Here is a 111147-nt window from a genome sequence, read left to right as displayed (position 1 = left end):
TGGTGGAGATCGGCGGCCGGCCGCTGGACCCGGTGCGCGGCCCGCTGCCGCTGCTTGCCGGCACCGGCGGCTGCACCGTGGAGCTGGCGTTGCGGCGCGGCGCCGACGGCCCGGTGCGCCGGGTGGCGGTCGTTCCGCTGACCGACGAGCGGCCGCTGCGCTACCAGGACTGGGTGGCCCGACGGCGGGCCCTGGTGCGGGAGTTCAGTGACGGACTCTGCGGCTACCTGCACATCCCGGACCTCGGCGGCTCCGGTTGGGCGCAGTTCAACCGGGACCTGCGCCGGGAGCTGGACCGGCCGGCGCTGGTGCTGGACGTGCGCGGCAACGCCGGTGGCAACGTCTCCGAGCTGGTGCTGGAGAAGCTCAGCCGGCGGGTGCTCGGCTGGGACCTCACCCGGGACCGCCGCCCGTGGCGCTACCCCAGTCACGCGCCGCGCGGCCCGATCGTGGCCCTGGCCGACGAGGCGACCAGCTCGGACGGTGACGTGATCATCCTGGCGATGAAGCTGCTGGGTCTGGGACCGGTGGTCGGCCGCCGCACCTGGGGCGGGGTGGTGGGCACCATCGGCCGGCAGCTGCTGGGTGACGGCACCCAGATCCAGCTCCCGGCCACCGCCTCGTGGTTCATCGACGGCTACGGCTTCGGGGTGGAGAACCACGGGGTGGCACCGGACATCCCGGTGCTGCGCAGCCCCGCCGACTGGGCGGCGGGGCGGAACACCGAGCTGGCGGAGGCGGTGCGGGTGGCGCTGGAGCTGCTGCGCGAGCGACCGGCGGTCGCGCCGCCGTCCGACGCCCCGAGGCCCGACCTGCGCCGCCCGCCGCTGCCGCCGCGCAACTGACGAGGCGCGCCGTCCGCGGCGCGCCTCGTCAAGGTCGTCCGGTCACTTCTCCCACTCGTGGCCGCCCTCGCTCTCCATGTCCGACTCGGCCTGGTGCAGCTGTTGCTCGTCGGGCTGGCCGGCCTTGCCGCTGACACCGCCGAAGGCGTCGGACGAGTACGCGCCGGACTGGCCGGACTGGTACTGCTGGGAGTCCCGGCCGGGCACCTGCCGCTCGGCGGTGTCGGGCCGCTGGCCGGCCTTCTCGCCGTGCTCGCCCCCGAACATCTCCTTGATCCGGTCCATGAGGCCCATGTCTCCTCCTCGGGGTTCGTGCGACCTGGGCAGTCACCAACATGTCACCGGTCGCGCCGCCCCGCACGTCGGGCCGCTGGCCGGAGTCAGGCGATCCACTTGGCGGTCATGGCCTGCACGGCGGAGCCGTCGGTGTCGGCGAGCTTGAGGCCGACCACGGTGCGGGCCCGGTCCGAGGTCTGCACCCGGAAGGGCGGCTGCTTGGCGGTGAGCACGTCGATGATCGATCGGGCGGCGTCGCCCGAGCTCTGGGCGCCGGCGAAGGCGCCCCCGACGGTGGTGAGGTAGGCCTCCAGCGCGGGGCCGTACGGGCCGGCCTCGGCCACCGCGTCGCCGGCCATGCCGACGTTGGAGACGAACTCGCTGGCCACCGCGGCCGGCTCGACCACGCTGACCGCCACGCCCTGGGTCGCCGCCACCGGGGCCAGCGACTCCATGAAGCCCTCGACCGCGAACTTGGCCGCGCAGTAGGCCTCGTTGAACGGCTGACCGACCACTCCGCCGACGCTGGTGATGGTGATCAGCCGGCCGCCACTGGCCCGCAGCAGCGGCAGCGCCGCCTTGGAGACCTGCAGCACGCCGAAGAAGTTGACCTCCATCACGTCCCGGACGGCGTCGATGCTCTCCATCTCCAGGGTCCCGACGTGCCCGGCACCGGCGTTGTTGACCACGGCGTCCAGCCGGTCGATGTCGGCCAGGCAGGCCGCGACCGAGGCCGGGTCGGTGACGTCCAGCTGCCGGATCTCCAGGTTCGCGCGGTCTCCGGCGGCCGCCCGCAGCGCACCGGCCTTGCCCGTGTCCCGCATGGTGGCGATCACGTGCCAGCCGGCCTCGGCGGCGGCCACGGCGGCGGCCAGCCCGATGCCGGAGGAGGTGCCGGTCAGCAGCACGGTCTTGGCGGTCATCATCCACACCTGACTTTCGATGCTTTCGCAGTTACTTATTAGCGATAACTACTGTTCGCCATAACTATGATCCTGGATAGTTAAGCTGTCAAGCACCTAGACTGGAGCCATGCCTGCGACTCCCCCGGACGACCTCACCCAGCAGCTCGTCGGCCTGTTCGGCGCCGTCAACCGGCGCTACTCCCGGGAGTTGGAGACCGCCGCGGCCACCCACCAGCTCACCCTGCTGCAGGCCAAGGCGCTGCTGGCGGCCGCCCAACCGCTGCCGATGCGGGCGATCGCCGACCAGGTGCACGCCGAGCCGTCCAATGTGACCGCGGTCATCGACCGGCTGGAGCAGCGCGGGCTGGTGGAGCGCCGCCCCGACCCGGCCGACCGCCGGGTCAAGCTGGTCGCCGCCACCGAGACCGGGCGCGCGGTGGCCGCCGCGCTGAGGGCCGAGCGGCCGTGGGGCAACGACCCGTTCACCCGGCTCGACCCCGAGCAGCGGGAGCAGCTGCGCGGGATGCTGCAGCTGATACTGGACAGCTGACGAACGCGAGAGCGCTGCCGGGCCCGCCGGTGCGGCGGGCACGACAGCGCTCCTGAGCGGGAGGGGTCAGCCGGTCACGCTCGGTGCGCCGGACTCCAGGTGCCCGGTGAACCGCTGCGACCAGCTGCCGTCGCCACTCACCGTGACGGTGTAGTCGTACCAGCCGTTGGCGTCGGCGACCGCGTTGAAGCACTCGCTCGCCGAACTGCCGGGCTGCACGGTGTACGTCCAGGGGCCGGCGGTGCGGTAGGCGGTGGCGGTGATGGTGAAGGTCACCGCGGTGGAGCCGTTGTTGGCCAGCTTGAACCAGAGGGCGGTGCTGCCGGTGCCGGGGGCCGCGGCGTAGGAGGCGGTGACCGCGACGTTCTTGCCCGCTGCGGTGGCGTCGCCGGTGAACCGGCGCAGGAAGCGGTTCGGGCCGACCACGGTCAGGTCGTACTTGCCGTTGCCGTAGTTGCTGCCGCAGTTGAAGAAGTCGCTGGTGCTCGCGCCCGGGTCCACCGTGTACTGCCACGGGCCACCGCCGCGGTAGGCGTTGGCGTATGCCGCGAAGTGCGCCGAAGTGTCGCCGGTGCCTTGGCTGTTGTCCATCGCCAGCCAGACCTTGATGACGCCGCCGGAGCCGAACTCCAGGTGGTCGAGGTTGGCGTTGGGCTGGTAGGGCAGGGCGCGGGCCGGGCGGGTGCCGCTCTCCTGGGCGGGCAGCGCGTTGTTGACCGGTGACGGGTTGGGCAGCGGCCCGCAGGTGGACAGGCCGATGGTCTGCGAGGTGTCGGGCAGGCTGGGCATCCCGTACACCGGGTTGGCGAAGTCGAAGACGCTGGTCAGGTCGCCGCACACCTTGCGCCGCCAGTCGCTGATGTTGGGGCAGCCGGCCGGCTTGCCGATGGCGGCCGTCCAGACCTCCAGGAAGCGCAGCACCGAGGTGTGGTCGAAGACCTCGGAGTTGACCCAACCACCGCGGCTCCAGGGCGAGATGGCGATCAGCGGCACCCGGAAGCCGAGCCCGATGCTGGTGGAGTTGTAGAACTCCCCGGCGGTGCCGGCCGGCGCGACCGGCGGCGGCACGTGGTCGAAGAAGCCGTCGTTCTCGTCGTAGTTGAGCAGCAGTACGGTGGAATTGAAGACGTTCGGGTCGGCGTTGAGCGCGTCCATCACCATGTGCACGAAGTGCGCGCCGTCCTCCGGGGTGGCGTAGGGGTGCTCGGAGGACTGCTGGTCCGCGACGATCCAGGAGACCTGGGGCAGGGTGCCGGCCAGCACATCGGCCTTGATCGCGGCGGCGATGTCGTCGGGGGTGCGGCCGGTGACGCTGGGCACCGAGCCCATGCCCTGGACCGCCAGCGGGCTGCCCGCCGGGGCGTTGGCGAACTGGCTGAAGTACGCCAGGGCGTTGTCGCCGAAGTTGTCGGCGGCGTTCTGGTAGACCTTCCAGCTCACCCCGGCGTCCTGCAACGCCTCGGCGTAGGTCTGCCACTTCAGGCCGGACTCGTCGCCGCCGTCGTAGGCCGGGCCGCCCGCGGTGCCGGCCGGGTCGATCATGCCGGACCAGTGGTAGGTGCGGTTGGGGCCGGTGGCCGACAGCACCGAGCAGTGGTAGGCGTCGCAGATCGTCCAGTTGTCGGCCAGCGCGTAGTGGAACGGGATGTCGGAGCGCCGCAGGTAGCCCAGGGTGCGCACGGTGCGCTTCGCCGACACCCAGGAGTCCATCTTGCCGCCGTTCCAGGCGGCGTGCTGGTCGGACCAGGCATGCGAGAGGTCGCCGTTGCACTGCGAGATCTGCTCGGTGCTGCCCGCGCTGAACGCCCAGGGGTACTGCCGGGCGGTGCCGTTGGGCTGGTTGAAGACCGAGTAGCCGCCACTGAGTTGGATGGTGGCGCGGTCACCGAAGCCGCGCACGCCGCTGAGGGTGCCGAAGTAGTGGTCGAAGCTGCGGTTCTCCTGCATCAGGATGACGATGTGCTGGACGTCGGTGATGGTGCCGGTACTGGCGGTTGCGGCGGGAGTTGCAGCAAGTGGCGTGGCGGGCGCGGGAGTTGCGCCGGCGACCGCACCGGTCACGGCGGCCCCGGCTGCCGCGCCCGCCGACACGGCCATGAACGTCCTGCGGCTCAGCTCTGTCATCGTTGGCTTGCCGACCCTTCGGGTTGTTTGAACAACATGGGCGGTGGTCGGGGCACATCCTGTCCCTTCGGACGTGCACCCGCCAGGACCCGTCCTGAAGGGTTGTTGGACTGTTCTCGCGGACGTCAGCGAACGGCCATCCGGTGAACGTCAGCTGTCGCGCACCTCGACGCCGAAAGCCTGGGCGAACTGCGGGGCCAGTTCGATCAGTTGGGCCGAGGAGATGACCGCGCCGCGCAGGCCCCGATGGCCGTCGGTCAACTCCAGCCGGGTGGCACCGCGCAGGTCGGTCCGCACCAGCTCGGCCTGCCGGAACCGGATCCCCTCCAGCGCGCTGCCGGGGAACGTCACCCCGGTCAGCCGGGCCTCGGAGAAGTCCACGTCGCGCATCCGGCAGTCCTCGAAGACCACGTCCTGGAGCAGCGCACCGCGCAGGTTGACCGACTCCAACTTGCACTGGCGCACGGTCAGTCGACGCAGCTGGCCGCCGCCGATGGTGACTCCGGCCAGCACCGAGCCGGTGATGGTGACGTCCTGCCACTCGCTCTGCGCCAGGTCGGTGGAGAGCCAGCGGGTCTGCTCCAGCCAGCACTCGGTGAACCTGGCGCGGCGCAGCACGCCCTGGGTGACGGTCACCGAGCTGAAGGCGCACTCGAGGAAACCGGCGCCGCCCGCCCGGGCCCGGTCCAGCTCCAGGTCGGCGAAGTGCGCGGTGTCGTAGCGCTCGTCGGGGCCGAGCGGTCCGGGGTGCGGCTTCAGCAGGTGGGCGTACGGCTGGTCGGCGAGCAGCATGGGGTTCTCCGCGGGTCGGGGCCGGATGGTGCTGACCATCCTGCACCGACGAGCGGGTGTGCAAACAAACGCCGACCGCCGGCGGCCCGGCCCGCCACCGCGCCGACCGCCACCGGTCCGGTCGCCGGTGCTCCGCGGCAGCGCGCGGAGCACCCGTCCAGACGGTCAAAGCGAGTTGACGCGGCAGTGCGCGAACCGGGTGACAGTCGTCCCCGCCAGGGGCGAGCGCCCGGGTGTCGCGCACGGCAATCGGTCCGACGGCCCGGCTAGATTCCCGTCCAGTGGAACGGCGAGAAGGGAGTCCCTCGGGCAACGCGGAAGGTCAAGGCCGGCGCGGCACCACCAGGGCAGCCACACCCTGGGGCGGTGGACCGCACCGGCCCCGCGATCACCGCGCTGCCCGACAGCGCTTGCCGAGCGGCCCGCGCCCACCGCTGTCCAAGCGCTTGCTCACTTCTGCCACCCCACCTTGGTGTAGTCGAAGTCGGCCAACCCGGCGGATCCGAAATTGGCCAGCCCCTTGCGGTAGGCGCCCACGTACGGGCGCTGGTAGATCTCCACGGAGTGGCCCAGCTCCCAGATCTTGGCGTCCGCCTGGTTGTAGAGCTTGGCCGCCTGGGCCGGGTCCAGGGTGGACTCGGCCTGCTTCAGCAGACCGTCGATCTCCGGGGTGCTGAGCTTGGAGTAGTTCTGGAAGACGTTGTCACCGGCGGGCATCTGGTACGACGGGACGATCAGCGAGGGCGGGAAGGACCCGGTGTTGCGCCAGCTGGCCAGGTCGAACTTGCCCAGGTTGATGTACTTGTCGGTCAGGTCGTTGGCCGGCACCTTGTCGACGTCGACCTTCACCCCGGCCTGCAGCAGCATGTTCTGGGCGGCGGTGGCCAGGTCCACGGACTGCTGGGCGGCGCCGTCGGAGATGATGTAGTGCAGCTCCAGCGTCTGGCCGTCCTTGGTCCGCGGCTTGCCGGCCCCGGCGTCCTTCCAACCGGCTTCGTCGAGCAGCTTCTTGGCACCCGCCAGGTCGTACTTGCCCCACTCCCCGGAGTTGTCCTGGTAGCCGGCCTGGTTGGTCATCAGCAGGTGGTTGCCCAGCACCGGGAACGGCACCGGCACCCCCTGGCCGGCCACCTTGGTCAGGGCCTGCCGGTCGAGCGCCTTCTCCAGCGCCTGGCGCACCTTCTGGTCGGCCATCGGACCGTTGGACCCGAAGGCGATGTGCACCTCGTCCCACGGGTAGGAGGTGCGGATCACCGCATTGGGGTCGGCCTTCAACTGGCTGTAGGCGTCGGCCCGCCCGGCGCCGGTCCAGTCGATCTCGTTGTTGAGGAAGGCCTGGGTCATCGCCGGCTGGGAGAGCACCCGGTAGGTGAACTTGTCCAACTTCGGCTTGGTGCCCCACCAGTTGGGATCCGGCACCACGGTGATGGTCTGCGCCGACTTGTCGATCGAACCGATCTTGAAGGCCCCGCCGGTGATCGGCACCTTCTCGATCCAGGCCTTGTTGAAGTCGTCGGGGGTGGAGATGGCGGCCGCCGGGAGCAGCGGGTAGAAGAGGCTCTGCCAGTCGGCGAACGGCTGGCTGAAGGTGACCTTGACCTGGGTCGGGTCGTCGCCCTGGGAGACGTCGCTGATCTGGTTGTAGCCGTTGGTGAAGGCGGGGTTGTACGCGGTGTTCTTGCCGTTGGTCGCCTGCCAGACCGCCTTGAAGTCCAGGTAGCTGAGGGGCTTCCCGTCCGACCACTTGGCCTTCGGGTTGAGCGTGTACTGCACCACCTGCGGCGAGGTCGAGATCACCTTGGCGGACTGCAGGAACTCCGGCACCGGCTGGTAGGTGCCGGAGGCGTCGATCCGGAACAGCATCGGCTCGATCATCTTCATGATCTCCACCGAGTCACCGTAGGTGCCGTCGACCTGCAGCGGGTTCCACTGGGTGACCCACTGCTGCAGCGGCGAGCGCAGTTCACCGCCGTCCTTCACCTCGTCCAGCGGCTGCGGATTGATGTCCTCGGCGTCGGCTCTCGGCGCGGCGCTCTGCGAGGCGTCGGAGCTGTTGCCCGAGCCGGAGCTCGACGAACTGCAGCCGGTCACCACGAGGGCGAGGGCGGCTGCCGCGACCAGGGTGCGGGCGAGGGGGCGGCGGGGCCGGCTGGCGGCGTCCATGGCGGGTCCTCCCGGGGAGTTGGGGATCGTCGGTGGCGTGGGGCGGCCGCCAGGTGTGGCGAGCCTTGATCGTGGGCAGCCAAGAAGGTGAGACAGCGACCAGAACCTAACAGCGGATCAGTTCGTCGACCAGAGGAGCGTGTTCACTACTGATCGAATCGCAATCGGGCGCAACACCGCCGCAACACCCTTGACGCAACCGGATGTTTGACTCTGACCTGCGGATTTGCCGGACACGGCAAGCCCGTTCGACGCGCAGTCTTGACCGCCCCGGCGGAGGATCGCAGAATTCCGCTGCGCAGACCTGCGTGAAGTGCTGATGAAACGAAGGCAATTGGTCATGAGACTCCGGAGCGCCACCAGCACCGGCGGGAACCGCCGCTGATGCTGCGCTACTTGGCGAAGCGCCTCGCCTACTACGTGGTCCTGCTGGTCGTTTCGGTGTTCCTGGCCTACGCCCTGGCCAGCAGCGCACTGAACCCGCGTGCCTACTTCGAGGCCAAGCAGCCGCGCCCGGCCGCCGCCGCGGTGGACCGCCAGCTCACCGACCTGGGCATCAACTCGCACACCCCGATCACCGTGCGCTTCGGCCACTGGGCCGGGAACCTGGTGGTCCACGGCGACCTCGGCCGCAGCATCCACGACACGTCGGTGAACGCCGAGTTCGGCCGCCGGCTGGTGGTCTCACTGCGGCTGCTGGTGCTCGGCAGCCTGCTCGGCATGCTGCTCGGGGTGGCCGTCGGAGCCTGGGGAGCGGTGCGCCAGTACCGGATCTCCGACCGGGTGCTGACCGTGGTCTCGTTCGTGCTGCTGTCCACTCCGGTCTTCCTGCTGGCGCTCTTCCTGAAGAACGGCGCGATCGCCGTCAACCAGGCCTCGGGGCACCAGCTGATCAACTTCACCGGGTACGAAACCCCGGGCCTGAGCGGCGGGTTGGGCGCACACCTGGCCGACTGGGCGGTGCACCTGCTGCTGCCCACCCTCTCGCTCGCCCTGCTGGGCCTGGCCACCTACAGCCGCTACCAGCGCGGCACCATGCTGGACGTGCTGGGCTCGGACTACCTGCGCACCGCGGAGGCCAAGGGTCTGAGCCGGCGCCGCGCCCTGGTCAGACACGGTCTGCGCACCGCGGTGATCCCGATGTCGACCCTGTTCGCCTACAACTTCCTGGGCGTCTTCACCGGCGCCACCTTCACCGAGATCATCTTTGGCTGGCACGGCATGGGCGAGTGGTTCATCACATCGATCTACGAGAACGACACGAACTCGGTGGTGGCGGTGACCCTGTTCACGGCGGTGACGGTACTGCTCTCCGGCCTGCTGGCCGACACCCTGCACGCGGCCCTCGACCCGCGGGTGCGTGCCTGATGGCCGGCGACGCGCCGCGCAGCCGCGGCCGACTGGTGCTGGCCCGGCTGCTGGCCTCCCCCGGTGTGGTGATCGGCGGCGGCATCGTGGTGCTGCTCTTCCTGCTGGCCTTCGTCGGGCCGTACCTGACGCACTGGAAGTACACCGACATCGACTACACGGCGCTGCGCCAACCGCCGTCCGCGCAGCACTGGTTCGGCACCGCCGGGCTCGGCCAGGACGTCTACGCCCAGACCCTGCGCGGACTGCAGAAGTCGCTGATCATCGGCCTGCTGGTGGCGCTGCTCTCCACCTGCCTGGCCGGCCTGGTCGGCGCCTGCGCCGGCTACTTCGGCGGCTGGACCGACCGGCTGCTGATCTTCTTCGTCGACCTGATGCTGGTCTTCCCCAGCTTCCTGATCATCACCATCGTCTCGCCGCGGCTCAAGAACAGCGGCTGGCTGGCCTTCGTGGTGCTGCTCGCCGCGTTCAACTGGATGATCACCGCCCGGGTGGTGCGGTCCATGACGATCTCCTTGAAGGAACGGGAGTTCGTCCGCGCCGCCCGCTTCATGGGGGTTCGCCCGCTGCGCATCATCTGGCGGCACATCCTGCCCAACTGCGCGTCCTACCTGATCGTGGACGCCACCATCGCGGTCGGCGCGGCCGTGATGAACGAGACGATGCTCTCCTACTTCGGCTTCGGCGTGCAGCCACCCGACGTCTCGCTCGGCACCCTGATCGCCGACGGCACCGACTCGGCGCCCACCTACCCCTGGATGTTCTACTTCGCCGCCGGCCTGCTGGTGCTCTTCGTGCTCGCCGTCAACCTGGTCGGCGACGGCCTGCGGGACGCCCTCGACCCCACCGCGGCGGCCGGCCGCCGGCCCTCCCGCCGGACGCTGCGCGCACTGCGCCGCCGCGCCGCCGCCACCGCGGCGGTGGGCAGCCGCGGCACCCCACCCGCCCTCGACGCCGAAGGAACCGCGTGACCACCACCGCCACCGAGCTGCTCACCGTCCGCGACCTGCGGGTGGACTTCGCCGGCGCCCGGGGCCGCGGCACCGTCACCGCCGTGCGCGGTGTCGACCTGACGCTCCGGCGCGGCGAGACCCTGGGCATCGTCGGCGAGTCCGGCTCCGGCAAGTCGGTCACCGCGCTGTCGGTGCTCGGCCTGCTGCCCGGCACCGCCGCGGTGCACGGCTCGGTGACCCTCGACGGGCGGGAGCTGATCGGCCTGCCGCCCGGTGAGCTGACCCGGATCCGGGGCCGCCGGATCGCCATGGTCTTCCAGGACCCGCTCTCCGCCTTCACCCCGGTCTACCGGATCGGCGACCAGATCGCCGAGGCCGTCCGGGCCCACCAGAAGACCGACAAGACCGCGGCCCGCCGCCGCGCCGCCGAACTGCTCGACCTGGTCGGCATCCCGGACCCGCAACGGGCACTGGACAGCTTTCCGCACGAGTTCAGCGGCGGCATGCGGCAGCGCGCCATGATCGCCATGGCGGTGGCCAACGAGCCGGACATCCTGCTCGCCGACGAACCCACCACCGCCCTGGACGTCACCATCCAGGCGCAGGTGCTGGACGTGCTGCGGACCGCCCAGCGGGAGACCGGCGCCGCGCTGGTGCTGGTCAGCCACGATCTCGGGGTGATCGCCCAGATGGCCGACCGGGTCGCGGTGATGTACGCGGGCCGGGTGGTCGAAACCGCCCCGGTGGACGAGCTGTTCGGCGCCCCGCGCCACCCCTACACCCTCGGGCTGATCGGCGCCGTCCCCCGGCTGGACCGGGACGGCGGGCCGCTGGTGCCGATCCCCGGCAACCCGCCCGCGCTGGTCGACCTGCCGCCCGGCTGCCCGTTCGCCCCGCGCTGCCCGCTGGCCGGCGACGACTGCCGCACCGCCGAACCGCCGCTCACCGGCAGCGACGGCCACCAGGCCGCCTGCCTGCGCGCCGACCGGCTGGCCGCCGAGCGTCCGGCCCCCGCCGACGTCTACCCCGTGCCCCCGCTCCCGCCCGCCGCCCGCCCGGTGGACCGCTCCCGGCTCCCCCAGGTGCTCCGGGTGACCGGGCTGGCCAAGACCTTCCCGGTGCTCAAGGGCACGGTGGTCAAGCGCAAGGTGGGCGAGGTGTACGCCGTCGACGGGGTGCACCTGGACATCCGGCGCGGCGAAACCCTGGGCCTGGTCGGCGAGTCCGGCTCCGGCAAGTCCACCACGCTCTTCGAGATCCTCGGCCTGACCGCACCCGAGGCGGGGCGGATCGAACTGCTCGGCCAGGACACCGCCGCACTCTCCAGGGAGGCCGTCCACCGGCTCCGCGCCCAGCTGCAGATCGTCTTCCAGGACCCGATGGCCAGCCTGGACCCGCGGCTGCCGATCGGTGACATCATCGCCGAACCGCTGCAGGCCCAGCGGGCGCCCCGCGAGCGGATCGCGGCCCTGATACCGGAGTTGCTCACCAAGGTCGGCCTGGAGCCGGCCCACGCCGCCCGCTACCCGCACGAGTTCTCCGGCGGCCAGCGCCAACGCGTCTCGATCGCCCGGGCCCTGGCCGTCTCCCCGCAGCTGCTGGTGCTGGACGAACCGGTCTCCGCGCTGGACGTCTCCATCCAGGCCGGCGTGCTCAACCTGCTCCAGGAGCTCAAGGCCACCCTCGACCTCTCCTACCTGTTCGTCTCGCACGACCTCTCGGTGATCCGCCACCTCGCCGACCGGGTCAGCGTGATGTACCTGGGCCGCACCGTCGAACAGGGCCCGGTCGCGGAGGTGTTCACCACTGCGCGCCACCCGTACACCCGGGCGCTGCTCTCCGCCGTCCCGCTCCCCGACCCGGCCGCCGAGCGGGGCCGCACCCGGATCCTGCTCCCCGGCGACCCGCCCTCGCCCACCTCCCGACCGGTCGGCTGCGCCTTCCGCACCCGCTGCCCGCTCTACGCGACACTCGGCGGCGAGCAGCGCAGCCGCTGCGAGCAGCAGGCGCCGGCGCTGGACACCGCGGCGGAGCACGGGGCGGCCTGCCACTGGGGCGGCGAATGAGAGCCGCGCGGCCGGGCGCGGGACGGGCCGCGCCGCCGCGGTCGGCGGACACGGCACCCTGCCGACCGTGACGCCCCGTGTTCGAGTGCTGACGATTCGGTGTTTGCCCTTTGGTCGTGTAATGTTCCGGTCTGTCAGCAGGCGCCGCTAGCTCAGTTGGTTAGAGCAGCTGACTCTTAATCAGCGGGTCCGGGGTTCGAGTCCCTGGCGGCGCACCGACAGCCGAAGGGCCCCTCGCGGGAGCGAGGGGCCCTTCGGCGTTTCCGGCGGCGCGCTGTCCCGGCCCGGGCCGGCCGGACCACCCAGCCCGGCCGGGCGCCTTCGCCGGAGTCCTGTGCACCGCGGCCCCCGGCCGATGCCGGCCGGCCGGACCGGGGCGTCAGTAGGACTGCAGCTCGATCAGCGTGCCCTCCGGGTCGCGCAGGTGCGCGGCGCGCAAGCCGGGGCCCCACTCGGGGCGGTCGGTGGCTTCGAGCACCGGCGTGCCGCCGTGCGCCAGGCAGTGCGCCAGCGCCGCGTCCACGTCGACGACCCGGTGCACCAGCATCACCGCGTCCTGGGCCGGCGCGGCGGCGGTCGGCAGCGCCGCGGTGCCGACCACCTGGGCCATCGCGGCACGGTCGAAGAGCACCAGCACGGCCTGGTCGTCGACGTCCCAGTTGGCGTACGGGCCCGCGGCGTCGCCCTTCTGCCGCACCGCGCCGCACAGCACCGGCAGCACGGCGTCGTAGAACCGGAAGCATTCGGCGAACCGGGTGACCAGCAGTCGTGGGTACAGCGCGTCCATGGTGTCCCTCCCTGGAAAATCAGTGGGTCATCACCCACCATTGGTCCAACCCTACAATTTCCCCATGGACACCGTGCCGCCGAGCCTGCTCGACCTGACCAGCTTCCTGCTCGCCCGGACCGGCCGGACCGCCCGAGCCCGGCTCGCCGCCCGGCTCGCCGAGCGCGACCAGCGGCTCTGGCACCTGGCCGTGCTCGCCGCGCTCGCCGACTCCGGCCCCCAGGTCCAGCGCGAGCTGGCGACCCGGCTGGCCATCGACCCCAGTGACCTGGTCAAGGTGCTGGACGACCTGACCCGGGCCGGTCAGGTCGAGCGGACCCGCTCCACCACCGACCGCCGCCGGATCCGGGTGAGCCTCACCACGACCGGCCGCACCGCCCTGGCCGACCTGCTCCGGCAGGCCCGCGCCGTGCAGGACGAGGTGCTCGCACCCCTCGACGCCGAGGAGCGGGCCGCACTGCACCGGCTGCTGCTCCGGCTGCACCGGCACCCGCCGGCCTCGGGCACCCCGACGCCAGGCACCCCGACGCCGGACACCACGACCTCAGACGCCCCGACGCCGGGCCACCCGACGCCGGACACCCCGATTTCAGAACCCGGCCGCTGATCAGGTAATGTTCACTGCGTTGAACGGGCGCCGCTAGCTCAGTTGGTTAGAGCAGCTGACTCTTAATCAGCGGGTCCGGGGTTCGAGTCCCTGGCGGCGCACCCAGACAGCAGAGGCGCTCCTTCGCCTGAAGGAGCGCCTCTGCCGCATTTCCGCGCTGATCATTCCGCGCTGATCGGAGAACCTGTGAGCCTCGTGGACACTCTCCGGCGGTGGTCCGTCCCGGCCTGGGCAGTCGATCTCGCACTCGTCGTGCCGGCCCTGGCCGACGCCCTGCTGAACTACCCGCCACCCCGCGACTGGCACTTCTGGGTCTCGGCGGCCGCCGCCGTGGTGCTGGTGGCCCGCCGCCGGTGGCCGCGGACCGTGCTGCTGCTGACCCTGCCCGGCCTGTACGCGGGCAGCGCCCTGGTCGCCCCGATGATCGCCGTCTACACGGTGGCCCGCAGCGAGCGGCCTGCCTGGCAGAAGCACCTGGCGCTGGTGCTGGTGGCGGTCGGCAGCTTCCTGCCCTGGCCGATCACCTCGCTGCCCAAGGAGACCCTCAGCGACATCACCCAGCACGCGATCTACGCCGTGATGCTCGCCGGCGGCCCGGTGGTGCTGGGCCTGCTGGCCCGCACCCGCGAGGACCTCTCCGAGCGGGTCGCCGAGCTCGCCGAGCTGCGCGACGCCGAGCGGATGCTCTACGCCAAGACCGTGGTCGCCGAGGAACGGGCCCGGATCGCCCGCGAGATGCACGACGTGGTCTCCCACCAGGCGGGCCTGATCGCGGTCCAGGCCGGCGCCCTGCAGGTGACCACCAAGGACCCGCAGACCCGGGAGACCGCCGCCACCCTGCGCCAACTCGCGGTGGCCACCCTGGAGGAGCTGCGCTCGATGATCCTGGTGCTGCGCGCGGCCGGCGCCGGCCCGACCGAGCTGGTCCCGCAGCCCCGGCTGGCCGACCTGCCCCGGCTGGTCGCTGCCGCCGAGGTGGCCGCCACGCTGCGGATCGAGGGCCACGACCCGGACGCCCGCCCGCTGCCCGAGCCGTTGGAGCGGGCCGCGTACCGAACCGTCCAGGAGGCGCTGACCAACGTCCGCAAGCACGCGCCCGACGCGCCGACCGAGGTGCTGGTCCGGGTCGAGGCGGACTGCCTGCGGGTCACCGTGCGCAACGCCGCTCCACGGCGCGGCGCGGTCGCGGACGAGCTGCCGGGCGGACACCACGGCCTGATCGGACTGCGCGAGCGGGCCGGGCTGCTGGGCGGGCGGATCACGGCGGAGGCCACCACCACCGGCGGCTTCCAGGTGGCGCTCTGGCTGCCACTGCCCCGCCCGGCCGACCAGCAGGCGGCCTGACTCGCGCCCGACCGGTCCGCTCCCCCGCCACCCGGCCACCCGCCACCCGCCACCCGCCGGGCCTGCGACCCTGCCCTGCCCCCGGGCTGACCAGCGCTCGCGGCGAAGCCGTCCAGCTGTTGACCAGAACCTGTCCTGAACGCCCCTGACCTGGAAGAATGCCCGGATGCGCACCTCTCGGCGGGCCATCGGCCTCACCCTCGCCCTGATATCCGCGTTCTCCTTCGGCAGCTCCGGCGCGGCCGCCAAGCCGCTGATCGAGGCAGGCCTGTCGCCGCTGCACGTGGTCTGGCTGCGCTGCACCGGTGCCGCCGTGCTGCTGCTGCCGCTGGCCTGGCGGCACCGGGCGATCGTGCGGGAGCGGCCCGGGCTGCTGATCGGCTTCGGGCTGCTCGGCGTGGCCGGCGTGCAGGCCTGGTACTTCGCGGCGATCTCCCGGATCCCGGTCGGGGTGGCGCTGATGCTGGAGTACTTCGGGCCGCCGCTGCTGCTCTGCTACGTCCGGTTCGTGCAGCGCAAGCCGGTCACGCTGCGGGCGGCGATGGGCGCCGTGGTGGCGGTCGCCGGGCTGGTCTGCGTGGTCCAGGCCTGGCAGGGGCTGCGGTTCGACGCGCTCGGGGTGCTGTTCGGGCTGTGCGCGGCCTGCTGCCAGGTGGGCTACTTCGTGCTGGCCGACGCGAGCAGCCGCGGCGACAAGCCGGCCGACCCGCTGGGCGTGTCGGCCTACGGCCTGCTGATCGGCGCGCTGGCCCTCACCGTGGTCGCCCGCCCCTGGAACGCCGACTGGTCGAAGCTGGGCGGCCACGCCGTGCTGGCCGGGCAGCAGGTGCCGGCACTGCTGCCGGCGGCCTGGATGGTGCTGGTCGCCACCGTGCTCGCCTACCTGACCGGTGTGGTCTCGGTCGGCCACCTCTCCCCGCCGGTGGCCGGCGTGGTCGCCAACATCGAGGCGGTGGTGGCCACGGTGCTCGCCTGGTTCGTGCTCGGCGAGCACCTGGCGGCGCCCCAGCTCTTCGGGGGCGTGCTGGTGCTGCTGGGCGCCCTGGTCGCCCAGACCAGCCGCCCGGGCGAGCCCGCGGCCGCCGGGCCCGCCGCGGCCCCGGCCGAGCTACCGGCTCCCGAGCAGTGCCGCGCGCAGCCCTGACGCAGCGTCAGGTCGAGCTCCCGCGACCCGCGTGACCCGCGTCCACCGGGGTACCTCACCCGGTGGACGCGACGCACGGCACACATCGAACGGGGGCCGACCATGACCGCAGCGGCCTCGTCGCACCAGCCGGTGGCCTGCTACGCCTGCGGCGGCTCCGGCGTCACCGAGCAGACCAGGCACAGTGTGGTCACCAACTCCGACGGCACCCAGGAAGCCGTCACCGAGACCTACACTGGCCCGTGCAGCAGGTGCCACGGCTCGGGCCGGATCCAGTAGGAGGCCAGCATGCGTTCCGTCTTCCAGTGCGCTGAGTGCGGGGTGCACTACCTGCCGCCCGAGGGCGTGCGCTGGTCGGACGGGAGCGCGGCCAGCCCGCTCTGGTGCGATGTGCACCACGTGGCGGCCCGGCGCCACGGCATCACCGCCCCGGCGGCCGCGACGGCGGCCGCACTGCTGGCCGCCCGGCTGCGCGAGGCGGCGGCCGCGCGGGAGCTGCCTGCCCAGCGGGACGTGCGACCGTCCCGCCCGGCCCGCACCCGCCGTGCTCCGGCCCCTCGCGGTCGCCGCAGCAAGCTGGGCTGAGGGCCGAACCGGCCGACGGGCCGTCAGGCCGTGCCGTTCCCGGCGTCCCGGGCGATCGCCTCGTGGTGGCGGATCACTTCGGCGATGATGAAGTTCAGGAACTTCTCCGCGAAGACCGGGTCCAGGTGGGCCCCGGCCGCGAGTTCGCGCAGCCGCCTGATCTGGTCCCGCTCGCGGGCCGGGTCGGCGGGCGGGAGGCGGTGTTCGGCCTTGAGCCGGCCGACCCGCTGGGTGGCCTTGAACCGTTCGGCGAGCATGTGCACCACGGCGGCGTCGATGTTGTCGATGCTCTGCCGCAGTCCGGCCAGCTCGGCGCGGACAGCGGGGTCGACCTCGTCCAGGGAGGCGGTGGGCTGCTCGGTCATGGGTCTGCTCCGGGTGCCGGGGCCAGGGACTGCCCGGCCGATCCGCACGGGCCGGGCAAATCTAACAGCCCGCGGGATCCGCGCCGAGTCGTTTCGGGCGGATCGTCCGGCATGCGGACAGCTCACCGTCCGGGCGCGTCCGGTTGCCGAGCGTGACATGCGGCCGGATCATGACCGCACTGGCACCCCCGCTCCCGAAAGGCCCACCTCCTGATGCCCGTGCGCGACTCCTACCCCGACGGCGCCCCCTGCTGGGCCGACCTGACCTGTGCCGATCCGCTCGCCGCCCAGGACTTCTACGGTCCGATCCTGGGCTGGGACTTCGAGGAACTCGGCGCCGAGTACCACGGTTACACGATGTGCCTGAGCGGGGGCCGGCCCGCCGCCGCGCTGCTGCCCCCGCCGGCCGGAGCCGAGCGGCTGCCGTCGGCCTGGAACGTCTACCTGGCGGCGGCCGACCTGGACGCCGCCTACGGGCGGGTGGCGGCGGCGGGCGGCGAGGGCGTGCTCGGCCCGCGCCGGGTGCCGGGCGCGGGCCGGCTGGCCTACGCGTTCGACACGACCGGCGCCGCCTTCGGCCTCTGGCAGCCGGGCGGGCACGCCGGTGCGGCGGTCTACGGCGAGCCGGGCGCGATGTGCTGGCACGAGCTGACCTGCCCGCAGGCCGATTCGGCGGACGCCTTCTACGCGGCGCTCTTCCCCTACCAGCAGAAGCAGATCGGTGACGGGCGCGACTTCGACTACACGGCCTGGACCGTGCCGGGTTCCAACGGCCTGCCGGTCTGCGGCCGCTACCGGGCCCCCGTCCCGCACCCCTTCTGGGCCGTCCACTTCGCGGTGGTCGACGCCGACCACGCGGCCGAGCAGGTGGCGGGGCTGGGCGGCCGGGTGCTGCACGAGCCGTTCGACTCGCCGTACGGGCGGCTGGTGCCGTGCACCGATCCGAGCGGCGCCCGGCTGACTCTCTGCCAGCTTCCCTGAGTGGGGCGCGCGCCCGCCACCGCGGCGACGACCCGCCGCGCGCCCTGCTGGCGCCGCCCCCTGCGCTTAGGCTGAGGACGGCATGACCGGAACTGACGCAACGATCCGCAGGAGGCACCGACCGTGGCCACTGTCCGCACCGCGCACACCGTCTGGGAGGGCGAACTCGTCACCGGCTCCGGCACGGTGACCTTCGACTCCTCCGGCATCCCCGAGCAGCAGGTCTCCTGGCCGTCCCGGGCCGAACAGCCCAACGGCAGGACCAGCCCGGAGGAGCTGATCGCGGCCGCCCACTCGTCGTGCTTCTCGATGGCCCTCTCGCACGGCCTGACCGGTGCCGGCCACTCGCCGACCCGGCTGGAGACCAGGGCCGATGTGACCTTCCAGCCCGGCGAGGGCATCACCGGCATCCACCTGACCGTGCGCGGCCAGGTGACCGGCCTCGACGAGCAGGGCTTCCGGGCCGCCGCCGAGGAGGCCAAGAAGAACTGCCCGGTGAGCCAGGCGCTGACCGGCACCACCATCACGCTCACCGCCGAGCTGGCCTGACGCGCCGGCAGGTCGGCCACCGACCGGACGGCTGATCACAAGCGCACGCCCCCGGCGCACACCCGCGCCCGGCCGCCGGGGGTGCGCCGCCCGAGCCGGAACCACCCCCGAATTCCAACGATTCACCCTGACGGCAGTGGCCTCCGCTTCGCCAAGCAGCCTATGATCGGCCCAAGTAGAGCGAGCGTCAGCAGCGGACGGGAGCAGCCGTGCGAGGCCGGAACGAGGGGGCCGACGCACACCGCCAGAGCGTGCGGCACGACACGTTGTGCCAGCCCACCGAGGCAGGAGCAACCGGTACCGTCCCCATTCATCTGTCACCACCAACCGGGCACTGCCCCAACTGCGCTGCCGTGCTGCCTGGTTCGTTCACCCCCGAGTCCGAGCTGCTGGCCGCGCTGCGGGCCAGCGAGCTGCGGTTCCGCGCCGCCTTCGCGGACGCCGGCATCGGCATGCTGCTGATCGACACCGACGGCCTGGTGCTGGAGGCCAACCCGGCACTGGCCGAGATGCTCGGGCACGAGGTCGCCGCGCTGGTGCAGATGCACATCAACGACATCATCACCCCGGAGGAGGGCGCCCGTCGGCTCTACCGGGAGCTGGTGATGGGGGTGCGGGACCGGCTGCGCCTGGAGCGCCGACTCAACCACCGCGAGGGGCGCGAGGTGTGGAGCAGTGTCACCATCTCGTTGATCCGCGACTCGACCGGCACCCCGCTCTACACCCTGGCCATGTTCGAGGACGTCACCGAGCGCCGCCGGCTCGGTGACCGGCTCGCCTACCAGGCGCTGCACGATCCGCTCACCAGGCTCCCCAACCGGACGTTCTTCTTCGACCGGCTGAACGACGCCTGCGCCCCCCGCCCGAACGCCGAGGGCGCCACCAGTGGCCGCCGGGTCGGCATCTGCTACGTCGACCTGGACGGCTTCGCCGCCATCAACGACACCCTCGGCCACCACATCGGCGACCAGCTGCTGAGCGCGGTCGCGGCCCGGCTGGAGCGCGGGTTCGCCAGCGGCGACCGCCAGCTGGTGGCCCGGCTCGGCGGCGACGAGTTCGCCCTGCTGGTCATCGACAGCGAGGGCAGCGAGCAGCTGACCACGCTGGCCGGCCAGTTGCTCGCGGTGCTGGAGCGCCCGTTCGAGGTGTCCGGGCACCGGCTGTCGATCACCGCCAGCGTCGGCGTGGTGGAGCGGCCCATCGCCACCACCTCCCCGACCGAGCTGGTCAAGGACGCGGACGCCACGCTCTACTGGTCCAAGGCCGACGGCCGGGCCCGCTGGACGCTCTACGACCGGGACCGCGGCGCCCACCAGCTGACCCGCCGGCTGCTCACCACCGCGCTGCGCCCGGCGCTGGAGCGCGGCGAGTTCACCGTCGAGTACCAGCCGCTGGTGGGCCTGGCGGACGGCGCGGTGCACGGCGCCGAGGCGCTGGTGCGCTGGCGGCACCCGCGGTTCGGCACCCTCTCGCCCGACCGGTTCATCCCGCTGGCCGAGGAGTCCGGCGCGATCGTGCCGCTGGGCAGATGGGTGCTGGAGGAGTCCTGCCGGCAGGCCCGCGGCTGGCTGGCCGAGTTCCCGGACACCGAGGCCTTCGTCAGCGTCAACCTGGCGGCCCGCCAGGTCTGGGACTCCGACGTGGTGACCGATGTCGCCCGGGTGCTGGAGCAGACCGGCCTGCCGGCCCGGCTGCTCCAGCTGGAGCTCACCGAGAGCGCCGTGCTGGGGCCGAGCGGCCGGCCGCTGCAGGCGCTGCAGGCGCTGGCCGACATGGGCGTGCGGATCGCCATCGACGACTTCGGCACCGGCTACTCCAACCTGGCCTACCTCTCCCGGCTGCCGGTGCACGCACTGAAGCTGGACGGCAGCTTCATCGAGGGCTTCCGCGATCCCGCCCCGGTCGGCCGGCCCGAGCCGCGCTCGCGGCGCAGCGAGGCGGACGAGCAGATCGTGGGCGCCATGGTGCGGTTGGCCCACGACCTGGGGCTCACCGTGACCGCCGAGGGGATCGAGAGCGCGGCGCAGGCCGAGCGGCTGCGGTTGACCGGCTGCGACACCGCCCAGGGCTGGTTCTTCGCCCGCCCCGGCGACCCGGCCCTGGTCTCCGCGATACTGCGGGAGGGACGGGTGCGAAGCTCCGGGCCGGAGTGGTCGCCCGCGGTGCCCTGACGGTCAGCCCGACAAGCCGTAGGCTTCGGCGATGAGTTCGTAGGAGCGCAGCCGGGCCTCGTGGCCGTGGAAGTGCGAGGTGACCATCAGCTCGTCGGCGCCGGTGCGCTTGCGCAGCTCCTCCAGGCCGTCGGCGACCCGGCCGGGCTCGCCCATCACCACATTGGCCATCCAGGACTCCACGAAGTCCTCCTCGGCGGGGCTGTACGGGTGGTCGGCCGCCTCCTGCGGGGTGGGGATCGCGGTCGGCATGCCCCGGCGCAGCCGCAGCATGCCGAGCGCGGCGGACCGGGCGAGGTGGCGGGCCGCCTCCAGACCGCCGTCGGGCACCGCGACGGCGCTCACGCCGATCAGCGCGTAGGGCTCGTCCAGCACATCGGAGGGGCGGAAGCTGGACCGGTAGAGCTCCAGCGCGGGCACGGTGTTGGCCGCGCTGAAGTGGTGGGCGAAGGCGAACGGCAGGCCGAGTCGGCCGGCCAGCTGGGCGCTGAAGCCGGAGGAGCCGAGCAGCCAGATCGGCGGGCGCTGCGGGCCGTTCGGCACCGCGGAGAGCCGGGCGTAGGGATGGCCGGTGGGGAAGTCGCCGTCCAGGAAGTGCGTCAACTCGGAGAGCTGGCGCGGGAACTCCTCGCCGTCTTCGAGACTGCCGCGGCGCAGGGCGCGGGCCGTGGCCGGGTCGGTGCCGGGCGCCCGGCCCAGGCCCAGGTCGATCCGGCCCGGGTGCAGTGCCTCCAGCAGGCCGAACTGCTCGGCGACGGCCAGCGGCGCGTGGTTGGGCAGCATCACGCCGCCGGAGCCGAGCCGCAGGGTGCTGGTGTGCGCGCCGAGGTGGGCGAGCAGCACCGCGGGCGTGGAGCTGGCCACCCCGGGCATGCCGTGGTGCTCGGCCACCCAGAAGCGGTGGTAGCCCAGCCGCTCGGCGGTGCGGGCCAGGTCGGTGGTGGCTTCCAGGGCCTGACCTGCGGTGTAGCCGGCGCCGACGGTGGCGAGGTCGAGGATCGACAGCGGGGCCGGGGCGCTGCCGCGGACCACGCCGCGGATGTCGCTCCTCGGCTGCCTGTCCTCACCGGTCATCGGTCCACCTCTTCCTCGGCTGTGCTCGACTGGTCGTGGCAGCACAACAGCGCTGCGGCCGCGACTGTTCCCACTCGAACACCAGTACCGTGGTGCGATGCCCGACACGTCGCCGCCCGCGCCCCCCTCGTCTCCCGCCCTCGACGCCGCGCCCGCCGCGAGACCCGCCGCACCCGGGACCGGCCTGCTGCTCACCCTGGTGCTCGGCTCGCTGACCGCACTGGCACCGCTCTCGATGGACATGTACCTTCCGGCGCTGCCCCGGGTCACCACCGGTCTGCACACCCAGGACGCCCTGGTGCAGCTGACCCTGACCTCCTGCCTGGTCGGCCTGGCGCTGGGCCAGTTGGTGGCCGGGCCGCTGAGCGACGCGCTGGGGCGGCGCCGGCCGCTGCTGCTGGGGATGGCGCTCTACACGCTCGCCACCGCGTGCTGCGCGCTGGCGCCGGACGTGCGGGTGCTGATCGCCTGCCGGCTGCTGCAGGGCCTCTGCGGTGCCGCCGGCATCGTGATCTCACGGGCCGTGGTGCGGGACCTGTTCGACGGGCTGGCGGCGGCCCGGTTCGCCGCCTCGCTGATGCTGGTCTCCGGTTCGGCTCCGCTGCTGGCGCCGATCGTGGGTGGGCAGCTGCTGCGAGTCACCTCGTGGCGCGGGGTGTTCGCGGTGCTGGCGGCGCTCGGCGGGGTGATCCTGGTCACGGCCGCGCTGCGGGTGCCGGAGACGCTGCCCGCCGGGCGACGGCGGTCCGGCGGCTTGCCGGACACCCTGCGGACCATGCGGCAGCTGCTGTCGGACCGGCTGTTCAGCGCCTACCTGCTCACCATCGCCCTGGGCTTCGGGGCGCTCTTCGCGTTCATCGGCGGCTCGCCGTACGTGGTCCAGGAGGTGTTCCACGGCTCGGCACAGCAGTACAGCGTGATCTTCGCGCTGGTCGAGCTGGGCCTGGTGGGCATGTCGCAGCTGAACGGGCGGGTGCTGCTGGGGCGCTTCTCGTCGCACGGGATCCAGTTGGCCGGTGTGGTGGCGCTCACCCTGGCCGGGCTGCTGCTGGTGCTGATGTCGACCGTCTGGCACGGCGGCCTGGCCGCGCTCACCGCGGGGCTCTTCCTGATGGCGGCGGCGCTCGGCACCGCCTCGCCGCCCGCCGGGGCGCTGGCCCTGCAACGGGCGCCGCACGCGGCCGGCACCGCATCGGCGCTGCTGGGCACCGTGCAGTTCCTCACCGGCGCGGTGGCGCCGGTCCTGGTCGGCCTGGGCGGTCAGGGCAGCGCCCTGCCGATGGCCGTGGTGGTGCTCGGCTACGCGGCCGCCGCGCTGCTCGCCTTCGTGCTGCTGGCCCGCCCGTGGCAGCCGGCGCCGGATCCGCTGCGCGCCTGACCGGACGTCGAGCGACGCGCCAATTGACGTTCTGGCGGCGGACGTTCCGGACGGTGTGCGCTGGGTGCGCTGACCGGAGCGGGGCCGGCCGGATAGCCGGCAACCGGCTCCGACCAGGCCGGTCGCGGCTCGGCCCGGGGTCGGTCCCGGTGCTGTGCCACCTCGACGCCGAGCTCTTCGTCACCTCCGCGGCCGAAAGTCAAGAGTGCGTTCAGGGGGCGCTGAGAAGATCTTCATCCTGAGCCGCTAGCGTTGGAGCGCGGTGCCACCTGTGCTCTCCGGGCGGTCCGGAGGGAGATGTGAATCATGGGAAGTCCGGCGCTGATGACGTCGAGCTGGTTCTGCGTGGTGGCCGTCCTGGCCGTCCTCGGCGACGCCTTCCTCCCCTTCCTCCCCAGCGGCACCCTGGTGATCCTGGCCGTCCTGAAGACCTCCCACAACGCCGACGCACCGTTCCTGCTGGCCGCCGCGGTCGCCACGGCCTCGTTCCTCGGTGACGTGCTGCTGCTGGCGGTGGCCCGGCGCGGCGGCCGGTTGCTGCGCCGCCGGTTGAGCCGCAGTCCGCAACTGGCCGCCAATGTGAGGCGGGTGCAGCGCTCCCTGGAGAACCGGACCAGTCGGGCGGCGGCCGCCGTGGTGATCGTGGCCCGGTTCGTGCCGGGCGGGCGGACCGTGCTCGACCTGGCGATCGGCCACTCGGTCAACCGCTCCCGGACCTTCCTGCACTGGTGCGCCGTGTCCGCGGTGGTGTGGGCCTGCTACATAGTGGCTCTGGGCTGGCTGGACAGCCACTGGTTCAACACCACCTGGCTGAGCCTGGCGGTCTCCTGCGCCGCCGCCACCGCGATCAGCGCCGCGGTGGCCCGGCTGGTGCGCCGCAGTCGGCAGTTGGCGGTCGTGGCGCAACTCGACGAAGCCGCCTGACTCTCAGGTTTGTCCCAGGATCGCAACAGGACCGACCTCCCCGGATCCGGAAGTCGGCTGCTCGCCGTCTTGCCGAGGAGTGTCGGGAGTTCTCCGCGCCTTGGATCCTGGGCGTTCTCCATGACATCCTGATTGAAAAATGATGATCATATGCCGTAAATTGCCCGGCTGCTCCCTGCCGTTCGCGGGATCCGACGGGCGAACTACCTGGCTGGGGAGACCATGAGCAGCATCTCGCGCAGGTCCGTGCTGAGCGCCAGCGCGGCCACCGCGGCCCTTGGCGCACTGTCCGCGTGCGGCAGCAGCACCGGAACGACGCAGGACAGCGTGCAGCCCGCGGGGGGCTCCACCGCGACGGCCGCGGGCAGCCCGGCGCCCGACCCCACGCCCTCCGGCAAGGCCACCCTGATCGGCGACGGCTCCACCTCGGACACCGGCCCCCAGCCCAACCAGCCCACGCCCGAGAAGCTGGCTCCCGGTCAGCGCCCGCCGCAGTTCGTGGTCTTCTCCTGGGACGGCGCCGGCGCCACCGAGGACGGCCAGTTCGAGCGGTTCCTCAAGCTCGCCAAGGACCACAAGGCCACCTTCACCTTCTTCCTCTCCGGCCTCTACTGCCTGCCGGCTAGCAAGAAGAACCTCTACCACCCGCCGCACCACTCGGTGGGCGCCTCCGACATCCCGTACATATCGGACAACGCCGTCAAGAACACCATCAAGATGATCAGCCAGGCCTGGCTGGACGGCCATGAGATCGGCACCCACTTCAACGGCCACTTCTGTGCCACCCGCCCCGACCACAACGGCGTCAACAAGTGGTCGCCGGAGGACTGGGAGAGCGAGATCCAGCAGGCCGTCGACTTCGTCACCAAGTGGAAGACCAACACCGGCTTCACCGACGTGCCGCCGTTCCCGTTCGACTACACCAAGGAGCTGATCGGCGCCCGCACCCCGTGCCTGGACGGCCAGAAGGGGCTGCTGCCCACCGCCGCCAAGCTCGGCTGGAAGTACGACGCCAGCTCACCGGGTGAGAAGCAGGTGTGGCCGCAGAAGGTGCAGAACGGCCAGATCTGGAACTTCCCGCTGCAGTCCATACCGTACCCGGGGAAGACCTGGGAGGTGCTCTCGATGGACTACAACATCATGGCCAACCAGTCCAACGGCAACCCGAAGGGCGACCCCGGCCAGTTCGGCGCCTGGCGGGACGCCGCCCACCAGAGCTACCTGGCCGGCTTCAACCGCGCCTACAACGGCAACCGGGCGCCGCTGTTCATCGGCAACCACTTCGAGCAGTGGAACGGCGGCATCTACATGGACGCCGTCGAGGCCGTGCTGAAGGACATCGCCGACAAGCCGGAGGTGCGGCTGGTCTCGTTCCGCCAGCTGGTCGAGTGGCTGGAGGTGCAGGACGAGTCCACGCTGCGCAAGTTGCGCACCCTGGGCATCGGCCAGGCGCCCAAGGAGGGCTGGGAGACCTTCCTCGGCACGGCGAGCTGAAACGTTCCGTCCACGGCGCGGCCGAGGGGCCGGCGATGTCCGCCGGCCCCTCAGCCGCGCCCGGCCGTTGGGCCGCGCCCGGCCGTTGGGCCATGCCCAGCTGCTCGGCCGTGCTCAGCCGCCGGCCGCGGCCAGCATCCGCTCGGCCACCACGGCCGCGCCCGCCGCGCCCATCACGATCGAGTAGTGGTTGCTGTCCGCGACCCTGCTGGTCGTCAACTCCAGCCCCGCACCGGCCAGTCGCTCGGCGTCGTAGAGGCCCTGCGGCTGATCCTGCAGCCCCCGCTCGGCCCAGAGCAACTCGGCCCGACCACCCAACCGCCGGACCGCCGCGGCCGCCTCCGGGTCCAGCAGCACCTGCGCGCCGTCCGTCTCGACCGCCTCCGGCACGCAGGCGGTGCGCAACCGCGGTTCCACGCCGGTCAGGTCACGTGCCAGGAAGAGCTCCCGGCCGACCGCGTCCAGGCTCGGCCAGACCGGGTGCCGCGCCCAGTGCGCCCGGTAGTCGGCCAGATCCGTGAAGGTCATCGTCAGCCGGTCCAGCGCCGGGCCGAGCACCGCGGCCAGCGCGTCCTCCTCAGCCACGCCGGGCGGCAGCGGGAAGCTCACCGCGCCGTCCACCAGCAACACCCGGGTGAACAGCTCCGGTTCGGCCACCGCCGCCAGCGCGCTGACCCAGGCGCCCATCGAGTGGCCGGTCAACTGGACCGGGCCCACGCCGAGCTGCCGGACGGCCAGGACCAGGTCGGCGGCATGCCGAGCCAGGCCGTACGGCCCGGGCAGCGCCGAGCTGCCGGCCCGGCCGCGCAGGTCCGGCGCCAACAGGGTGGCCCGGCCCGCCAGTTGCCGGGCCACCACGGCCCAGGACTGCGCGTTGCCCGTGATGCCGTGCACCGCCAGCACGGTCGGCGCGTCCGGCACGGCGGCGGGCCAGCGCAGCACCGCCAGCGAGCCGCCGGGCACCGGTACGGCCAGCTCCTCGGCCAGGGGGGACTCGACGGGCATGGTGATCAGCACCCTTCTCGCGACGCCGGGACCTGAGCACCCTAGGACAGCACGGCCACGCCGCCCATGGCGCTCACCACCCCAAGGCGGGTGGACCGACTGTGGCGCGACACCACACGGACAGCCGACCCGCGGTCAGCCCGCCAAGTCCGGGAGCCGCCAGTCGATCGCGGTGGCGCCGAACCCCTCCAGCGCCGCGTTGATCTGCGAGAACGGCTTGCTGCCCAGGAAGAGCTTGGCCGACAGCGGCGACGGGTGGGCGCCCTGCACCACCGCGTGCCGGCTGGTGTCGATCAGCGGCAGCTTCTTCTTGGCGTAGTTGCCCCAGAGCACGAAGACGCACGGCTCCTCGCGGGCGCTGACCGCCTTGATCACCGCGTCGGTGAACTTCTCCCAGCCCTTGCCCTTGTGCGAGTTGGCCTGGTGCGCGCGCACCGTGAGCACCGCGTTGAGCAGCAGCACCCCCTGCTCGGCCCACGGCATCAGGTAGCCGTTGTCCGGCACCGGCACGCCCAGGTCGGCGTGGAGCTCCTTGAAGATGTTCCGCAGCGACGGCGGGGTCCTGGTGCCCGGCAGCACCGAGAAGCTCATGCCGTGCGCCTGGCCGTCGTCGTGGTACGGGTCCTGGCCGAGCACCAGCACCTTGACGTCCTGGTAGGCGGTCGCGGCCAGCGCCGAGAAGACCTGCCCGCGCGGCGGGAAGACCTGGTGCTCGGCGCGCTCGGCCGCCACGAACTCGGCCAGCCGGGCGAAGTAGGGCTGCTCGGTCTCGCCGGCCAGCACCTCCCGCCAGGACTCGGGCAGCTCGAACTCGTTCTCCAGCACACCTGCTGCCACCTCAGCGACCTCGGTCACCGCGCCACCCTTCCTCGGACTCCTGCTCGTGCACCCCGCACGCTACACAGCCGCACCGACAGCGCCTATTCGGCGGCGGCCGGCTCGACGGGCACCGGCGGCACCGGCTCGGCGGCGGCCGCCCCGGCCCGCCGGATCCGGGCCTCCTCCACCGCGTTGAGCCCGACCAGCAGCACCGCCAGCACCACCAGCGCGGCCAGCGCCGGCACCAGCAGCAGCGCCGGGACCAGCGCCAGCAGCACCGCGCCCGCGACCAGCCGGGTGTGCGCCGGCAGCCGGAACATCGTCCAGCGGGTGTAACCGAAGGTCAGCAGGTAGAGCGCGCAGCCGCCGTAGAGCAGCCCCAGGGTGCCCAGGTCCAGCCGGCGCCCCGGCTCGGCCACCGTGACGTGGAAGCCGACCGCGATCGCGATCACCGAGGCGACCAGCACCAGATGGGCGTAGGAGAAGACCCGGCGCAGCATGCCGGCCCGGGCGTCGGTCACGGTCAGCGCATGCCGCATCGCCTCGTTGGCGTGCGCGAAGTACACCCACCACAGCGCGCAGGAGATGGTGAACGCCGCGATCACCGCGAAGAGTTCGCCGTTGCCCAGGGAGCGCACCGCGGCGGCCGGGGCCCCGGTGCCGACGATCGACTCGCCGAGCGCCACCAGCACCAGCAGGCCGAACCGCTCCGGCAGGTGGCCCGGGTGGTACTCGACCCTGGCCAGCACCGACCGCAGCACGGTCGGCCCCGCCAGGTCGACCGCGGCGGCCACCGCCCACAGCGCCGGGCGGGCGTCGCCGTGCAGCAGCCCCCCGGTGAGCATCAGCGGCCCGCTGATCACCGCCCCGACCCCGAAGGGGCCGCGCCACACCCCCCTGATCCCGCCGATCAACCAGAGCAGCACCAGCCGGGCCGCCCAGTACGCCGCGCCGAACAGCACGCCCCGCGCGCCGTACGCCTCGGGCAGCGCCAGCGCCATCAGCAGGCCGCTCAGCCCGACCGCGAAGATCCCCACCCGGTCCCGGGCGCTGTCCACGTCCCGCACGTTGGCCTGCACGGTGGTGCCCACCCAGCACCAGTAGACCGGGACGAACACCACCAGCGCCCGCGGCACCCCGCCCGCGCCGTGGTGCAGGTAGAGCAGATTGGAGATCTGGGTGATCGCGAAGACGAAGACCAGGTCGAAGAAGAGCTCCGCCCAGGTGACCCGCTTCTCCTCCGTCTCGGTTGCCACTGCTGCTCCCCCCGGTGGTGGTACGCCTCGGCCCGGCGCCGCACCGCAACGGGCGCCGCCGGGCCACCGGCACCGCGTCGCCCGAGCTGCTCGCCGCCGGTCGAGCAGCAGCATCCCAGGCGCGGCCGGACCGGGCGGCGGCGGGGGCACCGCGGCCCGGCCCGCCGGGCGGGAACCGTTCAGACCAGCTCGATGAGGTCGGCGATCGAGTCCACCACCCGGTTCGGCCGGTACGGGAACCGCTCCACGTCCGCGGCGGCGGTCAGCCCGGTCAGCACCAGGACCGTCTCCATGCCGGCCTCCATGCCGGCCACGATGTCGGTGTCCATCCGGTCGCCGATCATCACCGTGGTCTCCGAGTGCGCCCCGGCGGTGTTCAGCGCCTCACGCATCATCAGCGGATTGGGCTTGCCGACGAAGTACGGCTCCACCCCGGTCGCCTTGGTGATCAGCGCCGCCACCGAACCGGTCGCCGGCAGCACGCCCTCGGTGGACGGGCCGGTCTCGTCCGGGTTGGTGCAGATGAACCGGGCGCCGCCGTTGATCAGCCGGATCGCCTTGGTCAGCGCCTCGAAGGAGTAGGTCCGGGTCTCGCCCAGCACCACGTAGTCCGGGTTGTTGTCGGTCAGCACGTAACCGGCCTGGTACAGCGCGGTGGTCAGGCCCGCTTCGCCGATCACGTAGGCGGTGCCGCCCGGTCGCTGCCCGCTCAGGAACTTCGCGGTGGCCAGCGCCGAGGTCCAGATGGACTCCTCCGGCACGTGCAGGCCCATCCCGGCGAGCCGGGCGGCCAGATCGCGCGGCGTGTAGATGGAGTTGTTGGTCAGCACCAGGAACGGCTTGCCGGACTCCCGCAGCCGCCGGATGAACTCGTCGGCCCCCGGGATCGGGGTGCCCTCGTGGATCAGCACCCCGTCCATGTCGGTCAGCCACGATTCGATGGGCTTGCGCTCTGCCACGTAGGTGTCTCCTCGGTCTTGCGACGGTTCTGAACGATCTCGTGCATCGCTCCGGGCCGGACACCGTCGGCCGGCCGGGCGCCACAGGCTGCCCTGACGGTCACCAGCGTAATCGGCCCCGGCCGCCCGCCGACAGCGATGTACCGCCCTGCGGCCCCTCGGTGTGGTGGACTCGGCAGCATGAGTACCGCGAGGACCGCCGCCCCGTACCGCGTCGCGCTGCTCGGCTACGGCCTGGCCGGCGCCGCCTTCCACGCCCCGCTGATCGCCGCCACCCCGCACCTGCGGCTGACCGCCGTGGTCACCGCCAACTCCGAGCGCCGCGCCCGGTTGGCCGCCGCGCACCCGGACGCACGGCCACTGGACACGCCCGACCAGGTGTTCGACCGATCGGACGAGTACGACCTGGTGGTGATCGCCACCCCCAACCGCACCCATCTGCCGCTGGCCCGGGCGGCACTCACCGCGGGGCTCGCCACCGTGGTGGACAAGCCGCTGACCGCCACCGCCGCCGAGGCCCGGTCGCTGTGCCACCTCGCCACCGCCCGGGGCGTGCTGCTGACGGTGTTCCAGAACCGCCGCTGGGACAACGACTTCCGCACTGCGCGGCGGCTGATCGAGGACGGCGCACTGGGCCGGGTGCACCGCTTCGAGTCCCGGTTCGAACGGTTCCGCCCCAAGCCCAAGGCGGGCTGGCGGGAGCTGGCCGACCCGGCCGAGGCCGGTGGCGCCCTCTACGACCTGGGCAGCCACCTGGTGGACCAGGCGCTCACCCTGTTCGGCCCGGTCTCCTCGGTCTACGCCGAGATCGACGTCCGCCGGGACGGCGCGGTGGTGGACGACGACGCCTTCCTGGCGCTCAGCCACGACTGCGGGGTCCGCTCCCACCTGTGGACCAGCGCGACCGCCCCGCTGCCCGGCCCGCGCCTGCGGGTGCTCGGCGACACCGCGGGCTACGTGAAGTTCGGCCTGGACCCGCAGGAGGCCGACCTGCGGGCCGGTCGCCGCCCGGACACCCACATCCCCTGGGGTGCCGAGGACCCGACCCACTACGGCACCCTCGGCACCCGCGAGGCGCACACCACCATCCCCACCGACCTGGGCGACTACCCCGCCTTCTACGCCGCCCTGGCCCACGCCCTCGCCACCGGCGCCCCGCCCCCGGTCGACCCCCGGGACTCGGTGGCCACGCTCACCATCCTGGAGGCGGCCAGGCACTCGGCGGCAACGGGGCGGACGGTGCCGGTGGACTGATTACGCGTCAGATCGGGACCATCTGGACCACGGAGTCCAGCCCACGGAAATCGGCCGCGTTGCGGGTGTACAGGGGCAGACCGCGGGCTGAGGCGATGGCGGCGATCATCAGGTCCATCCGCCGCGGACGCGGATCGCGGCCCGCCGCGACGGTCAGCGCGACCATCGTGCCGTACCGGGTGGCCGCTTCACCGTCGAAAGGCAGCGGGTCGAAGTCGGCGAGCGCGGCGCCGAGCTCCTCCCGCCGCCCGGCCCGGGAGGCCGCGTCCCCGGCCATGGCCACGCCCTGCTGCAACTCGGCGACACTGATCGCGGTCAGCTCGGGCACGACCGGCAGGCTCGCCGGATCGAGCAGGTCGAGATCGCTGTGGGCGCAGGTGTCCAGCACGTCCGAAATCGGACACTCAGCCACGCCGGCGCTCCCACGGATCGTCACCGTCACCGAAACGGTCCGCCGTGCCGAAGAACTCGTCGGCCTCCCTGCGCATCCCGGCGTGGTCGACCCGCGGCAGCCGCTTCGCCTTGGCGACCAGCTCCTCGGCGCTCAGGCGGCGACGCCTGCCCAGCGGGCGCAACTCGGCGACCTCTATGCCGTTGCGAGTGATGTGGTACGTCTCGCCGGCCTCCACGGCGTCCATCACGGCCGCGGAGTGGTTGCGGAACTCGCGCTGGGTGATCGTCTTCATACGCCAGTGTAGCCGCCGGGACACGACGTGCTACGCCTACCGCAACCGGGTGGACCCGGCCGTGCCCGGAACGCGCGCTCCGCCCCGGGCACGGAGGACACGGCAGCTCAGCCCCGCTGCCAGGCGGCCAGGTGGGCGTCGATCTCGGCGCTGATGCGGGCCTTGCCGGCCGGGTCCAGGAACGAGGCCTCGACCGCGTTCCTGGCCAGGCCGGCCACGCCCGCCTCGTCCAGGTCGAGCAGGCGGGCGGCGACCTCGTACTCGGTGTTCAGGTCGGTGCCGAACATCGGCGGGTCGTCGCTGTTCACGGTGACCAGCAGACCGGCGTCGACGAACCGCTTGATCGGGTGCTCGTCGATCCGCTCCACCACCCGGGTGGCCAGGTTGGAGGTCGGGCAGACCTCCAGCGGGATCCGGTGCTCGCCCAGGTAGTCCATCAGCACCGGGTCCTTGAAGCTCTGGGTGCCGTGGCCGATCCGCTCGGCGCCCAGTACCCGGATCGCGTCCCAGACCGTCTCGGGGCCGGTCGACTCACCGGCGTGCGGCACGCTGTGCAGGCCGGCCGCCCGGGCCCGGTCGAAGTACGGCTTGAACTGCGGGCGCGGCACCCCGATCTCGGGGCCGCCGAGGCCGAAGCTGACCAGGCCGTCGGCGCCCACCTCCAGGGCCAGCCGGGCGGTCTCCTCGGCCGACTCCAGGCCGGCCTCGCCCGGGATGTCGAAGCACCAGCGCAGCACGATCCCGAAGTCCCGCTCGGCGCACACCCGGGCGTCCTCGATCGCCTCCATGAACGCCTTGTCCGGGATGCCGCGGTTCACCGAGCTGTACGGGGTGACGGTCAGCTCGGCGTAGCGGATCTGCTGCCGGGCCATGTCCTCGGCCACGCCGTAGGTCAGCGACCGGACGTCCTCGGCGTCCCGGATCAGGTCGACCACCGACAGGTACACCTGGACGAAGTGCGCGAAGTCGGTGAACGTGAAGTACTCGGCCAGCTTTTCGGGGTCGACCGGCACCTTGGTCCGGCCCTCGTACCGGGCCGCCAGCCCCGCCACCACCCGCGGCGAGGCGGAGCCCACGTGGTGCACGTGCAGCTCCGCCTTGGGCAGACCGGCGATGAACGCCTCGATCCCGCGCGACATCTCTACTCCTCCAGAATTCGGCAACCGCTCAGCGGCAAGCCCCCATTAGACCCCGGGGGATCGCGGAGCACGAAGGCTTATCCGCCCAGCGCGGTGGCCACGGTGTGGATCAGCAGTCCGGCCAGGGCGCCGACGACCGTGCCGTTGATCCGGATGAACTGCAGGTCGCGCCCGACATTGGCCTCGATCTTGCGGGAGGCGTCGTCGGCGTCCCAGCCCGCCACGGTGTCGGAGATCAGCGAGGTGATCTCGGCCCGGTAGGTGTCCACCACGTAGGCCGCCGCGTCCTGCAGCCAGCCGTCGGTCTTGTGCTGCAGCCGCCGGTCGGTGGCCAGCCGCAGGCCGAACGATTGGACCCCCCGCCGGATCCGGCGGCGCAGCTCGCTCTGCTCGTCCGCCGCGGCGGTCAGCACCAGGGAGCGGACGGCGCTCCACGAGGAGGCGATCAGCTCCTGCACCTCGGGCCGGGCCAGCAGGTCGGCCTTGGCCCGCTCGACCCGCTCCTGGGTGGCCGGGTCGCTCTGCAGCTCCACCGCGAAGTCGGCCAGGAAGGTGTCGATGGCGCCGCGCGCCGGGTGCTGCCGGTCGTCCCGGATCGCGGTGGCGAACCGCAGCAGCTCCTTGTAGACCCGCTCGCCGACCTGCTGGTCGATGAACTTGGGCGTCCAGCCCGGCGACTTTGTGGCGACCTTGCGGATCACGTCCTCGTGGTGCTCGACCAGCCAGTCGTGCGCCCGCACCGCCACCAGGTCGACCAGCCCGTGGTGCCCGCCGTCGGCCACCACCCGGCCCAGCATCCGGCCGAGCGGGGCGGCGACCTGGGTGGCCGCGGCCCGCCGGGTGATCGCCTCGCCCACCACGGCCTGCACGTCCTCGTCCCGCAGCACGGCCAGCACCCCGCGCAGCGCGGCCGCGGCCTCGGTGGTGACCCGCTCCGCGCTGCCGGGCGCGGCCAGCCACTCGCCGAGCCGCCGCCCGATGCCGAGCGCGGCGAGGCGCTCGCGCACCACCGCGGCGGCGAGGAAGTTCTCCCCGACGAAGCCGCCCAGGGTGCGGCCGAAGGCGTCCTTCTTGGTCGGGATGATCGCGGTGTGCGGGATCGGCAGGCCGAACGGGCGCCGGAACAGCGCGGTCACGGCGAACCAGTCGGCCAGCGCCCCGACCATCCCGGCCTCCGCGGCCGCCGCCACGTAACCCGTCCAACTCCCCCACCCGGCCGCCTTGGCCCAGGTGGACAGCCCGAACACCAGCGTCGCGACCGCCAGGAACCCGGTCGCGATCGCCTTCATCCGCCGCACCCCGCGGCGCTTCTCCTCATCGGCCGCGGTGAACCGCACTCCGGCCGCCGTCGCCCCGCTGCGCTCGCTCTCCACCGCACCAGTGTCGCCGATCACGGCACCGTCGGACGGTAGCGATGGTCCCACCCGGAGTTCGGGGGACAACCGCACCTGGACCTCGCCGGCCCGTGGGACCCCCGGCCCCATCGACGACCCCTACCGGTCCCACGGACCCCGGGCCGCCCACTCGCCCACCGCGGCGGGCGACAAGGCCCCACAACGCATCGGCCCCGACCGACAGGCCCTGGGGGGGTACCCAGGCGTCGCTCGGGGCAGTGCGGCACGTGAAGTCGTGTCAGTTCACGCTAACGGCAGGGACCGTGATCACGCAGGCGATCAAGCGGCAGCCGGTTCCGCCGCCCGGATCGCAACGGGCCCCCACCGCCGAAGCCGGTGAGGGCCCGAGCCGTTCAAGGCAGGCTCACAGGTACAGCCCGGTGGACCCTTCGGTGTCCTTCAGCCGCTCCGCCGCCACCGCGTGCAGGTCCCGCTCGCGCAGCAGCACGTACGTGGCGCCGCGCACCTCGACCTCCAGCTTGTCCTCGGGGTCGTACAGCACCCGGTCACCGGGCTCCACCGACCGCACGCTCTGGCCCACGGCCACGGCCTCGGCCCAGGCACAGCGCTTGGAGAGTTCCGCGGTCGCGGGGATGAGGATGCCGCCCGTCGAACGGCGCTCACCCTCACCTGCGTCCGTCTTCACCAGCACCCGGTCGTGCAGCATCCGGATGGGCAGCTTCTCGCCCAGCCGGTCGTGCCGGCCGTGCTCGGTCTGCCTGTTCTGCTCGTCGTCGTTCACGCTCACGCCCAGACGGTACCTGGCCGGGGCCCGAGCCGCTGCGGGGGCCCGGGCCGATCCGGGAAACCGGTCAGCCCTCCCGCTTGCGCCTGCGCGAGGCCAGCAGCACCAGCACGCCGCCACCGACCAGCACCACCGGCACGATCCGGTCCGCGCGCGGCTTGCCGTGCTCGTCGGTGAACTCGGCCTTCAGCCGCTCCACCCCCCGGCTGGCGACCACGTACGCCCGGCCGACCCGCTCCTCCACCGAACCCAGCACCTTCGCCCGGGCCTGCGCGGTGATCGTGGCCGGATGCACCCGCATGGCCAGCTCGTCGAGCGTGTCGGCCAGCTGGGTCCGGGTCCGCGCGATGTTCTGCTCGATCTCCGCGAGGGTCCGTCCCGCGCCGTCGCGCGCGTCCTTCGTCTTGCCCACCCGGGCCACCTCACTCACCTGACGTCCAGTCTGCTCCAGCCCAGTCTGTCAGCTCGCCCCCCGGCTCGCGCGGCCCCACCCACCATCGGGGTCAGACGGCCCAGTCGAGTCCGTCATCGGAGGTAGGTTGGCACCCGGCACGACAGTGGTCCCGCACGAGGAGAGATTCGACCGTGACTGAGCGCCTCCAGGCGGGGGACACCGCCCCCGCATTCTCGCTGCCCGACGCCGACGGCAACCAGGTGTCACTCGCCGACCACCTGGGCCGCAAGGTGATCGTCTACTTCTACCCGGCCGCCCTCACCCCCGGCTGCACCACCCAGGCCTGCGACTTCACCGACAACCTGGAGGTCTTCGCCGGCGCCGGCTACGACGTGATCGGCATCTCACCGGACAAGCCGGAGAAGCTCGGCAAGTTCCGGGAGACCGAGAACCTCAAGGTGACCCTGCTGTCCGACGTGGACAAGAAGGTGCTGGAGGCCTACGGAGCCTTCGGCGAGAAGAAGTTGTACGGCAAGACGGTGGTCGGCGTCATCCGCTCCACCGTGGTCGTCGACGAGCAGGGCAAGGTCGAGCGGGCCCTGTACAACGTCAAGGCCACCGGGCACGTCGCCAAGCTGCTGCGCGACCTCAAGGTCGAGGCGTAGCGCGGGGGCGGTGGTCCCGGCTCCCCGGGACCGCCGCCGTCGGGTCAACCTGGCAGCCCCACGGCCCGCTCCCCGCTGCGCCGCTGCTGGATGACCACCGCCACCACCAGCAGCGACCCCTGCGCCACGTTCTGCCAGAAGGAGTTGATGCCCTGCACCGTCAGCCCGTTCTCCAGCGCACCGAGCAGCGCCACCGCCAGCAGCGTGCCACCGATCCCGCCCTTGCCGCCCTTGAGCGCGCAGCCCCCGAGCGCGGCCGCCGTGATCGACTTCAGCTCCAGGCCCTCACTGCCGGAGACCGGCTGCCCGGAGCCGGTCCGGGCGGTCAGCAGGACACCCGCCACCGCGGCCACCACGGCGGCCAGCACGTAGGCGGAGATCAGGTACTTGTTCAGGTTGATGCCGGCCAGCCGGGCGGCGGTGGGGTTGCCGCCGATCGCGTAGACGTTCCGACCGATGTCGGTGTACTTCAGCAGCACGTGCACGGCCACCGCCGCCACGATCAGGATCCACACCATCACCGGCAGCCCCGCGATCCTGCCGCGGCTGAGGAAGACGAAGACGCTGTCGTTCAGCACGTAGCCCTGCGCCGCGCCGTTGGAGACCAGCTGCGCCACGCCCTTGTAGGCGGCCAGCCCCGCCAGGGTGGCGATGGTCGGGTTGACCCGGCCGTAGACGATGACGGCGCCGTTCAGGAGGCCGATCACCACACCGATGCCGACCGCCGCGGCGATGCCGGCCAGCGGGTTGCCGCCCGCCGAGGTGAACGCCATCGCGCTGACCACCGAGGCCAGCCCCGCCTGCGAGCCCACCGAGATGTCCAGGCCGCCGCAGATGATCACCACGGTCTGCACCACCGCCAGCAGCCCGGTGATGGTCACCGCCTCGGCGATCACCTGGACATTGGTCCAGCTCAGGTAGTTGTCGTTGAGCAAGCCGAACAGCGCCAGCACCACCGCCAGGGCGGCGATCAGGCTCAGGTTCTGCCCGCCGACCGCGGCCAGCGCGCCGCCGGCCCGTCCGCCCCGCTCGACCTCCGGCACGCCCTGCTCAGCGGTGGACGTGGTCATGGCCGCCCTCCTTCGTCCCTCGGCTCCTTCTCGCGACCCGGATCGCCGTGGCCCTCAGGACCGCCGGGGCCAGTCCGACCGCCGTGGCCGTTCGGACCGCCGTCGGCCCCCCGACCGCCGACGCCACTCAGGTCGTCGGCCATCGCCAGCGCGAGGATCCGCTCCTCGCTGGCCTCGGCGCGGTCCAGCTCCCCGGTGATCCGGCCGTTCTGCATCACCACGACCCGATCCGCCAGCCCCAGCAGTTCGGGCAGCTCGGAGGAGATCACCAGCAACGCCACGCCCTCCCTCGCCAGGTCGGCGATGATCTGGTAGATCTCCGCCTTGGCACCGACATCGATGCCGCGGGTCGGCTCGTCCAGGATCAGCACCTTGGGCTTGCGGGCCAACCAGCGGGCCAGCACCACCTTCTGCTGGTTGCCCCCGGAGAGCGTGCGCACCTCCTGCTCGATCCCCGACGCCCGCACCCGCAGCCGGTCCGCGAAACCCTGCGCCAACTCCCGCTCGGCACCCCGCCGGACGAACCGCCAGCGCCGCAACCGGTCCAGCACCACCAGCGAGGTGTTGTCCCGGATCGAACGCCGCAGGAACAGCGCCTGTGCCTTGCGCTCCTCCGGCGCCAGCCCCAGACCGGCCCGGATCGCCTCACCCGGCCGCCCCGGACGCAGCCCGCGCCCGTCCAGCCGGACCGTGCCCCCGCGCACCGGCAGGTCACCCGCCAGCGCCAGCGCCAACTCCGACCGCCCGGCCCCGATCAGACCGGCCAGCCCGACCACCTCGCCGGCCCGCACCACCAGGTTGACGCCCCGGACCTCGTCCGTGGTCAAGTCCTCCACCTGGAGCACCACCCGGTCGGTCGCCACGTTCTGGCGCACGAACAGCTGGGAGAGGTCGCGGCCCACCATCAGCCGCACCAGCTCCTGCTCCCCCGCCTCGGCCGCGTCCAGCACACCGGCCAGCATGCCGTCCCGCAACACCGCGATCCGGTCGGCCAGTTGGAAGATCTCCTGCATCCGGTGCGAGACGTAGACCACCGCCACGCCCTGGTCGCGCAGCCGGCGGATCAGCGTGAACAGCGCGTCCACCTCGTGCTCGGAGAGCGAGCTGGTCGGCTCGTCGAACGCGATCACCCTGGCCTCGCCGGTCAACGCCCGCAGGATCTCCACCAGTTGGCGCTGCGCCGGAGTGAGCTGGGAGCCCAGCAGGTCCGGATCGAGCACCCGGGAGAAGCCGAGCCGGTCCAGGTCGGCGGTGATCCGCCGACGCAGCTCGGCCCGGTCCAGCCGGCGCCCGGCCGTGCGCGGCAGCGCACCCGCGTAGACGTTCTCGGCCACCGAGACGTGCGGGATGATCTCCGGTTCCTGCGGGATGATCCGGATCCCGGCGGCCCTGGCCCGGGCCGGGGAGCCCAGCACCAGCTCGGCGCCGTCCAGCAGCACGGTGCCCTCGCTGGGCTGGTGGTCACCCGTCAGGATCTTCAGCAGTGTGGACTTGCCGGCGCCGTTCTCCCCCATCAGTGCGGTGACCCGGCCGGCCGGGAAGTCCAGGGTCACTCCGCCGAGCGCCCGGACCTCGCCGAAGCGCTTGCCGAGGTCGCGCACGCCCGCGCCGGCGGTCGTGGTCGTGGTCGTCACGGCAGCGGCCTCAGCTGCACTTGACGCCGGCCGACTGCCAGTTGGAGGCGTCGACCATGGTGGTGGGGGCGAAGGCCTCCTGCGGGAAGGCCTTGCCGTTCCTGAGCTTGTCGTACATGGTCTGGACGGCGAGGGCGCCCACGTCGCTGCCGTTGATGTAGAGGGCGGCCTTCATCCCGGACGGCTTGCCGCTGCCCCAGTCCTTGCAGGCCAGGTAGGCGCCCAGGCCGACGCCGATCACGTTGTCGGGGGAGATGCCCGCGTTCTGCATCGCGGTGATGCCGCCCTGCACGTTCTCGTCGTTGCAGCCCCAGATCACCCAGTGCTTGACGCCCGGGTTGGCGGTCAGGGTCGCGGCCACCTTGTCCTGCGCGCCGGTCGGGGTGTTGTCGGTGGCGACGTCGATGTTCTGCACGCCGGGGACGGCCTGACCGAAGGCGTCCTTGGCGGCCTTGACGCGGTCGCCGCAGACCGTCACGTCCTGCTGCCAGGCGGAGATGGTCCGGGTGTCCGCCGCGCTCCAGCCGGCCTTCTTGAACTCCTCGGCGGCGCGCTGGCCGACCTGCTGGCCCATCTGCTGGCCGGAGAAGCCGATCCGCGGCACCAGGTCGGACTTGGCGCAGTTGGCCGGATTGGGGCCGGTGGTGCAGATCTGGTCGTCCGAGGTGAGCAACGCGACCTTGCTGTCCTTGGCGATCTGCACCACCTGCGGCCCGACTGCCGGGTCCGGCACCACGATGATCAGGCCGTTGCTCTTCTGCGCGATCGCCGACTGGACCTCACTGACCGTCTGGTTGGCGTCGTTGCCCAGATTGACCACCTTGAGGTCGACCCCCAACTTGGCGGCCGCCGCCTTGGCCCCGTCGGCCTCGCCGACGAAGTACTCCTGGTCGCCCTGCTTCTGCAGGTACGTCATGCTGATCTTGCCGGTCACCTTGGCGGTGTCGCCGCCCGAGCCGCCGCTCTGCTGCCCGGTCGAACAGGCTGTCAGGGCGACCGAGACCAGCAGGCCCAAGGCGGCCAACGCGGTGCGGGGAAGGGTGCGGGGACGGTTGTGCACAGTGGTCATGGGCTCGGGCTCCTAGCGGGGGCAAGGCCGTAATCCATCAGAACCGAACAGACTCTCGCACGAGCGCCCTCATGACATCGCAGCCGTCCCAACCGGTCAAGACCGTTCACACAGATCCGCACAGGCCGCAACAGAATCGTTGTCCGCGAGCAGTAAAATTTCACGCTCAACCGAGCGAGTCCGCATCCCCGTGCCGACGACCCGTTACCCGCCCGACCGGTCCGTCGTTGCCCTCAGCAAGGAGGGAAGCCATGTCCAAGCCCACGAGGTACACCAGGGAGCTGCTGAGCGAGCTGGCCGCATGCTCGACGAGCGTGAGCGAGATGATCAGGAGACTCGGCGTGCCCCAGGCGGGCGGCACCCACAGCTACCTCAGTCGGCGGCTCAAGCACTACGGGATTGACATCTCCCACTTCGAGCAGAGCAAGGCGACCGGTCCGCGCCAAGCCTATGGTCGCGAGCGCTTGGCGGCTGCTGCCGCCAGGAGTAGCAGCATCGGCGAAATGATCCGCAGCCTGGGCGTTGTTCCCTATGACAGCCTGTATGGCTATCTGAAGCAGCGCGTCCAGCAATTCGGGATCGACATCTCGCACTTCGACACGGGCTACCCGGCCGAGGCCCTGGCGAAAACGGAACTGGCGCAGGTGATTGCTTCCCAGCTCAGCCTGGCCGGCGTACTCCGCTCACTCGGCCTTGACGACACTACGACGAACCGCCGCAAGCTGAAGGCGGCGATCACCCAACACGGCTTGGACACCAGCCATTTCACCGGTGCTGGTGGCGCCAACCGAGGCCGACCCGCCACCAACCGGCGGAAGCCGGAGGAACTGCTGGTCCAGCGCCCGCGCGACGCCCAACGCCTGCACGGCCCCCGCCTCCGCCGGGCTCTACTCGAACTCGGCCGCCTGGACGCCTGCGAAAGCTGCGGCATCGGTCCGGTCTGGCATGGACGGTCGCTGACGCTTGAGGTCGACCACATCAATGGCGATTGGTCGGACAACCGCCCGGAAAACCTTCGCCTGCTCTGCCCCAACTGCCACGCCATCACTGACACCTACTGCGGCCGCAACAGAAATCTCCCGCTCGCGTCGTGACCTCGGCCCCGTGCAGGCCTCCTGCCCGACCGGGTAGGCTACTCACGCATGCGCCTGTACTCCAACCGGCAGAGAGCTGCGGCTTAGAACCGTAGGGTTGTGGGTTCAAATCCCACCGGGCGCACCAGCATTCGGCCCAGTGTCACCTTCGAAGCGAAGGCGACACTGGGCCGAATCTTCTCCTACCCCAGCAACTCCCCCACCACCTCCGCCAGTGCGCGGAAGGCCTTGCCCCGGTGGCTGATCGCGTTCTTCTCATCCGGCGTCAACTCCGCGCAGGTGCGGGTCTCCCCCAGCGGCTGCAGGATCGGGTCGTAGCCGAAGCCGTTGCTGCCGGCCGGGGCGGTGCGCAGGGTGCCGAGGAGGCGGCCCTCGACGACGCGCTCGGTGCCGTCGGGGAGGGCGAGGGCGGCGGCGCAGGCGAAGTGGGCGGCGCGGTGTTCGGGGGCGATGTCGGAGAGCTGGGCGAGCAGCAGCTCCAGGTTGGCCCGGTCGTCGCCGTGCCTGCCGGACCAGCGGGCCGAGAAGATGCCGGGTGCGCCGTTCAGCACGTCGACGCAGAGGCCGGAGTCGTCGGCGACGGCGGGCAGGCCGGTGGCGCGGGCCAGGGCGTGCGCCTTGAGGAGGGCGTTCTCGGCGAAGGTGACGCCGGTCTCGGCCACGTCCGGGACCTCGGGGTAGGCGTCGGCGCCGACGAGTTCGACGTTGAGGCCGGCGGCGCCGAGGATGGCGCGCAGTTCGGTGACCTTGTGCTGGTTGCGGGTCGCGAGGATCAGGCGGCGGGGGGTGCTCATGGCTCCCCAGTATCCCGGACCGCCCGCGGGTGCGGGTGGTGGGCCGCCCGGCCCGCCACCCGCCCGGATCCCTGAGGAGCGGTCAGCCGGCCAGCGCCTCGCGCTGGATGGCGTCCAGCTCGGCGCAGCCCTGGGCGCCGAGGTCGATCAGCCGGTTGAGCAGCTCGCGGTCGAAGGGTTGGCCTTCGGCGGTGCCCTGGACCTCGACGAAGCGGCCGTCGGAGGTGCAGACGATGTTCATGTCGGTCTCGGCCCGGACGTCCTCCTCGTACCGGAGGTCGAGCATGGGGATGCCGTCGATGATGCCGACGCTGACGGCGCTGACGCCGCCGGTGATGGGCTGGCCCTTGGCGCGCAGCAGCTTCTTCTCGCGGGCCCAGGTGACGGCGTCGACCAGGGCGACGTAGGCGCCGGTGATGGCGGCGGTGCGGGTGCCGCCGTCGGCCTGGAGCACGTCGCAGTCGAGCACGATGGTGTTCTCGGCGAGGGCCTTGTGGTCGACGACGGCGCGCAGCGAGCGGCCGATCAGGCGGCTGATCTCGTGGGTGCGTCCGCCGATCTTGCCACGGACGGATTCGCGGTCGCCGCGGGTGTTGGTGGCGCGCGGCAGCATGGCGTACTCGGCGGTGACCCAGCCTTCGCCGCTGCCCTTGCGCCAGCGCGGGACGCCTTCGGTGACGCTGGCGGTGCAGAGCACCTTGGTGTCGCCGTAGGAGACCAGGACGGAGCCTTCGGCGTGCTTGCTCCAGCCGCGTTCGATGGTGATCGGGCGGAGCTGGTCGGGGGTGCGGCCGTCGATGCGTGACATGTGCCCGAGCGTAGTCGCTCGGCGTGGTCGGCCCGTACGTCGAGGGCCCGCCACGGCGGCTGCGTGACGGGCCCTCGGCGTTGCGGCCCGGCTCGGGCTGCGGGTGGGGCTCGGGTTTGGGGGGGTGGGACTACATCATGTCCTCGATGTCGGCGGCGATCGGGTCGGCGTCGGTGCCGATGACGACCTGGATGGCGGTTCCCATCTTGACGACGCCGTGGGCGCCGGCGGCCTTGAGGGCGGCCTCGTCGATGAGGGAGGGGTCCTTGACCTCGGTCCGCAGCCGGGTGATGCAGCCTTCGACCTCTTCGATGTTGTCGATGCCGCCGAGACCGGCGACGATCTTCTCAGCCTTGCTGGCCATGGTCCTTCTCCCTCTGTCTCGGCGCTCCGGCGCTGGTGCCGGGGGCCGTCCTGCGGTGTGCCGTGCTGCGGGTGCCGGGTGGTGACGCGGGCTCAGTTCGCCTGCGGCGCGCTCCGGCGCGACCAGGATCGCCCGGTTCGGGGTGATCCGCCATGCCGGCCACGATCGGCCCAGCCCCGCGCGCGCCGGTGGGGCCGTGGTCCCAGGATGGCGGTGGGCGGGAGCCCGGGCCGTCGGGCGCTTCCGGCAGCACCGCCACTGGTCTACACCAGTGTGGTCGTACTTCCCAAAACGCGCGGACCGGCGCCGATGCCCCCCTGTCCAGCCGTGTCCGCGCAGGGCAGTGATCATTAATCCTCAATAAGGTTTCGATTTCATAGCTCTTCCGACCTGCGGGCCTGTCGGCCCTTCCGGCCCCTCTCGCGCCGTGCTACAAAACTGGTCTACACCACTTGTGGTGTAGACCAGTTCGCGTACTGGTTCCGGACCGCACCCCGCCCGGTACGCCATGCCGTGAGGAACCACCCGCATGAGTACGACAGCGCAGGCAGCGTCGCCCGCCGCTCCGTCCCCCGCCAGGAAGTCCGGCCAGAACCTGCTGCAGGGCCTGCAGAAGATGGGCCGCAGCCTCCAACTGCCGATCGCCGTGCTGCCGGCCGCCGGCCTGCTGCTGCGTCTCGGCCAGGACGACGTCTTCGGCAAGGACGGCCTCGGCTGGAACAAGGTCGCCGCCGTGTTCGACGCGGCCGGTGGCTCCATCCTCGACACCAAGTTCGGCCTGCCGCTGCTCTTCGCCATCGGCATCGCCATCGGCTTCGCCAAGAAGGCGGACGGCTCCACCGCGCTGGCCGCCGTGGTCGGCTTCCTGGTGTACAGCAAGGTCCTGACGGCGTTCCCGGTCACCGAGGGCCACCTCGCCGACGGCACCTGGGTGGAGGCGACCTACCAGAACCCCGGTGTGCTCGGCGGTATCGTCATCGGCCTGCTCAGCGCGGTGCTCTGGCAGCGGTTCCACCGCACCAAGCTGGTCGACTGGCTCGGCTTCTTCAACGGCCGCCGACTGGTCCCGATCCTCATGGCCTTCGTCGGCACCGCGGTCGGGGTGCTCTTCGCCCAGTTCTGGGGCCCGGTGGGCGATGCGATCGGCCACCTGAACAACACCCTGATCGGTGCCGGGGCGCTCGGTGCGGGCGCCTTCGGCCTGGTCAACCGCGCCCTGCTGCCGGTCGGCATGCACCAGTTCGTCAACTCCTACGCCTGGTTCCAGGCGGGTGACTTCACCAAGCCGGACGGCACCGTGGTGCACGGCGACCTGACCCGCTACCTGTTCGGCGACCCGACCGCCGGCCAGTTCATGGCCGGCTTCTTCCCGATCATGATGTTCGCGCTGCCCGCCGCCGCGCTGGCCATCGCGCACTGCGCGCGCCCGGAGCGCCGCAAGGCCGTGCTCGGGATGATGATGTCGCTTGCGCTGACCTCCTTCGTCACCGGCGTGACCGAGCCGATCGAGTTCGCCTTCGTCTTCATCGCGCCCGCGCTGTACGTGGTCCACGTGCTGCTGACCGCGGTGTCGATGGCCGTGACCTGGGCCCTGGGCGTGCACCTCGGCTTCACCTTCTCGGCCGGCCTGATCGACCTGCTGCTCGGCTGGAGCCACGGCCGCAACCAGTGGCTGGTCCTCCCGATCGGCCTGGTCTTCGCCGCGGTCTACTACTTCGTGTTCCGCTTCGTGATCACCAGGTTCGACCTGCCGACCCCGGGCCGCGAGCCCGAGGAGGAGATCGAGGACACCACCAAGGCGTGAGACGGGACCTCGGTGAGCCGCAGGCCCGGGGTGGCCCGTCCGCAGCCGGACGGGCCACCCCGCACCGTCTCAGACCTCGTACGCCGCGCCCGCCTTGGCCAGCTCGACGGGACCGGCGAAGGCGGCCTCGGCGTCCCGCAGGTTGCGCTGCGGGTCGGTCCACGGCGGGATGTGGGTCAGCACCAGACGGCGGGCCCGGGCGGCGGCGGCGTGCTCGCCGGCCTCCCGGCCGTTGAGGTGGATCTCCTGGTAGGTCTCCTTGCCGTCGGTGTAGGCCGCCTCGCAGAGGAACAGGTCGCAGTCGCGGGCCAGCTCCACCAGTGCGCGGCTCACCCCGGTGTCCCCGGAGTAGACGAGTGAGCGGCCGTCGTGCTCGACCCGGAAGGCGAAGGTCTCCACCGGGTGGTTGACCCGGGCGACGGTGACGGTCAGCGGGCCGATCTCGACGGTGCCGGGGCGCAGCGTGCGGAAGTCGAAGACCTCGGTCATGCCGGGGGCCTCGGGCATGTCGTAGGCGCGGGCCATCCGGCCGGGGGTGTCGGCGGGGCCGTAGACCGGGAGCGGGGCCGGGACGCCCTCCAGGCGGTAGTTGCGGGCCACCCAGTAGGCGCACAGGTCGATGCAGTGGTCGGCGTGCAGGTGGCTGAGGGCGATCGCGTCGACCTCGTAGAGGCCGATGTGGTTCTGCAGGGCGCCGAGCGCGCCGTTGCCGAGGTCCAGGACCAACCGGAAGCCGTCGGCCTCGACCAGGTAGCTGGAGCAGGCGGATTCGGGGGACGGGAAGCTCCCGGAGCACCCCACCACAGTCAGTTTCATCCCGAGCCCCTCCGCCCGATCCAGGTCCCGCGCACGCTGGTCATCGCCGGGTCACACCGGTGGGTAGCGGCAGCGGTCGCCTGTCGAGGGTAAGGGCGGAGCGGCGCTTTGCCCCCGTCCCCGTGCCGGGCTGTGGCTGGAATCACCAGAACGGGGCGGCGCGCGGATCCCGTGGCGCGCCAACGCTTTCGGGGGCTGCGGCGGGTCCGGCGGGTCAGCGGTGGCCGGGGCGGCGGCGGGCCCAGGCCCTGATGGTGGACGGGTACCAGCGGGGGTGGCCGGCCTCGTCCACGAAGTCGGGTTCCGGGAGGAGGCCGTGCCGGCGGTAGCTGCGCACGGTGTCGGTCTGGACGCCGATGTGGTGGGCGATCTCCGGGTAGGACCACGCTTCCCGAGACACGCGCGTCACCTCCGAGGGTGCGAGGGCTGTGAACGGGTCCAGCCAATCGGCCGCGGGCGGGCGGTGCGGGGTGCGGCGGGCGTCGTGGCTGTTCCGTGACGAACCGGCTGCAGGGGGCGGATATCTGCCCAACTGTCACACCGGTACGGTCGTCGCATGGATCTCGCGCAGCCGCACCCAGCGCACCCGGACCTCGCGCAGCACGTCCCGGCCGCGGCCTATCCGCTGCTCGGCCTGGCCGCCCTGGTGGTGCTCGCCCTCGTGGTGCTGCTCGGCCGCCGCTCGCGCGGCGCGGGGCCGGGTACCGCCCCGGCCCGCACTCCCGCACCGCGCCGGGCGGCGGGAGTGGCGGCGGGCACTCCGGCGCCGCGCGAGATCTGGTGGGCCGAGGTGCCGTTCGAGGACCGCCCGGGCGGCAAGGACCGCCCCTGCCTGGTGCTTTCGGTGCACGGCCGGACCGCGACCGTGGTCAAGATCACCAGCAAGCAGCACCAGCGCCCCGGGGTGCTGGCGCTGCCGCCGGGCTCGGTGGGCGACCGGGAGGGCCGGGCCGGCTGGCTGGAGACCGACGAGCTGCGCGAGGTGGCGCTGACCGCCTTCCGCCGCCGGGTCGGCCTGCTGGACGCACCGACCTGGGCCCGCACCGAGCGTGCGGTGCGGGCCCGTTGAGCGACCTGGCGGCACGTCAGGCCCAGAGCTGGCCCTTCAGCGCCTCGACCGCCTCGTCGGTGTCGGCGGCGGTGTAGATGCCGGTGGACAGGTACTTCCAGCCGCCGTCCGGCACCACGAAGACGATGTCGGCCCGCTCACCCGCCGCGGCGGCCCGGCGGCCGACGCCGAGCGCCGCGTGCAGGATCGCGCCGGTCGAGACCCCCGCGAAGATGCCTTCCTCGGCCAGGAGTTGACGGGTGCGCCGGACCGAGTCGGCGGAGCCGACGCTGAACCGGCTGGTCAGCACCTCGGCGTCGTAGAGCTCGGGCACGAAGCCCTCGTCGAGGTTGCGCAACCCGTAGACCAGGTCGTCGTAGCGCGGCTCGGCGGCCACGATCTGCACGCCGGGGACCTTCTCGCGCAGGTACCGGCCGACGCCCATCAGGGTGCCGGTGGTGCCGAGCCCCGCCACGAAGTGCGTCACGGTCGGCAGGTCGGCCAGGATCTCCGGGCCGGTGGTGGCGTAGTGCGCGCCGGCGTTGTCCGGGTTGCCGTACTGGTAGAGCATCACCCAGTCCGGGTGCTCGGCGGCCAGCTCCTTGGCCACCCGCACGGCGGTGTTGGAGCCGCCGGCGGCCGGCGAGGAGATGATCTCGGCGCCCCACATCCGGAGCAGCTCGCGCCGCTCCTCGCTGGTGTTCTCCGGCATCACGCAGACCATCCGGTAGCCCTTGAGCTTGGCCGCCATGGCGAGCGAGATGCCGGTGTTGCCGCTGGTGGGTTCGAGCACGGTGCAGCCGGGGGTGAGCCGGCCGGCCGCCTCGGCCCGCTCGATCATGTGCAGGGCCGGGCGGTCCTTGATCGAGCCGGTCGGGTTGCGGTCCTCCAGCTTGGCCCAGAGCGTCACCAGGCCCGCCTCGTTGCCCGGCACGGCCGCGGAGAGCCGGGGCAGCCGGACCAGCGGGGTGTTGCCGACGGCTTGGAGGGGGCTGTCGTAACGCATTACTTCGCGCCGCCGGCCACGGCGGGGAGGATGGTGATGCTGTCGCCGTCGGTCAGTTCGGTGCCGATGCCCTGCAGGAACCGGACGTCCTCGTCGTTCAGGTAGACGTTGACGAAGCGGCGCAGCTCACCGTTGTCCAGCAGGCGGTCGGCGATGCCCGGGTGGCGGACGTCGAGGTCGGCGATGAGCTCTCCGAGGCTGCTGCCGGTGCCGTCGACGGCCTTGGCGCCGCCGGTGTAGGTGCGGAGGATGGTCGGGATGCGGACCTCGATGGCCATGGCTGTGCTCCTGGGCAGGTGGTGGTGGGGCCGCAGGGGCGCGGCGGGGTGGGGCGGAGGCTGGGCGTGCGGCCGCACGCACCCGGACCGGCCGGGCGGCGCGCCCTCAGGTGCCGCAGCGGCAGGCGTCCGGACAGATCGCCGCGGCGTGCCGGCACAGGTCGATGTGCAGGCGCGCCACGAGGCGGATGCCCGGGGCCTGAGTGCTCACATCGACGGAACGCATGCGGTCATCGTATAGATTCCCGGCCGGGTTCCTCCATGCCCGTCTCGCTGCTCGGATACTTTCCTTCCGAGGGCTGAGATCCACTGCAGAGCGCCGGGCCGGCCGCGACCGGCGGGCGCGGGCCGTCGGCCGTTGCCGGTCAGGCGTCGACCACCTGGACGTCCTCCTCGGTGATCACGCCGTCCACGATGCGGAACGAGCGGAACTGGAAGGGGTCCTCGGACCCGTTGCCCTCGGCGGTGGAGACCAGCACGTAGTGGGCGTTCGGTTCGGAGGCGTAGCTGACGTCGGTGCGCGACGGGTAGGCCTCGGTCGCGGTGTGCGAGTGGTAGACGATCACCGGTTCCTCGTCCCGGTCGTCCATCTCGCGGTAGAGCTTGAGCAGGTCGGACGAGTCGAACTCGTAGAAGGTGGGCGAGCGGGCCGCGTTCAGCATCGGAACGAACCGCTCCGGGCGGTCGCTGCCGGCCGGTCCGGCGACGACCCCGCAGGCCTCGTCCGGGTGGTCGGCGCGGGCGTGGGCGACGATCGCGTCGTGCAGCTCTCGGGTGATGGTCAGCATGCGGCCAGGATAGGGGCAGCCCCGAGCGGCCCGTCAGCGCCTCCGACCGGCGGACGGTGCCGCCAACTCGGCGGCGGGACGGCCCTGATCAGCCGGTCATCGCCTCCAGCAGCGACTCCTGCATGGCCCCGAGCCACAGGTAGGCCATCACCAGCGGCTTGCGCTCGTCGCTGTCCGGTAGCTGGTAGAGCCCCTGCTCGTCGTCCTCGGTGACCTCCAGCCGGATGCCGATGGTCAGGCGCAGGTCGTTGAGGGCGCCGAGCCAGCGCCGGCACTCGTCGTCGGTGGGGCTCAGCACTCCGCCGTCGCCGCCGAGGCTGTCCAGCGAGCGGACCACGAACAGCGCGTCCTCCCGCTTGCGGGCCCGCAGGTCCAGCTCGGTGTAGCGGCGGAACTCGGCGGCCAGTGCCCGGGTCTGCGGGTCGGCCGCCTCGCCGGGGTCGCCGTACGCGTCGGGGAAGAGCCGGGCCAGTGCCGGGTCGCCGGGCATCTCGGTGGGGCCCTCGGCGAACAGGGCGGCCAGCGGGTCGGCGCCGGGCTCGCCGCCCGGACCGGGCCCGATCAGCTCCAGCATCTGCACCTCGAGCGAGCGGAGGATGTCCGCCTCCACCTGGTCGAGCGCGATCGCCGCGCCCCCGTCTCGGGTCCGCTCGAACAAGCCAGCCATCAGTGCAACTACCGTCCCGTGTTCGTGATCGATTGGAGTGCGGTTGATCGGGGCGCGATCGCCCCGCGCGACCGGTCGGAAACCGACCGGTCGTCAGTCGTGCTGCAGGGTGGCCCACAGGCCGTAGCCGTGCATGGCCTGGACGTCCCGTTCCATCTCCTCGCGGGTGCCGCTGGAGACCACGGCCCGGCCGCGGGTGTGGACGTCCATCATCAGCTTGCGGGCCTTCTCCTTCGGGTAGCCGAAGTACGCCTGGAAGACATAGAGGACGTAGCTCATCAGATTGACCGGATCGTTGTGGACGATCGTCACCCACGGCGTGTCCGGCTCCGCCACCGGGAGGCTCTCGGCCTCGGGGCGTTCGATCTCGGCCGGCGCGACACTCACGGCGGGCTCTCCTCTACGGGACGGGTCACGGGCTCTGCGTCTGGCAACTGCTGGGCGCCCTCCCCCGCTCGGCAGAGGCCCCCCTGACCTCCCATGCTGCCATCCGAGGGACCGCGGAGCGATTCCGACCCGGCGATCGGCCACCAAAATCGTCAAACTGACGCTAAGTGGTAGTAGCATCATATGCATGGACGCCCAGGCATTCGCGGCGGCACCGACCGCCCTGCCCACCTCTCCGGCAGCCGCCTCGACCGCGCTGCTCACCGACCGCTACGAGCTCACCATGCTGCAGGCCGCGCTGCGCAGCGGTGCGGCGCACCGCCGCTCGGTCTTCGAGGTCTTCACCCGGCGGCTGCCGGACGGCCGCCGCTACGGCGTGCTGGCCGGCGTGGGCCGGGTCCTCGACGCGGTGCGGGACTTCCGCTTCAGCACCGCCCAGCTGGACTGGCTGGCCGACCAGCGGGTGGTGGACGAACCGACCCTGCGCTGGCTGGCCGACTACCGCTTCACGGGTGACATCCACGGCTACCCGGAGGGCGAGGTCTACTTCCCCGGCTCCCCGCTGCTGACCGTCGAGGGCAGCTTCGCGGAGGCCGTTCTCCTGGAGACGGTGATCCTGTCCATCCTCAACTTCGACTCGGCGGTGGCCGCCGCCGCGTCCCGGATGACGGCCGCCGCGGGGGAGCGGCCGTGCATCGAGATGGGCGCCCGGCGGGCCCACGAGCGGGCGGCGGTGGCCGCCGCCCGGGCGGCCTACGTCGCCGGCTTCGCCGCCACCTCCGACCTGGAGGCCGGCTTCACCCACGGCATCCCGACCACCGGCACCGCCGCGCACGCCTTCACCCTGCTGCACGACACCGAGAAGGACGCGTTCACCGCCCAGATCGCCTCGATGGGCACCGGCACCACCCTGCTGGTGGACACCTACGACCTGGCCGAGGCGGTGCGCACCGCCGTCGAGGTGGCCGGGCCCGAGCTCGGCGCCGTCCGGATCGACTCCGGCGACCTGACCATGCTGGCCCACCGGGTCCGCCGCCAGCTCGACGAGCTCGGCGCCCACCGGACCCGCATCATCGTCACCTCCGACCTGGACGAGTACGCCATCGCCGCGCTCGCCGCCGCGCCGGTCGACGGCTACGGCGTCGGCACCAGTCTGGTCACCGGCAGTGGCCAGCCGACCTGCGCGATGGTCTACAAGCTGGTCGCCCGGGCCGCCTCCGCCGATCCCGGCGCCCCGCTGGTGCCGGTGGCCAAGCGCTCGGCCGGCGCCAAGTCCAGTGCGGGCGGCCGCAAGTGGGCGGCCCGCCGCCCGGACGCCGACGGAGTGGCCGAGGCCGAGGTGGTCGGCACCGGGGAGCCGCCCGCCGAGCTCGCCGGGCACGCCCTGCAGGTGCCGCTGGTGCGGGCCGGTGAGGTGGTCGGCCGGGAGCCGCTGGCCGCCGCCCGGGAACGCCACCTGCGCTCGCGGGCCGCTCTGCCGATGTCGGCCACCCAGCTCTCCCGCGGCGAGCCGGTGATCGCCACCGAGCTGCTGCTGGGCTGACGGCGACGAGGGCGGCGCGGTAGCGCCCCTTCCACCGCCCACCGGCACTCCCTAGAGTGGCCACGCTCCCGAGTGGCCACCCCACTCACCACCCGATTCAGCAAGGATCCAACACCATGTCCCGGGCCCTGATCGTCATCGATGTGCAGAACGACTTCTGCGAGGGCGGCAGCCTGCCCGTGGCCGGCGGGGCCGAGGTGGCGGCCGCGATCACCGAGCTGATCGCCACCGAGCGCGGGTCCTACGACCACATCGTGGCCACCCGGGACAACCACCTCGACCCGGGTGACCACTTCTCCGCCGAGCCCGACTACGTCGACAGCTGGCCGCCGCACTGCGTGGCCGGCACCGAGGGGGTCGGCTTCCACCCCAACTTCGCGCCCTCGGTCACCTCCGGCGCGATCGAGGCGGTCTTCTCCAAGGGCGCGCACGCCGCGGCCTACAGCGGCTTCGAGGGCTTCGACGAGAACGGCAGCACGCTGGCCGACTGGCTGCGCGAGCGTGCGGTGGACGAGCTGGACCTGGTCGGCATCGCCACCGACCACTGCGTGCGGGCCACGGCGCTGGACGCGGCGCGCGCGGGGTTCGCCACCCGGGTGCTGCTGGACCACACGGCGGGCGTGGCGGCCCGGACCACGGCGCAGGCGCTGGAGCAGCTGAGGGCGGCGGGCGTGGTGCTGAGCGGGGAGCCGGTACTGGGCTGAGCGGGGAGCCGGTGCCGGGCTGATCGGGAAGCCGGTGCCGGGCTGAGCGGGGAGCCGTGCCGGGCTGATCGGGGAAGCCGGTGCCGGGCTGAGCCCGTCCGGCCCGGGGCGGGCTGCGGCTCAGCCCTCGGCGACCTGCAGCTCCACCAGGTCGGTGGCGCCGAGCAGCAGGGCCTGCCGCAGCTCCTCGGCCGCCGCGGCCGAGTCCGCCGCCACCTGCTCCGCGGTCAGGTGCAGCACCCGCACCCCCAGATAGGCCATCCGGTGCTGTCCGGCCCGCATCCAGGCGGTCTCGCCGTCGCTCAGGCAGCGCAGCGCCGAGTCCACCTCGACCGCCACGCCCTCCAGCGGCCAGTAGAGGTCGGGCACCGCCACGAAGGTGCCGCCGCGCATCCGCAGCTCGGGCCCGGTCAGCGGGGTGGGCAGCAGCTCGGCGGCGGCCAGCTCCAGCACTCCACCGAGCGTCGCCTGCCGTTCGGCGGCCAGCAATTCGTCCACCGCGGCGCGGATCCGCGGCTGGCTCAGCAGCCCCGCCTCGCGCAGCTCGGCGAGCAGCTCGGCCGGCGGGCAGGACCGGGGGCCGTCCGCACGGCCGTCGGCCACCGCCTCGCGCAGCACGGTCCGCAGCCCCCGGGAGCCGAGCAGCCCCGCGTCCAGCGCCCCGCTGTCGGTCCACTCGCGCAGCGCGTCCGCCACCGCCCGGGGCACCGGCGCGCAGGCCAGCCCGTGCACCTCGCGGGACTCCAACTGCCGGGAGGTGCGCCGGATCCGCACCTCCCCCACGTCCCGCAGCCGGCGCTGCCGGGGCACCAGCACCTCCACGTCGGTGATGGCGGGCAACCGGGGCACCGCGGTGAAGCCGTAGAGCGCCAGCGCGGCGGCACCGGTGAGCACCGCGCCGGTCCGGCTGCCGTCCTCGCGCCCGTTCTGGGCCGCGTAGAGCAGCGCGGCCCACATCCGCTGCTCGGGCGTCGGCTCGCCCGGCTGCAGCAGGTAGACCCGGGGCAGCAGACGCTGCCAGGGACCGCCGCGCCGGCAGTGCTCGCTGACCACGCGGGACGGAACTCCGCGGGCGCGCAGCTGACTTGCCGTGATCACGTTCTGCTGACGGCGGGCCAGCTCTTCGAGGGACAGGGCAGTGGGCGGCATCTGGAAGCTCATGCGACAACCCTCCCCCGTCGCCCGGTCGCCGCAGTCGTACACTGACGCACCGTTACGCAACCGTCGTCAAACCGGGACAGCTCCGCACTAAAGTCGCCATACCCGCACTCATTCGGAGTAATTGGGCGCGACTTGCTTGCGCGTGCTACCCAGACCGTGCTTTCCCCAATCGCGGTGTGACTCGGGCCACTTCCCCGGAATCCTCCCTCCCCGCGAGCCACTCGCGACCATTGCCTACCATCGGGACATGCCATATGACGAGACATCAGGTCTGAGCGCGGCGCAGCTGCGTCTGGGCCGGCTGCCCGGTTACGTCCGGCGGCCCGACCCCGCCCGCCGGGCCGGCGAGCGGGGTTCGACGTACAAGAAGGGCTGGGAGGTCCGCTTCACGGCCCGCAGTGAGGCGGAGATAGCGGAGATCCGCGAGCTCCTCGTCGCGGCCGGGTTCGCCCCCGCCCGGCCGTTCTTCAAGGGTCAGCAACTGATCCAGCCGGTGTACGGCATGGCGGTGGTGCGGACCTACCTGGAGGCCCGCGAACTGGCCGCCTGACCGGTCGGCGGAGCCGCCGGACAACCGGGGGGCAGGGGACCATGGGGACAACGGGGGTGTCCCTTCGAACCGGACCCGCCATGTGCCGTGCCCGCCGCGACGCCCACGTCGACGGTGCCGGGTGCGCCACGGCACCCACGCTGCCGGGTGCGCCACGACGCCTACGCCGGCGGTGCCGGGTGCGCCGCGACGCCTACGCCGGCGGTGCCGGGTGCGCCGCGCGGGCTGCCAGCAGCCGGTCCAGGTTCTCCCCGGCCCAGCCGCAGACCGCGTCCATCGGGCCGAACAGCGAGTGGCCCAACGTCGTCAACTCGTACTCCACGCGGGGCGGGTGCTCCTGGAACTCGGTCCGGGTCAGCAGCCCGTCCCGCTCCAGCGAGCGCAGCGTCTCGGTCAGCACCTTCGGAGTGACCCAGTGCAGCGGCACCCGCAGCTCCGAGAACCGCCGAGGCCCCGGCTCCAGGCAGCGCAGCACCAGCCAGGCCCACTTCGCGCTGAACCTGAACGGCACCGGATCCGGCAGGCAGCCCGGATCGAACAGCCCACGCGGCAGCGGCTGCGGCGGAGCCGGGGCGAAGGTCTCCCGGGGCGTCGTCATCGTCGTGGAAGGGTCGTTCACCGGGCGCCGTGGGGCTCCAGGAACTCCAGGCGGTTGCCCAGCTTGTCGAAGGCGTAGAAGCGGTCGTGACCCGGGAACTCGCCGTCCCACTGCACCGGGTGGCCATGTGCCTCGAGCCGCTCGGCCAGCGCCCGCAGGCCGTTCACCAGGATGCCAGGGTGCGCCTTGCGGGCGGGGGTGAAGTCCTGCTCCACACCGAGGTGCACCTCCAGGCCGCCGCCTCGGAACCAGCACCCGCCGCGGGCCGCCAGCACCGGCGGCTTCTCCAGCTCGGCCATTCCCATCACGTCCCCCCAGAACTCCCGACAGAGCGGCTCGGCCCCCGGCGGAATCGCGAGCTGGACATGGTGCAGGCCGGTGAAGGAGGCAGCGGACTCAGACATGGGCACGACCCTAGTGCCGCACCTGGCGCCTTGTCAGGGGGACGGTTCGGACCGGGAGCGCGACGCCCGAGCGAGGCGGGCCCCCAGTCGCAGCGCGAACTCGTCCTGCTCCCGCTCCGACGGGCCGGGCCCGCCGCCGAGCAGTCCGAAGATCCCCGGCCCGCGCAGCTCCTGCGCCAACTCCGGCGGCCGCGGCACCAGATGGAAGTGCACGTGCCCGAATCCGGGCGCCTCGGCGAACTGGGCCAGATAGACCTTCCGGCAGCCGGTCTCCTCGGTCAGCGCCCGGGACAGCCGCACCTGCCAGTGACCCAGCCCCGCCGCCTCTTCGTCCGTCAGCTCGGCGATGCTCAGCACGTGCCGGCGCGGCAGCAGCACCAGCCATCCCAGCAGCCCCGCCCCGAACGCGTGCGCCACCCGCCAGTGCTCGTCCACCGCCACCCGCTCACGCGGCGGCAACCCGGCGAGCACGGCCGTCCTGGCGCAGCTCAGACAGTCCTGCGTCACGCCGTGGCCCGCCGCACCAGCACGCCGATCCCGGCGACCACCAGCACCAGCACCACGCCGCCCCCGACGTAGAGCCACACCGACACCCCGCCGTCCCTGCCCGCCGCCTGCGGCACCGGAGCCGGCGACGCCGAGTCGGGCCCGCCCTGCGACTCCACCCGGTTCAGCAGCGGGTTGTCCTTCGGCCCGTTGTCGACAGCGGGATTCGCCTTCAGCGCCTTGGACGGCGACGCGATCCCGTACCCGTAGCGGTCATTGGGCGCCGCACTGTGGTCAGGCGGCGCGTCAGCGGAGGTGATCAGCCGGCGGATCACCTGACCGGCGGTGAGGTCGGGGTACTTGGAACGCACCAGGGCGGCGATGGCGGAGACGTAGGCGGTGGCGTCGGAGGTGCCGTCGGCGTAGCGGTAGTCGGTCGGGGACTTGTTTCCGGCATCGACAATGCTGACGCCCGGGGCAACAAGTGTTAGCTCAGGACCGCAGTCGGACTTGACCCAGATGCTGCCCGTCTTGTCAACCGCCCCTACCGCTACTACACCGGGAAAGGCTGCTGGATAACCAACATCCGAGGCCAAGTTGCCCGATCCAGCAACCAGGACAACATCGCGCGAGACTGCATAGGCGACAGCCTCCCGATCAGCCGGGCTGGTGCGCATTGCACCAGTAATGGACATATTTACAACCTTCGCGCCGTGATCCACCGCATAGCGAAGGGCATCGGCAAACCTGTCTCCGTTACTCGCGCTCACGTCGCCAGCCTCCGAAAGGTCCAGCCGAACAGGAAGGATCTTGGCCTTCGGTGCCAGTCCCATTACTCCTGACTGGTCTCCATGACCATGGCCAGCAATCAGGCTGGCCATGGCCGTTCCATGCCCCTCGGTGTCAACACGGCCATCGCTCTGTCCGCCCGAGAAGTCAGCCCCTGGCAACACCTGACCAGTCAGATCCTGATGATCCGCATTCACTCCCGAATCGATGACGGCAACTGTGACACCATCGCCCTGGCTGATCGGCCACACCTTGCCTGGAGCGTCATAGACCTTCAGAGCCCACTGCTGGTCTCGGATGGTGTCCGCCACCGCTGGCCCGGCCGTCAGGCCCCACACCAGGGCCGCAGCCGCGAGAGCGGCCATCCCCCGCACCGACCGCCTGCTGGTCATGACCGCTCCCCCATCTCGCCGACGTCAGCCCCTCATTCCACCACGCCGGGGTTGACGTCCTCTCCCGACACCCAGGTCTCCTCATCCTCGACCAGGTAGTCCGCCCGCTTGCCCGTGGGCTTCTTCTTCCGTCGTGTGGCCCCTGCGCCACCGGGAGGCATGCCCGTGCCCTCCTCGCCGGGTTCCCCAGTGATCTCCATGCCCGCCCTGCTCCGAGCTCCCAGGCCGGTACCGCCCTCGGTGAAGGCCTTCTCGCGTGCCGCCCCACTGACCGAGCCACCAACCGGTTCCTCCGGCTCACCGACCGCCCCCGCCCGCCGGCCGCCCGCACCACCGCCGCGCAGCCCGGCTCCGGCCCGGCTGCCGGGCATGCCAACCTCTTCTCCGTCGAAGACTCCCTCACCCGGCGCTGCCCTCCCGCCGAGGCCGCGTCCGCCACCGCCGGCGAACGGCTCCTCCTCACCGGTGAAGACACCCTCACGAGGCGTGGAGCCCGCGCTCGCCCGTCCCCCGCGGGGCGTCAGCGGCTCGTCGAACGCACCATGCGAATCACGTTCGCCCATGGCGGCGTTGGGGCCGAGCCCCACGGGCATCGGAGCGGTGCCGGTCGGCCCGGTGTCGCCGGGCAGCGCGCTCGGGGCACCTCCCGTGGAGAGGGCCGGAGGCCGAGCCGCAAGTGAGGTGTGATCCAGACTGGTCCCTGTCGTCGGTGCGGTGCGCAGCGGGGCCCCACCCTGAGGTGCGGCAGTGGAAGCTACCGGTGCAGTTCCCGAGCCGACCGCGACGGACTTCGGCGCTTTCGGCGCCGGGTTCGGGACGCCGCCCCTGATCCCGGAGTCCGTCGGCCTTGCCGTGGTGGATGGAATTGGTCCCTGACGGGGTGTCGGAGCGGGAGCGCTCGCGGTAGCCGCCCGGTTCACGGCCTGCCGGGTCTCCGGCGCTGTCGCGTAGCCACCGATGGCGCCCGCGCCCGCACCCATCACAAAGGCGCTCAAAGCTGCCGCCGCGGTTGGATCCGGGGGCGGCACGCTGGGATCCTCAATGCCTGACAGCTTTGGCGGCTTCAGCACCGGCACCGCCGTCCGGTACTTGTTCGCCAGCGTCTGCATCACCGCGACGGCCTGCGCCTTGCGCTGGTCGGCGATCGGGGTCTGGGTGCTGTCGTCGCCGACCCCGATGGTGTTCTGGACGGTGTCCGAGATCCCGTTGCCCACCTGCTCCCAGAAGCCCGGCTCCTCCGGCATGTCGTGCTTGGCCTGGTCGATGGCCTCAGACATCATCTGCAGCGTGTTGGCCGCGTCGTTGGCGTAGGCGGCGGTGCTGTTGACGTTGGTGGCCAGCTTGGTCATCGCGCTGTAGAAGGCGTCGCTGGTGTTGCCCTGCCACTTCTGGGTGGCGTCGCCGCAGGCGGTGTCCAGGGAGGTGCGGATCTGCTTGAGGGTGGTGGCCGCGCGGCGCCAGGGATCGCTTGCGGACATCACGTCACCGGAGTTCAGCGACTCGACCATCGTCCGCAGCTGGGAATGGCTGTAGACGCTGAAGTCCGTCACATCGTCACTCACGCCGACTCGCCCCCTGTCACCGTAGGCATCGCGATCATTGCCATCATTGCCATCATTGCCATCATCGCCGGCACCGTCACCGCCATCCGCATCCCCGCCGCCCTCTGACGTTCCGTCACCATTGCGGCAGCTCCGCCCCGTCCTGGTCACCGCTCACCGGCGTGCCCTGGTCCGCCGCCGCGCCGCCCGACTTCCGCTTGCCGCCCGCCGGAGTACCGGCCGGAGCACCCGCCACCGGGGGCACCGCGCCGTCGCCCGCCGTCGCATCGCCGGCACCCGAGGCGGCACCCGAGGCGGCACCCGAGCGGTCGGCGGCCCGGTTGGCCGCCGAGCGGCCGGCCGCGGCACCCGCCGCCGCGCCGCCGGCGGCGACCGCGCTGTAGGTGCCGGCTGCCGCGGGACTGCCGACCGACCAACCGTCGGTGGTGACCCGGAGGTCCTGGGAGGTCCGGTGCTCCTGCTCCTCGTAGTTGCCGGCGGTCAGGTCGGCCTTCTTCTGGGCCTCGTCGATCGCCTGGTGCAGGGCGATGAGGACGTCCTTGAGGCCGTCACGCATCACGTCGTACTGGTTGTGCAGCGCGGTGGCCTCGGCGAAGTCGCCGAAGGAGCCGCGGGCGATGCCCGACTTGGCGTGTGCGGTGGGCCCGTCGGCGTTCGCCTGGAAGTCGGCCAGCAGGCTTCGCACCTGTCCGGCGAACGCCCTCAGGCTGTCCACCTCGACCTGGTAGCCGGAGCCACTGCTCCCGGTGTCGGCCACGGTTCACGTCCCCCCGTCTCGTGTCCGTCCAAGCCTGGCAAGTATTCAACGCAACGCCAACCCTCGTGTCCACCACCGTGGGTACCCGTCCGGTACTCGTGCACCGCCGAACCGAGTGCCCGCACGATCGTGGCCCGCACTCATGTGCCAGTGTCGGGTGCGCTTGCCAGCGTGCCTACCCAGAGTATCCGACGGCACACGCGGGGGGACCGTGCGAGGGCCCGGGGCAGCCGACGCTCCCGGGAGGACGCAGCCGACGGCCACCGCCGTCGGCCACCGCCGTCGGCCACCGCCGTCGGCCACCGCCTCGTTCAACCCGCCACCGCCTCCGCCAGCGCCCGCCGGCAGAGCGAGTCGGCTTGGCGGGTGGTCTCCGGCAGGCGGTACTCGGGGGTCAACGCGAGGGTGGCTGAGACGGCCTCGGACAACCCGATCCGGTGGCCCACGGAGACGAAGACCGGTTTCACTCCCGCGCGGGTGCGCAGCGCGCGGCCTACCTCGCTGCCGTCGGCGGCGTCGACCAGTGGGGTCCAGGCGCCGCGTTCGGGGGCCGGCGCGGTGTGGCTGAAGGTGAACGGGGTCTTGGCCACGCCCATGGTGGCCAGGCCGGTGAGCACGCCGAGGTGGCTGGCCAGGCCGAGACGGCGCGGATGGGCCAGGCCGTAGCCGTCGCAGACCACCAGGTCGGGTCGGCGGGTCAACCGGGACAGGGCGTCGATCACGGCGGGCAGCTCACGGAACGCCAGCAGGCCCGGCAGGTACGGGAAGGCGATCCGGCCGACGGCGGTGGCCCGCTCGACCACCTCCAGGGTGTCGAGGTCGAGCAGGACGGCCGCGGCGGCGACCACGTCCCGGTCGTCGTCGTAGGCCACGTCGACGCCGGCCACCAGGGCGCCGGGGGCGGGGGCCGGGCCGTGCGGCTCGACCAGCGGGCGCAGGCGGTGCTGCTCGGCCAGGGCGGCCGCCTCGGTGGTGGGCCAGGCGGCCAGGTCGACGGGCGTGATCACGGTGCTCCCCCGGGTCGGCAGACGGGTCCGGCCGGCGCGGACCGGACCGGGGCCACGCTAGCGGCTGGGCCCGTCGATCGGGCGGGGTCCGCCGGTCGAGCCGGGTCCGCCGGTCAGGCGGGGTCCGCCGGTCAGGCCGGGTCCGTCGATCGGGCGGGGTCCGCCGGTCAGGCGGGGTCCGCCGGTCAGCCGGGGCCATCGGTCAGCCGGGGCCGCCGGTGCGTCAGCCGACGGTGGAGACCACCACGGTCTTCGCCGCCTTGTCGTGGATGCACTGGCGGTAGGGCTTGTCGAAGACGCCGAACATGCCGTCGACCACCCACCACAGGCCGCAGCAGAGCACCGCGGGCACGGTGTAGACGGCGCCCCGGATCCAGGCGGCCTGGGCGCTCGGGCGAGAGCCGTCGATCAGCATGGCGACCCGAACGTTCATCACCTTCTTGCCCACGGTCTGGCCGTACCGGGAGATCATCACGCCTTCATAGACCAGGTACAACGCGTAGTACACCCAGACGCCCTCGGTCCAGCCGTTCCGGTGGAAGCCACTGATCGGCAGGGTCACCGCGAGGGCGACCACCTGGATGATCACGTAGTCGATCAGGCGGGCGATGATCCGGTGCGGCCAGCTGCCGAGCGGCGGCATGCCCGGGATCCGGGGCGGGCCGCCCCTGGGCAGGCCGCCGGGCGCGCCGCCGTAGGAGCCGTACGGGCTGCCGGGCGGAGGGCCGCCGTAGCTGCCCCGGTAGTCGCCGGGGCCGGAGGGTTGGCCGTTGTACGGGGAGCCGTTCGCGCCGGGTTGCGGCGGCTGGTTCTCGGAGGAGGGCTTGCCGCCTCCTTCCGAGTCACCATTGGAAGGGTCATAGCTGCTCATACGAGCAGTAGATCACCAAAAATCGTACCTTCTACGGACATTCGACCCGTTTCGTCGCCCCCGGGGCGGATCCTGACCACCGGTCAGCCCCGCACCACGGTGGTGCGTGCCACCTTGTCCGGCCAGGCCGCCAGGCCGGCCAGTCCCAGCACGGTGACCAGCAGCAGTTGACCGACCAGCCAGCGGCCGCAGGCGCGGCCGGCGCCCGGCGGCTGCCTGGTTCCGACGCTGACGACCCGTAGCCCCAGCAGGCGCTTGCCCAGCGTGCGGCCGGTCCGCGCGGTGGGCAGCACCTCCAGCAGCAGGCCGGCCAGCAGCAGCGCGCCGAGCAGCAGGGCCACCCGTCCGAGGACCGTGCCGTCGACCAGCCAGACGTCCACCTCACGGCGGGTCAGCTGACTGACCGTCCGGGCCTGGTCGAGCTTCTGCTGCAGGTAGGCGCTGGTCTGGGTGGCCAGCGGCAGTCCGACGGCGGTGCCGACGGCGGCCAGCGGCACCAGGTCCACCAGCCTGGCCAGCGCCCGGCGGCCGATTCCGGCGGGCGGCGCTGCCTGGACCTTGGCGGCCTGAGCCTGGGAAGTCGGCGGGGCCGACGTCCGGTGCACGGGCGGCAGCGGCCCGGGCCCGCGCACCACCGGCGGCGCGAACACCTGACCCGCCACCGGCGCAGGCCCGGCCCCCGAAACAGCCACCGGCGCAGACCCGGCCCCATGACCCGCCACCGGCGCAGACCCGGCCCCATGACCCACCACCGGCGCAGGCGCGGACGCGGACACCGCCGGCGCAGGCGCGGGCGCGGGAGCGGGCTCCGGCGCGGAGGCAGGCGTGAACGCGGGCCCCGCCCCGGCAATCGGAGCACCCCCCGCGCCTGGCGCCCCCGCCGCCCGGTGCGCGCCGGTGTCCTCCGCGACTCCCCAGGACACCCAGCGCGGCGCTCCCCCGGTCTCCAGCAGTCCGCGCTGCTCCTGCGGATCGGCACGCCACCCCGGCCCGTCCAGTTGGGCCGCCGGCCCCAGGGTGAACACCGCGCTGGCGCCCGTCTCGTCCAGGAACACCGGTCCGGTCTCGTACTCCTCGCCGCTCACCACCACGGCCGGTTCGGGCGCGGCCGTCGGGCTGGGCACCGCGGGCGGCGGGATGTAGCGCGCGTTGGGCCGCGCGGCCGGCCGGTCGGCGAACGGGGGCGGGGGCAGCACCTCGCCCTCGCCCGGGGCCGGGCGGCTGGTCCCGGGCACCCAGGTGCCGCCGTTCCAGTAGCGGACGAAGCCCGGCACCGACGGGTCCGGGTAGTAGCCGGGCTCGGGTGCGGCCGCCCGGCTGGCGGCCATTGGCTGGTCCGACATGGCTGATCCACTCTCCTGGGGCCTCGGCGGGGACGCACGCCACGTCGCCGGGCAGTCACAAAGGGTAGCCCTTTCGGGGCGTGCTCCGCTCGTGTTGGAGATTCTCGGGACATCCGCCCGGAATGTGTGTAAGGCCTCGGCGTCCCGCTGCTCTCTCCGGGTGAAGCGGGCGGCACGGGCCGGTCGCAGCCGATCGAGGGGATTGACGCCATGGACGTCCAGCCGAGTGTGGTGGAGCAGGAACTGCAGCTGGAGCTGGTGCTCTCGCCCGAGCGCAGCGTTCCGGTCGCGGCCCGGTTCTCGTACGGCAGTCACGACCCGTACGCCGTGCACGTCACCTTCCACCTGGACACCGGCTGCCCGGTGACCTGGGTGTTCGCCCGGGAGCTGCTGGTCGAGGGCACCTTCCGCCCGTGCGGTCAGGGGGACGTGCGGATCTGGCCGAGCCTCGCCCCGCGCCCGGCCGGGGGCGCTCCCGCCAGGCGGCGGGGCGTGCTCTGCCTGGCGCTCAGCTCACCGGGTGGGGACGCGCTGCTGGAGGCGCCGCTGCCGGCAGTGGCCTCCTGGCTGGAGCGCTGCCACCGGCTGGTGCCGCCGGGCTGCGAACTGGGAGTCCTCGACCTGGAGGGCTCGCTCGCCGCGCTGCTGGCCTGAGCCGGTCCGGCGGGCGTCCCGGATCGGCGATGCCGGGTCAGCGATCCCGGACCAGCAGTCCCGGACCAGCGATCCCGGACCAGCGATCCCGGACCAGCGATCCCGGACCAGCAGTCCCGGACCAGCGATCCCGGACCAGCAGTCCCGGACCAGCGATCCCGGATCAGCAGTCCCGGATCAGCGATCCCGGACCAGCGGTCCCGGACCAGCGATCCCGGATCAGCGCACCACCGGGGTGTGCCGCTCGCCGGGCAGGCTCTGCTCGGCGGACGTGCGCGGCGCGACCAGCGGCCGGGGTGTCCGGGAGGCGGTCCGCGGCTGGGGCACGACCGGCCGTCCCACCGCGCTTCGCCGGCCGCGCACCCGCATGGCCGCCACGGTCAGGAAGCACAGCCCGATCCACACGTAGAGGCCGGCGGGCAGCTGCTGGACCAGGCTCAGGCGGAGGTTGACGATGCCCACGTGCGGCACCAGCCACATCCCGAAGGAGCAGAAGCCGAGCAGCGTCAGCACGAAGATCGGCCGCCAGCGCCGGCGGCGCACCGCGGCGGGCCGGGTGCGCTCGTGGTCCGCCTCGGCGGCGAGCAGCACCAGCAGCGGCACGCACCAGACCCAGTGGTGGGTCCAGCTGATCGGTGAGACCAGCAGCGCGGTGACGGCGGTGCAGCAGGCACCCCAGGCCTCGGCGCGCGGCAGTCGGTGGTTGTCGCGCCACAGCAGCGCGGCGACCGCCAGGCCCGCCACCGCGATCACGGCGACCGGCAGCGCGGCCTCGGGCCCGGGCACGTGCACCTGCTCGAACCGGGCGACGATCCCGCGCAGCGACTGGTTGTCGACGATGTCGGTGCGGCCGACCCGGGAGGAGTCGTAGAGGTACTTGGTCCAGAAGCCCTTGCTGGCGTCGGGGAGCACCAGCGCGCTGACCGCGAAGGTGGCCAGGAAGGTGGCGCCGGCGGTGACCGCGGCCCGGATCCGGCCTGTGACCAGCAGATAGACGGCGAACAGTCCGGGGGTGAGCTTCATGCCGGCCGCTATTCCGATGCCGACGCCCTTCCAGCCGCGCTCCCGCGAGACGTTGAGGTCCCACAGCACCAGGCAGAGCAGCAGCAGGTTGATCTGGCCGTACCGCAGGTCGGTGTAGACCGGCTCCAGCCAGACCCCGAGCCCGGCGGCCAGCACCACGCCGACCGGCCGCAGCTCCCGGCGCGGCCAGTCGGTCAGCCGGAAGGAGAACAGCGCCGCCAGGGCGAGCAGGGCGACGTTGCCGCCGGTGACGGCGACCCGTAGGAAGCTCACCGAGAACCAGGTGGTCGGCACGAAGAGCAGCGCGGCGAACGGCGGGTAGGTGGCCGGCAGGTTGGCCGCCGTGACCCGCAGCCCGTAGAGGTCGAGGTGGTGGACCACCGCGTCGCCCTCGGCCCGGTAGACGATCATGTCCACCATGCCGGTGCCGATCAGGTGCCGGGCCAGCGCGTAGCCGAAGAGGGAGACCGCCGCCAGGGCGCCGGCGATCCACATCGGCTTGCGCGGTGCCTCCCGCACCGCCCGCACCGGCGCGGTGACCCAGGGTCGCCACCTCCCCGCGGGCGAAGGGGCGGGCCGGGGGGCGGTCGGTACCGTCCGCTCGTCCTCTTGCACCACTCTCACTTGCCCGCTCCATCCCGCCGGCCGTCGACCAGCCATCGACCATACCGGAGGGGTACGGCCGTGGCGCGTGCTGCGCACGAGCCGATCGGGGCGGACCCGGTCACCGCGGTGGTGCCCGATCCGGTGCCGGGGCAGCCCTGCGGCCCCGGTCGGGTCCGGTCACCGCGTTGATGCCTGATCCGGCGCGGGGGCAGCCCTGCGGCCCCGGTCGGGACGGAACCGGACCGGGGCCGCGGGCAGCTGACGGCGTTACAGGTTGCCGCGCTTCTCCTGCTCGCGCTCGATCGCCTCGAACAGCGCCTTGAAGTTGCCCTTGCCGAAGCCCATCGAGCCGTGCCGCTCGATCATCTCGAAGAAGACGGTCGGCTTGTCCTGCACCGGCTTGGTGAAGATCTGCAGCAGGTAGCCGTCCTCGTCGCGGTCGGCCAGGATCTTCAGTTCGCGCAGCTCCTCGATCGGCACCCGGGTCTCGCCGACCCACTCGCCCAGGGTGTCGTAGTAGCTGTCCGGGGTGTCCAGGAACTCGACGCCGGCCTCGCGCATCCGCCGGACCGACGCCACGATGTCGTTGGTGGCCAACGCGATGTGCTGGACGCCGGGGCCGCCGTAGAACTCCAGGTACTCGTCGATCTGCGACTTCTTCTTGGCGATGGCCGGCTCGTTGAGCGGGAACTTCACCTTGCGGGTGCCGTCGGCGACCACCTTGGACATCAGCGCGGAGTACTCGGTGGCGATGTCGTCGCCGACGAACTCCTTCATGTTGGTGAAGCCCATCACCCGGTTGTAGAAGTCCACCCAGGTGTTCATCTTGCCGAGCTCGACGTTGCCCACGCAGTGGTCGATGGCCTGGAAGTTGCGGCGGGCCGGCGGGGCCACGATCGGCTCCCGGGCGGTGTAGCCGGGCAGGTACGGGCCGGCGTAGCGGGAGCGGTCCACCAGGGTGTGGCGGGTCTCGCCGTAGGTGGCGATCGCGGCCAGCACCACGGTGCCGTGCTCGTCGGCCTGCTCGTGCGGCTCGACCAGGCCGGTGGCGCCGTGCTCGACGGCGTAGGCGTAGGCGGCGTGGACGTCCGGCACCTCGATGGCCAGGTCGGTCACGCCGTCGCCGTGGGCGGCCACGTGCTGCTCGAGGAACTTCCCGTGGTCGCTGGTCGCCTTGATCACGGAGGTGAGGACGAACCGGGCGGAGCCGGACTCCAGCACGTAGCTGGCGGTCTCGCGGTGGCCGGTCTCCGGACCGCGGTAGGCGACGCAGCGCATCCCGAAGGCGGCGGAGTAGTAGTGCGCGGCCTGCTTGGCGTTGCCCACTGCGAACTCGACGGCGTCCATGCCCTTCACCGGGAAGGAGTCGGCGGGGACGGACTGAGCGGCGGTGTCGGTCATGACTGCCTCCCTGTAGGCGGTGACTACCCCGGCGGGCCCCGGGGTGTGGGGCCGGCGGCCCGTGGCGGCGGGTGGGGGTGCCCGCCACGTGGTCGTGGGTGGAGAGTGGCCCCGCTCACGCCGCTGCGCAACTGTTCGGGGCAGCGCTGGTCAAGCTGTGCGCTCTGGTCGCAGAATGCCGCTGCCGGCTGTACAGACTGCCCAGTCCTGGAGGCTTCCCATGCCCGTGCCAGCTTCGCCCCATATCGGTGCTGCGTCCCGAATCGACGCCTTGGACGCCCGGCTGATCGAACTGCTGGCCGCCGAACCGCGGATCGGGGTGCTGGAGTGCTCGCGCCGGCTGCAGGTGGCCCGGGGCACGGTGCAGGCCCGGCTGGACCGGCTGATGGCCCGCGGGGTGATCGGGGGCTTCGGGCCGGAGGTGGAGCCTGCGGCGCTCGGCTATCCGGTGACGGCCTTCGCCACCCTGGAGATCTCGCAGGGCCAGGGGGTCGATGTGCGGGCCCATCTGGCCTCGGTGCCCGAGGTCCTGGAGCTGCACACCATCACCGGGCAGGGTGACATGCTCTGCCGGATCGTCGCCCGGTCCAACGCCGACCTGCAGCGGGTGATCGACCGGGTGGTGGGCTTCGACGGGATCGTCCGGGCGGCCACCGCGATCGCGCTGGAGAACCCGGTGCCCTACCGGGTGCTGCCGCTGGTGGCGCAGGCCGCCGGCGGGGAGCCGCCGACGGCCTGACCGCAGCGGCGCCCGCCGGCGACCCGTCGCGGCGCCGCTGCCGGGCGGTCTAGCAGCTCGGCACCGGGGCGCCGCTGCCGAGCGCGTCGAGGGCGGCGACCGAGTCGCTGAGCGTGTTCACCGGGACCAGCCGGAGTCCGGCCGGGGTGTTGACCTTGGCGTCGGCGCACTCGGCGCGCGGCACCAGGAAGACGGTGGCGCCGTCGCGGGCGGCCGCCTGGGTCTTCAGCGACACTCCGCCGACCGCGCCGACGTCGCCGTTGGCGTCGATGGTGCCGGTGCCGGCGATGTCGCGCCCGCCGGTCAGGTCGCCGCCCTTGCCGTTGCCGGCCAGCTTGTCGATGATCGCCAGGGTGAGCATCTGGCCGCCGCTGGGGCCGCCGATGTCACCGAGGTCGACCGAGACCTTGACCTGGTCGGCGGAGAGGTGCAGGTAGTTCAGCGCGGCGGCGGTGGCGCTGTCCTGCGACTGCACCACCTCCTGGTGGGCCTGGTTCAGGTTGCCCTGCGGGTAGACGCTGTCCCGGGGCAGCACCGCCACCTTCGGGTCCGCCCAGCCCTTCAGCGCCGCCCACAGGCTGATCGACTCCTGCGGTCCGGTGGCCAGGATGGTGGTCACCAGGAGCGATCCGCTGGTGGTCCGGACCGGGGCACCGGTGATGGTCACCACCTGGTGTCCCTGGTAGCTGTCCAGCGCGTCGGCGGTGGCGCCCGGCCAGGTCTTGGTGAACGGCAGCGGGGCGAACGCGGCCACCAGGAAGAGCACTGCCAGGACGGCGCCGCAGAGCGTCAGCGCCCGGCGGCGCGGGGTCAGCCAGGAGGTGTGGGAGTCAGCAGGCACAAGGGGAATCCAAACACACCGCGGCTCAGCGCAGGGCGTCCGCCACCTCGGTCGCCGCCTCCACCACGCGCGGCCCGACCCGCTCGGGCACCAGGCCGTTGAGCATCACCACGCCGACGCTGCCCTCGATCCCGCTCAGGCCGACCAGCGCCGCCGCGGCGCCGCTGGCGCCGGACTGCTCCTCCGCCCGGGTGATCACGAAGGCCTGCTCGGGTCGCCGCTGGCCGGGGTGCTTGCGGGCCTCCAGGATCGCCTTGCCGGCCGCGCTCTCGTCCAGCGGGTGCCGCAGGCCGGTGCGGTAGGCGACGTGGAAGTCGGTCCAGCTGGGCTCCACCACGGCGACGGCCAGCGCCTCGGTGCCGTCCACCAGGGTGAGGTGGGCGGTCGCCCCCAGGTCCTCGGCCAGGCTGCGCAGCGCGGGCAGCGCCGCCTCGCGCAGCAGCGGGTGCACCCGGTGGGCCAGCCGCAGCACCCCGAGGCCGACCCGGGCCCGCCCGCCGACGTCGCGGCGGACCAGCCCGTGCTGCTCCAGGGTGGCCAGCAGCCGGTAGACCACGGTGCGGTTGACGGCCAGCCGGGCGGCCAGCTCGGTCACGGTCAGCCCGCGCTCCGAGTCGGCCAGCAGCTTGAGCACCCGGACACCGCGGTCGAGGGTCTGGGAGGTCTCGGCGGTCACGACACGCATTCCTTTCCGCGGCGTCGGCCGACCGGCGGGCCGCCGAGTGAGTCGCGCGCAGGGCTGATGGACGCGGCAGGCCGGCTGCGACGTCATCGGCACACGGCCCTGCGCGCTCCGGTAGGAGGTCGTGCCTACGGCAGAGCGTGGGGAGAAAGTAGTAACTGAATCGTCGCTATGGAAGTGCTTGTCCAAAATTCGGTCAAGATCGATTCCCTGGATCCGGACCAACCCGGGCAATAGTCGGCAATTCGCGAGGTCTTCGCGCCGTCCTCCGCGACCGCGCTCCGGGTAACGGACACCTGGGAGTTTCCGGGGAACTCACCGGTCGGAATGCGGACGGCCCGGCGCACCGGTGGTGCGCCGGGCCGTCGTGAGGATGACGGATCGCGGTGCGGCGGCAACCGGAGTCACCGGCGCGGAAAGGGGGAGCAGCGCCCCCCCGGGGTCAGCGGGCCCACTCCTTGACCTTGGCGATCCGGGCCTTGAGCTGGTTGGCGGTGGCCTGAGCGGTCAGCGGGCCGCCGCACTGGCGGCGCAGCTCGTTGTGGATGGTGCCGTGCGGCTGGTTGGTCCGGTGGTGCCAGGCGGCCACCAGGGTGTTCAACTCCTTGCGCAGCTCCCGCAGTTCCTGATGGGTCACCACCGGGCGCTGGTCGGCGGGCAGTTCCAGCAGGTCGGCCTCCTCGGCGGGCTTGGCCTTGGAGCGCTGGATCTGCCGGCTCTGCCGCTTCTGCAGCAGCAGGTGCACCTGGTCCGGTTCCAGCAGGCCCGGGATGCCGAGGTAGTCCTCCTCCTCCTCGGAGCCCGGGTGCGCCTGCATCCCGAACTCCATGGCGTTGTAGAGCACGCGGTCGAACACCGCGTCGGAGCCGAGCGCCTCGTAGGAGAACTCCTCGCCGCCGGCTCCGTCCGGGCCGTCGTTGGCCCGCTCGGCCTCGGCGAGCAGCCGGTCCTCCTCGTCGAAGAGGCCGTCGCCCTCCTTCTTGGGCCGGTCCAGCACGTGGTCGCGCTGCAGCTCCATCTCGTTGGCGAAGCCGAGCAGCATCGGCACCGAGGGCAGGAAGACCGAGGCGGTCTCGCCGCGCTTGCGGGCGCGAACGAAGCGGCCCACCGCCTGGGCGAAGAACAGCGGGGTGGAGATCGAGGTGGCGTAGACGCCGACTGCCAGGCGGGGCACGTCCACGCCTTCGGAGACCATCCGGACCGCGACCATCCAGCGGTCGTCCGAGGCGGAGAAGTCGGAGATCTTCTTGGACGCCTCGGCCTCGTCGGAGAGCACCAGGGTGGCCTTGTGGCCGGTGATCTCGCGGATCATCTTGGCGTAGGCGCGGGCGGAGTTCTGGTCGCTGGCGATCACCAGGGCGCCGGCGTCCGGGATCGCCTTGCGCACCTCGGTGAGCCGCTTGTCGGCGGCCCGCAGCACATTGGGGATCCACTCGCCCTGCGGGGAGAGCGCGGTGCGCCAGGCCTGGGCGATCAGGTCCTTGGTCATCGGCTCGCCGAGCCGGGCCTCCAACTCGTCGCCCGACTTGGTGCGCCAGCGCATGTTGCCGCTGTAGGAGAGGAAGATCACGGGACGGACGACGTGGTCGGCCAGCGCGTGCCCGTAGCCGTAGGTGTAGTCGGCGACCGACTTGCGCAGGCCGTCGGTGTCCGGCTCGTACTGGACGAACGGGATCGGGTTGGTGTCCGAGCGGAACGGGGTGCCGGTCAGCGCCAGCCGCCGGGTGGCCGGCTCGAACGCCTCCAGGCAGGCCTCGCCCCAGGACTTGGAGTCGCCCGCGTGGTGGATCTCGTCCATGATCACCAGCGTCTTGCGGGACTCGGTGCGGTTGCGGTGCAGCATCGGGTTGACCCCGACGCCCGCGTAGGTGACCACGATGCCGTGGTAGTCGCGGGAGAGCGGCCCCGAGGAGTACGCCGGGTCCAGCCGGATGCCGATCCGGGCGGCCGCCTCGGCCCACTGCTTCTTCAGGTGCTCGGTGGGCGCGACGACGGTGATCTGCTGCACCAGGTGGTTGTGCAGCAGGTAGGAGGCCAGGGTCAGGGCGAAGGTGGTCTTGCCTGCGCCCGGGGTGGCGACCGCCATGAAGTCCCGGGGCTGGGTCTCGATGTACTTGTCGAGCGCTCCCTGCTGCCAGGCGCGCAGCTTGCCGGCGGTCCCCCAGGGCGCCCGGCCGGGGAAGGCCGGGGACAGGTGCGTGGCGGCGGAGGTCCCGCTGGGCCGGACCGGATGGTGGGGCTCGGCGGCATCGGAGAACAGCGGCGAGATGGACGGCACGGGCGAAGAGGCGGCAGTACTCACGGTCTCCGGAAAAGGGGATTGTCGCAGGTCAGGGCGGTGTTCCCGGCCCCACCCCGCAGTCGGCGGGCGATCGGACAACCCGCCTAGCGTACCGGCCCGCGAACGGCGGCAAGGCCCGACACGGATCGCTCAGGCCAATCGCCGCAGCCCCTCGGAGATCGCCTTGACCTCGTCCGCCTCGCCCGTCGTCACCGCGATCACCAGCGCCTCGGCGGCATCGATGTCCGGCACCAGTTCGACCCCGTTGATCGCCAGGAAGGTCACGCAGGAGAGCCACGCCGTGCGCTTGTTGCCGTCGAAGAGCGGATGGTTGATCGCCAGCGACTGCAGGAGCGCGGCCGCCTTGTCGAAGAGGTCGGGATAGGCCTCCTCGCCGAACATCTCCGCGAGGGGCCGGTGGGCCGCCGACTCCAGCAGCCCGGCGTCGCGGACGACGATCTGCATGTCGTCGCAGGCCACCGCGGCCAGGTCCAGGATGTCCTCGGCCGACAGGTAGAGGTGGGTCACTTCAGCCGATCCATCAGCTCCCGCCACTTGGCGGCCTGCTTGAGCGCGGTCTCCCGTACCAGGGCCTGCTGGGCGGTGCGGGCGAGGTAGTCGTCGATCGCCCGGACCACTATGGCGTTCATGCTGGTGCCCTCCTGCTCGGCGCGCTGCTTCAGGGCCTCGGCCTGGTCATCCCGGAGACGAAGGTTCATTGCCATACGCTCAGGGTACCCACGTGGGGCCAGAGTGGTACCACCCTGCTGTGATCCGCATCACCCGGGCGCCCCGCGATCGGGGCCCGCCCCGAGGGGTCACCCGGCTGCGCGGCGGCCGGCCAGATGCGCGTAGACCACCACGTTCGCCTGGTAGCCGTCGCCCTTGCGGTAGCCGCCACCGCAGGTGATCAGGCGCAGCTGGGGGTCCGGGGCCTGGCCGAAGACCTGCTGGTCGGGGAAGGCGGTGCGCGGATAGACCTCGATCCCGTCGACGGTGAACCGGGCGGTGCTGCGGTCGTCCCGGAGCACGTCGATCCGGTCGCCGCGGTGCAGCGCGCCCAGTCCGTGGAAGACGGCCGGGCCGGTCGCGGTGTCCACGTGCCCGGCGAGCAGCGCGGTGCCGCGCTGACCCGGCGTCACCCCGTCCTGGTACCAGCCGGCCAGGTTGCGGTCCTGGGCCGGCGGGGTGGCCAGGTGGCCCTCGGGATCCAGGCCGACGCCGGTGACCGGGGCGTCCACCCCGATCGCCGGGATGCTGATCCGCACCGGCCGCGACCGCCCCATCGGGTCGCCGGTGGTCCCCGGCGCCCGCACCCCGCCGGCCCCCGGTGCCTGGGCGGGCGCGGGGGCCGGCGGCGGCGCGCCGTGCACGCCGTCCCGCACCAGCCAGGCGCCCGCGACCACCGCCGCCCCCAGCAGCACCGCCCCCGACCAGGGGCTTCGATGCCCGGGCGCCCCGCCGTGCGGTGCCGCCATCACTCCACCGCCCCTCCGGTCGGGCCCGCTCCGGCCAAGCCGGAGGCGCGCTGCCGCGCATCGGCTGCGCCTCCGGACGGGTGATCGGTGGACGAGCGGCGCAGCGCGCCGACGCCGAGCAGCCGCGGCCGGACCAGGAACCCCTCGGCCATGCCGTTGGCGACGGCGATGACCGGCAGCTCGGAGGACTTCTCGTAGAGCACGAACCGCGGCTCCCAGACGGGCTGGTACTTGGCGTTGGCCCGGTACAGCGACTCCAGCTGCCACCACCGGGAGAGGAACCGCAGCACGGTCCGGAACAGCCGCAGCACCGGTCCGGCGCCCAGCTTGCCGCCGGCCTCGAAGACGTAGCGGAACATCGCGAAGTTCAGCGAGACCCGGGTGACCTCCGGCTCGCCGTGCGCGGCGCGCAGCAGCAGCTCGGTGACCATGAACTCCACCAGCCCGTTCTCCGATTCGCGGTCACGGCGCATCAGGTCGAGCGAGAGGCCGTGCGCGCCCCACGGCACGAAGCTGAGCAACGCGCAGGTGCGTTCGTTCTCGTCGCGGCACTCGACCATCAGGCAGTCGCCGTCGGCCGGGTCGCCGAGCCGGCCGAGCGCCATGGTGAAGCCGCGCTCGGTGCGTCCGTGCCGCCAGGCGTCGGCCAGGTGCACCAGCTCGGCCAGCTCGGCCTCCGGGATGTCCCGGTGACGGCGGATCACGGCGTGGTAGCCGGCCTTGCGGACCCGGTTGTGGGCCTGCCGCAGGGTGCGCATCGAACGGCCCTCCAGGCTGAAGTCCTCCACCTCGACGATCGCCTCGTCGCCGAACTCCAGGGCTTTCAGGCCGGTCCGGCGGTAGGCGATGCCGGCCTGCTCGCCGGCGCCGGTGACGGCCGGCACCCAGGCGTTGGCCCGGGCCAGTTCGCGCCACCGGTCGATCGCCTGCGGCCAGGCCTCCGGGTCGCCGATCGGGTCGCCGGAGGCCAGCGCGACCCCGTTGACCACCCGGTACAGCACCGCGGCCTTGCCGGACGGCGACCAGCAGACCGACTTGTCGCGGCGCAGCGCGAAGTAGCCCAGCGAGTCGCGGGCGCCGTGCCGGTCCAGCAGGGCGCGCAGCCGCTGCTCGTCCTCGGGCTGCAGCCAGATCCGGTCGCGCGGGGAGCGGAAGAAGACCCGCAGCACGATCAGGAACGCCGCGGCGGCGAGCACGTTGATCGCCAGGTCGGCCCAGCGGGCTACGGTCACCGCGGGCACCAGCTCGCCGAAGCCCGTGGTGGTGAAGAGGCGGATCGCGGCGTACCGGAACGAGTCGCCCCAGTCCGGCACCGGCGGCGAGCTGCTGGCCCGGATCAGCACCGCGCCGAGGCCCAGCACCAGCGCGCCGCCGACCACCGCGCTGCTCAGCCCGATCAGCACGTTGCCGGGCGCGCCGCGCACCTGGTAGACCCGCCGGCTGAGCAGCAGCGCGGCCAGCACGCTCGCGGTGAGGGCGGCCGAGACCCAGTTGAACGGATGCGCGCGGTCCTCCGGCAGGGCCGCCAGGGCCAGCCCGAAGAGCACCGCGTAGCCCGCGACCACCACGGTGGCCACGATCCAGGCGGCCCGCTTGCGGCGGCGCAGCATCACGGCCAGCAGGGCGGTGAACAGCGCCGCGGTGAAGCCGGCGGTGAACAGCACCGGGGTGAAGTACTGGCCGCTGTCGACCTTGTGCACCCGTTCCCGGAACGGCGTGACCAGCCCGGTCAGCAGGTTGACCGCGGCCGCGACCCGCAGGTACCACTCGGCGTAGCTGCCGCAGCGCTGCCGCCAGCGGGCCGGCGGCGGTGGCGGCACCGGCGGCGGAGCCGGCTCCGCGGGTGCGACGGCGGGTGGCGGTGCCGCGGCGGCCGGCTCGGCGGTCACGTCGGGGGCGCCTGCCAGCAGGTTGTAGGCGGCGGTCTTGACTGCCATCAGCCGCCGGTGCACCCGGGCCTCGCGCCGCTCGGCGCGGGCCATCCGGCGCGGGCGGCTGCGGTAGCGCCAGCGGGCCCAGGGGCTGCCGGGTCGGGCCAGCCGGATCGCGCCGACCACCGCGAGCAGCGGGACCATCACGCCGAGCAGGCCGGTCCACAGCTTGCCCTTGAGCAGGCTGACCACCACCAGCGCCAGCAGCACCGCGGCCAGCACCAGCTGTGAGGTCGTGACCTTGCCGGCGAACCCGCCGAGCGGGAGCTGGCCGAGCAGCAGCAGTCCGATCAGCGCCACGGCCAGGATCACCGCGTCCACCGACTTGCGGCCCTGTTCCTTCCAGTAGACGTCCTCCAGGTGCAGCACCAGTGCGAACTCGTCGAGGACCAGGCCGCAGCCGATCCCGAAGGCTCCGGCGAACACCTCCCGCAGGGGGCCGGTCGAGCTGTGCACGGTGAAGCCGCCGACTCCGGCGACCAGCATCAGTGCCTGGCCGAAGACCACGTGGTGGATGTGCAGTCCGCCGGGGGTGACGTTGCCGGGCCACCACGGGGTGCCGCGGCGGATCAGCCGGGTGCTCAGCCGGATGAAGAGGAAGGCGGTGATCAGGCCGAGCAGCAGCAGGAAGAGCGGCTCCCTGCCCGGCTCGACGACTCGGGAGTGGTAGGCGTTCAGTACCGACTGCCACATGGCGACCCGCGCTCCTCCCGCCCTGCCTGCGTTCCAATCTGAATGATCGTTCGCTACGGCTGGCGCGTCGACACGCCGATCGGCTGGTCCTAACGGCCGGTTGAACGCCCTCCGGGGCCGCCGTCCGGACCAGGCCATGCGATTCTATGAAAAATAGCCCATAACGGTCAGTTAGCGGACAAAACGCCACAAGCCGGAATCCGCATGGCCGTTGGGCCGCAAATTTCGTCGCTTGCCGCATCCGACTTGGAGTGATCATGGACGCCCTGTCCCGCCGTTCCCTGCTCGCCGCCGGCGCCGCCACGGCCGCCTCGGTGGCCGCCGGCTGCGCCCGTACCGCCACCGGCGACCACAGGGCGGCGCCGGTCGGCGGGGCCGCGGCGGCCAAGGGCTCCGCCTCCCCGGCCGCGCCCAGCACCCCGGCCAAGCCGCCCGCCGTCCTGATCGGCGACGGCTCCACCTCCGACACCGGCCCGCAACCCAACCAGCCCGTCCCCGAACCCCTGGAACTCGGCCAGCGCCCGCCGCAGTTCGTGGTCTTCTCCTGGGACGGCGCGGGCGAGCTGGACAACAAGCTCTTCTCCCGGTTCCGCGCCCTGGCCAAGGAGCACAACGCCTCGATGACCTTCTTCCTGAGCGGCATCTACGCGCTGCCCGAGGACAAGAAGGAGCTCTACCGCCCGCCGCAGCACAGCATCGGCGCCTCCGACATCGGCTACCTGGCCGACGAGCACATCCACGCCACGTTGACCCAGGTCGGCGAGGCCTGGCTGGACGGCCACGAGATCGGCACCCACTTCAACGGCCACTTCTGCGGCGCCAACGGGGTCGGCCGCTGGTCGTCCGAGGAGTGGGAGAGCGAGATCGAGCAGGCCATGGAATTCGTCATGACCTGGAAGACCAACACCGGTCGCCCCGACCTGCCCGCGCTGCCCTTCGACTACCGCAAGGAGCTGATCGGCGGCCGCACCCCCTGCCTGGAGGGGCAGCGCGCGCTGCTGCCGACCGCGGCCGCCCGCGGCTGGAAGTACGACGCCAGCGGTCCCGGCGGGCTGCAGATCTGGCCGCAGAAGTTCCAGGGCGGCGCGCTCTGGGACATGCCGCTGCAGTCCATCCCGTTCCCCGGGCACTCCTTCCAGGTCCTGTCGATGGACTACAACATCATGTACAACCAGTCGGGCGACGACCCCAAGGGCAACCCGATGATGTACGGCGCCTGGCAGAAGCAGGCCCGGGACGCCTACCTGCTGGGCTTCCAACGCGCCTACACCACCAACCGCGCGCCGATGTACATCGGCAACCACTTCGAGCAGTGGAACGGCGGCATCTACATGAACGCCGTCGAGGAGGTGCTGGAGGCCATCGCCGACAAGCCCGAGGTGCGGCTGGTCTCGTTCCGCCAGCTGGTGCAGTGGCTGGAGGTCCAGGACCCCGGGGTGCTGCGCAAGCTGCAGGCGCTGGAGGTCGGCCAGAGTCCGGAAGGCGGCTGGTCGAGCTACCTCGGCAAGGCCGGCTGAGCCCGTTCGGCGCCACTCGGGTGAGCGGACATCACCCCAGGTGGCAGCCGGTTCCTCCGGTTCCCGGCCGGCCCGCTCGGGGTGCGGCGGTGATGCGGGGCCGGTTTCCTGTTGTCAGCACCCATCACCCGCCGTAAGGAATCCCTTGCCATGCGCGTTCGCCACTTCGCCGCCACCGGGCTGCTCGCCCTGGTCGCCGGGCTGGCCGCGGCCGTCCCGGCCGCCGCCGATCCGGTCATCATCGAGCCGGACCCGGTCTCCCCCGGCGGTCGGTTCACCCTGTTCGACGGCGGCAACTGCGACCAGGCGGGCGGGCTGGCCACCTTCAAGGCGCGCGGGCAGGCCGACGGCACCGCCACCGGCTCCGCCCGGGACATCCCGGCGGTGGGGCTCGGCTCGCTGCACGGCCTGGTCGGCGCGGTCGCCACGGTGCCCGAGCACGCCCGGCCCGGCGTCTACGACGTGACCGTCACCTGCGCCACGGCCGCCAGGCGAGGGGCGACCACCACCATCACGGTGCGCGGCGGTGCGACGAGCCACGGCGGTCACCAGGAGCACCGCGCCCCGAGCGGCCGTCCCAGCGGACCGAGCGGCCCCAGCCACGCGGGTCTGGGCGGCAGCGCCGGACCGAACGTCCCGGAGGCGCTGGCCGGCGTCATCCTGCTGGGCACCGCGGCGGCCGCCGTCGCGCACAACCGGCGGCGGCACGGCTCCTGACGGCCCGACGGGCGCTCAGTCGCGCGGCCGCACCCGGCCGGCCAGCGCCGCACCACCGACCGCGACCGCGGCCATCACCACGAAGATCGTGCCGAACGCCGCACCGGGCACGCCCGCACCCGCGGTGGCCGCCGTGACCGCGCCGCCGCCGCCCGCCGCGAACAGCACTCCGGCCAGGCCGACCAGCAGCACCGTGCCGAGCGAGTCGGACACCTGGAGCGACGCCGAGTTGGCGCCGGCCGCCCCGGGCGGCGAGAGCTTCATCATCAGCACGCTGATGCTGGCGATCAGCAGACCCATCCCGATCCCGCCGAAGGCCCAGGCCACCGCCGCCGTCCAGGTCGGCATGCCGGGCAGCAGCACCAGGGCGGCGCCCGCGATGGCGACCGCGGTGAGCACGAAACCGAGCCGGATCAGCAGCTCGCGGTGCCGGTCGGCGCCGGGCCGGCCCTGCAGCCAGGAGCCGAGCGACCAGGAGAGCCCGCCGCTGGTCAGGGTGAGTCCCGCCATGGTCGGCGACAGATGGCGCTGCGTCACCATCATCAGCGGGATGAACGCCTCCGCGGCGAAGAACGAACCGGACGCCACCCCGCGCAGCAGGATCAAGGTCGGCAACCCGCGCCCGGCCCGCAGGGTGCCGACCGGCAGCAGTCGCAGCACCGCGGGCACCAGCAGCGCCAGCCCGACCAGCGCGGGCAGCAGCGCCACCGGGTCGCGCCGCTCCCCCGCCCACTGCAGCAGTCCGGCGCCGAGCGCGGCCATCGCGGCGAACCCGATCCGCCGCCGGTTCAGCGCGCCGCCCGCCGGAGCCTGCTGCTCCCGCTCGGCCCGGCGCAGCGCAGGTCCCATCACGGCGAGCGGCAGCACCACCAGCAGCGGCACGGCGAGGAACACCCAGCGCCAGCCCAGGTGCTGGGTGACCGCCCCGGAGACCACCGGCCCGACGATCGACGGCAGCACCCAGGCCGCCGAGAAGGCGGCGAAGACGGCCGGCCGCAGCCGCTCCGGAAAGGCCCGCCCGACCACCACGTAGAGCGCCACGATCACCAGTCCGCCGCCCAGGCCCTGGATCGCCCGGCCGCTGACGAACAGCCACATGTCCGCCGCCGTGCCGGCCACCACCAGCCCGCCGGCGAACACCCCGATCCCGGCGAACAGCGGCAGCACCGGCCCGCGCCGGTCGCACCACTCGCCGGAGAGCACCATGGCGAACAGGGTGCTGGTGAAGTAGCCGGAGAACGCGAAGGCGTAGAGCCCCACCCCGTGCAGCTGGCGGGCCGCCACCGGCATCGCGGTGTTCACCGCGGTCGCCTCGAAGGCCAGCAGCAGCACCACCGACACGATCCCCAGGGTCAGTGCGCGGTACCGGGCGCTCAGCACTCCGCCCTGGTCAGGCGGGGTGAGCTGACTGATCAGGGCGGAGTCGGGCGCGGTCATGACTGCCATGGTAAGTCGCGTGTGCTTGGTTTGCTCCTGACCCTTTGGTCCTAGGACTTCATGCGGCCGTCACATTCGGCCATTGACCGACCCCACTGGGTGTCGCCTAAGCTCTTTCCCACCGGCCCCGCCGGAGCTCACCGGCGGAAGCCGACGGGAGCGGAGAGGAGACAGCGCGAATGCGCCGCACCGCCCCCTCCTGTCGTCCCGCCGACTGACCGTCCCCCCGGCCGTGTGCCCGAGTGGCTCAGGGAACCGCCTGCAAAGCGGTGTACACGGGTTCGATTCCCGTCACGGCCTCCCTTGCCGGCCGCACCACCGCATCCATGAGGTCACCGGTCCCGGCGCATCCCGCCGGGGACCGGTGGATCCCGTTCGGCCCGCACCGCACACGGGCCTCCCGAGCGGCCCGCTCAGCCCGCCACCGCGTCCTGCGGCGGGATCGGGAGGCGGCCGATCGGGAGGTTGGTGGCGGCGCGGACGGCGGCGGCGACGGCGGCCGGGGCCACCACGGCGGGGACGGCGCTGACCGCCTTGGCGCCGAAGGTGGCGACCACGTCGCGCTCCTCCACCAGCGTGGCGATCCGCACCTCGGGGGTGTCCAGCGAGGTGGGCAACCGGTAGCCGGTGAGCGAGAGGTCGTGCGGCACGCCGGCCGTGGTGCGCAGGTCCTCCAGCAGGGCCGCGCCGACCCCGTGGGCCACCGCCGCCTCGATCCGGTCCTCGATCTGCCCCGGGTTCAGGGCCCGGCCGACGTCCTGGGCCACCGTCACGTCGACCACCCGGACGGCACCCAGCTCGATGTCCACGTCCACCACGGCACGCATCGCGCAGAAGGCGATCGAGACGAAGGCGTCACCCTGGCCGGCCTCGTCCAGCGGCTCGGTCGGGTGCGGGCGGCACTGCGCGGTGGCCCACAGCTCCTTGCCCTCCAGCGCCTCGGTGACCGGCATGCCGAGCACCCCGTCGTAAGAGGTGATCTTGCCGTCGGCGATCGACAGCAGCTCCACGGACATGCCGAAGTCCGCGGCGATCGGCTGCAGCAGCTGGTGGCGGACCATCAGCGCGGCCTTCTCCACGGCCCCGCCGGAGACCCAGGTGTGCCGCCCGCGGGCGGACGGGCCGGCGATCGACTGGTCGCTGTCCACCGGCGCGACGTAGACCTCGCTCACCCCGAGCACCGACTGCACGATCTGCCGGGCCAGCGTGGCGAACCCCTGCCCGGCGTCGACCGCCGCGCAGATCACCGTGGCGTGGTCCCCGCTGACCCGCACGGTGGCGGTGGAGACCTCGTCCGCGCCCTCCGCGCCCAGCATGTGCACCATGCCGACCGAGTAGCCGATGCCGCGCCGCACCGCAGCCGGGTCGCCGGCCCCGCCCGGTCCGCCGGGCAGCAGCCAGGGGGTGTCCGGGTCGTCCAGCGGCAGCGCCGGCAGCGGCACCTCGTCGAGCGCCTCCAGCAGCGTGCCGACCGGGGCCGGGCAGGTGACGGCCTGTCCGGTGGGCAGCGAGTCGCCGGTGGTCATCGCATTGCGGCGGCGGATCTCCAGCGGGTCCAGGCCGAGCCGGGCGGCCAGCAGGTCCATCTGCGACTCGTGCGCGAAGCAGGACTGCAGCGCGCCCTCGCCGCGCATCCGGCCGGCCGGCGGGTTGTTGGTGCGCACCGCCCAGGCGTCCACCGCGACGTTCGGGCAGACGTACGGTCCGACCGCGAACGCGGTGGCGGCGCCCAGCACCTCGGCCGAGACGTCCGCGTAGGCCCCGCCGTCCAGCAGGATCTGCGCCTCCACCTTGACCAACGTGCCCTGGGCGTCGGCGTGGTGGCGGTAGCGCAGCAGCGCCGGGCGCCGGCCGCCGTGCGCCTGGAAGGACTCCTCGCGGGTCAGCACCATCTTCACCGGCCGCCCGGAGCGCAGCGCCAGCAGCGCCAGGACCACCTGGAAGGAGAGCTCCTCGCGGTCCGCGGTCGCCCCGGGCACGCCGGTGACCACCAGCCGCACGCGGTCCGGCTCCAGGCCGAGCCGCGCCGCCACCCTGTCCCGGTCGCCGTGCGGGTCGGTGGAGGACAGGTGCAGCTCGACCCCGCCGTCCGGCCGCGGCACTGCCAGGCCCGCCTCGGTGCCGATCGGCGCCGGGTCCTGCCGCCCCACCTGGTAGAGCCCCTCGACCACCACCTCGCCGACCGCCTCCTGGTCGCCGTGGCGCAGCGGCAGGTGGCGCAGCAGATTGCCGTTCGGATGGAGGGCAGGACCGTTGAAGGCCTGCTCCGGGTCGGTCAGCGGCTCCAGGAGCTGGTACTCGACGAGGATCGACGCGGCGGCCAGCCGGGCGGTGTCGGGGTGGTCGGCAGCGACCGCGGCCACCGGTTCGCCGTGGTGGCGGACCACGTCGGCGGCCAGCACCGGGCGCTCCGCACCCCGGTCGGACGGCGGGGCGGTACCCCCGTCGACCGGCTGTGCGGGCAGGTCGGCGGCGGTCACCACGGCGTGCACCCCGGGGATCGCCAGCGCCGCCGAGGTGTCGATCGAGACGATCCGGGCGTGCGGGTGCGGCGAGCGCAGCACCGCGCCCCAGAGCAGCCCCTCCGCCCATAGGTCGGCGGCGTACGGGTAGATGCCGAGCGCCTTGGGCAGCGCGTCGGTGCGCAGCGGCGAGTTGCCCAGGCCGTAGGCCGGGGCGGGGGTGCTCTCGGCCGGGCGGTCGAGCTGGTCGGTCATGCGCGGTCGTCCTCGGGGAGGAGGAGGCCGTGGGCGGGGGTGCCGGCCTCGGGCGTGCCGGGCGCGGTCTCGTAGACCGTGCCGTCGAACGGGGTGGCGGGCGCGGGGACGCCGTGGGCCGGGGTGCCCTGGTAGCCGAGCGGGTCGTAGGCGGTGCCCGGGTAGGGCGCCTGGGCGTACGGGCCGGCGGCGTAGGGCGGGGCGGCCGGGTAGCTGCCGCCCTGGTGCGGGATGCCGTGCGCGGGGGTCGGCTCGTACGGGGTGCCCTGGGCCGGGGTGGTGTCGTACGGCGCGGTGGCGGTGCCGTGCGCGGGGGTCGGCTCGTACGGGGTGCCCTGGGCCGGGGTGGCGTCGAACGGCGGAACGGCGGTGCCGTGCGCGGGGGTCGGCTCGTAGCCGGACGCCGCGTCATAGCCGGTGCCCTGGGCGTAGCTCGCCGGGTCGTAGCCGGGGTAGCCCTGGGCCGGGACGGTGCCGACGCCGCCGTCGGCGGTGGGCAGCGCCTCCTCGGCGGCGATCCAGTCGCCGTCGGCCTCGAAGACCGGCACCTCGCCGGCGGTCGCGGTGCCGCTCCAGGCGTCCTGGTACACCGGCGGGTCGAGCACCTGCGCGCCGGCCGGTTCCGGCGCCGGCGGTTCCGGCTGGGCGGCCACCTGCTCCTGACCCGCCGGCGCCACGGTGTCGGCGGACGGTGCCGACGCCTCGTCAGCCGCCGCGGCCGCCTCGGCCTCCAGCACCGCCGCGGCCCGCTGGTCCGCGACGGTCTGCACGGCCGCCAGCGCACTGCGGTACCCGGTGCACCGGCACAGGTTGCCGCAGAGCGCCTGGCGGGCCTCCATCTCGCTGGGCCGGTGGTTGCGCTGCAGCAGGTCGTGCACCGCCATCGCCATGCCGGGCGTGCAGTAGCCGCACTGCACCGCCCCGGAGTCGGCCAGCGCCTGCTGCACGTCGCTGACCGCGCCGCCGGCCGACAGGCCCTCCACGGTGGCGATCTCGCTGTCCGCCGCGAGTGCGGCCGGCACCAGGCAGCCGGCCACCAGCTGGCCGTCCACCTGCACCGAGCAGGCCCCGCACTCGCCCTGCTCGCAGCCGTTCTTGGCGCCCGCCAGCCCGAGCCGCTCGCGCAGCACGTGCAGCAGGCTCTCGCCGATCCAGGCGTCGGTGACCGGCCGTTCGAAGCCGTTCACCCGAAGCGTGTACGAGGCGGTGGGCCGCCCGTCGCCCGGCTGGGCGGGATGCATCGTCGGTTCGGTGCCCATCTGGGCGATCCCCTCGGCCGTCACTTCAGTGCCCTCCCCAGCGCCCGGCGGGCCAGCACCGCCACGGTACGCCGTAGCGCCAGGGCCGCCGCCGTCGGCCCCTGGGGCGGCAGACCCGACGCCGCGTCAGCGCCGTAGCCGTCCGGCACGCAGGCGGTGGCCACGTACTCGCCGAAGGCGGCCGCCGCGGCCGGGTCGATGGGCGTGGCGCCCTCCTCGCCGCGCGCCGACCAGTCGATGCAGCCCGCCACCCAGGCCTCCGCCTCCAGCGGCCGCAGCGGCACCGGGGCCACCGCGCCGACCGCGCAGCGCACCCCGCGCCGGGCCGGGTCGAGCACCAGGGCGACCGAGGCGGTGGCCCGGGCCGGACCGCTGCGCCCGGTGGCCTTGAGGAACACCTGGGGGGCGTGCAGCAGCGGCACCCGCACCCAGGTGAGCAGTTCGCCCGGACGGATCGGGTCGAGGCCGGTGAGCAGGTGGCTGACCGGCACGTCCCGGGTGCCGCCGACACCGGCCAGGGTCACCTGCGCCTCCAGCGCGGTGAGCACCGGCAGCGTGTCGCCGGTGGGCGCGGCGGTGGCGATGTTGCCGCCCAGGGTGCCGACGTTGCGGGTCTGCGGCGGGCCGGCGGTGCGGGCCGCGTCGGCCAGTGCCGGGATCAGCGCGGCGAAGTCGGGGCGGTCCATCCGGGCCAGGGTCAGGCCGGCGCCGAGCACCGCGGTGCCGCCGTCCTCGTAGCGCCAGCCGCGCAGTTCGGTGATCCGGCCGAGGCCGAGCAGCGCGGCGGGGCGCAGCCGTCCGGCGTTGACCGCCTCCATCAGGTCCGTGCCGCCCGCCACCGGCACGGCGGCGGGGCTGGTGCCCAGGGCTTCGACGGCCTCCGCCAGGGAGGTCGGCAGCATGATCGTCCGATTCACCTGGGTCCCACCATGCTCCACTCTCCTGGGCTGCGCTCGGGTCGGGCCCAGCCGTACCGGTCGGCCGCCCACCGGTCGGCCTGCCGCGCACCGCGGTCGCGGTACCGCCCGTAGAGTACGGGCCCGCGCTGCCGAACTGAAGCCGCAGGGGCCCGAAGGGAGGCCGCCCGCCACCTGATCTTGACGCGCCGGCGGTCCCGGAGGTTCCCCGTCGGCCGGACGGGGCGTCAGCGCACCGGCGGCGGCCCGCCCGGCGGTCGGCCCACCACCCCGGGTCGCCGCCGCCCCGGATGCGGCCCGGTCGGCGGGCGGTGGGCCGCGCCGAGCGCGTCCAGCCGGGCCGGTCGGCCGCCGAGCCGCCGCTCGCGGTCCGGCCGGTCCCGATCCGGCGGTTCGCGGGGCAGCTCGGACCGGGCGGTGTCGACGAGTGCAGCCGAACGGGGGAACGCCCGGAGGTCGGCGTCGCGGGCCGGGTCGGCGGATTCGGTGCACGGGGTGGCCGCCGGACGGCCTGAGCGCCCGTCACCTGACGGCCGCTCGGCTCGTCCGGTTTCGACCTGGCGGCGCCCAGCCGGTGCGGCGCGCGGCAGGGCCCGGCGGCACGCCTCGGGGCCCGGCAGCCTGCGCAGCACTGGGCGGCCCGGTGCGCGCCGGCCGGGCCGGTCCGGCCGGGGCGAGCGGGGGCCGCCCGGGCCCGACCACGATCCGTCGGCCCGGTGGCAGGGCGGGCCCGGTGGCGGCACTCGGCCCGCTGCGCAGCCGGCGTCCGGCGGCTTCGGTGCCGGACCGCCGGCCGGCGTGCCGTGCGGCCCGGGCGGCAGGGCGGGGTGCGGGTCGAGCCGGACGGCGGACGGACCAGCTCCATGCGGGCAGCCCGCCCGGCACCACCGGCGGTGCAGACCTATCCCGGGCCCGCGTGGGCCCGATGCCCGGCCGGCCTACTTGCCCTTGTTGTCGCCGCCCTTGTCGCCGCCGGCCCCGATGCCGTCGTAGATCTCCTTGCACATCGGGCAGACCGGGTACTTCTTCGGGTCGCGCCCGGGCACCCAGACCTTGCCGCACAGCGCGACCACCGGGGAGCCGGAGAGCGCGCTCTCCATGATCTTGTCCTTCTGGACGTAGTGCGCGAAGCGCTCGTGGTCACCGTCGCCGTTGGACACCTGCGGGACGGGCTCGACCAGGGTGCCGGTACCGAGGCCGCGCTCGGGCTCAAGAGTGCTCATGAGGGCCAAGTCTATGGGGGCCGCCCGGCAAACGGACCCCCGACTTCACCAAGCCCCGGGCCCCGTGGGCGTGATCCTTGTCGCCACCGCCCGGATTGGACACCATCAGCACAGCCCGTCACTCAGCGCTGCCACGACGGCCCAACGTTCCGGGAAAGGGCGGCAGATGTCGACACGCAACGTACTCGTCACCGGGGGTTCGGCAGGGATCGGCGCGGCCTGCGTCGAACGGTTCGCGCAGGCCGGGGATAACGTCTGGTTCACCTACCGGCTGGGGGCCGACCGCGCCGCGGTCCTGGCCGAGAAGCTCAACGCCGACGGGCCCGGCACCGTCCGGGCCTTCCCCTTCGACCAGGGCGACTGGGCCGACCACCAGCGGCTGCTCGACGAGCTGCCCGGTCCGGTCTGCGTGCTGGTCAACAACGCCGCGGTCGGCTCGGCCACGGTCGCCCGGTACGCCGGCCCGAGCCAGCACGAACGGGACGAGGCGATGCTGCGGATCAATGCGCTCGGCCCGCTCTGGCTGACCCGCAAACTGCTGCCGCAGCTGATCGGGCAGGGCTGCGGCAAGATCGTCAACGTCTCCAGCGTCGGCGGCGGAGTGTCGCAGTTCCCCGGCTTCCGGCTGGCCGACGGCATGAGCAAGGCCGCCATCGGCCACTTCACCCGGCAGCTCGCGGCCGAGCTCGCCCATGAGCCGGTGGACGTCTTCGCGATCTGCCCCGGCGCCGTCGAGACCGGCATGTTCGAGACCAGCACGCTCAACGCGCTGGACCCGACCGCGCAGGCCGAGCTGGTGCGCCGGCTGCCCCGCGGGCGGCTGATCGACCCGGCCGAGGTGGCCGAGTTGATCTTCTGGCTGGCCGGCCCGCTCTCCACCCTGCTGAACGGCGCCGTGATCGACGCCTCGATGGGCCTGGGCGTCCACCCCGGGCTGCTCACCGGCCAGGCGCACTGACAGCCCCGTCAGAGAGGCATCCATGGTCTCCCGCACCGCGGCGGCGCTGACCGCCGCGACACCCGCCATCGCCGAGGCCCATTTCCGGGCCGAGGCCCACCCCTACCATCCCGAGCGGCGGCCGGACGGCTACCTCAACCTGGGCACCGCCGAGAACCGGCTGCTCGGCGACCTGCTCGCGGAGCTGGCCGCCGAGCTGCCGCCGTTCACCGAGCCGGACACCCGCTACGCCCCGCTGCACGGCACGGCGGTGCTGCGCGAACGGATCGCCGAGCTGCTCACCACCGGCTACCGGGCGCCGGTCGACCCGGAGCACCTGGTGCTGGTCAGCGGGGCCAGCGCCGCCCTGGACGTGATCGCCACCGCGCTCTGCGATCCGGGCGACGCGATCGTGCTGCCGGCCCCCTACTACGGCGCCTTCGACACCGACCTCGGCGGGCGCTCCGGCGCCCGGCTGATCGCGGCCGCGCTGGATCCGGCCGACGGCTTCGCGCTCGACCCGGCGCCCCTCGACCGGGCGCTGCGGCTGGCCCGCCGCATCGGCACCCAGGTCCGGGCGATCGCGCTGGCCTCGCCGCACAACCCGCTCGGCCAGGTGTACTCCGCCGAGCAGCTGACCCGGCTGGCCGAGCTGGCCGCGGAGCACCGGGTGGCGCTGATCGGTGACCAGATCTACGCCCACTCGGTCTTCGGGCCGCGTCCGTTCACCGCGCTGGAGGCGCTGCCCACCGCCGCCGCCCGCCACACCGTGTGGGGCTTCGCCAAGGACTTCGGCCTGCCCGGCTTCAAGGCCGGCGTGCTGCACACCACCGACCCCGCGGTGCTCGCCGCCGCGCGGGCGCTGGCCTACTTCGCCCCGGTCTCCACCGGCACCCAGGCGGTGCTGGCCGCCCTGCTCGCCGACCCGGCCAGGACCGCCGCCTTCCTGGCCGAGAACCGCCGCCGACTGGGCGCCTCCGCCGCGGCCGCCGCCGATCAGCTGAGCCGGCACGGCATCCCCCACCGGGTGGCCGAGGCCGGCTGCTCGCTCTGGATCGACCTGCGCGACCGCCTGCCGGAGCCCGGTTTCGCCGGTGAACGCCGGCTCTGGCACGACGTGCTGGACCGGCTGCGGGTCAACGTCCTGCCGGGCGGGGCCTTCCACTCCCCCGAGCCCGGCTGGTTCCGGCTCTGCCACCCGCTGGACCCGGCGCTGGTGGCCGAGGCGATCGCCCGGCTCGGCACCTTGCCGGTGCACGCCGCGGCGGTGCGGGTCGCCGCCGCGGTGGACGGTGCCCGATGAGCGGCGGTGCCCGGTGAACGGGCGGAGCAAGCAGGGCGCGGGCACGCCCGGCCCGCTGGACCGCTGGTACGAGGCCGCGGGGGTGCGCACCGGGGTGCGCCGGATGTTCCACGAGGGCGCCGAGCAGGGGCTGGTCTTCTTCCCCGAGGCACTGGTCCCGCACCTGGACCACCCGGCCGTGCTGGCCCTGGAGCCGGCCCGGCGCCGCGAGCTCACCATCCGTCACCTGTACGGGTTCCTGCTGGCCACCACCCACCTGGAGACCCGGGTGGTGAACCGCGCCGCCGAGCGGATCGCCAACGGGCGGACCGGCCTGCCGCTGGCCGCCGGGCTGCGCGAGGACGCCTTCAAGGTGTACTGCGACGAGGGCTACCACGCGCTCTACAGCCTGGACCTGGCCGACCAGATCGCCGCCGTCACCGGGGTCCCGATCCCGGACCGCGACTACGGCGGCTTCGTCGACCGGATGGCCGCCTCGGCCCGCCGGCTGCTGCCCGGGCGGCCGGAGCTGGCCGCCCTGCTGCAGGCCGTCGTCTTCGAGACCCTGATCACCGCGGTGCTGGCCGAGGTGCCCAACGACGAGAGCGTGGTGCGCCCGGTCCGCGACCTGATGCGTGACCACGCCCGCGACGAGGGCCGCCACCACCGCTTCTTCTCGGCCTTCTTCGCCGAGCTGTGGGCCGGGCTCGACCCGGCGGACCGCCGCACCGCCGCCCTCGCCCTGCCCGATCTGATCCAGATCGCCCTCGGCGCCGACCTCGGCCCGGTGGTGGACTCGCTGCGGCTGGCCGGTCTGGACCGGCAGGCCGTCGGTGCGGTGCTGGCCCAGTGCTACGCGCCGGGGTTCGACACCCGGCGGATCCAGGAGATCGCCCGGTCGACGCTGCGCCTGTGCGCCTCGGTCGGGGCATTCGACCTGCCCGGCGTCCGGGAGGCGTTCGCCGCCCACGGGCTCTACGAAGTGGACCTCGCGCCATGACGACCACCACCCCGACCCTGACCTACGGCTCCTACCTGCGGCTGGACCGGCTGCTGGCGCTGCAGCACCCGGTCGCCGAACGGCCGGGCACCGACGAGGCGCTGTTCATCGCGGTGCACCAGGTGCACGAGCTCTGGTTCCGGCAGCTGCTCACCGAGCTGGCCGCGGCCCGCGACCGGATGCTGGCCGGGCAGCCGCGCGGGGCCCGGCTGGTGCTGCACCGCTGCCGCGAGATCGAGCGGGCGCTGCTCACCACCATCGAGCTGCTGGACACCATGGCCCCGCCGGCCTTCCTGGACTTCCGGGACGCCCTGGGCAGCGCCAGCGGCGCGCAGTCGGCGCAGTTCCTGGAGGTGGAGCTGCTCTCCGGGCCGGCTGATCCGGAACGGCTGGAGGGCCTGGACTGGCTGACCCCCGCCGAACACGCCAGGCTGCGCCGCCGGATGCACGAGCCGAACCTGTGGGACGCCTTCCTCACCGTGCTGGCGACGGCCGGCCACCAGGTGCTGACGGCGGACCAGCGGCGGGCCGCGCTGGTCGCCGTGGTCCGCGACGCGGGCGGATCGGAGCTGTTCGACCTGGCCGAGGCGCTGCTCGAGCACGACCAGGGCTGGGCGCTCTGGCGGGCCCGGCACGTGCTGGTGGTGGAGCGTCAGATCGGTCGGCGCCCCGGCAGCGGCGGCAGCTCCGGCGCCGCTCACCTCGCCGACCTTGCCCGCGGCCGGTTCTACCCGGAACTGTGGGAGTTCCGCAGTCGTCTCTGAGCCAACGTCAGCGAACCAGGAGCCGCCATGGACAGTCGAGCAGTCCTCACCCGCCCGGCCCCGCCGGTCGACCACACCCTGCGCTACGGCCCGCTTCCGGAGCAGGTGGTCGACCTGCGGCTACCGCCCGGCCCCGGCCCGGCCCCGCTGCTGGTGCTGCTGCACGGCGGCTTCTGGCGGCCGGAGGTCGACCGGACCCACACCGGGCCGCTGGCGAGCGCGCTGGCGGCGAGCGGCCTGCTGGTCGCGGTGCCGGAGTACCGGCGCACCGGCTGGCCGGACACCCTGGACGACGTGGCGGCCGCGCTCGACCTGCTCGCCGGGCCGCTGCCGCACCCGGTCAGCGGCCGCACCGTGCTGGCGGGCCACTCGGCCGGCGGGCAGCTGGCGCTGTGGGCCGCCGCCCGGCGCCGGCTGCCGGCCGGCTCGCCCTGGCGCACCGGGACGCTGCCCGACGCGGTGGTGGTGCTGGCCGGCTGCAGCTCGCTGGAGCGGTGCGCCGACTGGCACCTGGGGGACGACGCGGTGCTGGGGCTGGTCGGCGGCGATCCCGCCGCGTACCCGGAGCGGTACGCGGTGGCCGACCCGGCCGCCCTGCTGCCGCTCGGGGTGCCGGTCACGCTGCTGCACGGCGCCGAGGACGACCGGGTGCCGGTGGCGATGAGCCGCGACTACGCCGGGCTCGCCGCGGCCGCCGGGGACCGGGTGGAGCTGCGGGAGCTGCCCGGCATCGACCACTTCCAGCTGATCGACCCGCTCACGGCGGCCTGGCCGGCGGTCCGGGACGCCCTGCTGGCCGCCGCCCGTCCGGTGCCGTAGCGGCGGCCGGTCAGTTGAGGTTCGGATCCTCGGGGTAGGTGGCGAGCATCGCCAGCGCCCCGGTCTGCCGCCGCAGCACGGAGCGCCACAGCCGTTCCGGGGCGGGGCAGGAGATGTCGCCGGGCTCGGCGTCCACCAGGTACCAGGCGCCCTCGGCGATCTCCTGCTCCAGCTGGCCCGGCGTCCACCCGGCGTACCCGGCGAAGACCCGCAGCGCGCCCAGCTCGCCGGCCAGCACCTGGGGCGGTGCCTCCAGGTCGACCAGCCCGATCGCCCCGTGCACCCGGCGCCAGCCGAGCGGGTCCTGCGGCCCGGGCTCGCCGGGCACCACGGCGACGGCGAGCGCCGAGTCCAGCCCCACCGGGCCGCCCTGGAAGACCACCCGGGGCGACCCGGTCAGCTCGGACCAGCCGTCCAGTACGTCGGAGACCTCCACCGGGGTGGGCCGGTTCAGCACCACGCCGAGGGCGCCCTGCTCGTCGTGGTCGAGCAGCAGCACCACCGCCCTGGCGAAGTTCGGGTCGGTGAGCACGGGCGTCGCCACGAGCAGCCGGCCGGTGTGCGAATGGGCCGCGGTCATGCCCACATGATCCCGCAGTGTGCGCCCGGACGGGTACCGGAACACACGTTCGGCGCGGAGAACCTGCCACCGATTCGACCACCCGTTCGGCGCATGAGAGTTTTGTGATTCCACCCGGAAAGAGCATGATCACACTGCGTGGGCGAGGGAACCAGGAATCCTGCTACTACCATCTACCGAAGGTGGCGCCCCGAGCCATGGTTGCGAACCCCGGATTGCGAGAACGATGACCGACGACGTCCTGCTGGTCCACGGCGGAAACCCGCTGGAAGGCGAGATCCGTGTCCGCGGTGCCAAGAACCTGGTGCCCAAGGCGATGGTGGCCGCCCTGCTCGGGCAGGGCCCCAGCAGACTGCGCAATGTCCCCGACATCCGTGACGTCAAGGTGGTCCGCGGCCTGCTGCAGCTGCACGGTGTCACGGTGCGCAGCGGCGACGAGGAGGGCGAGCTGATCCTCGACCCGTCGCACGTGGAGAGTGCCAACGTCGCCGACATCGACGCGCACGCCGGCTCCTCCCGGATCCCGATCCTGTTCTGCGGCCCGCTGCTGCACCGCCTCGGCCACGCCTTCATCCCGGGCCTGGGCGGCTGCGACATCGGCGGCCGGCCGGTGGACTTCCACTTCGACGTGCTGCGCCAGTTCGGCGCCACCATCGAGAAGCACCCGCAGGGCACCTACCTGACGGCCCCGCAGCGGCTGCGCGGCACCAAGATCGAGCTGCCCTACCCGTCGGTCGGCGCGACCGAGCAGGTGCTGCTCACCGCCGTGCTCGCCGAGGGCGACACCGAGCTGCGCAACGCGGCCATCGAGCCGGAGATCGTCGACCTGATCTGCGTGCTGCAGAAGATGGGCGCGATCATCTCGATGGGCACCGACCGGACCATCCTGATCACCGGGGTGGACTCGCTGGGCGGCTACGAGCACCGGGCCCTGCCGGACCGCCTGGAGGCGGCCTCCTGGGCCTGTGCGGCGCTCGCCACCAAGGGCGACATCTACGTCCGCGGCGCCCGCCAGCTGGAGATGATGACCTTCCTCAACACCTTCCGGAAGGTCGGCGGCGCCTTCGCCGTCGACGACGAGGGCATCCGGTTCTGGCACCCGGGCGGCGAGCTGAACGCCATCGCGCTGGAGACCGACGTGCACCCCGGCTTCCAGACCGACTGGCAGCAGCCGCTGGTGGTGGCCCTGACCCAGGCGGCCGGGCTGTCCATCGTGCACGAGACGGTGTACGAGTCGCGCCTCGGCTTCACCTCGGCGCTCAACCAGATGGGCGCGCACATCCAGCTCTACCGGGAGTGCCTGGGCGGCACCCCCTGCCGGTTCGGCCAGCGCAACTTCCTGCACTCGGCGGTCGTCTCCGGCCCGTCCAAGCTGCTCGGCGGCGAGCTGGTCATCCCGGACCTGCGCGGCGGTTTCTCCTACCTGATCGCGGCGCTGGCCGCCGACGGCACCTCCACGGTGCACGGCATCTCGCTGATCAACCGCGGCTACGAGAACTTCCTGGAGAAGCTGCGGGCGCTGGGCGCGCACGTCGAGCTGCCCAGCGAGCAGGAGCTGCTCCCGGTCTGAGCCGTCGCACCCCGCCCGCAGGGCCGTCCCGCTCGGGGCGGCCCTGCGGCGTTGCCGGCCCGGGAACCACCCACCGGGCCCCGCACGGCCGGCCGGGCCCGGTGGGGCCCCGGCATGACGAAAGCAGGGCGGCTCCGGAACGGAACCACCCTGCCTCAGGTGACGGCGAAGCCTCAGGCGCCCTTGGCGGCTTCCTTGAGCTTGGAACCGGCGCTCACCTTGGCGCTGTAACCGGCCGCGATCTGGATCGGCTCGCCGGTCTGCGGGTTGCGGGCGGTGCGAGCGGCGCGGTGGGTGCGCTCGAAGGTCAGGAAGCCGGGGATGGTGACCTTCTCGTCACCCTTGGCCACGACCTCGCCGACGACCTCGGCGAAGGCCGCCAGAACGGCGTCGGCGTCCTTGCGGGTCACCTCGGCGCGGTCGGCCAGAGCGGCCACCAGCTCACTGCGGTTCATGTGTACTCCTGTGGTCTGTTCGTTGCGGTGCGTGGGGGCCCCATCGGTCGTCCCTCCGGGGGCACCCGGCCGGGCCGCTGGTCCGCGCACCGTGCTCGTTCAGGCGGCTGGTGGTAGGGGCCCGGCTCGCCCCGGGCCGCGCAGCGTGCCTGTCCTGCCACGTGCCTGCCTGGAAACGAATCCTGCCCTTACCGGCCCTGAGAAAGCCAATCGGGCCTCGGCCGTCCACCCCGAACGGCGCCCTCCCCACGCAGCGATGACACTCCGTCGGCGTCGGCGGACCGACGTGGGCGGCGGCCGGGAACGACTCGCCGAGCGACCGGGGGACGTTCCGTACTTGTCGGACACGCCTCTCCCGCGCAGGGCTACCGTACGCCCTGACACGGACAAGCCCAAACACGCCCTTCCCCTTGTGTCGCAAGGGATCGGACCTGGTGGCCGCCGGAGGGGGCGCTATTCGGCCAGGTGATCGACCGGATAGCGCCCCCGACGGCCGGCTGTCCTAGAGCTTGACGACCGGGAAAGCCGCGGTGTCCAGCGTGCCGACCACGCCCGGCGTGGGCCGGGACGGGCCGCCCGAGCCGGTGCCGCCGGCGGCCAGCGCGGCCTCCCGGACGGCCGCTGCGACCGTCTTGGCCACGTCCGGGTGGAAGACGCTGGGGATGATGTAGTTGGGGTTCAGCTGGTCGTCGGCGACCACGGTGGCCAGCGCGCGGGCGGCGGCGATCATCATGTCGGTGTTCACCGTGCGGCTCTGCGCGTCCAGCAGGCCGCGGAAGACGCCCGGGAAGACCAGCACGTTGTTGATCTGGTTGGGGAAGTCGCTGCGGCCGGTGGCGACCACCGCGGCGGTCTGCCGGGCCACCGCCGGGTCGACCTCCGGGTCCGGGTTGGCCAGCGCGAAGACGATCGCGTTGTCGGCCATCGAGGCGATGTCGTCGCCGTCCAGCACATTGGGGGCCGAGACGCCGATGAAGACGTCGGCACCGGCCACGGCCTCCTTGAGGCTGCCGGTGCGGCCGGAGCGGTTGGTGTGCTCGGCGATCCAGCGCAGCGACTCGTCGAGGTCGTCGCGGCCCAGGTGGACCACGCCGCGCACGTCGGCCACGGTGGCGTGCTCGACGCCGGCCGCCAGCAGCAGCTTGAGGATCGCGGTGCCGGCGGCACCGGCGCCCGACATCACCACCCGGATGTCGCGGATCTCCTTGCCGACCACGCGCAGCGCGTTGGTCAGCGCCGCCAGCACCACGATCGCGGTGCCGTGCTGGTCGTCGTGGAAGACCGGGATGTCCAGCGCCTCGCGCAGCCGGGCCTCGATCTCGAAGCAGCGCGGTGCGGAGATGTCCTCCAGGTTGATGCCGGCGAAGCCCGGGGCGATCGCCTTCACGATGGCCACGATCTCGTCGGCGTCCTGGGTGTCCAGGCAGATCGGCCAGGCGTCGATCCCGGCGAACCGCTTGAACAGGGCCGCCTTGCCCTCCATCACCGGCAGCGCGGCCTGCGGGCCGATGTTGCCCAGGCCCAGCACCGCCGAGCCGTCGGTGACCACGGCGACGCTGTTGCGCTTGATGGTGAGCCGGCGGGCGTCCTCCGGGTTCTCGGCGATCGCCATGCAGACCCGGGCGACACCCGGCGTGTAGATCATGCTGAGGTCGTCGCGGTTGCGGATCGGCAGCTTCGAGGACATCTCGATCTTGCCGCCCAGGTGCATCAGGAAGGTGCGGTCCGAGACCTTGCCGATGGCCACGCCGTCGATGGCGCGCAGCTTCTCGACGATCTCCTCGCCGTGCGCCACCGAGGCGGCGGCCACGGTCACGTCGATCCGCAGCGACTCGAGGCCGGAGGCGGTGACGTCGAGACCCGTCACCGAGCCGCCGGAGGACTCCACGGCGGTGGTGATGTTGCTGACCGCGCTGCCACTGGCCGGGACCTCCAGACGCACCGTGATCGAGTTGGAGACACTGGGCACCGTCGCCATCGACGTCCTTCTTCCTGGTTTCAACACCGTGCTGGGCTCAACCGCGCAGGATTCAACAAACTGTTGATGCTGAGCCTCGCGCATCCTAGGCCTCGATCGTCGCACCTACCAGGGCCCAGCCAGAAATAACGTTCATAGATTGCACGGAGTCGACAACCGGGGCCGCGGCCAACTGACACAGCAGCGGAAATCCTCCGGCGGGGATTGCCCCACGGGCCCGATGGGTTACATTGGACGGGACACCGGCTCGATCCAAGCCCCCGGGCCCAACCTTCGTCCCTTCGAGGGACCACTTGCCGCGAGGCGAGCATGGCGGGTCGGTGTCACCAACGTACGACTGTGGCCCCCACCCGAGGTGGGGGCCACAGTCGTTGACGGGCGGTCAGCCCCGGCGGACCGCCCTACCGCAGCAGCGCCGGCACGCCCGCGCTGTCGGCCAGGTCATCCGGCCCGGAGAGCACGGTGAGCCGCTGGGTGGCCCGGGTCAGCGCGACGTAGAGCACCCGCAGCCCGGCCTCCGACTCGCCGGCGATCCCGGTCGGGTCGGCCACCACCGTGGCGTCGTACTCCAGGCCCTTGGCCTCCAGGCTGCCCAGCGCCACCACCCGGTCGCCCAGCCCCTCGATCCACCCGGCCGCCTCGGCGCGGCGGTCCATCGGCACCACCACGGCCACCGTGCCGTCCACCTCGTCCAGCAGCCGGACCAGCTCGGCCCGGGCCGCCGCGCCGAACGCGGCCGGATCCGGGTCGGCCACCGCGGCGAACCGCGGCACCGTGCCGGTCGAGCGCACCGCGCTCGGCGACGGCGTGCCGGGCGCGGCGAGCGCCAGCACCTTGGCCGCCACCTCGGCGATCTCGGCGGGGTTGCGGTAGTTCACGGTCAGGGTGTGGCGGCGGCGCGGCTTGCCGCCCAGCACCTCGTCCAGCGCGGCCTGGGCCTCCTGCGGGAACGGCCAGGAGCTCTGCGCGGGGTCACCGACGATGGTCCAGGTGGCCGTCCGGGCCCGGCGGCCGATCATCCGCCACTGCATCGGGGTGAGGTCCTGGGCCTCGTCGACGATCACATGGGCGTACTCGGTCCGCTCCACCGGCAGGTGCTCACGGCTGCGCGACGTGCGGTCCGCGTAGGTGGTCACCTCGTCCAGGCCGGTCAGCAGGTCGACCGCGTCCACCTCCCGCACCCTGGGCCGGGCCGGCTCGCCGAGCAGCAGCTGCAGCTCGTCCAGCAGCGCCACGTCGTGGGCGGTCAGCCCGCCCGCGCCGCGGTCGTCCAGGTGGCGCAACGAGGCGGCGAGCCGCCTGGCCTCCTCGGGGGTGACGGCGCGTCGGGCGATCCGGTTGACGTGCTTGGCGTTCCGGAGGGTGGCCAGCACCTGGCGCGGGGTCAGCGCGGGCCACCAGGCGTCCAGGAAGTCCAGGAACGGCGCCTCGTCCGAGACGTACTCGTCGAACGCCTCCTTCTCCTCCTGGCGCTGCTCCCGGCCGTAGTGGTCGGTGGGCTTGGGCAGGTCGCGGACCGCCTCCGCCCACAGCGCGTCGAGCAGCAGCCGGCGGGCGCGCGGGCGCAGCAGGTTGAGCGGGGTGCCGCCGCCGCCGACCACGTGGCCACGGACCGCCCGCAGCTTGGCCGCGTCCAGCCGCAGCACCTCACCGCGGGCCACCACCTTCAGCTCGGTGGGGGCGGAGAGCTCCAGGGCGGCCCGGGCGGCCCGGCGCAGCAGCTGCACCATCCGGGCCGAGCCCTTGATCCTGGCGGTCTCCGGCGTGTCGTAGCGCTCCGCCTCGACGCCGTCCACCAGGCTGCCGACCGCTCGGATCGCCACCTGGCCCTCCTCGCCCAGCGCGGGCAGCACGCCCTCGGTGTAGGAGACCAGCAGCGGGGTCGGGCTGACCACCAGGATGCCGCCCGCGTAGCGCCGCCGGTCCTGGTAGAGCAGGAAGGCCGCCCGGTGCAGCGCGACCGCGGTCTTGCCGGTGCCGGGGCCGCCGGTGACCAGGGTGGCGCCCGCGGCGGGCGCCCGGATCACCTCGTCCTGCTCCTTCTGGATCGAGGAGACGATGTCGCGCATGGTGTGGCTGCGGGCCCGGCCGAGCGAGGCCATCAGGGCGCCGTCGCCGATCACCGCGAGTTCCCGGCCGTCCAGGGTGGGGGTCAGGTCGGGGCGCAGCAGGTCGTCCTCGACGCCGATCACCTTGCGGCCCTTGGAGCGGATCACCCGGCGGCGCAGCACCCGGCCCGGCTCCAGCGGGGTAGCCCGGTAGAACGGCGCGGCGGCCGGGGCCCGCCAGTCGATCACGAGCGGACCGAACTCGGCGTCCAGCACGCCGAGCCGGCCGATGTGCAGGGTCTGCGCCACGTTCTGGTCGGTCGGGTCCAGCGGGGTGAACGACGGAATGCCGTGCTCCTCCGGGGCGTCGGCCTCCTGCAGGTCGATCCGGCCGAACAGGAAGTCCTCGAACTCGTTGTTGAGCCGGTTCAGGTGGGCGCCGGCCCGGTAGACCTGGGCGTCGCGCTCGGCGAGCGCGCCGGGGGTGCCGACCTGGACCCGCTTGGCGGCGTCCTCCAGGACGTACTCGGCCTCGGCGAGCTTCTCCTCCAGGCGCCGGTAGACGGTGTCGAGGTGCCGCTGCTCGCCGGCGATCTCCCGGTCCCGCAGGCCCTCGGTCACGGCCGCGGAGTCGGCGGTGCTGGTGTCGGCTGCATGCGGTCTGCCGTGCGCTCCCAAGGGTGCCCCTGTCGTACGTCTTGCGATAGGTCTACCGCCATCCGAAGGCGGCGGACGGAAGATCCTACGGCACCCGGGGCGGAAACACGAAGGCCGCCCTCCGGTTGGAAGGCGGCCGCGTGCACATGGGATGGTGGAGATGCCGGGAATCGAACCCGGGTCCAGTGGAGTGGATTCAGGACTTCTCCGAGCGCAGTCCGCTGTGCTTTTCTCGGCCCTGGCGGTCACGCGGACAAGCCACCAACAGGCCCAGTTACTGTTTGGTTTCCCATCCGCCCCCGTAACCGGGGCGGACGGTTGAGTTCCCTAGATTATGCCAGGGTCCGGGTCGGGAACTCCCCGGTCTGACACCTTGCTACTCGCTGCTCAGGCAGCGAGCGCGAAGGACTCGCGCTTAGAATTGGCGATTATTTTTTTGCGACAGATGGTTAACGAGATCATTGCCGCGTTCCTCGGCTCGCTTCTCCTGTTTCGACGTCCCCTGTCGAAACCGATCATCCCCATGTTTTTTTGAAAAGGTGCAGCTCGTTGCGGGAACAAGCTCCGGCCACCGGCCGGGTGGTACTCGACCCATGGTACGCGCCGGGTGCGGGGCGGTCCAGCCGATTAACGCGTGGGGGTGACCGGCGCCCCGGTGTTCCCGGCCGGCTTCGGCGGCGGCGCGCCGGGCGACTGGCCCTGGTGCGGCCCCGGCGTGCCCAGCTGCTGGGCCAGCCAGGGCAGCGCCTCGGCGAACGCGCCGGCCGCGAACTGCCACACGTGGCGGCCGGGCTGGACGGTCTGCTGGGTCCGGATGCCGTCCTTGCGGGCCGCCGCGCTCAGCTGCCTGCCCTGCTCGATGTGGTTTCCCTCCTGGTCGCCGCTCTCGAACCAGCCGGAGGTGTTCTTGTACTTCGGGTGGTGGGCCAGCACCGTCAGCGGGTCGTGCGCGGCCCAGGCGGCGGCGTTCCCGCCGTAGAGCTTGTCGATGGTCTGCTGCTTGTCGCCGGTGTTCGGGCCGAGGTCACCGGATATGTCCTCGAAATGCGAAAAGACGTCCGGGTGCTCGACGGTCAGGTCGATCGCGCAGGTGCCGCCCATCGACCAGCCGACCACGCCCCACTTGTGCGGGTCGGTGGCGGTGCCGAAGGTCTTCTCGACGTACGGCGGAATGTCCTTCACCAAATGGTCCTCGGCGTTTCCGTTGGGGCCGTCCACGCATTCGGTGTCCACCTTGAAGCCGCCGGTGGCGTCGGTGAAGACCAGCACCGGGGCGTACCCGCCGTGGGCGGCGGCGTAGGCGTCGGCGGTCTGCACCGCGTTCCCGGCCCGCACCCAGTTGTCGGGGGCCGCGTACTCGCCGCCGATCATCTCCAGGACCGGCAGCTTGGGCCGGGCCTTGCTGCGGAACCAGGCCGGCGGCAGGTACACCAGCTCCTGGCGGTGGCTGAAGCCGCTCGCGGTGTCGGGGATGTCGACCTGCACGATCCGGCCGGTGCTGGTCCGGCCGGTGAGCGAGCCGAGCTGGTCGAGCGTCACCTGCTGCGGCAGCGGGGTGCCGCTGAGCTCACCGATCGCGTCGTCCAGCGTCGGGAAGTAACCGGTGGAGGCGTTCAGCGCGTTGGCGCCGGAGACCACGGCCAGCAGTGCGGCGACCGGCGCCAGGCCGCGGTGCCACCAGCGGGCACCGCGCCAGCCGAGCACCAGCACCACCAGCGCGGTCACCGCGGCGCCAAGCCAGAGCCAGAGGCCGAGCGGCAGCGGATCGGTGATCCCACCCGCCGTGACGGCGAGCAGCCCGAGTCCGACGCTGAGCAGCACGCCCGCGCCGATCGCGACCGGCGCGCGGCGCAGCCGCCAGCGGCGGTCCCGCCAGCCGACCGCGACCAGCAGTGCGGCGGCGGCCGCCAGCTGCACGGTCCACGGGAACCAGCCGTCCAACAGGGAGACGTTCATGGTTGGGGATCGTACTGACCGTCAACCGCCGACTACCCGGTTCACCCGGTTGACAGACGGGCTTGGGACCAACCTGCTACAGACCGTGCACCGAACCGTCAACCCTGGCGGCGGCGGACCGCGGCCAGCGCGCGGGCGGTCTCCCGGGCGTCCTGCTTCTCGCGCAGCGCCTGCCGCTTGTCGTGCAGCTTCTTGCCGACCGCGACGGCCAGCTCCAGCTTGACCCGGCCGTCCTTGAAGTACAGGGAGAGCGGCACCAGGGTGTGGCCGGTCTCCTTGGTCTTCGCCTCCAGCTTGCGGATCTCCATCTTGTGCAGCAGCAGCTTGCGCTTGCGCCGCGCCGAGTGGTTGGTCCACGTCCCCTGGAAGTACTCCGGGATGAAGACGTTGTCGATCCACACCTCGCCGCCCTGGGTGTAGGCGTACCCGTCGACCAGGTTGGCCCGGCCCTCGCGCAGCGACTTCACCTCGGTGCCGGTGAGCACCATGCCGCACTCGTAGGTGTCGAGGATGGTGTACTCGTGTCGCGCCCGCTTGTTCTGCGCGATCAGCTTCTGTCCCTTTTCCTTTGCCATAGCCCGGTCATTCTCGCACCTCCAAGCGGTGAACGGCAGCCGCTTTACCGGGCCGTCCCGAGCCCGCCGAGCACCCGCAGCGCCAGCCGCTCGGCCGCGGCCGGGTCGGGCGCGGTGACGTCCGGGAGCAGGCCGGTGCCATCCGGGGAGCGGCCGGCCGGGGTGTAGTAGCGGCCCACGGTGCGTTCCAGGACCGAGCCGTCGGCCAGCCGACTGGGCTGCTGCACCGTGCCCTTGCCGAAGGTCCGGCTGCCGACCAGCACCGCCCGGCAGCGGTCCTGCAGCGCCCCGGCCAGCAGTTCGGCCGCGCTCATGGTGCCACCGTCCACCAGCACCACCAGCGGGGTGCGGGTGTCGCCGCCCGGCGAGGCGGTCAACTGCCGCCGCTCATCGCCGACTTGGTAAGAGGCCACCGGGCCGCCGTCCAGGAAGTCGGAGGCCGTGGCGACCGATTCGGCCAGCAGGCCACCGGAGTTGCCGCGCAGGTCGAGCAGCACCCCGCGGTGCGCGGTGCCGCGCAGCGCGTCCCGCACCTCGCCGCCCACCCCGGCCGTGAAGGCGTGCACGCTGATCCGCAGCACGCCGGGAGCCGGCTGGTCGGCCTCGACGTCCTGGGAGGCCAGCACCGCGCGCTGCAGGGTCAGTTGGCGCGGTGCGGCACCGGGGCGCCGCACCGTGAGGGTCACCGCCGAGCCAGGGCCGGCCGCCGGGCGGCCGCGCAGCCGGGCCACCACCTCGGTGACCGGCAGCCGGTCCACGGGGGTGCCGTCCACCGCCAACAGCCGGTCACCGGCGGCCATTCCGGCCCGGTCGGCGGGCGAGCCGGCCGGCACCGCGGTGATCACCGTGCCGCCGTCCGGGCTCTGGCTCACCACCAGGCCGACGCCCAGGTACCGGCCGTCCAACCCCTGGGCGAACTCGGCGTACTGCTGGGCGGTGTAGTAGGCGGCCCAGCGGTCGCCGCCGCCGGCCGCCAACTGCTCGGCCTGCTGGGGCGAGAGCGTGCTGCCGCCGGGCGCCGCGTCGAACGGATCGGGACGGCCCGGCAGCGGAGCGGCCGTGCCGCCCCAGGCGCCGGTCGCCGACCCGCCGAACAGCAGCAAACCGAACAGCGCGCTGAGCACGGCGCCGTGGCGCACCCGGCGCCACGGGGTGGCGGTCATGCCACCGGAGTGTAGGGCCCCGGTGCGCCGCGTGGCCGCGTAACGCGCGAACGCCACCGGCGACGCCGACCGCCCGTCACACCTTCAGGTACTTGCGCAGGGTCAGGAAGGCCGCGACCGCCGCCATGCCCATACCGGCCACGATCAGCAGCGGGATCACCTGCAGCACCGAGGAGAGCCCGATGAAGTGGATGAACTGCACGCGCGAAGCGAGCCAGTGCTGCACACCGAAGTTGGCCAGCAGCAGCAGTCCGGAGGCGAGGACCGCGCCCAGCAGCGCCGCGAACGCCGCTTCCGCGATGAACGGCATCTGCACGTAGAAGTTGGAGGCACCGACCAGTCGCATGATGCCGGTCTCACGCCTACGGCTGAACGCCGACACCCGGACCGTGTTGACGATCAGCAGCAGCGCCACCGAGAGCATCAGCAGCATGATGACGAAGGCCGCCGTCTGCAGACCGTTGAGCAGGCCGAACAGGTTCTCCAGGATCTTGCGCTGGTCCTCCACCGAACGCACGCCCGGCTTGCCGGCGAACGCGCTCTGGATGATGTCGTAGCGGGTCGGGTCCTGCAGCTTGACCCGCCAGGACGCCGGGATCGCGTCCGCGCCCAGGACCTGGACCAGCGCGCTGTCCGGGTTCATGTCCTTCCAGTGCTTGTAGGCCTCCGCCTGGGTCTCGAAGGTCTTGGTCTTCACCACCGAGGGGGTGAGCTGGTCCAGACCGGCGCCGACCGCGTCGATCTGGTCCTGGGTGGCGGCGCCGTTGGCGCACTGCGGGGCGGTCTTGGCGTCCGCCTTGGTGCAGAAGTAGACGCTGACCTCGACCTTGTCGTACCAGTACCCCTTCATGGAGTTGACCTGGTCGCGGACGAGGAGACTGGCACCGGCGAGGGCGAGCGAGAGCGCGACGCTGACCACGACCGCGATGGTCATGGTCAGGTTGCGGCGGAGACCGACGCCGATCTCCGACAGGACGAACTGGGCGCGCATGGCTGTTCAATACTCCAAGATCAGGACTGGCGGACCGACGGCTGACCCGTCGGGACGTACGGACCGGCGCTAGTGCTGGTATCCGTAGACGCCGCGGGTCTGGTCGCGGACCAGCAGCCCCTTGTCGAGCTCGATCACGCGCTTGCGCATCTGGTCGACGATGGCCTGGTCGTGGGTGGCCATCAGCACGGTGGTCCCGGTGCGGTTGATCCGGTCGAGCAGCTTCATGATGCCGACCGAGTTCTGCGGGTCCAGGTTCCCGGTCGGCTCGTCCGCGATCAGCAGCATCGGGCGGTTGACGAAGGCCCGGGCGATCGCCACGCGCTGCTGCTCACCACCGGAGAGCTCACCGGGCATCCGGTCCTCCTTGCCGCCGAGGCCGACCAGGTCGAGCACCTCGGGCACCACCTTGTTGATGGCGCCCTTCGGCTTGCCGATGACCTCCAGCGCGAACGCCACGTTCTGCGCCACGGTCTTGTTCGGCAGCAGCCGGAAGTCCTGGAACACGGTGCCCAGTTGGCGCCGCATGTGCGGCACCTTCCAGTTGGACAGCTTGCCCAGGTCCTTGCCCAGCACGTGCACCGACCCCGTGGAGGGACGCTCCTCGCGCAGGCACAGCCGCAGGAAGGTGGACTTGCCGGAGCCGGAGGAGCCGACCAGGAAGACGAACTCGCCCTTCTCGATCTCCAGCGAGACCTCCGACAGGGCGGGGCGGTTCTGCTTGGGATAGGTCTTGGAAACGTTGTCGAATCTGATCACGGCTGCATCACGGAGGCCATCCTAGGTGGAGTCCCTACCCCCGCAGGCGGGCGGGCGGTTGGAGCCGGCCCAGGACCGACTCCCCGGCTTGGGACCATACGCGACCGTCACCGGGCCGCGCAGTCCGCGCCCGCTCAAACCGCAGGGGATTGTCCGGTCTTGTGGCGAGATGACCGGAAAATTGGGGGTCAATTCACAGGTGCTCTGCTACGCAGTGCAGCCTCCTTCGACGGCCCGGGCGCCGGATCCGGCAGAACCTGGCAGAGTAGGGGGAGGACGCGAGTGCGCGGACCCACCGGGCGGGGAACCAAACAGTCGCCCGGTGCGTTGGAACGGGCAGCGCGGTAGCAGGCAAGGAGGAGATCGCATGACGTGCGACCATCTGGTGTGCGCCAACTGCGCGGGCCGCGTGAGCGACGGCCGTTGTCCGGTCTGCCGCGCCCACCGCGCGCGCATGCAGGAGCAGCAGGGCCTGTTCGCCGCCCTCTCGCCCGCTGCGCTGCTAGCGCTGCTGGCGGGGCTGCTGGCGGTGGTGGTGATCTTCCGGCAGGCGCTGGCCTGAGGACCCGTGAGAGCGCTGAGAGCGCCGGCATAAGGACCCATGAGAAGAGGGGCCCCGGATCCGTCCGGGGCCCCTCTTGCCGTACCTGACTACTTGCCGTACCTGACTACTTCGTCGCGCCTCGACCGCTCCGCGGTCCGGCGCTCACCGCGGTCCGGTGCTCACTCCGCGGTCTCGCGCTGCTTGCGCCACCGGATGCCGGCCTCGATGAAGGCGTCGATGTCGCCGTCCAGCACGGCCTGCGGGTTACCGGTCTCGAACTCGGTGCGCAGGTCCTTGACCATCTGGTACGGGTGCAGCACGTAGGAACGCATCTGGTTGCCCCAGGAGCTGCCACCGTCCTTGAGCGCGTCCATCGCGGCCTTCTCCTCCTGGCGGCGCCGCTCCAGCAGCTTGGCCTGGAGCACGTTCATCGCCGAGGCCTTGTTCTGGATCTGCGAGCGCTCGTTCTGGCAGGAGACCACGATGCCGGTCGGCAGGTGGGTGATCCGGACCGCCGAGTCGGTGGTGTTGACGCCCTGGCCGCCGGGCCCGGAGGCGCGGTAGACGTCCACCCGCAGGTCGCCCTCGTCGATCGCGACGTGGTCGCTCTGCTCGACGACCGGGAGCACCTCGACACCGGCGAACGAGGTCTGCCGGCGGCCCTGGTTGTCGAACGGCGAGATCCGCACCAGGCGGTGGGTGCCCTGCTCGACCGAGAGGGTGCCGTAGGCGTAGGGGGACTTCACGGTGAAGGTGGCCGACTTGATGCCGGCCTCTTCGGCGTACGAGGTGTCGTAGACCTCGGTCGGGTAGCCGTGCCGCTCGGCCCAGCGCAGGTACATGCGCATCAGCTGCTCGGCGAAGTCGGCCGCGTCCACCCCGCCGGCCTCGGCCCGGATGTTCACCAGCGCCTCGCGGGCGTCGTACTCGCCCGACAGCAGGGTGCGGACCTCGAGCTCCTCGACGGCCTTCTTGACCGCGGCCAGCTCGGTCTCGGCCTCGACCTTGGTGTCCGCGTCGGCCATCTCCTCGGCCAGCTCGAACAGGACCCGGACGTCCTCGATCCGGCTGCGCAGGGTCTCCACCCGGCGCAGCTCACCCTGCAGGAAGGAGAGCCGGCTGGTCACCTTCTGCGCGTTGCTGACGTCATCCCAGAGGGCGGGGGCGGCTGCCTCCTCCTCCAGGCGTGCGATATCGGCCTGGATCTTCTCCAGGTCGAGGACGGCCTCGATCGACCCCATGGTCGTTTCGAGGTTCTTGAGCTCTTCGGAAGGATCGACGGCTGCCACGCCACCAGCGTAATGGTTGGCGAGGGGCACCGGGACCGGCCGGTGCCCCTACGACCGCCCGAGGTCCTCGTCGGGCGGCCACGCCGGCGCCACGGCGGAGGCCCGGGCGCCCGCCGCGTGCGGGTGGCCGTCGGCCGCGAAGGCGGTGTAGGCGGCCGCCGCGCCGGCCAGCAGCAGCACCACGGCCAGCAGCACGGCCAGCATCCGGCGGCGGCGCACCAGGGCGCGCCGGCCGCCCCGGTGGGCGCTGGCCGGCACGGTGCGCTGGGCGCGCGACTGGGCGGCGTAGCCCGCCAGCTCCTCGGCCGAGGGGCGGCGCAGGCTGGTGTGGGTGTCCCGGGTGTCGCGCGCCGCGTCGGGGGCCGCCGGGGGCACCAAGGGCACCACCGGGCCGCGCCTGCGGCGGTGGGTGCCGGAGCCGGTGTCGGCCTCCGCGTAGACCGCCTCGGCCAGGGTGGCCGGCTCCTCGGCAGGCTGGGCGCGCTGGGCGGGGAGCGCCAGCGGGGGCAGCCCGGCCAGCGCGGGCAGCTGCTCGCGCAGCCGGTCGGCCAGCTCGGTGGCCCGCAGCCGGGACGCCGGTGCCTTGGCCAGGCACTCGGAGATGATCCGCCACAGGCCGTCCGGCAGGCCCGGCACCGGCGGCACGCTCTCGGTGACGTGCCGGCGCAGCACCGCGCCGGTGTGTCCGCCGCCGAACGGCGTGAAGCCCGCCAGCAGCTCGTAGAGCACCGTGGCCAGGGCGTAGATGTCGACGGCTGCGCGCGGCTCCAGGCCCTCGATGATCTCGGGGGCCAGGTAGTCGGGGGTGCCGATGATCCGGGTGGCCCTGGTCCGGCGCGGTGCGTCGACCAGCCGGGCGATGCCGAAGTCGGTCAGCTTGGCCCGGGGTGCGCCGCCGGGGCCGGGCGGCGCGGCCAGGTCGAGCATCACGTTCTCCGGCTTGACGTCGCGGTGCACGATGCCGGCCGCGTGCGCGGCGGCCAGGCCGTCCGCGACGTCGGCGATCACCGAAGCGGCGGCCTGCGGGGCCAGCACGCCCTCGCGCTCCAGCCGGGAGCGCAGATCGGTGCCGTGCACCAGCTCCATCACCAGCGCCAGGTCGTCGCCGTCCACCACCATGTCGCGCACCCCGACCACCCGGGGGTGGTCCAGGCTGGTCAGCGCGGCCCGCTCCTGGATGAACCGGCCGACCAGCACCTGGTCGCCGGCCAGGTCCTCGCGGAGCAGTTTGACGGCCACCGGTCCGTCCGGGCCCTCGCCCAGCCACACGGTGCCGGCGGAGCCCCGGCCGATCACCTGGTGCACGGTGTACCGGCTGCCGATCTTTCGTGCCAATGCTGCTCCGTGGGGACGGCGGGAGCGCGCCCGGAACGCCGCGTGGGGCCCGGCCGTGCTCGACAGGTCTGTGCGTCGCGGTCCAACCTACGCGCCCGGGGGGCCGGGGTGGCACTCCACGACCCGCCAATGTCGACAAATTGTCAAACTTGGCCGACCTGGTGGCGGGGCGTCAGGAGCCGGGAGGGATCACTTCCCCGTGATGGAGTGCCAGGTGCTGCTGACCCAGCCGGCGGCCTGGTCGTACCAGCTGTGCACGTCGTCCCAGTACCGCGGCAGCGGAGTGAAGTTCCACAGCGCCAGGGCCGCGACCGCCAGGATCACCAGCACCATCAGGCAGCCCTTGAGGCAACCGAGGCCCGGGATGTACATCCGGTTGCGGCTGCGCGGGCGGGGCTCCCTGCTGCGGCGCGGCTCGGGCTCGCGCGGCGGCTCGTAGGCGCGTGGCGGCTCGTAGGCGCGTGGCGGCTCGGGCGCCCGGGCCGGTTCCGGCCGGCGGGCCGGCTCCGGGCGGCGGCCCGGCTCCGGGCGGCGGCCCGGGCGGTCGGCGTAGCCCTGGGGGCCGCGCGGCGGCTCGGCGTAGCGGCCCTGCTCCGCGGGGTAGCCGCCCTGCTGCGGGCGGCGTGACTGGTACGGCGGCGGGGCCGTCGGCGGGCGGTCTCCCCCAGCCTGGCGGCCGGGAGATGCCCCCGGGCGGCCCGGCCGGCCGCCGCCCTGGTGGGCGCGCGGGGCCGGCTGCGGCGGCTCGTACTCCTGGGCGCCGAAGACCTGGGTCTGCTGGTTGCGGTCGCGGGCGGCGCGCAGCTGGGTCTGCCAGGGGTGCGGGGCGTCCGTCCCCCAGCCTTCGGCCGGGGGGACCCCCACGGCCGGGGGCTGCTGGTTCGGCGGCGGCTGGTGCAGCGGCGGCTGCGGCGCCCCGCCCGGCACCACCCGGGTCGGCGGCATCACCCGGGTGCCCTCGGCCGGCATCACCCGGGTGCCGTCCGCGGCACCGGCCGGGAGGCCGCCGGGCAGCACCTGGGTGGCGGCGGCCGGGTCGTACTGCGGGGCGGGGACGGCCCCCGGGCCGGGCACCTGGGCGGGCTGGTGCGGGGGCGCCAGCAGGTCGCCGACGGCGAGCGCCGCGTCCACAGCGGCCGGCGCGGCGTGCACGCCCACACCGGCGGCCACCACCCGCAGCGCCCGGGCCAGCGAGGTGGCGCTGGGGCGCTGCGCCGGGTCCTTGCGCAGGCAGCGCTCCACCACGGTCCACAGCGGCTCGGGCATGGCGGGCGGGCGCGGCGGCTCCTGGGTCAGGTGCGCCTGCAGGATCTGCAGCGCGCCGTCGCCCTGGAACGGCGGGCGGCCGGTGAGCAGCTCGTAGAGCATGATCCCGGCGCCGTAGACGTCCACGGCCTCGGTCTGCGGGCGCCCGGAGGCCGACTCCGGGGCGACGTAGCTCGGGGTGCCGACGAACTCGCTGGTCCGGGTGATGCCCGGGGAGTCGGCGAGCCGGGCGATGCCGAAGTCGGTGAGCATCGGGTGCAGCGCCTCGCCCTGGCCGCCCGGTCCGGGCACGGTGGCCAGCAGCACGTTGGCCGGCTTGAGGTCGCGGTGCACCACGCCGTCCGCGTGGCTGGCGGCCAGCGCGTCGGCGATCTGGGCGGTCAGCAGGGCGGCGGCGATCGGGCTGAGCGGTCCGTGGGTGCGCAGGTAGCGGTACAGGTCCGGGCCGTCCACCAGGTCCATCACCAGGGCCAGCAGCTCGCCCTCCACCACCAGGTCACGGACCCGGACGATGTTGGGGTGGTCGAGCCGCAGCAGCACCGAGCGCTCCCGCAGGAACCGCAGCACGATGTCCTGGTCGGCGGCCAGCTCCTCCTTGAGCACCTTGATCGCGACCGGCTGCCCCGGGGCCAGGTCGGCCACCCCCGCGTCCTCGCGGACCCGCCCCCGCCAGACGGTGCCCATGGCACCGCGCCCGAGGGTCTCCTCGAGCAGATACTTGCTGCCGACCGGCCGCACCTGGTGCTCTCCTTGCTCCGCCGAGCCCTGCCGCCGGGCGTCCACCCGCGCGTGCGGCAAGCCTAACGGTGTGCGCGGCCCACCGGCCCGGCCGGCCGGGCGACCGGCGAAGCGCCGTTTCCGGCCCGTCTTGACCTGATGCGCCGTCCGTTCCACCATGACCATGATCACAAGATCGTCAAATCCGGTACGGTGCGCGGACTGTCAGTCCCGGGTGGCAGGATGAGGCCAGCACCACTGCGGCGCACTCCTGCGGTCCACCGCGCATCACGAGCAGAGGGGAACCCCGGGCGAGATGCAGATCCGGCTGACGGTCCTGTGGCCCCGTGCCGGCTCCGGCACGCCCGCCACCAAGACCGATGTCCTGGTCACCGCCCCGGTCGGCACGGCACTCGGCGCCCTCTCGGTGGCCCTGGCCGGCGCGGTGGGCGTGCGCGGCCCGCGCAGTGCCACCCATGTGCACCTCTACGCCGGGTCGGAGCGGATCGACGACCGCACCCCGCTCGGCCACCCCCCGCTGCTCGACGGCGCCGTGCTCACCCTCGGCGAGCCCGACCCGGCGGACGACGCCGCCCACCTGGCCGACGCGGCCACCGAACTGCGGGTGGTCGGCGGTCCGGACGCCGGCGGGGTGCACCGGCTCACCGGCCGCCAGATCCGGCTGGGCCGCTCCAGCGAGGCGGACATCGCACTGGACGACCCGGACGTCTCCCGGATGCACCTGGCGCTGCGGCTGGCCGACGACGGCACCGTCACCGTGCAGGACCTTGGCTCGACCAACGGCACCGTGCTGGACGGCCGCCCGCTCGCCGAGGAGCCCTGCCCGCTGCCCGAGGGCGCGCTGCTGCGGCTGGGCGAGTCCACCGTGGTGCTCGCCGCCGCCCCCGGCCCCGAGCAGTCCCGCCCCACCACCCCGGACGGCCAGGGGCACCTCCAGGTCAGCCCGCCGCCCCGGCCCACCGCCCCGGCCACCGGGGTCCCCGCGGCCGGTGGCGGCGCCTCCCAGCGCCGGGGGGAGCCGGCCGCTCCCCCCGCCGACGAGCCGGCGACCGCCGCCCCCAGCGGCCACGGCCGCGCCCGCTCCCTGCTCTCCCGCACCCTGGGCCGCGCCACCCCGCCCCCCGCCCCGGTCGACGCCGCCCAGCAGCACCTGCGCGCCCGGGACCGGCAGGCCGCCGCCCTGCGCGAGCGGTTCCCCGACCCCGCCGCGCTGCTGCTGACCGCGCTCGGCCCCGGTCCCCGGCTCTGGGAGCGGCTGCCGGCCCACCCGGACGCGCTGGTGCTCCGGCTCGGCACCGGCGACCTGCCCGGCGGTCCCGGGACGGCGCCGGGCGCCGTGCTGCCCGCCGTCCCGGTCACCGTGGACCTCACCGCGGCCGGCAGCCTCGGCCTGGCCGGCCCGCGCGAGCGGCTGCTGGGCCTGGCCCGCGCGCTGCTCGCCCAGCTGGCCGTGCTGCACCCGCCGAGCGGCCTCAGCGTGGTGGTGCTGAGCGCGGACGGCCGACTGGCCGCCGAGCAGCGCGCCGAGGACTGGTCCTGGGCGCTCTGGCTGCCCCACCTGCGGCCCAACCGCGGGCAGGACTGCCGGCTGCTTCTCGGCCTCGACCCGGCGCAGGCCGAGGCGCGGCTGACCGAACTGCTGTCCGCCGTGGAGGCAGCGCCCGCCCGGCCCCGGGATCCGGCCGACAGGATTCAGGTGGCCGGCCAGGAGCCGGTCGGTCTCACCGTGGTGCTGGTGGACGGCGATCCGGGCTCCGAGCCGGGCCGCGCGGCCCTGGCCCGGCTGCTGCGGGAGGGGCCGGGCGGCGCGGTGTTCCCGGTCTGGCTGACCGAGAGCCCCGACCAGCTGCCGGACGGCCTGGGTGCCACCGCCGTCCTCACCGGGGAGGTGGCGACCCAGCTCACCCTGTGCGGCCCCGCCCGGGTGGAGGCCGTCGCCCTGGACGCCGTCTCGCCGGCCTGGGCGGAGCGGCTGGCCCGGGCGCTGGCCCCGCTGCGGGAGACCGCGCCCGTGTCGCGGGGGCCGATCCCGCAGGCCCTGCGCCTGCTGGACCTGCTCGAACTGGACACCGTCACGCCCGCCAAGCTCTCGGCCCGCTGGGATGGCCTGCCGAGCACCACCGGCACCGCCAGCGCACTGCTCGGCACCACCCGGGACGACCTGTGCACGGTCGACCTGGCCGCCGCCGAGCTGCCCGAGCAGCAGCACGTGCTGGTCGGCGGTGCCCGGGGCGCCGGCAAGAGCGAGCTGCTGCGCACCCTGGCCGCCTCGCTGGCGGTCGGCGAGCGGCCCGACCGGCTCTCCCTGCTGCTGATCGGCGGTCGTGGCCCCTCGCTCGCCGCCTGCGCCGAGCTGCCGCACGTCACCGGCTCGTTGGACGTCACCGCCGATCCCCGCCAGGCGCTGCTGCGGGCCGAGGCGCTGCTGGACGAGCTGGAGGCGCGCGAGCAGCTGTTCCGCGGCCGTTCGTTCGCCGCCGCGTACGCCGAGCGGGCGCTCAGCGCCAAGGTGGTCGCCCCGCGCGGCACCCCGGGCGCGGTCGCGGCTGCGGCCGCCACGCCCGCCGCGCTCGCCACGGTCACCGCCCCGCCGCCCCGACTGGTCGTGGTGGTGGACGACTACGACACGCTGCTCGCCCCGCACTCCCCCGCCGGCCGCCCGCTCGCCCGGGCGCTGGCCGCCGTGGCCGAACGCGGCGGCCGGCTCGGCGTCCACCTGGTCGCCGCCACCGGCCGCCCCGAGCTGTCCGCCGGCACCGAGGTGGACGACGCCGCCCAGTGGCGGATCGCCCTGCGCACCGACCACCCGGCCGACTCCGACCTGCTGGTGCACGTGGACGACGCCGCGGGGCTGCCCGACTCCACCCCGGGCCGGGGCTACCTGCGCCGCCCCGACGGCGCCGTCCTCGCCTTCCAGACCGCCCGGATCACCGGCCGGATCCCCCGCACCGCCACCCTGCGCCCCACCGTGGTGGCGCTGGATCCCGCCCAGCTCGGCACTCCGCCCACCCGCCGCCCGGTCCGCGAGCTGGGCAACGGCCCGACCGACCTGGCCCTGCTGGCGAGCGCCCTGCAGCGGGCGGCGCAGGGTTGACCGTCCGTCAGCCCTTGGGCTGCTCGCCCGCTTGGTCGACGGCGGCCCGCTGCTCCACCGCGGCCTGCAGCAGGATGTCCCCCACCTTGCCGTACGGCCCGGCCTTGGTGACCACCTGACGCTCGCCCAGGAACTCGTGGCTGTTGGAGTCGAAGATCCACTGCCACTGCACGTCGCCGGCCTGCCGGGCCACCGCCACGCCGTGCCGTCCGGTGGCGTCGGTGACGTCGTCGACCACCGTGACCCCGGAGATCCGCCCGGCGGCCCGGAAGAGCGCGGCGCTGACCTGCGGCGGGGCGATCTGCTCGCGCAGCAGCGTGCCGATCTCGACGAACGCCGCCACGTCCGGGCTCTTGTCCTTGACCGTGGCCTCGTCGTAGATCTTCTTCAACAGCACGTCGGGATCGGTGGGCAGGGTGGCGACGTAGGCGCTGGTCGGATCCTTGAGCGACGGATCCTTGATCGGGTCCGTGGTGAACTTGGTCTCCGGGCGGACCTGCGGGTCGATCACCAGACCGGGCTGGCTGCCGTCCGCCGATGACCAGGTCTGCCGCTCCCGCGGCGGGCCGGTGACCACCTTGGTCGGCACCATGTGACTGTCGGTCCAGATCTGGCTGTCCTGCACCAGGGACTTCACGTACGCGAACTGCTTGGTGCCCACCGTGACGACCGGCGTGCCGGCGGCGACGTCGGCCGCCTGGTCCAGTAGGGCCGTGGCGGACACCGGTGCGGTCATCGGGCTGGTGGCTGCCGGCGCCGCCTTGCCCCGCTGGTCGGCGGGCCCGCCACCGGTCGGCAGCACCAGGGCCAGGGCGAGCCCGCCGGCCAGCACCGGCAGGGCCGCCCAGCCGAGCTTGCGGCTCGGGCGACGGATCGGCGCGCCGCCCTCCGCGACCGCCTTGTCCCGCTGGATCTCTCGCATCAGATGCTCCCTCAACTGCTGTTGGCGGCCTCGGGAGAGCACCGGCGACGACGGGGTGGGAAGCTGCTTCCGGAGTCCCGTCAGGTCATCGTCATTCATCGTGCGTTCTCCTGCATCGACCGGGCCACTCGACCGTGGCCACCCCGTACCTGTCCGGCCCGGCGGCCGAGTTCCAGTTCCTTGGCGGCCAGTTCCCGCAGCCGGGCGCGGGCCCGGGAGAGCCGCGACCGCACGGTGCCGACCGGCACGCCCAGCGCCTGGGCGGCGGACGCGTAGTCCAGGCCGGACCAGACGCAGAGCTGGACCACCTCCCGCTCCTTGCGGCGCAACCGGGTCAGCGCGCGCCGGGCCGCGGCCAGCTCGGCACCGTCGTCCAGCCGGTCGGCCAGCTCGTCGGCGAAGTCCGGCACCGTGTCGCCCAGCGGGACCCTCCCCAGCGCCGCCCGGTGCCGACGGGCCGCCCGGGTGGTGTTGCGCAGCACGTTGGTGGCGATCCCGAACAGCCAGGGCCGCACGCTGTCGCCGTCCTCGCGGAGCTTGCCGCGCAGCCGCCAGGCCTCCAGGTAGGTCAGTGAGACGACGTCCTCGGCGGCGGTCCGGTCCCCCAGGGTGCGGGCCGCGTAGCCGTGCAGGGCTCCAGCGTGTTCATCGAAGATCTCCCCGAAGGCGCTCTGGTCCCCGGCGCGCAGCCGGGACCGCAGTGTCAGTTCCACACCCCCTCCTGTCCGCTCGCGCCCGGCGGTTCCATCCGGAA

The 111147-nt window shown here is 73.0% G+C and carries 106 protein-coding genes, 4 tRNA genes and 1 other RNA gene (1 of these 111 only partly in view); 40 read left to right on the top strand and 71 right to left on the bottom strand.

Annotated features, from left to right (window positions below; genetic code table 11):
• Positions 1–845: the 3' end of a S41 family peptidase gene (locus tag LN042_RS16225; RefSeq protein ID WP_230051925.1), read on the top strand. 2350 nt of this gene lie to the left of the window's left edge; 845 of the gene's 3195 nt are visible here — the last part of the coding sequence; the start codon falls outside the window, past its left edge; the stop codon is at positions 843–845.
• A 42-nt stretch (positions 846–887) separates the two neighbouring features.
• Here LN042_RS16225 and LN042_RS16220 read toward each other — a convergent pair whose 3' ends face one another.
• Together LN042_RS16220 and LN042_RS16215 are read right to left on the bottom strand one after the other, a co-directional pair.
• Positions 888–1139 carry a hypothetical protein gene (locus LN042_RS16220; protein ID WP_230051924.1) on the bottom strand — a complete coding sequence of 84 codons (252 nt, stop codon included), beginning with the start codon at positions 1137–1139 and terminating at the stop codon, positions 888–890.
• Between the two features lie 86 nt (positions 1140–1225).
• Positions 1226–2044 (bottom strand): SDR family NAD(P)-dependent oxidoreductase, encoded by an 819-nt coding sequence (locus LN042_RS16215; RefSeq protein WP_230051923.1) that lies wholly within the window; start codon positions 2042–2044, stop codon positions 1226–1228.
• 109 nt (positions 2045–2153) lie between these two features.
• On the opposite strand from LN042_RS16215, the gene LN042_RS16210 reads away from it, so the two are divergent.
• Positions 2154–2576, top strand: coding sequence for a MarR family winged helix-turn-helix transcriptional regulator (locus LN042_RS16210; protein WP_230051922.1), 423 nt, complete (start codon positions 2154–2156; stop codon positions 2574–2576).
• A 66-nt stretch (positions 2577–2642) separates the two neighbouring features.
• Here the strand turns inward: LN042_RS16210 and LN042_RS16205 are convergent, their stop codons facing one another.
• The 3 genes from LN042_RS16205 to LN042_RS16195 all read right to left on the bottom strand — a co-directional run bounded on the left by LN042_RS16205 (position 2643) and on the right by LN042_RS16195 (position 7655).
• Positions 2643–4700 carry a phosphocholine-specific phospholipase C gene (locus LN042_RS16205; RefSeq protein ID WP_230051921.1) on the bottom strand — a complete coding sequence of 686 codons (2058 nt, stop codon included), beginning with the start codon at positions 4698–4700 and terminating at the stop codon, positions 2643–2645.
• 150 nt (positions 4701–4850) lie between these two features.
• A complete protein-coding gene (locus tag LN042_RS16200) occupies positions 4851–5492 on the bottom strand; it encodes a pentapeptide repeat-containing protein (RefSeq protein ID WP_230051920.1) in 642 nt (213 codons plus the stop codon).
• 450 nt (positions 5493–5942) lie between these two features.
• On the bottom strand, positions 5943–7655 hold the full coding sequence (locus LN042_RS16195; protein WP_230051919.1) for an ABC transporter family substrate-binding protein: 1713 nt from the start codon (positions 7653–7655) through the stop codon (positions 5943–5945).
• Between the two features lie 384 nt (positions 7656–8039).
• Here LN042_RS16195 and LN042_RS16190 point away from each other — a divergent pair, with 384 nt between their 5' ends.
• The 4 genes from LN042_RS16190 to LN042_RS16175 all read left to right on the top strand — a co-directional run bounded on the left by LN042_RS16190 (position 8040) and on the right by LN042_RS16175 (position 12257).
• Entirely contained in the window at positions 8040–9023 is a 984-nt protein-coding gene (locus LN042_RS16190; protein WP_230051918.1) for an ABC transporter permease, read from the top strand.
• Positions 9023–9994, top strand: coding sequence for an ABC transporter permease (locus LN042_RS16185; protein ID WP_230051917.1), 972 nt, complete (start codon positions 9023–9025; stop codon positions 9992–9994). Before LN042_RS16190 ends, LN042_RS16185 begins: the two co-directional genes overlap by 1 nt.
• A complete protein-coding gene (locus tag LN042_RS16180; RefSeq protein ID WP_230051916.1) occupies positions 9991–12042 on the top strand; it encodes an ABC transporter ATP-binding protein in 2052 nt (683 codons plus the stop codon). Before LN042_RS16185 ends, LN042_RS16180 begins: the two co-directional genes overlap by 4 nt.
• A 141-nt stretch (positions 12043–12183) precedes the next feature.
• Positions 12184–12257 (top strand) — tRNA-Lys (locus LN042_RS16175).
• Between the two features lie 164 nt (positions 12258–12421).
• On the opposite strand, the gene LN042_RS16170 is transcribed toward LN042_RS16175, so the two are convergent.
• Positions 12422–12829, bottom strand: coding sequence for a VOC family protein (locus LN042_RS16170; protein WP_230051915.1), 408 nt, complete (start codon positions 12827–12829; stop codon positions 12422–12424).
• A gap of 64 nt (positions 12830–12893) precedes the next feature.
• On the opposite strand from LN042_RS16170, the gene LN042_RS16165 reads away from it, so the two are divergent.
• From LN042_RS16165 to LN042_RS16140, 6 genes are all read left to right on the top strand, one after another.
• Positions 12894–13436, top strand: coding sequence for a MarR family winged helix-turn-helix transcriptional regulator (locus LN042_RS16165; protein ID WP_230051914.1), 543 nt, complete (start codon positions 12894–12896; stop codon positions 13434–13436).
• Between the two features lie 27 nt (positions 13437–13463).
• Positions 13464–13537 (top strand) — tRNA-Lys (locus LN042_RS16160).
• Between the two features lie 85 nt (positions 13538–13622).
• The gene (locus LN042_RS16155; RefSeq protein ID WP_230051913.1) at positions 13623–14780 is read left to right on the top strand and encodes a sensor histidine kinase; all 1158 of its coding nucleotides are present in this window, start codon (positions 13623–13625) and stop codon (positions 14778–14780) included.
• Positions 14781–14946: 166 nt separating this feature from the next.
• Positions 14947–15924 (top strand): EamA family transporter, encoded by a 978-nt coding sequence (locus LN042_RS16150; protein ID WP_230051912.1) that lies wholly within the window; start codon positions 14947–14949, stop codon positions 15922–15924.
• Positions 15925–16026: 102 nt separating this feature from the next.
• A complete protein-coding gene (locus LN042_RS16145) occupies positions 16027–16203 on the top strand; it encodes a hypothetical protein (protein ID WP_230051911.1) in 177 nt (58 codons plus the stop codon).
• Between the two features lie 9 nt (positions 16204–16212).
• A complete protein-coding gene (locus LN042_RS16140) occupies positions 16213–16509 on the top strand; it encodes a hypothetical protein (protein WP_230051910.1) in 297 nt (98 codons plus the stop codon).
• A gap of 23 nt (positions 16510–16532) precedes the next feature.
• Here the strand turns inward: LN042_RS16140 and LN042_RS16135 are convergent, their stop codons facing one another.
• Entirely contained in the window at positions 16533–16874 is a 342-nt protein-coding gene (locus tag LN042_RS16135) for a chorismate mutase (RefSeq protein ID WP_230051909.1), read from the bottom strand.
• Between the two features lie 213 nt (positions 16875–17087).
• On the opposite strand from LN042_RS16135, the gene LN042_RS16130 reads away from it, so the two are divergent.
• The 3 genes from LN042_RS16130 to LN042_RS16120 all read left to right on the top strand — a co-directional run bounded on the left by LN042_RS16130 (position 17088) and on the right by LN042_RS16120 (position 20575).
• Positions 17088–17855, top strand: a complete 768-nt coding sequence (locus LN042_RS16130) for a VOC family protein (protein WP_230051908.1) — start codon at positions 17088–17090, stop codon at positions 17853–17855.
• A 123-nt stretch (positions 17856–17978) separates the two neighbouring features.
• On the top strand, positions 17979–18404 hold the full coding sequence (locus LN042_RS16125) for an OsmC family protein (protein ID WP_230051907.1): 426 nt from the start codon (positions 17979–17981) through the stop codon (positions 18402–18404).
• Positions 18405–18757: 353 nt separating this feature from the next.
• On the top strand, positions 18758–20575 hold the full coding sequence (locus tag LN042_RS16120; protein ID WP_308191815.1) for a putative bifunctional diguanylate cyclase/phosphodiesterase: 1818 nt from the start codon (positions 18758–18760) through the stop codon (positions 20573–20575).
• Between the two features lie 3 nt (positions 20576–20578).
• Here the strand turns inward: LN042_RS16120 and LN042_RS16115 are convergent, their stop codons facing one another.
• Positions 20579–21649: an LLM class flavin-dependent oxidoreductase gene (locus LN042_RS16115; protein ID WP_230051906.1), complete on the bottom strand. Its 1071-nt coding sequence runs from the start codon at positions 21647–21649 to the stop codon at positions 20579–20581.
• A 97-nt stretch (positions 21650–21746) separates the two neighbouring features.
• Between LN042_RS16115 and LN042_RS16110 the strand changes: the two genes are divergently transcribed.
• From LN042_RS16110 to LN042_RS16100, 3 genes are all read left to right on the top strand, one after another.
• The gene (locus tag LN042_RS16110; protein ID WP_230051905.1) at positions 21747–23027 is read left to right on the top strand and encodes a multidrug effflux MFS transporter; all 1281 of its coding nucleotides are present in this window, start codon (positions 21747–21749) and stop codon (positions 23025–23027) included.
• Positions 23028–23333: 306 nt separating this feature from the next.
• The gene (locus tag LN042_RS16105; protein WP_230051904.1) at positions 23334–23951 is read left to right on the top strand and encodes a DedA family protein; all 618 of its coding nucleotides are present in this window, start codon (positions 23334–23336) and stop codon (positions 23949–23951) included.
• Between the two features lie 222 nt (positions 23952–24173).
• Positions 24174–25445 carry a polysaccharide deacetylase family protein gene (locus LN042_RS16100; RefSeq protein ID WP_230051903.1) on the top strand — a complete coding sequence of 424 codons (1272 nt, stop codon included), beginning with the start codon at positions 24174–24176 and terminating at the stop codon, positions 25443–25445.
• Between the two features lie 114 nt (positions 25446–25559).
• Here LN042_RS16100 and LN042_RS16095 read toward each other — a convergent pair whose 3' ends face one another.
• The 4 genes from LN042_RS16095 to LN042_RS16080 form a co-directional block, all read right to left on the bottom strand.
• Entirely contained in the window at positions 25560–26450 is an 891-nt protein-coding gene (locus tag LN042_RS16095) for an alpha/beta hydrolase (protein WP_230051902.1), read from the bottom strand.
• 135 nt (positions 26451–26585) lie between these two features.
• Positions 26586–27305, bottom strand: a complete 720-nt coding sequence (locus LN042_RS16090) for a uracil-DNA glycosylase (RefSeq protein ID WP_372495753.1) — start codon at positions 27303–27305, stop codon at positions 26586–26588.
• Positions 27306–27370: 65 nt separating this feature from the next.
• Positions 27371–28525 (bottom strand): low temperature requirement protein A, encoded by a 1155-nt coding sequence (locus LN042_RS16085; protein WP_230051901.1) that lies wholly within the window; start codon positions 28523–28525, stop codon positions 27371–27373.
• 179 nt (positions 28526–28704) lie between these two features.
• Positions 28705–29484 (bottom strand): HAD-IIA family hydrolase, encoded by a 780-nt coding sequence (locus LN042_RS16080; protein WP_230051900.1) that lies wholly within the window; start codon positions 29482–29484, stop codon positions 28705–28707.
• 180 nt (positions 29485–29664) lie between these two features.
• On the opposite strand from LN042_RS16080, the gene LN042_RS16075 reads away from it, so the two are divergent.
• A complete protein-coding gene (locus tag LN042_RS16075) occupies positions 29665–30738 on the top strand; it encodes a Gfo/Idh/MocA family oxidoreductase (protein WP_230051899.1) in 1074 nt (357 codons plus the stop codon).
• A 7-nt stretch (positions 30739–30745) separates the two neighbouring features.
• Here LN042_RS16075 and LN042_RS16070 read toward each other — a convergent pair whose 3' ends face one another.
• From LN042_RS16070 to LN042_RS16045, 6 genes are all read right to left on the bottom strand, one after another.
• Entirely contained in the window at positions 30746–31150 is a 405-nt protein-coding gene (locus LN042_RS16070) for a type II toxin-antitoxin system VapC family toxin (protein ID WP_230051898.1), read from the bottom strand.
• Positions 31143–31424 (bottom strand): type II toxin-antitoxin system Phd/YefM family antitoxin, encoded by a 282-nt coding sequence (locus tag LN042_RS16065; RefSeq protein ID WP_230051897.1) that lies wholly within the window; start codon positions 31422–31424, stop codon positions 31143–31145. Before LN042_RS16065 ends, LN042_RS16070 begins: the two co-directional genes overlap by 8 nt.
• A gap of 107 nt (positions 31425–31531) precedes the next feature.
• Positions 31532–32563 (bottom strand): adenosine deaminase, encoded by a 1032-nt coding sequence (locus tag LN042_RS16060; RefSeq protein WP_230051896.1) that lies wholly within the window; start codon positions 32561–32563, stop codon positions 31532–31534.
• 77 nt (positions 32564–32640) lie between these two features.
• Positions 32641–33957 (bottom strand): DUF445 domain-containing protein, encoded by a 1317-nt coding sequence (locus LN042_RS16055; protein WP_372495752.1) that lies wholly within the window; start codon positions 33955–33957, stop codon positions 32641–32643.
• A 364-nt stretch (positions 33958–34321) separates the two neighbouring features.
• The gene (locus LN042_RS16050) at positions 34322–34624 is read right to left on the bottom strand and encodes a GroES family chaperonin (protein ID WP_249801121.1); all 303 of its coding nucleotides are present in this window, start codon (positions 34622–34624) and stop codon (positions 34322–34324) included.
• A gap of 145 nt (positions 34625–34769) precedes the next feature.
• Positions 34770–35114, bottom strand: coding sequence for a DUF3618 domain-containing protein (locus LN042_RS16045; protein WP_230051894.1), 345 nt, complete (start codon positions 35112–35114; stop codon positions 34770–34772).
• A gap of 173 nt (positions 35115–35287) precedes the next feature.
• Here LN042_RS16045 and bcp point away from each other — a divergent pair, with 173 nt between their 5' ends.
• Positions 35288–35761, top strand: coding sequence for a thioredoxin-dependent thiol peroxidase (bcp, locus tag LN042_RS16040; protein WP_230051893.1), 474 nt, complete (start codon positions 35288–35290; stop codon positions 35759–35761).
• Positions 35762–35805: 44 nt separating this feature from the next.
• Here the strand turns inward: bcp and LN042_RS16035 are convergent, their stop codons facing one another.
• The 3 genes from LN042_RS16035 to LN042_RS16025 are packed head-to-tail and all read right to left on the bottom strand — an operon-like array spanning position 35806 to position 39534.
• Complete coding sequence (locus LN042_RS16035) at positions 35806–36831, bottom strand: ABC transporter permease (protein WP_230051892.1); 1026 nt, start codon at positions 36829–36831, stop codon at positions 35806–35808.
• The gene (locus LN042_RS16030; RefSeq protein ID WP_230051891.1) at positions 36828–38465 is read right to left on the bottom strand and encodes a sugar ABC transporter ATP-binding protein; all 1638 of its coding nucleotides are present in this window, start codon (positions 38463–38465) and stop codon (positions 36828–36830) included. Before LN042_RS16030 ends, LN042_RS16035 begins: the two co-directional genes overlap by 4 nt.
• A 10-nt stretch (positions 38466–38475) precedes the next feature.
• Complete coding sequence (locus tag LN042_RS16025) at positions 38476–39534, bottom strand: substrate-binding domain-containing protein (protein WP_230051890.1); 1059 nt, start codon at positions 39532–39534, stop codon at positions 38476–38478.
• Between the two features lie 251 nt (positions 39535–39785).
• Between LN042_RS16025 and LN042_RS16020 the strand changes: the two genes are divergently transcribed.
• Both LN042_RS16020 and LN042_RS16015 read left to right on the top strand, forming a co-directional pair.
• Positions 39786–40628, top strand: a complete 843-nt coding sequence (locus LN042_RS16020) for an HNH endonuclease signature motif containing protein (protein ID WP_230051889.1) — start codon at positions 39786–39788, stop codon at positions 40626–40628.
• 50 nt (positions 40629–40678) lie between these two features.
• Positions 40679–40755, top strand: a tRNA-Leu gene (locus LN042_RS16015).
• A 55-nt stretch (positions 40756–40810) separates the two neighbouring features.
• Here the strand turns inward: LN042_RS16015 and rdgB are convergent.
• The 3 genes from rdgB to LN042_RS16000 form a co-directional block, all read right to left on the bottom strand.
• Complete coding sequence (rdgB, locus tag LN042_RS16010) at positions 40811–41422, bottom strand: RdgB/HAM1 family non-canonical purine NTP pyrophosphatase (protein WP_230051888.1); 612 nt, start codon at positions 41420–41422, stop codon at positions 40811–40813.
• A gap of 82 nt (positions 41423–41504) precedes the next feature.
• Positions 41505–42230 carry a ribonuclease PH gene (gene rph, locus LN042_RS16005; RefSeq protein WP_230051887.1) on the bottom strand — a complete coding sequence of 242 codons (726 nt, stop codon included), beginning with the start codon at positions 42228–42230 and terminating at the stop codon, positions 41505–41507.
• Positions 42231–42360: 130 nt separating this feature from the next.
• Complete coding sequence (locus LN042_RS16000) at positions 42361–42594, bottom strand: PTS sugar transporter subunit IIB (RefSeq protein ID WP_035848895.1); 234 nt, start codon at positions 42592–42594, stop codon at positions 42361–42363.
• 529 nt (positions 42595–43123) lie between these two features.
• Here LN042_RS16000 and LN042_RS15995 point away from each other — a divergent pair.
• Positions 43124–44398: a PTS transporter subunit EIIC gene (locus LN042_RS15995; protein ID WP_230051886.1), complete on the top strand. Its 1275-nt coding sequence runs from the start codon at positions 43124–43126 to the stop codon at positions 44396–44398.
• Between the two features lie 69 nt (positions 44399–44467).
• Here the strand turns inward: LN042_RS15995 and LN042_RS15990 are convergent, their stop codons facing one another.
• Together LN042_RS15990 and LN042_RS15985 are read right to left on the bottom strand one after the other, a co-directional pair.
• Positions 44468–45214: an MBL fold metallo-hydrolase gene (locus LN042_RS15990; RefSeq protein ID WP_230051885.1), complete on the bottom strand. Its 747-nt coding sequence runs from the start codon at positions 45212–45214 to the stop codon at positions 44468–44470.
• A 214-nt stretch (positions 45215–45428) separates the two neighbouring features.
• Entirely contained in the window at positions 45429–45614 is a 186-nt protein-coding gene (locus LN042_RS15985) for a MerR family transcriptional regulator (protein WP_230051884.1), read from the bottom strand.
• A gap of 156 nt (positions 45615–45770) precedes the next feature.
• Here LN042_RS15985 and LN042_RS15980 point away from each other — a divergent pair, with 156 nt between their 5' ends.
• Positions 45771–46283 carry a type II toxin-antitoxin system PemK/MazF family toxin gene (locus LN042_RS15980; protein WP_230051883.1) on the top strand — a complete coding sequence of 171 codons (513 nt, stop codon included), beginning with the start codon at positions 45771–45773 and terminating at the stop codon, positions 46281–46283.
• A gap of 16 nt (positions 46284–46299) precedes the next feature.
• Here LN042_RS15980 and LN042_RS15975 read toward each other — a convergent pair whose 3' ends face one another.
• From LN042_RS15975 to clpS, 6 genes are all read right to left on the bottom strand, one after another.
• Positions 46300–47268, bottom strand: coding sequence for a PLP-dependent cysteine synthase family protein (locus LN042_RS15975; protein ID WP_230051882.1), 969 nt, complete (start codon positions 47266–47268; stop codon positions 46300–46302).
• Positions 47268–47546: a MoaD/ThiS family protein gene (locus LN042_RS15970; protein WP_230051881.1), complete on the bottom strand. Its 279-nt coding sequence runs from the start codon at positions 47544–47546 to the stop codon at positions 47268–47270. Before LN042_RS15970 ends, LN042_RS15975 begins: the two co-directional genes overlap by 1 nt.
• 106 nt (positions 47547–47652) lie before the next feature.
• Positions 47653–47772: a putative leader peptide gene (locus LN042_RS38025; protein WP_372495750.1), complete on the bottom strand. Its 120-nt coding sequence runs from the start codon at positions 47770–47772 to the stop codon at positions 47653–47655.
• A gap of 139 nt (positions 47773–47911) precedes the next feature.
• The gene (locus tag LN042_RS15965; protein ID WP_230051880.1) at positions 47912–48334 is read right to left on the bottom strand and encodes a M67 family metallopeptidase; all 423 of its coding nucleotides are present in this window, start codon (positions 48332–48334) and stop codon (positions 47912–47914) included.
• Between the two features lie 88 nt (positions 48335–48422).
• Positions 48423–49001, bottom strand: a complete 579-nt coding sequence (locus tag LN042_RS15960; protein WP_230051879.1) for a DUF2017 domain-containing protein — start codon at positions 48999–49001, stop codon at positions 48423–48425.
• Between the two features lie 93 nt (positions 49002–49094).
• Entirely contained in the window at positions 49095–49388 is a 294-nt protein-coding gene (gene clpS / locus LN042_RS15955) for an ATP-dependent Clp protease adapter ClpS (RefSeq protein WP_035848862.1), read from the bottom strand.
• A gap of 187 nt (positions 49389–49575) precedes the next feature.
• Between clpS and LN042_RS15950 the strand changes: the two genes are divergently transcribed.
• Both LN042_RS15950 and LN042_RS15945 read left to right on the top strand, forming a co-directional pair.
• Positions 49576–50931, top strand: a complete 1356-nt coding sequence (locus tag LN042_RS15950) for a nicotinate phosphoribosyltransferase (RefSeq protein ID WP_230051878.1) — start codon at positions 49576–49578, stop codon at positions 50929–50931.
• Positions 50932–51047: 116 nt separating this feature from the next.
• Complete coding sequence (locus LN042_RS15945) at positions 51048–51635, top strand: isochorismatase family protein (protein ID WP_230051877.1); 588 nt, start codon at positions 51048–51050, stop codon at positions 51633–51635.
• Between the two features lie 120 nt (positions 51636–51755).
• Here the strand turns inward: LN042_RS15945 and LN042_RS15940 are convergent, their stop codons facing one another.
• Positions 51756–52796 carry a type IV toxin-antitoxin system AbiEi family antitoxin domain-containing protein gene (locus LN042_RS15940; RefSeq protein WP_230051876.1) on the bottom strand — a complete coding sequence of 347 codons (1041 nt, stop codon included), beginning with the start codon at positions 52794–52796 and terminating at the stop codon, positions 51756–51758.
• 247 nt (positions 52797–53043) lie between these two features.
• On the opposite strand from LN042_RS15940, the gene LN042_RS15935 reads away from it, so the two are divergent.
• Positions 53044–53346, top strand: coding sequence for a hypothetical protein (locus LN042_RS15935; protein WP_230051875.1), 303 nt, complete (start codon positions 53044–53046; stop codon positions 53344–53346).
• 193 nt (positions 53347–53539) lie between these two features.
• Here LN042_RS15935 and LN042_RS15930 read toward each other — a convergent pair whose 3' ends face one another.
• The 9 genes from LN042_RS15930 to LN042_RS15890 all read right to left on the bottom strand — a co-directional run bounded on the left by LN042_RS15930 (position 53540) and on the right by LN042_RS15890 (position 61555).
• Entirely contained in the window at positions 53540–53944 is a 405-nt protein-coding gene (locus LN042_RS15930; protein WP_230051874.1) for a winged helix-turn-helix transcriptional regulator, read from the bottom strand.
• Positions 53945–53961: 17 nt separating this feature from the next.
• Positions 53962–54348, bottom strand: coding sequence for a VOC family protein (locus LN042_RS15925; RefSeq protein ID WP_230051873.1), 387 nt, complete (start codon positions 54346–54348; stop codon positions 53962–53964).
• Positions 54349–54381: 33 nt separating this feature from the next.
• Positions 54382–54855, bottom strand: coding sequence for an HIT family protein (locus LN042_RS15920; RefSeq protein WP_230051872.1), 474 nt, complete (start codon positions 54853–54855; stop codon positions 54382–54384).
• Complete coding sequence (gene mycP, locus LN042_RS15915; RefSeq protein ID WP_230051871.1) at positions 54852–56015, bottom strand: type VII secretion-associated serine protease mycosin; 1164 nt, start codon at positions 56013–56015, stop codon at positions 54852–54854. Before mycP ends, LN042_RS15920 begins: the two co-directional genes overlap by 4 nt.
• A gap of 32 nt (positions 56016–56047) precedes the next feature.
• Positions 56048–57577 carry a WXG100 family type VII secretion target gene (locus LN042_RS15910; protein WP_230051870.1) on the bottom strand — a complete coding sequence of 510 codons (1530 nt, stop codon included), beginning with the start codon at positions 57575–57577 and terminating at the stop codon, positions 56048–56050.
• A gap of 115 nt (positions 57578–57692) precedes the next feature.
• Complete coding sequence (locus LN042_RS15905) at positions 57693–58334, bottom strand: DUF2563 family protein (protein ID WP_230051869.1); 642 nt, start codon at positions 58332–58334, stop codon at positions 57693–57695.
• 311 nt (positions 58335–58645) lie between these two features.
• Complete coding sequence (locus LN042_RS15900) at positions 58646–59338, bottom strand: endonuclease V (RefSeq protein ID WP_230051955.1); 693 nt, start codon at positions 59336–59338, stop codon at positions 58646–58648.
• Between the two features lie 226 nt (positions 59339–59564).
• Complete coding sequence (locus LN042_RS15895) at positions 59565–60212, bottom strand: RDD family protein (RefSeq protein WP_230051868.1); 648 nt, start codon at positions 60210–60212, stop codon at positions 59565–59567.
• An 83-nt stretch (positions 60213–60295) separates the two neighbouring features.
• Positions 60296–61555: an RDD family protein gene (locus tag LN042_RS15890; RefSeq protein WP_230051867.1), complete on the bottom strand. Its 1260-nt coding sequence runs from the start codon at positions 61553–61555 to the stop codon at positions 60296–60298.
• A gap of 210 nt (positions 61556–61765) precedes the next feature.
• Here LN042_RS15890 and LN042_RS15885 point away from each other — a divergent pair, with 210 nt between their 5' ends.
• Positions 61766–62209: an SsgA family sporulation/cell division regulator gene (locus tag LN042_RS15885; protein ID WP_230051866.1), complete on the top strand. Its 444-nt coding sequence runs from the start codon at positions 61766–61768 to the stop codon at positions 62207–62209.
• 219 nt (positions 62210–62428) lie between these two features.
• Here LN042_RS15885 and LN042_RS15880 read toward each other — a convergent pair whose 3' ends face one another.
• Both LN042_RS15880 and hppD read right to left on the bottom strand, forming a co-directional pair.
• Entirely contained in the window at positions 62429–63856 is a 1428-nt protein-coding gene (locus tag LN042_RS15880; protein WP_230051865.1) for a glycosyltransferase 87 family protein, read from the bottom strand.
• Between the two features lie 249 nt (positions 63857–64105).
• Positions 64106–65239 (bottom strand): 4-hydroxyphenylpyruvate dioxygenase, encoded by a 1134-nt coding sequence (gene hppD / locus LN042_RS15875; protein ID WP_230051864.1) that lies wholly within the window; start codon positions 65237–65239, stop codon positions 64106–64108.
• A 220-nt stretch (positions 65240–65459) separates the two neighbouring features.
• On the opposite strand from hppD, the gene LN042_RS15870 reads away from it, so the two are divergent.
• Entirely contained in the window at positions 65460–65978 is a 519-nt protein-coding gene (locus LN042_RS15870) for an Lrp/AsnC family transcriptional regulator (RefSeq protein WP_230051863.1), read from the top strand.
• Between the two features lie 49 nt (positions 65979–66027).
• On the opposite strand, the gene LN042_RS15865 is transcribed toward LN042_RS15870, so the two are convergent.
• The 7 genes from LN042_RS15865 to LN042_RS15835 form a co-directional block, all read right to left on the bottom strand.
• Positions 66028–66819 (bottom strand): S16 family serine protease, encoded by a 792-nt coding sequence (locus tag LN042_RS15865; RefSeq protein WP_230051862.1) that lies wholly within the window; start codon positions 66817–66819, stop codon positions 66028–66030.
• A gap of 25 nt (positions 66820–66844) precedes the next feature.
• Complete coding sequence (locus tag LN042_RS15860; protein WP_230051861.1) at positions 66845–67495, bottom strand: IclR family transcriptional regulator; 651 nt, start codon at positions 67493–67495, stop codon at positions 66845–66847.
• A 448-nt stretch (positions 67496–67943) separates the two neighbouring features.
• A complete protein-coding gene (locus LN042_RS15855) occupies positions 67944–69761 on the bottom strand; it encodes a DEAD/DEAH box helicase (RefSeq protein ID WP_249801114.1) in 1818 nt (605 codons plus the stop codon).
• Between the two features lie 171 nt (positions 69762–69932).
• Positions 69933–70310, bottom strand: coding sequence for a type II toxin-antitoxin system death-on-curing family toxin (locus LN042_RS15850; RefSeq protein WP_230051860.1), 378 nt, complete (start codon positions 70308–70310; stop codon positions 69933–69935).
• On the bottom strand, positions 70307–70507 hold the full coding sequence (locus LN042_RS15845) for a ribbon-helix-helix protein, CopG family (protein ID WP_230051859.1): 201 nt from the start codon (positions 70505–70507) through the stop codon (positions 70307–70309). The genes LN042_RS15850 and LN042_RS15845 overlap by 4 nt, the downstream gene beginning before the upstream one ends.
• A 93-nt stretch (positions 70508–70600) precedes the next feature.
• Positions 70601–71260: a class F sortase gene (locus tag LN042_RS15840; RefSeq protein ID WP_230051858.1), complete on the bottom strand. Its 660-nt coding sequence runs from the start codon at positions 71258–71260 to the stop codon at positions 70601–70603.
• Entirely contained in the window at positions 71260–73884 is a 2625-nt protein-coding gene (locus tag LN042_RS15835; protein ID WP_230051857.1) for a phosphatidylglycerol lysyltransferase domain-containing protein, read from the bottom strand. The genes LN042_RS15840 and LN042_RS15835 overlap by 1 nt, the downstream gene beginning before the upstream one ends.
• A 257-nt stretch (positions 73885–74141) precedes the next feature.
• Between LN042_RS15835 and LN042_RS15830 the strand changes: the two genes are divergently transcribed.
• Together LN042_RS15830 and LN042_RS15825 are read left to right on the top strand one after the other, a co-directional pair.
• Positions 74142–75401: a polysaccharide deacetylase family protein gene (locus LN042_RS15830; protein WP_230051856.1), complete on the top strand. Its 1260-nt coding sequence runs from the start codon at positions 74142–74144 to the stop codon at positions 75399–75401.
• A gap of 150 nt (positions 75402–75551) precedes the next feature.
• Entirely contained in the window at positions 75552–76118 is a 567-nt protein-coding gene (locus tag LN042_RS15825) for a hypothetical protein (protein WP_230051855.1), read from the top strand.
• Positions 76119–76133: 15 nt separating this feature from the next.
• Here LN042_RS15825 and LN042_RS15820 read toward each other — a convergent pair whose 3' ends face one another.
• The gene (locus tag LN042_RS15820) at positions 76134–77555 is read right to left on the bottom strand and encodes an MFS transporter (protein WP_230051854.1); all 1422 of its coding nucleotides are present in this window, start codon (positions 77553–77555) and stop codon (positions 76134–76136) included.
• Positions 77556–77783: 228 nt separating this feature from the next.
• On the opposite strand from LN042_RS15820, the gene LN042_RS15815 reads away from it, so the two are divergent.
• Positions 77784–77855: transfer RNA gene (locus LN042_RS15815), tRNA-Cys, on the top strand.
• A 113-nt stretch (positions 77856–77968) separates the two neighbouring features.
• Here LN042_RS15815 and LN042_RS15810 read toward each other — a convergent pair.
• The 4 genes from LN042_RS15810 to LN042_RS15795 all read right to left on the bottom strand — a co-directional run bounded on the left by LN042_RS15810 (position 77969) and on the right by LN042_RS15795 (position 83671).
• The gene (locus LN042_RS15810; RefSeq protein WP_230051853.1) at positions 77969–80272 is read right to left on the bottom strand and encodes a xanthine dehydrogenase family protein molybdopterin-binding subunit; all 2304 of its coding nucleotides are present in this window, start codon (positions 80270–80272) and stop codon (positions 77969–77971) included.
• The gene (locus LN042_RS38020; RefSeq protein WP_372495749.1) at positions 80269–81531 is read right to left on the bottom strand and encodes a (2Fe-2S)-binding protein; all 1263 of its coding nucleotides are present in this window, start codon (positions 81529–81531) and stop codon (positions 80269–80271) included. The genes LN042_RS15810 and LN042_RS38020 overlap by 4 nt, the downstream gene beginning before the upstream one ends.
• Positions 81532–81551: 20 nt before the next feature.
• Positions 81552–82433: an FAD binding domain-containing protein gene (locus LN042_RS15800; RefSeq protein WP_230051953.1), complete on the bottom strand. Its 882-nt coding sequence runs from the start codon at positions 82431–82433 to the stop codon at positions 81552–81554.
• Positions 82434–83386: 953 nt separating this feature from the next.
• Positions 83387–83671 (bottom strand): DUF3039 domain-containing protein, encoded by a 285-nt coding sequence (locus LN042_RS15795; protein WP_101381600.1) that lies wholly within the window; start codon positions 83669–83671, stop codon positions 83387–83389.
• 166 nt (positions 83672–83837) lie between these two features.
• Here LN042_RS15795 and LN042_RS15790 point away from each other — a divergent pair, with 166 nt between their 5' ends.
• From LN042_RS15790 to LN042_RS15770, 5 genes are read left to right on the top strand one after another with little or no spacing between them, the layout of a single operon-like run.
• Entirely contained in the window at positions 83838–84629 is a 792-nt protein-coding gene (locus LN042_RS15790; RefSeq protein WP_230051852.1) for an SDR family NAD(P)-dependent oxidoreductase, read from the top strand.
• A 22-nt stretch (positions 84630–84651) separates the two neighbouring features.
• On the top strand, positions 84652–85911 hold the full coding sequence (locus LN042_RS15785; protein WP_230051851.1) for an aminotransferase class I/II-fold pyridoxal phosphate-dependent enzyme: 1260 nt from the start codon (positions 84652–84654) through the stop codon (positions 85909–85911).
• Between the two features lie 13 nt (positions 85912–85924).
• Positions 85925–86890 (top strand): diiron oxygenase, encoded by a 966-nt coding sequence (locus LN042_RS15780; RefSeq protein ID WP_230051850.1) that lies wholly within the window; start codon positions 85925–85927, stop codon positions 86888–86890.
• Positions 86887–87654 carry a tryptophan 2,3-dioxygenase family protein gene (locus LN042_RS15775; RefSeq protein WP_230051849.1) on the top strand — a complete coding sequence of 256 codons (768 nt, stop codon included), beginning with the start codon at positions 86887–86889 and terminating at the stop codon, positions 87652–87654. Before LN042_RS15780 ends, LN042_RS15775 begins: the two co-directional genes overlap by 4 nt.
• Positions 87655–87681: 27 nt before the next feature.
• Positions 87682–88473, top strand: a complete 792-nt coding sequence (locus LN042_RS15770) for an alpha/beta hydrolase family protein (RefSeq protein WP_230051848.1) — start codon at positions 87682–87684, stop codon at positions 88471–88473.
• Positions 88474–88483: 10 nt separating this feature from the next.
• On the opposite strand, the gene LN042_RS15765 is transcribed toward LN042_RS15770, so the two are convergent.
• Positions 88484–89053, bottom strand: a complete 570-nt coding sequence (locus LN042_RS15765; protein ID WP_230051847.1) for a YqgE/AlgH family protein — start codon at positions 89051–89053, stop codon at positions 88484–88486.
• 226 nt (positions 89054–89279) lie between these two features.
• On the opposite strand from LN042_RS15765, the gene murA reads away from it, so the two are divergent.
• Positions 89280–90623 carry a UDP-N-acetylglucosamine 1-carboxyvinyltransferase gene (gene murA, locus LN042_RS15760; RefSeq protein ID WP_230051846.1) on the top strand — a complete coding sequence of 448 codons (1344 nt, stop codon included), beginning with the start codon at positions 89280–89282 and terminating at the stop codon, positions 90621–90623.
• A gap of 173 nt (positions 90624–90796) precedes the next feature.
• On the opposite strand, the gene LN042_RS15755 is transcribed toward murA, so the two are convergent.
• From LN042_RS15755 to ftsE, 9 genes are all read right to left on the bottom strand, one after another.
• Positions 90797–91078, bottom strand: coding sequence for an HU family DNA-binding protein (locus LN042_RS15755; RefSeq protein WP_035848732.1), 282 nt, complete (start codon positions 91076–91078; stop codon positions 90797–90799).
• Between the two features lie 502 nt (positions 91079–91580).
• A complete protein-coding gene (locus LN042_RS15750) occupies positions 91581–93056 on the bottom strand; it encodes an NAD-dependent malic enzyme (RefSeq protein WP_230051845.1) in 1476 nt (491 codons plus the stop codon).
• Positions 93057–93457: 401 nt separating this feature from the next.
• Positions 93458–95782 (bottom strand): HelD family protein, encoded by a 2325-nt coding sequence (locus LN042_RS15745; RefSeq protein WP_443667703.1) that lies wholly within the window; start codon positions 95780–95782, stop codon positions 93458–93460.
• 131 nt (positions 95783–95913) lie between these two features.
• Positions 95914–96284, bottom strand: a transfer-messenger RNA (tmRNA) gene (gene ssrA, locus LN042_RS15740).
• Between the two features lie 104 nt (positions 96285–96388).
• A complete protein-coding gene (locus tag LN042_RS15735; RefSeq protein WP_230051843.1) occupies positions 96389–97717 on the bottom strand; it encodes an alpha/beta hydrolase in 1329 nt (442 codons plus the stop codon).
• Positions 97718–97815: 98 nt separating this feature from the next.
• Positions 97816–98292, bottom strand: a complete 477-nt coding sequence (gene smpB, locus LN042_RS15730; RefSeq protein ID WP_230051842.1) for an SsrA-binding protein SmpB — start codon at positions 98290–98292, stop codon at positions 97816–97818.
• 44 nt (positions 98293–98336) lie between these two features.
• The gene (locus LN042_RS15725; protein ID WP_230051841.1) at positions 98337–99455 is read right to left on the bottom strand and encodes a S41 family peptidase; all 1119 of its coding nucleotides are present in this window, start codon (positions 99453–99455) and stop codon (positions 98337–98339) included.
• 76 nt (positions 99456–99531) lie between these two features.
• Positions 99532–100446: a permease-like cell division protein FtsX gene (ftsX, locus tag LN042_RS15720; protein WP_230051840.1), complete on the bottom strand. Its 915-nt coding sequence runs from the start codon at positions 100444–100446 to the stop codon at positions 99532–99534.
• A gap of 69 nt (positions 100447–100515) precedes the next feature.
• Positions 100516–101205: a cell division ATP-binding protein FtsE gene (ftsE, locus tag LN042_RS15715; protein WP_230051839.1), complete on the bottom strand. Its 690-nt coding sequence runs from the start codon at positions 101203–101205 to the stop codon at positions 100516–100518.
• 367 nt (positions 101206–101572) lie between these two features.
• On the opposite strand from ftsE, the gene LN042_RS15710 reads away from it, so the two are divergent.
• Positions 101573–101767: a hypothetical protein gene (locus tag LN042_RS15710; RefSeq protein WP_230051838.1), complete on the top strand. Its 195-nt coding sequence runs from the start codon at positions 101573–101575 to the stop codon at positions 101765–101767.
• Between the two features lie 161 nt (positions 101768–101928).
• Here the strand turns inward: LN042_RS15710 and prfB are convergent, their stop codons facing one another.
• The 3 genes from prfB to LN042_RS15695 all read right to left on the bottom strand — a co-directional run bounded on the left by prfB (position 101929) and on the right by LN042_RS15695 (position 106377).
• The gene (gene prfB, locus LN042_RS15705) at positions 101929–103038 is read right to left on the bottom strand and encodes a peptide chain release factor 2 (protein WP_230051837.1); all 1110 of its coding nucleotides are present in this window, start codon (positions 103036–103038) and stop codon (positions 101929–101931) included.
• A gap of 48 nt (positions 103039–103086) precedes the next feature.
• Positions 103087–104373, bottom strand: coding sequence for a serine/threonine-protein kinase (locus LN042_RS15700; RefSeq protein ID WP_230051836.1), 1287 nt, complete (start codon positions 104371–104373; stop codon positions 103087–103089).
• Positions 104374–104562: 189 nt separating this feature from the next.
• Entirely contained in the window at positions 104563–106377 is a 1815-nt protein-coding gene (locus LN042_RS15695; RefSeq protein ID WP_230051952.1) for a serine/threonine-protein kinase, read from the bottom strand.
• A gap of 295 nt (positions 106378–106672) precedes the next feature.
• Between LN042_RS15695 and LN042_RS15690 the strand changes: the two genes are divergently transcribed.
• Positions 106673–109471 (top strand): FtsK/SpoIIIE domain-containing protein, encoded by a 2799-nt coding sequence (locus tag LN042_RS15690; RefSeq protein WP_230051835.1) that lies wholly within the window; start codon positions 106673–106675, stop codon positions 109469–109471.
• A gap of 7 nt (positions 109472–109478) precedes the next feature.
• Here LN042_RS15690 and LN042_RS15685 read toward each other — a convergent pair whose 3' ends face one another.
• Positions 109479–110492, bottom strand: a complete 1014-nt coding sequence (locus LN042_RS15685; protein ID WP_283843759.1) for a CU044_5270 family protein — start codon at positions 110490–110492, stop codon at positions 109479–109481.
• The gene (locus LN042_RS15680) at positions 110489–111106 is read right to left on the bottom strand and encodes an RNA polymerase sigma factor (protein ID WP_230051833.1); all 618 of its coding nucleotides are present in this window, start codon (positions 111104–111106) and stop codon (positions 110489–110491) included. The genes LN042_RS15685 and LN042_RS15680 overlap by 4 nt, the downstream gene beginning before the upstream one ends.
• Positions 111107–111147 lie beyond the last annotated feature (41 nt).

The organism is Kitasatospora humi (genome assembly GCF_020907985.1).
Classification (GTDB): Bacteria; Actinomycetota; Actinomycetes; order Streptomycetales; family Streptomycetaceae; genus Kitasatospora; species Kitasatospora humi.
The sequence above is the reverse complement of the archived record's forward strand: the minus strand, read 5'-3'. Positions and strand labels throughout refer to the sequence as shown.

Excerpts from the sequence above, each read along its gene's own strand:
- LN042_RS16220 (WP_230051924.1), bottom strand. The coding sequence starts at position 1,139 with ATGGGCCTCATGGACCGGATCAAGGAGATGTTCGGGGGCGAGCACGGC.
- LN042_RS16215 (WP_230051923.1), bottom strand. The coding sequence starts at position 2,044 with ATGACCGCCAAGACCGTGCTGCTGACCGGCACCTCCTCCGGCATCGGG.
- LN042_RS16210 (WP_230051922.1), top strand. The coding sequence starts at position 2,154 with ATGCCTGCGACTCCCCCGGACGACCTCACCCAGCAGCTCGTCGGCCTG.
- LN042_RS16205 (WP_230051921.1), bottom strand. The coding sequence starts at position 4,700 with ATGACAGAGCTGAGCCGCAGGACGTTCATGGCCGTGTCGGCGGGCGCG.
- LN042_RS16200 (WP_230051920.1), bottom strand. The coding sequence starts at position 5,492 with ATGCTGCTCGCCGACCAGCCGTACGCCCACCTGCTGAAGCCGCACCCC.
- LN042_RS16195 (WP_230051919.1), bottom strand. The coding sequence starts at position 7,655 with ATGGACGCCGCCAGCCGGCCCCGCCGCCCCCTCGCCCGCACCCTGGTC.
- LN042_RS16190 (WP_230051918.1), top strand. The coding sequence starts at position 8,040 with ATGCTGCGCTACTTGGCGAAGCGCCTCGCCTACTACGTGGTCCTGCTG.
- LN042_RS16185 (WP_230051917.1), top strand. The coding sequence starts at position 9,023 with ATGGCCGGCGACGCGCCGCGCAGCCGCGGCCGACTGGTGCTGGCCCGG.
- LN042_RS16170 (WP_230051915.1), bottom strand. The coding sequence starts at position 12,829 with ATGGACGCGCTGTACCCACGACTGCTGGTCACCCGGTTCGCCGAATGC.
- LN042_RS16165 (WP_230051914.1), top strand. The coding sequence starts at position 12,894 with ATGGACACCGTGCCGCCGAGCCTGCTCGACCTGACCAGCTTCCTGCTC.
- LN042_RS16150 (WP_230051912.1), top strand. The coding sequence starts at position 14,947 with ATGCGCACCTCTCGGCGGGCCATCGGCCTCACCCTCGCCCTGATATCC.
- LN042_RS16145 (WP_230051911.1), top strand. The coding sequence starts at position 16,027 with ATGACCGCAGCGGCCTCGTCGCACCAGCCGGTGGCCTGCTACGCCTGC.
- LN042_RS16140 (WP_230051910.1), top strand. The coding sequence starts at position 16,213 with ATGCGTTCCGTCTTCCAGTGCGCTGAGTGCGGGGTGCACTACCTGCCG.
- LN042_RS16135 (WP_230051909.1), bottom strand. The coding sequence starts at position 16,874 with ATGACCGAGCAGCCCACCGCCTCCCTGGACGAGGTCGACCCCGCTGTC.
- LN042_RS16130 (WP_230051908.1), top strand. The coding sequence starts at position 17,088 with ATGCCCGTGCGCGACTCCTACCCCGACGGCGCCCCCTGCTGGGCCGAC.
- LN042_RS16115 (WP_230051906.1), bottom strand. The coding sequence starts at position 21,649 with ATGACCGGTGAGGACAGGCAGCCGAGGAGCGACATCCGCGGCGTGGTC.
- LN042_RS16110 (WP_230051905.1), top strand. The coding sequence starts at position 21,747 with ATGCCCGACACGTCGCCGCCCGCGCCCCCCTCGTCTCCCGCCCTCGAC.
- LN042_RS16105 (WP_230051904.1), top strand. The coding sequence starts at position 23,334 with ATGGGAAGTCCGGCGCTGATGACGTCGAGCTGGTTCTGCGTGGTGGCC.
- LN042_RS16100 (WP_230051903.1), top strand. The coding sequence starts at position 24,174 with ATGAGCAGCATCTCGCGCAGGTCCGTGCTGAGCGCCAGCGCGGCCACC.
- LN042_RS16095 (WP_230051902.1), bottom strand. The coding sequence starts at position 26,450 with ATGCCCGTCGAGTCCCCCCTGGCCGAGGAGCTGGCCGTACCGGTGCCC.
- LN042_RS16075 (WP_230051899.1), top strand. The coding sequence starts at position 29,665 with ATGAGTACCGCGAGGACCGCCGCCCCGTACCGCGTCGCGCTGCTCGGC.
- LN042_RS16065 (WP_230051897.1), bottom strand. The coding sequence starts at position 31,424 with ATGAAGACGATCACCCAGCGCGAGTTCCGCAACCACTCCGCGGCCGTG.
- LN042_RS16060 (WP_230051896.1), bottom strand. The coding sequence starts at position 32,563 with ATGTCGCGCGGGATCGAGGCGTTCATCGCCGGTCTGCCCAAGGCGGAG.
- LN042_RS16050 (WP_249801121.1), bottom strand. The coding sequence starts at position 34,624 with ATGCTGCACGACCGGGTGCTGGTGAAGACGGACGCAGGTGAGGGTGAG.
- LN042_RS16035 (WP_230051892.1), bottom strand. The coding sequence starts at position 36,831 with ATGACCACGTCCACCGCTGAGCAGGGCGTGCCGGAGGTCGAGCGGGGC.
- LN042_RS16025 (WP_230051890.1), bottom strand. The coding sequence starts at position 39,534 with ATGACCACTGTGCACAACCGTCCCCGCACCCTTCCCCGCACCGCGTTG.
- LN042_RS16020 (WP_230051889.1), top strand. The coding sequence starts at position 39,786 with ATGTCCAAGCCCACGAGGTACACCAGGGAGCTGCTGAGCGAGCTGGCC.
- rdgB (WP_230051888.1), bottom strand. The coding sequence starts at position 41,422 with ATGAGCACCCCCCGCCGCCTGATCCTCGCGACCCGCAACCAGCACAAG.
- rph (WP_230051887.1), bottom strand. The coding sequence starts at position 42,230 with ATGTCACGCATCGACGGCCGCACCCCCGACCAGCTCCGCCCGATCACC.
- LN042_RS16000 (WP_035848895.1), bottom strand. The coding sequence starts at position 42,594 with ATGGCCAGCAAGGCTGAGAAGATCGTCGCCGGTCTCGGCGGCATCGAC.
- LN042_RS15995 (WP_230051886.1), top strand. The coding sequence starts at position 43,124 with ATGAGTACGACAGCGCAGGCAGCGTCGCCCGCCGCTCCGTCCCCCGCC.
- LN042_RS15990 (WP_230051885.1), bottom strand. The coding sequence starts at position 45,214 with ATGAAACTGACTGTGGTGGGGTGCTCCGGGAGCTTCCCGTCCCCCGAA.
- LN042_RS15980 (WP_230051883.1), top strand. The coding sequence starts at position 45,771 with ATGGATCTCGCGCAGCCGCACCCAGCGCACCCGGACCTCGCGCAGCAC.
- LN042_RS15975 (WP_230051882.1), bottom strand. The coding sequence starts at position 47,268 with ATGCGTTACGACAGCCCCCTCCAAGCCGTCGGCAACACCCCGCTGGTC.
- LN042_RS15970 (WP_230051881.1), bottom strand. The coding sequence starts at position 47,546 with ATGGCCATCGAGGTCCGCATCCCGACCATCCTCCGCACCTACACCGGC.
- LN042_RS38025 (WP_372495750.1), bottom strand. The coding sequence starts at position 47,772 with ATGCGTTCCGTCGATGTGAGCACTCAGGCCCCGGGCATCCGCCTCGTG.
- LN042_RS15965 (WP_230051880.1), bottom strand. The coding sequence starts at position 48,334 with ATGCTGACCATCACCCGAGAGCTGCACGACGCGATCGTCGCCCACGCC.
- LN042_RS15960 (WP_230051879.1), bottom strand. The coding sequence starts at position 49,001 with ATGGCTGGCTTGTTCGAGCGGACCCGAGACGGGGGCGCGGCGATCGCG.
- LN042_RS15950 (WP_230051878.1), top strand. The coding sequence starts at position 49,576 with ATGGACGCCCAGGCATTCGCGGCGGCACCGACCGCCCTGCCCACCTCT.
- LN042_RS15945 (WP_230051877.1), top strand. The coding sequence starts at position 51,048 with ATGTCCCGGGCCCTGATCGTCATCGATGTGCAGAACGACTTCTGCGAG.
- LN042_RS15940 (WP_230051876.1), bottom strand. The coding sequence starts at position 52,796 with ATGAGCTTCCAGATGCCGCCCACTGCCCTGTCCCTCGAAGAGCTGGCC.
- LN042_RS15935 (WP_230051875.1), top strand. The coding sequence starts at position 53,044 with ATGCCATATGACGAGACATCAGGTCTGAGCGCGGCGCAGCTGCGTCTG.
- LN042_RS15930 (WP_230051874.1), bottom strand. The coding sequence starts at position 53,944 with ATGACGACGCCCCGGGAGACCTTCGCCCCGGCTCCGCCGCAGCCGCTG.
- LN042_RS15925 (WP_230051873.1), bottom strand. The coding sequence starts at position 54,348 with ATGTCTGAGTCCGCTGCCTCCTTCACCGGCCTGCACCATGTCCAGCTC.
- mycP (WP_230051871.1), bottom strand. The coding sequence starts at position 56,015 with ATGACCAGCAGGCGGTCGGTGCGGGGGATGGCCGCTCTCGCGGCTGCG.
- LN042_RS15895 (WP_230051868.1), bottom strand. The coding sequence starts at position 60,212 with ATGAGCAGCTATGACCCTTCCAATGGTGACTCGGAAGGAGGCGGCAAG.
- LN042_RS15890 (WP_230051867.1), bottom strand. The coding sequence starts at position 61,555 with ATGTCGGACCAGCCAATGGCCGCCAGCCGGGCGGCCGCACCCGAGCCC.
- LN042_RS15885 (WP_230051866.1), top strand. The coding sequence starts at position 61,766 with ATGGACGTCCAGCCGAGTGTGGTGGAGCAGGAACTGCAGCTGGAGCTG.
- hppD (WP_230051864.1), bottom strand. The coding sequence starts at position 65,239 with ATGACCGACACCGCCGCTCAGTCCGTCCCCGCCGACTCCTTCCCGGTG.
- LN042_RS15870 (WP_230051863.1), top strand. The coding sequence starts at position 65,460 with ATGCCCGTGCCAGCTTCGCCCCATATCGGTGCTGCGTCCCGAATCGAC.
- LN042_RS15845 (WP_230051859.1), bottom strand. The coding sequence starts at position 70,507 with ATGGCAATGAACCTTCGTCTCCGGGATGACCAGGCCGAGGCCCTGAAG.
- LN042_RS15840 (WP_230051858.1), bottom strand. The coding sequence starts at position 71,260 with ATGGCGGCACCGCACGGCGGGGCGCCCGGGCATCGAAGCCCCTGGTCG.
- LN042_RS15835 (WP_230051857.1), bottom strand. The coding sequence starts at position 73,884 with ATGTGGCAGTCGGTACTGAACGCCTACCACTCCCGAGTCGTCGAGCCG.
- LN042_RS15830 (WP_230051856.1), top strand. The coding sequence starts at position 74,142 with ATGGACGCCCTGTCCCGCCGTTCCCTGCTCGCCGCCGGCGCCGCCACG.
- LN042_RS15825 (WP_230051855.1), top strand. The coding sequence starts at position 75,552 with ATGCGCGTTCGCCACTTCGCCGCCACCGGGCTGCTCGCCCTGGTCGCC.
- LN042_RS15820 (WP_230051854.1), bottom strand. The coding sequence starts at position 77,555 with ATGACCGCGCCCGACTCCGCCCTGATCAGTCAGCTCACCCCGCCTGAC.
- LN042_RS15810 (WP_230051853.1), bottom strand. The coding sequence starts at position 80,272 with ATGACCGACCAGCTCGACCGCCCGGCCGAGAGCACCCCCGCCCCGGCC.
- LN042_RS38020 (WP_372495749.1), bottom strand. The coding sequence starts at position 81,531 with ATGGGCACCGAACCGACGATGCATCCCGCCCAGCCGGGCGACGGGCGG.
- LN042_RS15800 (WP_230051953.1), bottom strand. The coding sequence starts at position 82,433 with ATGCTGCCGACCTCCCTGGCGGAGGCCGTCGAAGCCCTGGGCACCAGC.
- LN042_RS15795 (WP_101381600.1), bottom strand. The coding sequence starts at position 83,671 with ATGAGCACTCTTGAGCCCGAGCGCGGCCTCGGTACCGGCACCCTGGTC.
- LN042_RS15790 (WP_230051852.1), top strand. The coding sequence starts at position 83,838 with ATGTCGACACGCAACGTACTCGTCACCGGGGGTTCGGCAGGGATCGGC.
- LN042_RS15785 (WP_230051851.1), top strand. The coding sequence starts at position 84,652 with ATGGTCTCCCGCACCGCGGCGGCGCTGACCGCCGCGACACCCGCCATC.
- LN042_RS15775 (WP_230051849.1), top strand. The coding sequence starts at position 86,887 with ATGACGACCACCACCCCGACCCTGACCTACGGCTCCTACCTGCGGCTG.
- LN042_RS15770 (WP_230051848.1), top strand. The coding sequence starts at position 87,682 with ATGGACAGTCGAGCAGTCCTCACCCGCCCGGCCCCGCCGGTCGACCAC.
- LN042_RS15765 (WP_230051847.1), bottom strand. The coding sequence starts at position 89,053 with ATGACCGCGGCCCATTCGCACACCGGCCGGCTGCTCGTGGCGACGCCC.
- murA (WP_230051846.1), top strand. The coding sequence starts at position 89,280 with ATGACCGACGACGTCCTGCTGGTCCACGGCGGAAACCCGCTGGAAGGC.
- LN042_RS15755 (WP_035848732.1), bottom strand. The coding sequence starts at position 91,078 with ATGAACCGCAGTGAGCTGGTGGCCGCTCTGGCCGACCGCGCCGAGGTG.
- LN042_RS15750 (WP_230051845.1), bottom strand. The coding sequence starts at position 93,056 with ATGGCGACGGTGCCCAGTGTCTCCAACTCGATCACGGTGCGTCTGGAG.
- LN042_RS15735 (WP_230051843.1), bottom strand. The coding sequence starts at position 97,717 with ATGAACGTCTCCCTGTTGGACGGCTGGTTCCCGTGGACCGTGCAGCTG.
- smpB (WP_230051842.1), bottom strand. The coding sequence starts at position 98,292 with ATGGCAAAGGAAAAGGGACAGAAGCTGATCGCGCAGAACAAGCGGGCG.
- LN042_RS15725 (WP_230051841.1), bottom strand. The coding sequence starts at position 99,455 with ATGACCGCCACCCCGTGGCGCCGGGTGCGCCACGGCGCCGTGCTCAGC.
- ftsX (WP_230051840.1), bottom strand. The coding sequence starts at position 100,446 with ATGCGCGCCCAGTTCGTCCTGTCGGAGATCGGCGTCGGTCTCCGCCGC.
- LN042_RS15710 (WP_230051838.1), top strand. The coding sequence starts at position 101,573 with ATGACGTGCGACCATCTGGTGTGCGCCAACTGCGCGGGCCGCGTGAGC.
- LN042_RS15690 (WP_230051835.1), top strand. The coding sequence starts at position 106,673 with ATGCAGATCCGGCTGACGGTCCTGTGGCCCCGTGCCGGCTCCGGCACG.
- LN042_RS15685 (WP_283843759.1), bottom strand. The coding sequence starts at position 110,492 with ATGAATGACGATGACCTGACGGGACTCCGGAAGCAGCTTCCCACCCCG.